Annotated in this window: 94 protein-coding genes and 2 tRNA genes; 50 read left to right on the top strand and 46 right to left on the bottom strand. The window is 32.1% G+C overall.

Annotation, left to right across the window (positions count from 1 at the left end; genetic code table 11):
* Window positions 1-4 precede the first annotated feature (4 nt).
* Window positions 5-79 (bottom strand) — tRNA-Val (locus ABXT06_RS19940).
* 268 nt (window positions 80-347) lie between these two features.
* Between ABXT06_RS19940 and ABXT06_RS19935 the strand changes: the two genes are divergently transcribed.
* Window positions 348-2,132: an ABC transporter ATP-binding protein gene (locus ABXT06_RS19935; protein ID WP_354592318.1), complete on the top strand. Its 1,785-nt coding sequence runs from the start codon at window positions 348-350 to the stop codon at window positions 2,130-2,132.
* Between the two features lie 103 nt (window positions 2,133-2,235).
* Here ABXT06_RS19935 and ABXT06_RS19930 read toward each other — a convergent pair whose 3' ends face one another.
* Window positions 2,236-3,405 (bottom strand): proline dehydrogenase family protein, encoded by a 1,170-nt coding sequence (locus tag ABXT06_RS19930; protein WP_354592317.1) that lies wholly within the window; start codon window positions 3,403-3,405, stop codon window positions 2,236-2,238.
* A gap of 389 nt (window positions 3,406-3,794) precedes the next feature.
* On the opposite strand from ABXT06_RS19930, the gene ABXT06_RS19925 reads away from it, so the two are divergent.
* From ABXT06_RS19925 to recQ, 6 genes are all read left to right on the top strand, one after another.
* Window positions 3,795-6,275 (top strand): O-antigen ligase family protein, encoded by a 2,481-nt coding sequence (locus ABXT06_RS19925; protein ID WP_354592316.1) that lies wholly within the window; start codon window positions 3,795-3,797, stop codon window positions 6,273-6,275.
* A gap of 105 nt (window positions 6,276-6,380) precedes the next feature.
* A complete protein-coding gene (gene aroB, locus ABXT06_RS19920) occupies window positions 6,381-7,448 on the top strand; it encodes a 3-dehydroquinate synthase (RefSeq protein ID WP_354592315.1) in 1,068 nt (355 codons plus the stop codon).
* A gap of 304 nt (window positions 7,449-7,752) precedes the next feature.
* Window positions 7,753-9,156 (top strand): type III PLP-dependent enzyme domain-containing protein, encoded by a 1,404-nt coding sequence (locus ABXT06_RS19915; protein ID WP_111369071.1) that lies wholly within the window; start codon window positions 7,753-7,755, stop codon window positions 9,154-9,156.
* 97 nt (window positions 9,157-9,253) lie between these two features.
* Entirely contained in the window at window positions 9,254-10,222 is a 969-nt protein-coding gene (locus ABXT06_RS19910; RefSeq protein WP_057117936.1) for a deoxyhypusine synthase family protein, read from the top strand.
* 8 nt (window positions 10,223-10,230) lie between these two features.
* Window positions 10,231-10,644 (top strand): DNA primase, encoded by a 414-nt coding sequence (locus tag ABXT06_RS19905; protein WP_354592314.1) that lies wholly within the window; start codon window positions 10,231-10,233, stop codon window positions 10,642-10,644.
* Window positions 10,645-10,785: 141 nt separating this feature from the next.
* Window positions 10,786-12,894 carry a DNA helicase RecQ gene (gene recQ / locus ABXT06_RS19900; RefSeq protein WP_354592313.1) on the top strand — a complete coding sequence of 703 codons (2,109 nt, stop codon included), beginning with the start codon at window positions 10,786-10,788 and terminating at the stop codon, window positions 12,892-12,894.
* Window positions 12,895-13,070: 176 nt separating this feature from the next.
* Here the strand turns inward: recQ and ABXT06_RS19895 are convergent, their stop codons facing one another.
* The 4 genes from ABXT06_RS19895 to ABXT06_RS19880 form a co-directional block, all read right to left on the bottom strand.
* Window positions 13,071-13,586, bottom strand: a complete 516-nt coding sequence (locus ABXT06_RS19895) for a DinB family protein (protein ID WP_354592312.1) — start codon at window positions 13,584-13,586, stop codon at window positions 13,071-13,073.
* A 10-nt stretch (window positions 13,587-13,596) separates the two neighbouring features.
* The gene (locus ABXT06_RS19890) at window positions 13,597-16,182 is read right to left on the bottom strand and encodes a phosphoenolpyruvate carboxylase (protein WP_354592311.1); all 2,586 of its coding nucleotides are present in this window, start codon (window positions 16,180-16,182) and stop codon (window positions 13,597-13,599) included.
* A 92-nt stretch (window positions 16,183-16,274) separates the two neighbouring features.
* Window positions 16,275-16,754 (bottom strand): Lrp/AsnC family transcriptional regulator, encoded by a 480-nt coding sequence (locus ABXT06_RS19885; protein WP_008468989.1) that lies wholly within the window; start codon window positions 16,752-16,754, stop codon window positions 16,275-16,277.
* Window positions 16,755-16,831: 77 nt separating this feature from the next.
* Window positions 16,832-17,986 carry a M14 family metallopeptidase gene (locus ABXT06_RS19880; RefSeq protein WP_354592310.1) on the bottom strand — a complete coding sequence of 385 codons (1,155 nt, stop codon included), beginning with the start codon at window positions 17,984-17,986 and terminating at the stop codon, window positions 16,832-16,834.
* Between the two features lie 312 nt (window positions 17,987-18,298).
* Between ABXT06_RS19880 and ABXT06_RS19875 the strand changes: the two genes are divergently transcribed.
* Entirely contained in the window at window positions 18,299-18,754 is a 456-nt protein-coding gene (locus ABXT06_RS19875) for a helix-turn-helix domain-containing protein (RefSeq protein WP_354592309.1), read from the top strand.
* Window positions 18,755-18,838: 84 nt separating this feature from the next.
* Here ABXT06_RS19875 and ABXT06_RS19870 read toward each other — a convergent pair whose 3' ends face one another.
* Window positions 18,839-19,390, bottom strand: coding sequence for a 1-acyl-sn-glycerol-3-phosphate acyltransferase (locus ABXT06_RS19870; RefSeq protein ID WP_354592308.1), 552 nt, complete (start codon window positions 19,388-19,390; stop codon window positions 18,839-18,841).
* A gap of 64 nt (window positions 19,391-19,454) precedes the next feature.
* Here ABXT06_RS19870 and ABXT06_RS19865 point away from each other — a divergent pair, with 64 nt between their 5' ends.
* From ABXT06_RS19865 to ABXT06_RS19845, 5 genes are read left to right on the top strand one after another with little or no spacing between them, the layout of a single operon-like run.
* Window positions 19,455-20,120 (top strand): spermidine synthase, encoded by a 666-nt coding sequence (locus tag ABXT06_RS19865; protein ID WP_354592307.1) that lies wholly within the window; start codon window positions 19,455-19,457, stop codon window positions 20,118-20,120.
* 4 nt (window positions 20,121-20,124) lie between these two features.
* Window positions 20,125-20,802 carry a peptidoglycan DD-metalloendopeptidase family protein gene (locus ABXT06_RS19860; RefSeq protein WP_354592306.1) on the top strand — a complete coding sequence of 226 codons (678 nt, stop codon included), beginning with the start codon at window positions 20,125-20,127 and terminating at the stop codon, window positions 20,800-20,802.
* Window positions 20,803-20,808: 6 nt separating this feature from the next.
* On the top strand, window positions 20,809-21,285 hold the full coding sequence (locus ABXT06_RS19855; protein WP_354592305.1) for a hypothetical protein: 477 nt from the start codon (window positions 20,809-20,811) through the stop codon (window positions 21,283-21,285).
* A 12-nt stretch (window positions 21,286-21,297) separates the two neighbouring features.
* Window positions 21,298-21,822 carry a hypothetical protein gene (locus ABXT06_RS19850; RefSeq protein ID WP_354592304.1) on the top strand — a complete coding sequence of 175 codons (525 nt, stop codon included), beginning with the start codon at window positions 21,298-21,300 and terminating at the stop codon, window positions 21,820-21,822.
* Between the two features lie 47 nt (window positions 21,823-21,869).
* Window positions 21,870-22,337, top strand: a complete 468-nt coding sequence (locus ABXT06_RS19845; protein ID WP_354592303.1) for a nuclear transport factor 2 family protein — start codon at window positions 21,870-21,872, stop codon at window positions 22,335-22,337.
* 239 nt (window positions 22,338-22,576) lie between these two features.
* Here ABXT06_RS19845 and ABXT06_RS19840 read toward each other — a convergent pair whose 3' ends face one another.
* Window positions 22,577-24,064, bottom strand: a complete 1,488-nt coding sequence (locus ABXT06_RS19840; RefSeq protein ID WP_354592302.1) for an aminotransferase class V-fold PLP-dependent enzyme — start codon at window positions 24,062-24,064, stop codon at window positions 22,577-22,579.
* A gap of 184 nt (window positions 24,065-24,248) precedes the next feature.
* On the opposite strand from ABXT06_RS19840, the gene msrA reads away from it, so the two are divergent.
* Together msrA and ABXT06_RS19830 are read left to right on the top strand one after the other, a co-directional pair.
* Window positions 24,249-24,782, top strand: a complete 534-nt coding sequence (gene msrA, locus ABXT06_RS19835) for a peptide-methionine (S)-S-oxide reductase MsrA (RefSeq protein ID WP_354592301.1) — start codon at window positions 24,249-24,251, stop codon at window positions 24,780-24,782.
* Between the two features lie 97 nt (window positions 24,783-24,879).
* On the top strand, window positions 24,880-26,448 hold the full coding sequence (locus ABXT06_RS19830) for a protein adenylyltransferase SelO (RefSeq protein ID WP_354592300.1): 1,569 nt from the start codon (window positions 24,880-24,882) through the stop codon (window positions 26,446-26,448).
* Window positions 26,449-26,554: 106 nt separating this feature from the next.
* On the opposite strand, the gene ABXT06_RS19825 is transcribed toward ABXT06_RS19830, so the two are convergent.
* Window positions 26,555-27,523 carry a YpdA family putative bacillithiol disulfide reductase gene (locus tag ABXT06_RS19825; RefSeq protein ID WP_354592299.1) on the bottom strand — a complete coding sequence of 323 codons (969 nt, stop codon included), beginning with the start codon at window positions 27,521-27,523 and terminating at the stop codon, window positions 26,555-26,557.
* Between the two features lies 1 nt (window position 27,524).
* Window positions 27,525-27,998: a CYTH domain-containing protein gene (locus ABXT06_RS19820; protein ID WP_354592298.1), complete on the bottom strand. Its 474-nt coding sequence runs from the start codon at window positions 27,996-27,998 to the stop codon at window positions 27,525-27,527.
* Window positions 27,999-28,181: 183 nt separating this feature from the next.
* Between ABXT06_RS19820 and ABXT06_RS19815 the strand changes: the two genes are divergently transcribed.
* Together ABXT06_RS19815 and ABXT06_RS19810 are read left to right on the top strand one after the other, a co-directional pair.
* Window positions 28,182-29,099 carry an OmpA family protein gene (locus tag ABXT06_RS19815; RefSeq protein ID WP_354592297.1) on the top strand — a complete coding sequence of 306 codons (918 nt, stop codon included), beginning with the start codon at window positions 28,182-28,184 and terminating at the stop codon, window positions 29,097-29,099.
* A 17-nt stretch (window positions 29,100-29,116) separates the two neighbouring features.
* Window positions 29,117-29,656 (top strand): helix-hairpin-helix domain-containing protein, encoded by a 540-nt coding sequence (locus tag ABXT06_RS19810; RefSeq protein WP_354592296.1) that lies wholly within the window; start codon window positions 29,117-29,119, stop codon window positions 29,654-29,656.
* A 51-nt stretch (window positions 29,657-29,707) separates the two neighbouring features.
* On the opposite strand, the gene ABXT06_RS19805 is transcribed toward ABXT06_RS19810, so the two are convergent.
* The 8 genes from ABXT06_RS19805 to menD form a co-directional block, all read right to left on the bottom strand.
* Window positions 29,708-30,751 (bottom strand): o-succinylbenzoate synthase, encoded by a 1,044-nt coding sequence (locus ABXT06_RS19805; RefSeq protein ID WP_354592295.1) that lies wholly within the window; start codon window positions 30,749-30,751, stop codon window positions 29,708-29,710.
* 88 nt (window positions 30,752-30,839) lie between these two features.
* The gene (locus ABXT06_RS19800; protein WP_354592294.1) at window positions 30,840-32,078 is read right to left on the bottom strand and encodes a tetratricopeptide repeat protein; all 1,239 of its coding nucleotides are present in this window, start codon (window positions 32,076-32,078) and stop codon (window positions 30,840-30,842) included.
* 192 nt (window positions 32,079-32,270) lie between these two features.
* Entirely contained in the window at window positions 32,271-32,948 is a 678-nt protein-coding gene (locus ABXT06_RS19795) for a metal-dependent hydrolase (RefSeq protein WP_354592293.1), read from the bottom strand.
* A gap of 28 nt (window positions 32,949-32,976) precedes the next feature.
* The gene (menA, locus tag ABXT06_RS19790; protein WP_354592292.1) at window positions 32,977-33,939 is read right to left on the bottom strand and encodes a 1,4-dihydroxy-2-naphthoate octaprenyltransferase; all 963 of its coding nucleotides are present in this window, start codon (window positions 33,937-33,939) and stop codon (window positions 32,977-32,979) included.
* Between the two features lie 85 nt (window positions 33,940-34,024).
* Window positions 34,025-34,858, bottom strand: coding sequence for a 1,4-dihydroxy-2-naphthoyl-CoA synthase (locus tag ABXT06_RS19785; protein ID WP_012024845.1), 834 nt, complete (start codon window positions 34,856-34,858; stop codon window positions 34,025-34,027).
* A gap of 768 nt (window positions 34,859-35,626) precedes the next feature.
* Entirely contained in the window at window positions 35,627-36,478 is an 852-nt protein-coding gene (locus ABXT06_RS19780) for a CvfB family protein (protein ID WP_354592291.1), read from the bottom strand.
* A 171-nt stretch (window positions 36,479-36,649) separates the two neighbouring features.
* The gene (locus ABXT06_RS19775) at window positions 36,650-36,991 is read right to left on the bottom strand and encodes a DUF2853 family protein (RefSeq protein WP_354592290.1); all 342 of its coding nucleotides are present in this window, start codon (window positions 36,989-36,991) and stop codon (window positions 36,650-36,652) included.
* 86 nt (window positions 36,992-37,077) lie between these two features.
* Window positions 37,078-38,739, bottom strand: a complete 1,662-nt coding sequence (menD, locus tag ABXT06_RS19770) for a 2-succinyl-5-enolpyruvyl-6-hydroxy-3-cyclohexene-1-carboxylic-acid synthase (RefSeq protein WP_354592289.1) — start codon at window positions 38,737-38,739, stop codon at window positions 37,078-37,080.
* A 178-nt stretch (window positions 38,740-38,917) separates the two neighbouring features.
* Between menD and ABXT06_RS19765 the strand changes: the two genes are divergently transcribed.
* Complete coding sequence (locus ABXT06_RS19765; RefSeq protein ID WP_354592288.1) at window positions 38,918-40,093, top strand: thioredoxin family protein; 1,176 nt, start codon at window positions 38,918-38,920, stop codon at window positions 40,091-40,093.
* A gap of 15 nt (window positions 40,094-40,108) precedes the next feature.
* The gene (locus ABXT06_RS19760; protein WP_354592287.1) at window positions 40,109-40,606 is read left to right on the top strand and encodes a GNAT family N-acetyltransferase; all 498 of its coding nucleotides are present in this window, start codon (window positions 40,109-40,111) and stop codon (window positions 40,604-40,606) included.
* Window positions 40,607-40,735: 129 nt separating this feature from the next.
* Here ABXT06_RS19760 and ABXT06_RS19755 read toward each other — a convergent pair whose 3' ends face one another.
* Window positions 40,736-41,323, bottom strand: a complete 588-nt coding sequence (locus tag ABXT06_RS19755) for a glutathione peroxidase (protein WP_354592286.1) — start codon at window positions 41,321-41,323, stop codon at window positions 40,736-40,738.
* A gap of 777 nt (window positions 41,324-42,100) precedes the next feature.
* Here ABXT06_RS19755 and ABXT06_RS19750 point away from each other — a divergent pair.
* From ABXT06_RS19750 to ABXT06_RS19735, 4 genes are all read left to right on the top strand, one after another.
* Window positions 42,101-42,631 carry an RNA polymerase sigma factor gene (locus ABXT06_RS19750; protein ID WP_354592285.1) on the top strand — a complete coding sequence of 177 codons (531 nt, stop codon included), beginning with the start codon at window positions 42,101-42,103 and terminating at the stop codon, window positions 42,629-42,631.
* A complete protein-coding gene (locus ABXT06_RS19745) occupies window positions 42,631-43,419 on the top strand; it encodes an anti-sigma factor (RefSeq protein ID WP_354592284.1) in 789 nt (262 codons plus the stop codon). The genes ABXT06_RS19750 and ABXT06_RS19745 overlap by 1 nt, the downstream gene beginning before the upstream one ends.
* 86 nt (window positions 43,420-43,505) lie before the next feature.
* Window positions 43,506-43,898 (top strand): DoxX family protein, encoded by a 393-nt coding sequence (locus ABXT06_RS19740; RefSeq protein WP_354592283.1) that lies wholly within the window; start codon window positions 43,506-43,508, stop codon window positions 43,896-43,898.
* Window positions 43,899-43,916: 18 nt separating this feature from the next.
* Window positions 43,917-44,651 carry a DUF3667 domain-containing protein gene (locus tag ABXT06_RS19735; RefSeq protein WP_354592282.1) on the top strand — a complete coding sequence of 245 codons (735 nt, stop codon included), beginning with the start codon at window positions 43,917-43,919 and terminating at the stop codon, window positions 44,649-44,651.
* 63 nt (window positions 44,652-44,714) lie between these two features.
* Here the strand turns inward: ABXT06_RS19735 and ABXT06_RS19730 are convergent, their stop codons facing one another.
* On the bottom strand, window positions 44,715-47,942 hold the full coding sequence (locus tag ABXT06_RS19730; RefSeq protein ID WP_354592281.1) for a cytochrome c biogenesis protein CcsA: 3,228 nt from the start codon (window positions 47,940-47,942) through the stop codon (window positions 44,715-44,717).
* A 287-nt stretch (window positions 47,943-48,229) separates the two neighbouring features.
* On the opposite strand from ABXT06_RS19730, the gene ABXT06_RS19725 reads away from it, so the two are divergent.
* The 12 genes from ABXT06_RS19725 to ABXT06_RS19670 all read left to right on the top strand — a co-directional run bounded on the left by ABXT06_RS19725 (window position 48,230) and on the right by ABXT06_RS19670 (window position 62,538).
* Window positions 48,230-48,991, top strand: coding sequence for a Rossmann-like and DUF2520 domain-containing protein (locus ABXT06_RS19725; protein ID WP_354592280.1), 762 nt, complete (start codon window positions 48,230-48,232; stop codon window positions 48,989-48,991).
* Window positions 48,975-49,502: a KdsC family phosphatase gene (locus tag ABXT06_RS19720; protein ID WP_354592279.1), complete on the top strand. Its 528-nt coding sequence runs from the start codon at window positions 48,975-48,977 to the stop codon at window positions 49,500-49,502. Before ABXT06_RS19725 ends, ABXT06_RS19720 begins: the two co-directional genes overlap by 17 nt.
* A gap of 70 nt (window positions 49,503-49,572) precedes the next feature.
* The gene (locus tag ABXT06_RS19715) at window positions 49,573-50,499 is read left to right on the top strand and encodes a geranylgeranylglycerol-phosphate geranylgeranyltransferase (RefSeq protein ID WP_354592278.1); all 927 of its coding nucleotides are present in this window, start codon (window positions 49,573-49,575) and stop codon (window positions 50,497-50,499) included.
* Window positions 50,492-51,076, top strand: a complete 585-nt coding sequence (locus ABXT06_RS19710) for a Maf-like protein (RefSeq protein ID WP_354592277.1) — start codon at window positions 50,492-50,494, stop codon at window positions 51,074-51,076. Before ABXT06_RS19715 ends, ABXT06_RS19710 begins: the two co-directional genes overlap by 8 nt.
* Window positions 51,077-51,086: 10 nt before the next feature.
* A complete protein-coding gene (locus tag ABXT06_RS19705) occupies window positions 51,087-51,617 on the top strand; it encodes a mechanosensitive ion channel domain-containing protein (RefSeq protein ID WP_354592276.1) in 531 nt (176 codons plus the stop codon).
* A 102-nt stretch (window positions 51,618-51,719) separates the two neighbouring features.
* Complete coding sequence (locus tag ABXT06_RS19700; RefSeq protein ID WP_354592275.1) at window positions 51,720-52,820, top strand: AI-2E family transporter; 1,101 nt, start codon at window positions 51,720-51,722, stop codon at window positions 52,818-52,820.
* A gap of 246 nt (window positions 52,821-53,066) precedes the next feature.
* The gene (locus ABXT06_RS19695; protein ID WP_354592274.1) at window positions 53,067-54,731 is read left to right on the top strand and encodes a BamA/TamA family outer membrane protein; all 1,665 of its coding nucleotides are present in this window, start codon (window positions 53,067-53,069) and stop codon (window positions 54,729-54,731) included.
* Between the two features lie 179 nt (window positions 54,732-54,910).
* Entirely contained in the window at window positions 54,911-55,426 is a 516-nt protein-coding gene (locus tag ABXT06_RS19690; protein ID WP_354592273.1) for a hypothetical protein, read from the top strand.
* 208 nt (window positions 55,427-55,634) lie between these two features.
* A complete protein-coding gene (locus tag ABXT06_RS19685) occupies window positions 55,635-57,263 on the top strand; it encodes an LVIVD repeat-containing protein (protein ID WP_354592272.1) in 1,629 nt (542 codons plus the stop codon).
* 169 nt (window positions 57,264-57,432) lie between these two features.
* A complete protein-coding gene (locus ABXT06_RS19680) occupies window positions 57,433-59,964 on the top strand; it encodes a PIG-L family deacetylase (protein ID WP_354592271.1) in 2,532 nt (843 codons plus the stop codon).
* 113 nt (window positions 59,965-60,077) lie between these two features.
* Window positions 60,078-61,802: a sodium:solute symporter family protein gene (locus ABXT06_RS19675; protein ID WP_354592270.1), complete on the top strand. Its 1,725-nt coding sequence runs from the start codon at window positions 60,078-60,080 to the stop codon at window positions 61,800-61,802.
* Between the two features lie 106 nt (window positions 61,803-61,908).
* Window positions 61,909-62,538 carry an MCP four helix bundle domain-containing protein gene (locus ABXT06_RS19670; RefSeq protein WP_354592269.1) on the top strand — a complete coding sequence of 210 codons (630 nt, stop codon included), beginning with the start codon at window positions 61,909-61,911 and terminating at the stop codon, window positions 62,536-62,538.
* 16 nt (window positions 62,539-62,554) lie between these two features.
* On the opposite strand, the gene ABXT06_RS19665 is transcribed toward ABXT06_RS19670, so the two are convergent.
* The 7 genes from ABXT06_RS19665 to ABXT06_RS19635 form a co-directional block, all read right to left on the bottom strand.
* Complete coding sequence (locus ABXT06_RS19665; protein WP_354592268.1) at window positions 62,555-62,968, bottom strand: DUF1348 family protein; 414 nt, start codon at window positions 62,966-62,968, stop codon at window positions 62,555-62,557.
* Window positions 62,968-63,495 carry a TetR/AcrR family transcriptional regulator gene (locus tag ABXT06_RS19660; RefSeq protein ID WP_354592267.1) on the bottom strand — a complete coding sequence of 176 codons (528 nt, stop codon included), beginning with the start codon at window positions 63,493-63,495 and terminating at the stop codon, window positions 62,968-62,970. The genes ABXT06_RS19665 and ABXT06_RS19660 overlap by 1 nt, the downstream gene beginning before the upstream one ends.
* Before the next feature lie 165 nt (window positions 63,496-63,660).
* A complete protein-coding gene (locus ABXT06_RS19655) occupies window positions 63,661-64,503 on the bottom strand; it encodes a DUF2911 domain-containing protein (protein ID WP_354592266.1) in 843 nt (280 codons plus the stop codon).
* Between the two features lie 69 nt (window positions 64,504-64,572).
* A complete protein-coding gene (locus ABXT06_RS19650; protein WP_354592265.1) occupies window positions 64,573-65,235 on the bottom strand; it encodes an HAD family hydrolase in 663 nt (220 codons plus the stop codon).
* Between the two features lie 186 nt (window positions 65,236-65,421).
* A complete protein-coding gene (locus ABXT06_RS19645) occupies window positions 65,422-66,135 on the bottom strand; it encodes a tRNA threonylcarbamoyladenosine dehydratase (RefSeq protein WP_354592264.1) in 714 nt (237 codons plus the stop codon).
* 131 nt (window positions 66,136-66,266) lie between these two features.
* Window positions 66,267-66,914 (bottom strand): TatD family hydrolase, encoded by a 648-nt coding sequence (locus ABXT06_RS19640; protein ID WP_354592263.1) that lies wholly within the window; start codon window positions 66,912-66,914, stop codon window positions 66,267-66,269.
* Window positions 66,914-67,513: a DUF1684 domain-containing protein gene (locus ABXT06_RS19635; RefSeq protein ID WP_354592262.1), complete on the bottom strand. Its 600-nt coding sequence runs from the start codon at window positions 67,511-67,513 to the stop codon at window positions 66,914-66,916. Before ABXT06_RS19635 ends, ABXT06_RS19640 begins: the two co-directional genes overlap by 1 nt.
* A 99-nt stretch (window positions 67,514-67,612) precedes the next feature.
* Between ABXT06_RS19635 and ABXT06_RS19630 the strand changes: the two genes are divergently transcribed.
* The 8 genes from ABXT06_RS19630 to ABXT06_RS19595 all read left to right on the top strand — a co-directional run bounded on the left by ABXT06_RS19630 (window position 67,613) and on the right by ABXT06_RS19595 (window position 75,891).
* Window positions 67,613-68,830 (top strand): MDR family MFS transporter, encoded by a 1,218-nt coding sequence (locus tag ABXT06_RS19630; RefSeq protein ID WP_354592261.1) that lies wholly within the window; start codon window positions 67,613-67,615, stop codon window positions 68,828-68,830.
* Window positions 68,831-68,995: 165 nt separating this feature from the next.
* Complete coding sequence (locus ABXT06_RS19625; RefSeq protein WP_066034576.1) at window positions 68,996-69,364, top strand: BlaI/MecI/CopY family transcriptional regulator; 369 nt, start codon at window positions 68,996-68,998, stop codon at window positions 69,362-69,364.
* A gap of 8 nt (window positions 69,365-69,372) precedes the next feature.
* Window positions 69,373-70,977, top strand: a complete 1,605-nt coding sequence (locus ABXT06_RS19620; protein WP_354592260.1) for a M56 family metallopeptidase — start codon at window positions 69,373-69,375, stop codon at window positions 70,975-70,977.
* 27 nt (window positions 70,978-71,004) lie between these two features.
* Window positions 71,005-71,373: a BlaI/MecI/CopY family transcriptional regulator gene (locus ABXT06_RS19615; RefSeq protein ID WP_008468912.1), complete on the top strand. Its 369-nt coding sequence runs from the start codon at window positions 71,005-71,007 to the stop codon at window positions 71,371-71,373.
* 10 nt (window positions 71,374-71,383) lie between these two features.
* A complete protein-coding gene (locus tag ABXT06_RS19610) occupies window positions 71,384-73,237 on the top strand; it encodes a M56 family metallopeptidase (RefSeq protein WP_354592259.1) in 1,854 nt (617 codons plus the stop codon).
* 86 nt (window positions 73,238-73,323) lie between these two features.
* On the top strand, window positions 73,324-74,757 hold the full coding sequence (locus ABXT06_RS19605) for a serine hydrolase (protein WP_354592258.1): 1,434 nt from the start codon (window positions 73,324-73,326) through the stop codon (window positions 74,755-74,757).
* An 82-nt stretch (window positions 74,758-74,839) separates the two neighbouring features.
* Window positions 74,840-74,983 carry an SsrA-binding protein gene (locus tag ABXT06_RS19600; RefSeq protein ID WP_111368963.1) on the top strand — a complete coding sequence of 48 codons (144 nt, stop codon included), beginning with the start codon at window positions 74,840-74,842 and terminating at the stop codon, window positions 74,981-74,983.
* A 62-nt stretch (window positions 74,984-75,045) separates the two neighbouring features.
* Complete coding sequence (locus ABXT06_RS19595) at window positions 75,046-75,891, top strand: EamA family transporter (protein ID WP_354592257.1); 846 nt, start codon at window positions 75,046-75,048, stop codon at window positions 75,889-75,891.
* A 59-nt stretch (window positions 75,892-75,950) separates the two neighbouring features.
* Here the strand turns inward: ABXT06_RS19595 and ABXT06_RS19590 are convergent, their stop codons facing one another.
* On the bottom strand, window positions 75,951-76,505 hold the full coding sequence (locus tag ABXT06_RS19590) for a fasciclin domain-containing protein (protein ID WP_354592256.1): 555 nt from the start codon (window positions 76,503-76,505) through the stop codon (window positions 75,951-75,953).
* 215 nt (window positions 76,506-76,720) lie between these two features.
* Between ABXT06_RS19590 and ABXT06_RS19585 the strand changes: the two genes are divergently transcribed.
* The gene (locus tag ABXT06_RS19585) at window positions 76,721-77,248 is read left to right on the top strand and encodes an ExbD/TolR family protein (RefSeq protein ID WP_354592255.1); all 528 of its coding nucleotides are present in this window, start codon (window positions 76,721-76,723) and stop codon (window positions 77,246-77,248) included.
* Window positions 77,249-77,359: 111 nt separating this feature from the next.
* On the opposite strand, the gene ABXT06_RS19580 is transcribed toward ABXT06_RS19585, so the two are convergent.
* The 8 genes from ABXT06_RS19580 to lon form a co-directional block, all read right to left on the bottom strand.
* The gene (locus ABXT06_RS19580; protein ID WP_354592254.1) at window positions 77,360-79,963 is read right to left on the bottom strand and encodes a DUF7619 domain-containing protein; all 2,604 of its coding nucleotides are present in this window, start codon (window positions 79,961-79,963) and stop codon (window positions 77,360-77,362) included.
* Window positions 79,964-80,067: 104 nt separating this feature from the next.
* Window positions 80,068-82,383 (bottom strand): DUF7619 domain-containing protein, encoded by a 2,316-nt coding sequence (locus tag ABXT06_RS19575; RefSeq protein WP_354592253.1) that lies wholly within the window; start codon window positions 82,381-82,383, stop codon window positions 80,068-80,070.
* Window positions 82,384-82,505: 122 nt separating this feature from the next.
* Complete coding sequence (rpsA, locus tag ABXT06_RS19570) at window positions 82,506-84,281, bottom strand: 30S ribosomal protein S1 (protein ID WP_012024823.1); 1,776 nt, start codon at window positions 84,279-84,281, stop codon at window positions 82,506-82,508.
* Window positions 84,282-84,494: 213 nt separating this feature from the next.
* On the bottom strand, window positions 84,495-85,748 hold the full coding sequence (locus ABXT06_RS19565; protein ID WP_354592252.1) for a TPR end-of-group domain-containing protein: 1,254 nt from the start codon (window positions 85,746-85,748) through the stop codon (window positions 84,495-84,497).
* A 118-nt stretch (window positions 85,749-85,866) separates the two neighbouring features.
* Window positions 85,867-87,243: a nucleoside permease gene (locus ABXT06_RS19560; protein ID WP_354592251.1), complete on the bottom strand. Its 1,377-nt coding sequence runs from the start codon at window positions 87,241-87,243 to the stop codon at window positions 85,867-85,869.
* Between the two features lie 69 nt (window positions 87,244-87,312).
* Window positions 87,313-88,005, bottom strand: coding sequence for a (d)CMP kinase (gene cmk, locus ABXT06_RS19555; protein WP_354592250.1), 693 nt, complete (start codon window positions 88,003-88,005; stop codon window positions 87,313-87,315).
* 190 nt (window positions 88,006-88,195) lie between these two features.
* Entirely contained in the window at window positions 88,196-89,215 is a 1,020-nt protein-coding gene (porQ, locus tag ABXT06_RS19550) for a type IX secretion system protein PorQ (protein WP_354592249.1), read from the bottom strand.
* Between the two features lie 142 nt (window positions 89,216-89,357).
* Window positions 89,358-91,811, bottom strand: coding sequence for an endopeptidase La (gene lon, locus ABXT06_RS19545; RefSeq protein ID WP_354592248.1), 2,454 nt, complete (start codon window positions 91,809-91,811; stop codon window positions 89,358-89,360).
* Between the two features lie 275 nt (window positions 91,812-92,086).
* Here lon and ABXT06_RS19540 point away from each other — a divergent pair, with 275 nt between their 5' ends.
* The 4 genes from ABXT06_RS19540 to ABXT06_RS19525 are packed head-to-tail and all read left to right on the top strand — an operon-like array spanning window position 92,087 to window position 94,970.
* Window positions 92,087-92,641: an RNA polymerase sigma factor gene (locus ABXT06_RS19540; RefSeq protein WP_354592247.1), complete on the top strand. Its 555-nt coding sequence runs from the start codon at window positions 92,087-92,089 to the stop codon at window positions 92,639-92,641.
* A gap of 14 nt (window positions 92,642-92,655) precedes the next feature.
* A complete protein-coding gene (locus tag ABXT06_RS19535; RefSeq protein WP_354592246.1) occupies window positions 92,656-93,189 on the top strand; it encodes an anti-sigma factor in 534 nt (177 codons plus the stop codon).
* Window positions 93,173-94,231: a hypothetical protein gene (locus tag ABXT06_RS19530; RefSeq protein WP_354592245.1), complete on the top strand. Its 1,059-nt coding sequence runs from the start codon at window positions 93,173-93,175 to the stop codon at window positions 94,229-94,231. The genes ABXT06_RS19535 and ABXT06_RS19530 overlap by 17 nt, the downstream gene beginning before the upstream one ends.
* 19 nt (window positions 94,232-94,250) lie before the next feature.
* The gene (locus tag ABXT06_RS19525) at window positions 94,251-94,970 is read left to right on the top strand and encodes a head GIN domain-containing protein (RefSeq protein WP_354592244.1); all 720 of its coding nucleotides are present in this window, start codon (window positions 94,251-94,253) and stop codon (window positions 94,968-94,970) included.
* Window positions 94,971-95,061: 91 nt separating this feature from the next.
* Here ABXT06_RS19525 and ABXT06_RS19520 read toward each other — a convergent pair whose 3' ends face one another.
* The 7 genes from ABXT06_RS19520 to ABXT06_RS19490 form a co-directional block, all read right to left on the bottom strand.
* The gene (locus tag ABXT06_RS19520; RefSeq protein WP_354592243.1) at window positions 95,062-96,366 is read right to left on the bottom strand and encodes an MFS transporter; all 1,305 of its coding nucleotides are present in this window, start codon (window positions 96,364-96,366) and stop codon (window positions 95,062-95,064) included.
* Between the two features lie 143 nt (window positions 96,367-96,509).
* Entirely contained in the window at window positions 96,510-97,319 is an 810-nt protein-coding gene (locus tag ABXT06_RS19515; protein WP_111425020.1) for a M48 family metallopeptidase, read from the bottom strand.
* Window positions 97,320-97,403: 84 nt separating this feature from the next.
* Window positions 97,404-99,803 (bottom strand): glycoside hydrolase family 31 protein, encoded by a 2,400-nt coding sequence (locus ABXT06_RS19510; RefSeq protein WP_354592242.1) that lies wholly within the window; start codon window positions 99,801-99,803, stop codon window positions 97,404-97,406.
* A gap of 187 nt (window positions 99,804-99,990) precedes the next feature.
* The gene (gene glgB / locus ABXT06_RS19505) at window positions 99,991-101,898 is read right to left on the bottom strand and encodes a 1,4-alpha-glucan branching protein GlgB (protein ID WP_354592241.1); all 1,908 of its coding nucleotides are present in this window, start codon (window positions 101,896-101,898) and stop codon (window positions 99,991-99,993) included.
* Window positions 101,899-101,952: 54 nt separating this feature from the next.
* On the bottom strand, window positions 101,953-103,233 hold the full coding sequence (locus tag ABXT06_RS19500) for a glucose-1-phosphate adenylyltransferase (RefSeq protein WP_354592240.1): 1,281 nt from the start codon (window positions 103,231-103,233) through the stop codon (window positions 101,953-101,955).
* Window positions 103,223-104,650 (bottom strand): glycogen synthase, encoded by a 1,428-nt coding sequence (locus ABXT06_RS19495; RefSeq protein ID WP_354592239.1) that lies wholly within the window; start codon window positions 104,648-104,650, stop codon window positions 103,223-103,225. The genes ABXT06_RS19500 and ABXT06_RS19495 overlap by 11 nt, the downstream gene beginning before the upstream one ends.
* A 96-nt stretch (window positions 104,651-104,746) precedes the next feature.
* Window positions 104,747-104,899, bottom strand: coding sequence for a hypothetical protein (locus tag ABXT06_RS19490; protein ID WP_354592238.1), 153 nt, complete (start codon window positions 104,897-104,899; stop codon window positions 104,747-104,749).
* A 31-nt stretch (window positions 104,900-104,930) separates the two neighbouring features.
* Here ABXT06_RS19490 and ABXT06_RS19485 point away from each other — a divergent pair, with 31 nt between their 5' ends.
* Both ABXT06_RS19485 and ABXT06_RS19480 read left to right on the top strand, forming a co-directional pair.
* Window positions 104,931-105,632 (top strand): alpha/beta hydrolase, encoded by a 702-nt coding sequence (locus ABXT06_RS19485; RefSeq protein ID WP_354592237.1) that lies wholly within the window; start codon window positions 104,931-104,933, stop codon window positions 105,630-105,632.
* Window positions 105,633-105,680: 48 nt separating this feature from the next.
* The gene (locus ABXT06_RS19480) at window positions 105,681-106,325 is read left to right on the top strand and encodes an endonuclease III domain-containing protein (RefSeq protein ID WP_354592236.1); all 645 of its coding nucleotides are present in this window, start codon (window positions 105,681-105,683) and stop codon (window positions 106,323-106,325) included.
* On the opposite strand, the gene ABXT06_RS19475 is transcribed toward ABXT06_RS19480, so the two are convergent.
* The 3 genes from ABXT06_RS19475 to ABXT06_RS19465 form a co-directional block, all read right to left on the bottom strand.
* The gene (locus ABXT06_RS19475) at window positions 106,326-106,760 is read right to left on the bottom strand and encodes a nuclear transport factor 2 family protein (RefSeq protein ID WP_354592235.1); all 435 of its coding nucleotides are present in this window, start codon (window positions 106,758-106,760) and stop codon (window positions 106,326-106,328) included.
* Between the two features lie 12 nt (window positions 106,761-106,772).
* Window positions 106,773-107,225: a DUF1569 domain-containing protein gene (locus ABXT06_RS19470; protein ID WP_354592234.1), complete on the bottom strand. Its 453-nt coding sequence runs from the start codon at window positions 107,223-107,225 to the stop codon at window positions 106,773-106,775.
* A 107-nt stretch (window positions 107,226-107,332) separates the two neighbouring features.
* Window positions 107,333-107,418 (bottom strand) — tRNA-Leu (locus ABXT06_RS19465).

Raw genomic sequence — 107,418 nt, 5'->3', positions numbered from 1 at the left:
TTTGTGGGCGATGAGGGGTTCGAACCCCCGACCCCCTCGGTGTAAACGAGGTGCTCTGAACCAGCTGAGCTAATCGCCCTATTTTACTAGGCTGCTATCATTTTGTGATTGCGAGTGCAAATGTACAGCTAGATTTTGTATTTGCAAGCCTTTTTGGAAAAAAAATGAAATATTTTTTTTCATTTTTATTTAGAAAGCTATTTTTCAAACCTTTAAAAAATAAAGTTTTTTGTCTCTTTTCTTATATTTTCGTTAAAAAACTAAATTAAGGCCTGTAATTCTTAATATTCCTTTGTAGTGATTCGACTTAGTTATACATTTGTATACCTAAAAAATAGTATACTCCAATGGCTCGATTTAAAGAAAATGATTTGCCTAAATCAAAAATAACGGCTACTTCACTTAACAAAGCAAAAACAATTTTTACATATGCAGGACATCACAAATGGAAATTCTTCATTGGTTTGATTTTTCTTTTGCTTACTGGTGCCACTGCTCTAGCCTTTCCTAAATTAATGGGAATGCTCGTAGACTGCGTAAAAAATAAAGATAACGACCAAGCAAATACAATCGCATTGGGATTAATTGTAATTCTGTTTCTACAGTCTTTCTTCTCATTTTTCAGATTGTCATTATTTGTAAACTTTACCGAAAATACACTGGCAAACTTACGTTTGGCTTTATATACCAATCTGGTAAAATTGCCAATGACTTTCTTTTCTCAAAAAAGAGTTGGAGAATTAAACAGCAGAATCAGCGCGGATATTACACAGATTCAAGATACATTAACTACTACAATTGCTGAGTTTCTACGACAGTTTATCTTAATTATAGGCGGTGTTATTCTTTTGGCAACAGAAAGCTTCAAATTAACCTTATTAATGCTTTCTGTAGTTCCGTTAGTAGCCATTGCGGCGGTTGTTTTTGGGCGATTTATTAGAAAATATTCTAAAAAAGTACAAGATCAGGTTGCCGAAAGCCAGGTAATTGTAGAAGAAACCATGCAAGGAATTAGTATTGTAAAGGCTTTTGCTAACGAATGGTACGAAATTGCACGCTATAAAGGAAAAATCAGCGAAGTGGTAAAATTGGCTATTAAAGGCGGTAAATACCGTGGTTATTTTGCTTCTTTTATTATTTTCTGTTTATTTGGAGCAATTGTAGCTGTCGTTTGGTACGGTGTTCGTTTGAGTATTGCTGGCGAAATGAGCGTTGGACAATTAATTTCGTTTGTATTATATTCAACTTTTGTTGGCGCTTCTTTTGGCGGAATTGCAGAATTATATGCACAAATTCAGAAGGCGATTGGTGCAACAGAACGTGTTTTTGAATTATTGGACGAAACTCCAGAGAAAATCAATTCAGATTCAAGCCAAAATCAGGAAAAGATAAAAGGAAATGTTACTTTCAAAAATGTAGCTTTTAGTTATCCTACCCGTCAAGAAGTACAAGTTTTGAAAGATGTAAACTTCTCAGCTGAGTTTGGTCAGAAAATAGCAATTGTTGGTCCTAGTGGCGCCGGAAAATCGACTATTTCTTCTCTTCTGCTGCGTTTTTACGATATTACTTCTGGAGAAATTACAGTAGACGGCAAAAATATCTACGATTATGACTTAGAAAATCTTCGCGGCAATATGAGTATTGTGCCTCAGGATGTAATTTTATTTGGAGGAACCATTAGAGAAAATATCGCATACGGAAAACCAGATGCTACTGATGAAGAAATTATACAAGCTGCAAAACAAGCCAACGCATTTAATTTTGTTGATGGCTTCCCTGAAAAATTCGAAACTTTGGTTGGAGAACGTGGCGTTAAACTTTCTGGAGGTCAGCGTCAGCGTATTGCGATTGCAAGAGCCTTACTTAAAAACCCAAGTATTTTGATTCTAGATGAAGCTACATCTTCTTTAGACAGCGAAAGCGAAAAATTAGTTCAGGAAGCATTAGAAGTGTTAATGGAAGGAAGAACAAGTATTATCATTGCGCATCGTCTTTCGACAATTAGAAATGCAGACAAAATCTTAGTTTTAGATAACGGAAAAATTTCTGAAGAAGGAACACATCAAGAATTAATAAACCTCGAAAACGGAATTTATAAAAATTTAAGCAACTTGCAGTTTAGCAACTCTTAAAAGGAAATTCCATTTTTATAAAATGCAAATTTCAATAAAAAAGCTCCAATATTAATTGGAGCTTTTTTTATTTTAAATGCAAACTAAGGCTTAAGACTAAAAATTATTTTCCTTTTCTGCGTTTACGTTCAGTTTTAATCATAGATAATTCGCGGCTTGTTTGTCCGGCTACAGAAGTATTTTCCTCTGCACGACGAATCAAGTATGGCATAACATCTTTTACAGGTCCAAATGGTAAGTATTTCGCAACATTATAGCCATTCTCAGCTAAGTTATAACTAATATTATCGCTCATTCCGTACAATTGTCCGAACCAGATTCTAGAATCATTTTTAGCGATTCCTTTCTGCGCCATCATTTCCATTAATTTGTAAGAGCTCAATTCGTTATGAGTTCCCGCAAAAATGGCCATTTTATCAAGATGCTCCAACATATATTGTACAGCACTGTCATAGTTCACGTCTGTAGCTTCTTTAGAAACGCAGATTGGAGAAACATAACCTTTTTCTTCGGCTCTTTTGTTCTCTTTTTCCATGTAAGCACCACGAACCAACTTCATTCCAATATAAAAACCTTCAGTTTTAGCAACTTCATGAAGTTTCTTCAAATAATCTAAACGATCCCAACGGTACATTTGTAAAGTGTTAAATACAATTGCTTTTTCTTTATTGTATTTACGCATCATATCAGTCACCAAATCATCAGCAGCATCTTGCATCCAGCTTTCTTCACCATCAATTAATAATGCAACATCTTTTTTGTGCGCTTCACTGCATATTTTGTCAAAACGAGCTACAACTCTATCCCATTCTGCTTGTTCAGCTGGATTTAAAGTTTGTTTCTCTCCTAATTTTTCGTACAATTCAAAACGCCCTAAACCAGTTGGCTTGAAAACAGCAAACGGAATTGCCAAACGTTCTTTAGCAAAATCCACTGTTCTTAATGTCATTTCCAATGCAGCATCAAATTGCTCCTCTTCTTCTTTTCCTTCAACAGAATAATCCAAAACAGAAGAAACTCCTTTTGTAAACATTTTGTCAACCACAGTTAGGCAGTCATTCTCGTTTACACCACCGCAAAAATGGTCAAAAACAGTTGCACGGATTAATCCCTCTACTGGTAAATGAGCTTTAATTGCAAAATTAGTTACAGCAGTACCTATTCTTACTAAAGGCTCACTGTCTATCATTTTGAAAAGAAAATAAGCCCTGTCAAGTTCTGTATCGCTTTTAAGTGAAAATGCCACTTGGGTGTTATCGAATATTTTTTCCATTAAATTTAGTTTTGATGCAAAGATATAGAGTGTTTTGAATATTATTCATAAATTGGTATCATATTTTTCCATTTTAATAATTGATTGAATCAATTCGATAAAATAAAAAGTAGGAATTTACTTTTGTTTTATTATTTTTGCAAAAAAAATAAAGCAATGAAAGATATTACTATTAAAAACATATTGGATGAAGTAAGAAAAAAAGGTGTTTTTCCTAATTCGATAGTTATAATTTTTATAAGCTTACTGTTAATAATAGATTTCTTTCCTTATTTTAAAAGTTTAGAAATAATTAATCCGCAATTTTTCTATTTATCACTTTTAAACCTACTTATTGGTATTTTTTTTTTTATAGCAATTCATTTTTGATATCTCCAGACATTTTTCTTTTGTTAAAGAAAAATGTGATCATAAAATTTTATCTTCTTTTCATTTTTTTCTGTGCAATATCTTATTTTGTTGCTAAAAATACTTCGCTTGTTTTTACAAAAATTACAGAGATATTAATCATATTTTGTTTGTTTATAAATCTTTTGATTCTTCTCAAAAACAAGTTAGACTTAATATATAAAATAGCCTTTGTTGTTTCTATCAGCGCATTTTTGCAAGCTTGGCAACAATTGGCTCAATTTGTAATAACACCTAAACAAACTGATATAATTACCCTTTTAAACGGAATGAAAGGAAATACTGGAAATATAAATATACTTGCTGCCAGTTTGACAATAAAAGTACCGTTTATACTTTTGGCTATTTATCATTTTACAAATTATAGAAGATTATTTTTTACTATTACACTTTTTTCTGTCACAACTATAATATTTTTGACTGGGGCAAGAACAGCATTGATCAATATATTTTTACTGTCAATAGTTTATATCGTATTTCTTTTTAGAAAATCTACTGTAAAAAAAACAACTTTCATTAAAGTCTTATTTATAGCAATTCCAATATTGCTAGCTGTAATTTTTTCAAATTCAATATTCAGCAAATCAAAAAATACAGGAAGATATGTTTCTTTAGAGAATAGAGTTAGTAAAATTAATACAGAAGATGAATCTTCGAAAGCACGTCTTGTATTCTGGAACAATGTTCTGAAAATGAGTAAAAAAAATCCAGTTTTTGGAATTGGTTTGGGAAATTATCAGATAGAGTCCATTCCTTACGAAAGAACGACTAGTAATGATTCAAATGTTTCATTACATGCTCATAACGATTTTCTTGAAATACTTGCAGAAACTGGAATAATTAATGGAATAATATATTTTTCAATATTTGTTTTTCTTTTATTTATTAATGTAAAAAGTATAATTAAGCCTATCGACAAGGAATCTCAAGAGATAGCAGTTCTAGGGTTAATGCTACTTATTGTATACGGATTGGATTCATTATTTAATTTTCCAATGTATAGACCCACTATGGCAATCTTTTTCAGTTTGCTGCTAGCTTTAAGTCTTTTAAATAATTTCAAAACATTTGATAATGTACAAGTTATCAATAATTTTAAAGTTAAGTTTTTACCCATAATTTTGATTTTAATTTCTTTAATGACAAGTTATTCTGCTTATTTAATTTACAAAGCGTCGAATTTAGAATACCTAATTGCAACTGATGATATAAATATGAATGAAAAAGGTGTGCTCACTGGTGATGAAGTTGTCAGAAGAATGCCTGTTTTTCCAAATGTTTTAAGCAGTTCTGAATCATTTTATGAATATGCTGCAATCTATTATATACGTGAAAAAAAATATAGTAAGGCTCTGAAATGTTTTTCTAGGGCATCTAAGATCAATGGCTATAATGGGCGTATAGAATTTTATAAGAGTGTTATTTCTAGATACAAAGAAAATTTAGATAGTGCTTACATATATTCAAAACAAGCATTCTATTTGCGCCCAAGAAATTATGGCATGTATAAGTCTTCTATAAATTATGCGATTTCCAGAAAAGATACTTTAGAAATACTAAAAGAACATACTTTGTTTAATTCCTATAGACCTATGAGTGAAACCTGGATTCAAGCAGCAAATGGGCTTCAGTCTTCTGGTTACAATTATAAAAATTTAATGCGTTTTATAGATAAGGGGTTGAAGGTCTTTCCTAAGGATAGTATGTTAAATAAACAAAAAAAATACCATCTTGTAATAGATTATATTGTTAAAGGGCAAACTTTTGAGAGACAATCAAAATTTAAAGAAGCCTTAGAGATGTATGAGAATGCATTGAAAATTGACTCACAGAACGTTTATGCATTACAAAATATAGGTTTTTATTACTACAATAGAGGAGAGTATACAAAAGCAATATCTTTTTTAGTAGATGCATTAAAATATCCAGGTTTAAATGATGGAAAAACAGAGTTTTATTTAGGAATGAGTTATTTGGCAATCAGAAATAATGAAAGTGCAGACAAATATTTTAATATTTCAAAAAATAAGAAATATATCAGTGAAAAACAATTAGAAACAAATATTAAAAATACTAAATCTGAGGAAGAAATAGCAAATAAACGCAAAAGGGATCTTTTGATTGCCGATTACATAACAATCGGTCAAAAATTTGAAGATGAAAAAAAACTAGATCAAGCTTTAAAGTCGTATCAGAAGGCTTTAAAAATTGATCCCAACAACATATACGCTTTTCAAAACATTGGTTTCTATTATCTTAAAATTAGGCAATATGAAAAAGCTATCAATTGTTTATTAAATGCATTAAAATATCCAGGTTTAAATGATGGAAAAACAGAATATTTTTTAGCAATCTCCTATTTAAATGTTAGTGACAAGAATAATGCATGCAAATATTTAAATATTTCCAAAAATAAAAAATATCCTAATGCTGAGTCAGTATTGGAAAATACATGTAAATAATTTTCTTTTTTTAGCAATCAAATAATAAAACAAATTAGAATTAAAGTTTGAATATTATTTAGTTAAAAATGCCTTATTTTTGCGCTTTCAATTAACTAAAGAATTATGCAATCTATTCAAGCCAATAATTACCTCGTACATTTTAATGAGAATGCTTACGAAGCTTTAAATAAACATTTAAAAGAAAGTAAATATTCTAATATATTTATAATTGTTGATGATCAAACTAATGAATACTGTTTGTCAAAATTTATTCCAATTTTGGAAACAGATTTAGCAATCGAAATCATAGAGTTTGAAGCTGGAGAAGCAAATAAAAATATCGAAACTTGTATTGAAATCTGGAATATTTTAACAGAACTTGGTGCTGACAGAAAATCACTTATTATTAATTTAGGTGGCGGTGTTGTTACAGATTTAGGAGGTTTTGTTGCTTCTACTTTTAAAAGAGGCGTAAATTTTATCAATATCCCCACTACTCTACTGTCTATGGTTGATGCTTCTGTTGGAGGGAAAACTGGAGTTGATTTAGGAAACCTTAAAAATCAAATTGGAGTAATCAATGTACCTCAAATGGTATTAATTGATACGCAGTATTTGGAAACTTTACCGCAAAGCGAAATGCGTTCTGGTTTAGCTGAAATGCTTAAACATGGTTTAATATATGATGCGCCGTATTGGAGACAGTTTTCAGATTTAAAGTCTATTGTTTTTGATGAGTTAGATCAATTGATTTATCGTTCTGTAGAAATTAAGAATGAAATTGTTATTCAGGACCCAACAGAGAAAAATATACGTAAAGCCCTAAACTTCGGACATACGTTAGGACACGCTATTGAAGGCTATTTCTTAGAAAGTGAAGAAAAAACAACTTTACTGCACGGAGAAGCGATTGCAGTCGGAATGATATTAGAAAGTTATATTTCGCTTCAAAAAGGATTAATTTCTAAAGAAGAATACAGAGAAATAAAAGCAGTTATTAAAGATATATATGACGATGTAATTTTTGAGGAAAATGACATCGATCCAATCTTAGAATTGTTAATTCACGACAAAAAAAATGAATACGGTTTAATTCAATTTGCGTTGATTGAAGGAATCGGAAAAATAAAAATTAACCAATCCGTTGAAAATAAATTGATTCTAGAGGCGTTTGAGGATTATAAATCTTAAACTTTTTTTAATCAAAAGCGTTGCATTTGGTATATATTATTTTTTACATTTGCCCCATGAAAACAAACAAGCAGCAAAGACACTTTAGCTCTTACAGAAACAGACTCAACAGTTCTTTATTAAGAATGTTGAACCGTTTTTATAATAGTAAAAGCCCTTTTTGTTTTGATGTTTTCCAATGTACAAAAGCGGAGCATGAAAAATTGCCTATTATATTTGCCAATATTAGAGTTTGAATTTAAGATTAAGTCCCCAGAAGCCTAAAATTAAATTAAAATTACAATCTCTAAACATTGATAAATAAATGAATACAAAATATTCTGATCTAATAAACCAAACATACTACTTTCCACAAGAGGAATTTAAACTGAACAAAGACAACCTATTGTTTCACAATATCGATTTGATGAAATTGGTAGAACAATATGGAACGCCATTAAAGTTTACTTACCTGCCTCAGATTTCTGAAAACATCAACAAAGCAAAAGCATGGTTCAGAAAATCAATGGAAAAGAATAAATACGACGCTAAATATTACTATTGTTATTGTACAAAAAGCTCTCATTTTGAATATATTATGAATGAAGCTTTCAAGAATAACATTCACATCGAGACATCGTCTGCTTTTGATGTTAATATTGTCGAGAATTTATTAGAAAACGGTAAAATCAACAAAAGTACATATGTAATTTGTAATGGTTTTAAAAGAGATGAATACATTACTAACATTGGTAGATTAATCAACAACGGACATAAAAACACTATTCCGATTATTGATAATTATGAAGAGTTAGATTTGCTTCAAGCAGAAATTAAAGGAAAATTCAAAATCGGAATCCGTATTGCTGCTGAAGAAGAACCTAAATTTGAGTTTTATACTTCAAGATTGGGTATTGGTTATAAAAACATAGTTTCGTTTTATAAAAAACAAATTCAGGAGAATGATAAATTAGAGCTGAAAATGCTTCACTTTTTCATTAATACTGGAATTAACGATACATCATATTACTGGAATGAGCTTGTAAAATGTATTAAAGTATACATTGCTCTTAAAAAAGAGTGCCCTACTCTTGACGGTTTGAACATTGGTGGTGGTTTCCCAATTAAGAACTCACTTGCCTTTGAATATGATTATCAATATATGATTGATGAAATTATCAATCAGATTAAAATTGCTTGTGATGAAGCTGAAGTTGATGTTCCAAATATTTTTACGGAATTTGGTTCATTTACAGTAGGCGAAAGCGGTGGTGCAATCTATCAGATTTTGTATCAAAAACAACAAAATGATAGAGAAAAATGGAATATGATTGACTCATCTTTCATTACCACTTTACCAGATACTTGGGCTATAAACAAACGTTTTATTATGCTGGCTATCAATCGCTGGAATGATACTTACGAACGGGTTCTGTTAGGAGGTCTGACTTGTGATAGTGACGATTATTACAATTCTGAACAAAACATGAACGCCATTTATTTGCCTAAATACAACAAAGAGAAACCTTTGTATATCGGATTCTTTAATACTGGGGCTTATCAAGAAACAATTGGAGGATACGGCGGTCTACACCACTGTTTGATTCCACAGCCTAAACATATTTTAATTGATCGTGACGAAAATGGAATTCTGGCAACTGAGGTTTTCTCAGAACAACAGACTTCAGACGATGTTTTAAAGATTCTAGGCTACAAAAAAAAGGTGTAAAAAAACGGCAGATTAAGTTATAATTTTTCTTAAAAAATTCTTAATTTGCATTAACATCCAAAAAGGTTAAACTTTTTAATTCAAAAAAAACAAAAAAATGAAAGGACCAATCAGTCAGTTTATTGAAAAACATTATTTGCATTTTAATTCTGCTTCATTAGTAGATGCAGCAAAAGCATACGAGCAGCAATTAGCCGATGGTGCAAAGATGCTGGTAAGTATGGCTGGCGCAATGAGTACAGCAGAAATTGGTAAAATTTTTGCCGAAGTAATCAGACAAGACAAAGTGCATATTATTTCATGTACTGGAGCAAACTTAGAAGAAGATATCATGAATTTAGTAGCTCATTCTCACTACGAGAGAGTTCCTAACTACCGTGATTTGACACCAGAAGACGAATGGGCTTTATTAGAAAGAGGATTAAACCGTGTTACTGACACTTGTATTCCTGAACATGAAGCTTTCCGTCGTTTACAAAAACACATTTACAAAATTTGGAAAGATGCTGACGACAAAGGTGAGCGTTACTTCCCACACGAATTTATGTATAAAATGTTGTTATCTGGCGTTTTAGAAGAATACTACGAAATTGATCTAAAAGATAGCTGGATGTATGCAGCTGCAGAGAAAAATTTACCAATTATCGTTCCTGGATGGGAAGATAGTACAATGGGTAACATCTTTGCTTCATACGTAATTAAAGGAGATTTAAAAGCATCTACCATGAAATCTGGAATTGAGTACATGACTTTCCTTGCGGATTGGTATTCTAAAAACAGTTCAAACGGAATTGGATTCTTCCAAATCGGTGGTGGTATCGCTGGTGACTTCCCTATCTGTGTAGTGCCAATGCTTTACCAAGATATGGAAATGCACGATGTTCCATTTTGGAGTTATTTCTGCCAAATCTCAGATTCAACAACTAGTTACGGTTCTTACTCTGGGGCAGTTCCAAATGAAAAAATCACTTGGGGTAAATTAGATATAAAAACCCCAAAATTTATTATTGAATCGGATGCTACAATTGTTGCTCCGTTAATTTTTGCATACTTATTAGATTTATAAGATAATTTATGAAAAGAGTTATAGTAGACTACGCCAAACTTACCAACGAAATTTTAAACCTTTTGGTTGAAAAATTTCCTGATGGTTATGATGATTCGGATGTAATCCGTTTTAGAAATGCTAAAAACGAATTGGTTGAAGCTGTAGAAGTTCGTACTGAAGACACTATTTACTTAGTTAAAATTAGTACTAAACTTGCTGACAGAATTGAAAACTACGATGAAGATGATGATTTAGATGTTGATGTAGATGCAATTGCACCAGTTAAAGGTATGGATCTTGATGATGACATTAGCAATGATGATGACGAAGATGATGATAATCAAGACAAACCAGATTCTGATGGTGGAGACGATGACGATGACGATGATGATGACAAAGCTGACACTGATTATGATGAAGACGAAGAAGATGAAGATTAATACATCTTCTTTTCAATAAATAAAAGGAACTCTATCTGGAGTTCCTTTTTTTATAATAATGCAATACAAATTCAACAAATTATATTTTTGTTTTTATAGGATTATTTTTACTTTTAAATCTTAAACAAAAAATATACGCCTATGACTTCAGAAATTTTACACGCTACATTAAAAGAGAATTTTGGTTTCGAAAAATTCCGACCAAATCAAGAAACCATAATCAACACGATATTGTCTGGACAAGACACTTTAGCAATTATGCCTACTGGCGGAGGAAAATCAATATGTTTTCAGCTTCCAGCTTTAATCTTGCCTGGAATTACAGTTGTAATATCACCTTTGATTGCTTTAATGAAAGATCAAGTTGATAGCTTGAAAACCAACGGAATATCTGCCTGTTTTATTAATAGTTCTCAATCATCACAAGAACAGCAATACTATATAGACAACTTAAAATCAAATCATTTTAAATTAGTTTATATCGCTCCCGAAAGTCTTTCTTATTTAGACATGGCTTTTAACGAGCTGAATATTAGTTTGATCGCAATAGACGAAGCGCACTGTATTTCATCTTGGGGGCATGACTTTAGACCTGCTTACACCAATTTAGGATATTTAAAAAGCCGATTCCCTTCTACCCCAATCTTAGCTTTGACCGCTACAGCCGATAAAGCAACACGTACTGACATATCTAAACAATTGAATCTTAAGAATCCAAAAACGTTTATTGCTTCTTTTGATCGTAAAAATTTAAGTTTAGAAGTCCGTCCTGCTTTAGACCGTGTGAAACAAATAATAGATTTTATTGAAAATAAACCCAATGAATCGGGAATAATTTATTGTCTAAGCCGTAAAACAACTGAAGAACTTGCTGAGAAATTAAAAAAGAGCGGTATTTCGGCTAAAGCGTATCATGCTGGTTTGGACAATGAAACTCGCGCTAAAACTCAGGATCAATTTATAAATGATGACTGTCAAGTAGTTTGCGCTACAATTGCTTTTGGAATGGGAATTGATAAATCGAATGTTCGCTGGGTAATTCATTATAATCTTCCAAAAAATATTGAAGGATATTACCAGGAAATTGGACGTGCCGGACGTGATGGTCTTCCTGCCGAAACGGTTCTATTTGAAAGTTATGCCGATGTGATTCAATTGCAGAAATTTGCTTCAGAAGGACTTAATTCAGATATTCAGCTTGCAAAATTAGATCGTATGAAGCAATATGCTGATGCTGTAAGCTGTCGAAGAAAAATTCTATTATCTTATTTTGGCGAATTGGTAACTGAGAATTGCGGAAACTGCGATATTTGCAAAAATCCGCCAACTTTTTTCGATGGGACGATTCTCGCGCAAAAAGCTTTGTCTGCTATTGTTCGTTTAAAAGAATCTGAACCATTGGCCGTAATTGTCGATTTTTTAAGAGGCTCGAGAAATGCGTATATCTACGAGAGAAATTATCAAGAGCTAAAAACGTACGGAATTGGCGCTGATGTTTCGTGGTACGACTGGAATCAATATCTTATTCAGCTAATCAATTTAGGATATTGTGAAATTGCTTTTCACCAGCATAATAAAATCCTCCTTACTCCTTTTGCAAAGAAAGTTTTATTTGAAGGCGAAAAAGTGAAATTGACGACAGTTTTTAAGAAAACGATTGATAAAGCAGAAATTAAGGAAGTCAAACCAAAAGCAGCTAAAAACTCTCTATTTGAAACACTTCGCAAATTGCGTTATGAAATTGCTCAAGAAGAAGAAGTTCCTGCTTATGTTATTTTTAGCGATGCTTCTTTACGCCAAATGGAAATCTTGCGACCAATGAGTGATGAAGAGTTTCTTGCTGTTGAAGGTGTCGGAAAAGCAAAATTGGAAAAATACGGAGCGGATTTCATCAAAGCAATTATCGAATTTGAAAGAAATAAATCTGTCGTCAAAAAAGAGAAAAAAGACAATACCTATAAAAAAACCTTAGAATTATTTCAAAATGGAGTTTCTGTAGAAGAAATAGCAGAACAGCGAGACTTAAGTTCAACTACAATTATTTCGCATTTGGCAAAATTATATGTTGACGGTCACGATTTAGATTTAAGTCAATTTGTTTCGGAAGATGAAATACTCCAAATTGGAAAAGCTAAGACAGAATTAGAAAACCCAAGCGCATTAAGACCTTACTTCGATTATTTTGAAGAGAAAATGTCTTATGATAAAATCCGATTTGGTTTGGCTTTTTTGGAGAAAAAACTTAAATAAGTTTGTGTCATCTTGACGAAGGAAAGATCACACTAGAAATTCCACAAAGATTGAGTAGGCACCAAACCCGACAGGTTTTTAAAACCTGTCGGGTTTACTGAATGCAAAATCAACAAAAAATCCCAAACTCCAACGAAATTGGAATTTGGGATTTTATATTTTCAAATATTCATTTTTTACAAATATCTTTCTTCAAAAACTTTCTGATGGTGTTTTTGATGTCCAATCATGACAAAACCTAAAGCGCGAACAGAAATTGGATTATTAGATGCCGTTCCAATTCTTTTTAGCTGTTCATCAGATAAGCTTTTGTAAAACAATAAAGTTGAATGTCTTACAGCCGAAAATTCAGTAAGCAAATCTTGAATGCTTCTCTTGTTTGAATCTGTATTATCTGCATAATCATTTTCTTCAAAACTTGGCAAAGGCGTTTTATCATTTCTTGAAAAACGTAAAGCGCGATAAGCAAAAATTCGTTCTGTATCTATAACATGCTGAATAATATCTTTGATTGTCCACTTGCCTTCTGCATAACGATAATCAAATTTATCCATTGGAATATTTTGAACAAATCGAATAAACTCGTGAAGAGAGATTTCTAAGTCTTCAATCAAAATTCCATCTCCTGCCGCTTTGATATAAGTACCAAAATGGCCTGAATATTCAGTTTCTAATAATTCTGATGCTCTCATTTTTTATATTTTAAGCTGAATTTCTACTTGCGTTAGTATTTCCAAATAATGATCTGGTTACGATTTTCTCATAAACTTTAACCAATTCTTCATTCGGTTTTTCCGCTTTATTTAACTCATTTATTCTCAATAAAGCATATTGCTGAATAGTCAATAACGGTAAAACAATGCGCTCTCTTATCTGAATTGAAGCAATACCATCAGGATAATTTTCCATTAAAGTCTTATGTCCAGCAATTTTCAATAAAAGACGTTTTGTTTCTGAGAATTCATCATAGATAATCTGCCAGAATTCACCAAACTCAGCATCATTTTTCATGTAAGCTGTTAATGGCAAGAATGATTTTGCTAATGACATCATACTATTTTCAAGTAATGTTTTGAAAAATAATGAATTATGATACAAATCACTTACTTTGTCCCATTGTCCAGTTTCTTCAAAATGTCTCAATGCTGAACCAACTCCAAAGAATCCAGGAACGTTTTGTTTTAACTGGCTCCATGAACCTACAAACGGAATCGCTCTTAAATCTGCAAAATCTAATGATTCAGATTTACTTCTTTTAGAAGGACGGCTTCCAATATTGGTTTTTGAGTAATATTTCAGCGTACTCATTTTTTCTAAATACGGAATAAACTTTGGATGATTTTTAAAGCTTAAATATTTGTCATAACCCAGATTAGCCAAATCAGTCAAAATTTGAGTTTCTTCTGCGGTTAATTCGTTTTTCTCTTTACTAAATACTTGATTGGTAACACCAGCACTTAATAAGTTTTCGATATTATAACGGCAAGAATCTAAAGTTCCAAAATTAGAACTGATTGTTTGACCTTGAACTGTAATTTGAATTTCGTTGTTTTCAATTTTTGGACCAAGAGAAGCATAAAACTTGTGAGTTTTTCCACCACCACGAGCTGGAGGTCCCCCACGACCATCAAAGAAAATTGCTTTAATTCCGTATTCTCTAGAAATTTTAGTCAACGAAATTTTAGCTTGATAAATACTCCAGTTTGCCATTAAATAACCACCATCTTTTGTTCCATCAGAGAATCCAAGCATAATTGTTTGTTTGTTTCCTCTTGATTTCAAATGTTTAGCATATTCTGGATTCGTGTACAATTGCTCCATAATCGTATGAGCATTTTGTAAATCGTCTACAGACTCAAAAAGCGGAATAATATCTACTGTTGGTTTTTCCCAATTATTCAAACGAATCATGGCAAAAGTTTCCATAACGTTCAAAGCACTTTCGTTATTACTAATAATATAACGATTTGCTCCTTCTTCACCATTATTTTGCTGAATCGTTTTAATGGCTTGTACAGATTCTAAAGTATATCTTGTAATTTCATTTTCAAAATCACTAGGATTTAGATTTCCTTTAACTTTCGACAAAATATTAATTTTTTGATCTTCTGTCAATTCGAAATAATTTTTTGGAAAAATATCCGAACCAGAATTCAAGTAATAGTTTACAACATCTTTGAAAACAGCGTTATGAATTTTACTATTCTGACGAATATCTAAAGTTGCAAAATGGAATCCGAATAAGTTGATTTTTACTAAAAGCGCATCTAACTCATCTAAATATAAAGATTGATGTTTCTCAATAATTATAGTTCGAATTTTGTTTAATTGCGTCAATAATTCCTCTAATGTGATGAAAATATCACCTTTAGAATAGAATACAGAACGGTAAAGTTTATGTTCAAGTTCGGCTACTAAATCATCTACACCAGAAAAAGTTAGCTTACGCTTTAAGTTTCTCATTTCCACATAATAGCACTTTAAAATTGAAGTTCGTAAACGATCAGCAACTTTAAGCGTAATGTCTGTAGTGACAAAAGGATTTCCATCACGATCACCTCCTGGCCAGAAACCAAGTTTAATTAATTGGTTTTGAATCGGATTTCCTTCTAATATATTTTTTTGAAGATAGTGTACAATTTCTCCTGCTGTAGCATAAAATACATTTTCTAGGTACCAAATTAAACTTACTGCTTCATCATAAGGATTTGGTTTTTCTTTCTGAATGAAAGGCGTTTTTCCTAATTGAGCTAGTAATTGTTTAATCTGCAGCAAATCATTTTGACGAATTGCTTCTGTCAAATCATTTATAATTCCTAATACAGGACCAGGATAAAACTGCGTTGGATGCGCTGTTAAAACAGTACGAACATTGAAACTTTCTAAAAATTCACTTAATTCGTCATCTTTCTCTTTTGCATCAGATTTCTCTTTGATATCACGAAGAGATCCACGTCCTTCCATGTTGTTAACTTCTGGAAAAGCTGCATCTTCGATAGCATCAAATAATACAATTTGACGCTCTATATATTGAATAAATCGAAACATAAGATCGATTTTTTCTTCTTCAGAAGCGTTGCTTAAGAATTTATTTGAGAAGAAATCGACGATTTCTTTTGGTGTTTCTTGTTTTTTAAAACCTGTTTCGCAAGTTTCTGTAAATAAAGGAAGTAAAACTCCTGTATTATCTATAGAATCAAAGGGTAATGTTATAAAAACACTATTATAAATGTGGTATTTCGAGAGAACGTCTTGATTAAAACGTTCAATTTTTGGCAACGTATACATAATCGTGTTATAGTTGGTTGGTTAATTAGTCATAAAAAAACCCCAAGAATAAACTTGAGGTTATATTTTAATATAGCATTCAAGAAAAGTTCTTACATATTTTTGAAAATAGTATGCATCAAACGCTTTTTATCGTTTATACTTTCCTCTAATGAAATCATTGTTTCTGTTCTGTAAACACCATCAATATCGTCAATCATAAAGATAACTTCTTTCGCGTGCTTAGTATCTTTTGCTCTAATTTTGCAAAAGATGTTGAATTTCCCTGTGGTTACAGAAGCTACAGTTACGAATGGAATTTGATTGATTCTCTCTAATACAAATTTAGTTTGAGATGTATTATTAAGAAAAACCCCTACATAAGCAATAAATGAATAACCTAATTTATCGTAATCTAAGGCTAATGAAGATCCCATGATGATACCGGCATCTTCCATCTTTTTAACTCTAACGTGTACTGTACCAGCAGATATCAATAGTTTTTTTGCAATGTCAGTAAACGGAACTCTCGTATTGTCTATTAACATATCTAAAATCTGGTGATCTACTTCATCTAAACGAAATTTACTCATAATTGTTTAATTAATATTACTAATTGCTATTACAAAGTATAAAATTATATATAAAAAACAACAAATTCACATAAAAATTAACTTTTTATTAATCCGTTAACAAATTTAACATTTTTATTTAAATAAAAATTTGCTTTTTGACCCGTTTTAGGAAAGTTTTGGAAATCGTCCGAATATTCTGCGCCTTTTGCGTCGTATTCGTAATGACCAAAATAATTTTCCAGCTCACCTACTTCTACTATGTAAGCATTAAAATGAATCTTATTTTCGATTAATTCTTCTTTGTATTGTGCGACAAAATTCGTAATAATTTCGATACCATCATAATTTATTTTGACATTTTTATACATAAAATCATAAAAAACCACATTATTTTGTGAAATATTCAAATATTCGGAAAATCTATTGCTAACTAAATCGTTTTCGGATATGAGTTTAAAGCTTAAAATTAACGCGAAAAATATGAATTTCCTAGTGATTTCTCTCTCGTAATCCTCTGGAAAGTGTCCTGCCTCAAATAAGATGGTTGGAACGCCTAAAAACTGAAAAGTGTCTCCTATACAATTAATATTGAAGGAGTCATCAAAACGTCCAACTTGTCCAGGAATATATTTTTGAAGCTCTTCATTGATTCCAGCAATGATATTTATCGCTTTTAATCTATTGTCATTTACTTCTCTTTCTTCATTATATGATGGCGCTAAAAAAGATACGGTTGCAGGTTTTCCTGTCGTCCCTGCCCCGAATATGGTACGCTGATCGTGCAAGTTAAAGCAGAAGTCAGGTTTAAACTGCTCAAATACCTCACGTAAAACTTTACTTTCAGGCTGAGTCAAATCTTGTGAATCACGATTTAAGTCAATTCCGTTTGCATTTGCTCTAGTATAAAGCCTTGCTCCGTCAGGATTAAGCATCGGAATGCAGTAAAATGTGAAAGTATTCAGCATTTGTTTAGCAAAATCGGTATCGTCATTCAGCAAATTAATGAAATCAAATAAGGCTTTTGTTGTTGTGCTTTCGTTTCCGTGCATTTGCGACCATAAATAAGCACGCGTTTTTCCTGTTCCGATTTGGTAACTATATATAGGTTCTCCAAGAACAGATGTACCAATAATCTTTACTTGTCCATTTGTATTTAACTTCTCTAAAAGTGGTTTTATATGATCTAAAGTAAGATATCTGCCAGAGATAGATTGTTCTTTGTATTGTATAAAAAGCTGTTCTAAATTCATTGCGTTTCAATTAGTTTACAAAAGTAAACATCTTTATTTTTACAATTGTAAACTGTAGAAAAAAATAATAATTTAGAATTGTAAACAGTTTTTAGGAAGATTTATGACAATTTGGGATAACTCTTTTTAATTGAGTCTTTTAAAATATAAATACACTTATAAATTAATATATTTCAGTTAATTACAAATATTTATTTCAATTTTAAATTTAACATAAAATTGAACCTAAATTAAAATTACAACAAATACTTAGAAGTATTTGCTCTTTTTGTTTACATTTGTAAATGAGTGATTTTAAAACAAAAATTTACAATGGTAAACATAGATGATTTTGTAAAAAGACTTGAAACTGTATTGGAGTATCATGGTTTAAATGCATCCGCTTTTGCCGATAAAATTGGAGTGCAACGTTCTAGTATGTCTCATCTTTTGTCTGGCAGAAATAAACCCAGTTTAGATTTTGTGATGAAAATTTTGGAAGTTTTTCCAGATGTAGACTTATATTGGATTTTGATGGGAAAAGGAAATTTTCCAAAAAATACAAATGAAGAAGTTATTCCAATCGAGCACTCTCCTCTTCCTTCTTTACCAAATCAGAATATTGGCAGTGATTTATTCTCGGGCTTAGAAATAAATAATGAAGCAGAAAATAGAGAAACAAAAAAATCAGCAACTCCAAAAAATGTAAATTTTAATTTGGAAGACGAAGAAATAGAAAAAATCGTCTTATTCTATAAAAATGGTACTTTTAAAGCCTACTCTCCTTAATGCAAAAATTAGCGCGTATTTGACCCTTTGTACAGAAAATTTTCAAATATGCGATTCTCACGTGTTTGGAAAAATTCCCAGAAATTACAGTTTAATGCCGTTTTCAGGAATTTTACCTAAAACTCCTTCGTAGTGTTTTTTCAAAATTTCATAATCGGCTTCATAATTTCCGGTTGGCATAAATGGCTTACCAAGATTTACTTCTTTTTTGCCCCAATCAAAAGCAACGGGAACAATTGGCACATTCGCTTTAAGCGCTATAAAATAGAATCCTGTTTTTATCTCACTTACTTTTTTTCTAGTTCCTTCTGGAGCAACTGCCAAACGGAAGATTTCTTTTCTATTAAAAATCGAAGCAATTGCATCCACTTTATTTAATCCGCCCGAACGATCTAATGGTTCTCCGCCTACATTTTTAAAATAAAAACCAAAAGGAAATCTAAATAATTCCTTTTTTGCTACAAAATTCATCTGCAAACCAGATATGCCTCGGGTAAAAAGACCAATGTAAAAGTCATGATTACTTGTATGAGGCATCACTACTAATACGCATTTTTTTACTTCAGCATTCTCCATTCCCACTATCTTCCAGCCCATTAGCTTGTAAAAGATGAATTTGTATAATAGTTTTTTCATGAAAGATTTAATATTTGATGCAAAATAAAAGATTTAATGGTAAATTTGAGTAAAAGCATAAAAAATGATTCGAAAATTTTTCAGTTACATAATTCCAATAAAAATATTTAAGAAAAAATCAGCCAGAAGCAAAATGATCGAAGTTACTTGGGCAAATGGCGAATTAGTATTGGACACTGAAAACACAAATTATTCATACGGAAGTTTACAGCGTATATTGCGATATGGACTTCGAAATATTGGATACGATAAAATTCTTGAAATGGAGCATATTCTTCTGCTAGGAGTTGCTGGCGGAAGCGTAGTTAAAACATTGGTAGATGAAATTGCATACAAAGAAAAAATAACAGGCGTTGAAATTGATCCAGAAATGATTCAGATAGCCAATCAATATTTCAACTTAAACCAAATTAAACAATTAGAAGTAATTATTGATGATGCTTTTGAATTTGTTCTGAAAACGAAAGAGAAATATGACCTTATTATTATAGACATTTTTGAAGATACTAATATGCCAAATTTTTTATTCGAAAAGTTTTTTGTCGATAGAGTTTGTATGCTTTTAAAAGATGATGGCTTTGTTTTATTCAATACCATGATTTTGGACGAAGCACATAATGTTAGAAATAGAAAATATGTTTCTGAAGTGAATCCGAAAATGTATAAAACAAAAATGCTGCCCCGCATTGAAGTGCATAATGAATTAATAATTATAAATAAAGTAGCTTAATTTTATGAAACCCCTCGCCTCAATCTTAAATTCCCTACCGCCTACAAAAGTTATTGATGCCTCAATTAATATTTCTGAATACACGCCGTTAAATCTATCGGTTTCGAATCAAGAATTGGTAAATCAGAAATTAGATACCTCAGAAGATTTTGAGAAATATATTTCAAAATTTCTAAAAGAAAACAATGCCAAAGTTGCATTTGGAGGTTACATAGAAGGACGCTTTTTGTATCAAAGAAGTCCTATTTTCTTAAACGCTTCAAAACCGGAACGCAATATTCATATCGGACTAGATTTATGGGCAGAAGTTGAAACTGCCGTTCTTGCTGCTCTGGATGGTAAAGTGCATAGTTTTAAAAATAATATTGGTTTAGGCGACTACGGTCCCACTATTATATTGGAGCACGAAGTAGAAAATGAAAAATTTTATACTTTATACGGACATTTATCGTTAGAAAGTATAGAGAACTTAAAGATCGGAGACCTTTTTAAGAAAGGTGAAAAGATTGCTGCTTTAGGAGATGCCTCAGTAAATGGCGATTATGCTCCTCATGTCCATTTTCAAATCATCCATAATATCGGAGATTATTGGGGAGATTATCCTGGAGTCTGCAATACAAAAGACCTAAACTACTATATCGAAAATTGTCCCGATCCTAACTTATTATTAAAAATTACTTAAATAGTTATGAAGAAAGCAGGATTGATTATATGTTTGTTGTTATTAATTGGATGTAAATCTAAAACCGTAAGTAGAGATACTGAAGATTTAAAAATTAAAAAAGTTTCTGGAGCAGATATAAATGCAAATCAGCAGCGTAAAGCCTATGATTTAGGAAAAAGAGTTTTAGAAACTTGTAATACTTCAAAATTTAAACCTTTTAATGAAACTGAAGTAACTAAAACGGTTATGGAAAACACTACAGAAGAGCGTTTAACCAAAACCTGCCAAAGATTTAGACAATACTACGGAAGTTTTATAGATTTAAAATTAGATGGAGTTTACAAAACCAAACATGAAGTCATTTACCGCTATCATGCTTTATACACCAAAAAAGTTGCCAATAAAGAATTGCGCATTTTTGTAAATGAAGACAATCTCATTTCGGCCATAAAATCTATGGATTGGGATGAAAAATTTGATGCCAAATTAGCCGATCAATAAATTATAGTACTTATGAATTTTAAACTACCGCTTCTTCTTTTATTATTTATTTCAACATTTGCTTCTGCACAGCAAACTATGAGTGTAAAAGGTTCTGCGCCATATTCAGCAACACAAGAATATACTTTTATCTGCGAGAAATATGCTTATTCTGGTGAGATAAATGTACAGATAGCAAAAACTGACAAAGGCGGTATTTTAAAACTAACCATTTCTACAGCAAGCGACAAAGCAAAAATTGCTGGAGGCGTTTACGTTGATTTGACAAATGCCGATGTTATTGCCTGTACAGATAAAAATGTAAAAGAATCTGCAGACGGAAAAACAACTGCTTACTATTATTTTACTCCATCAGAATGGCTGAAGCTTAAAAAAACTGATATTTATGCCATAAGATTCATCATTGCTGGCGGCCCAGATATTTCAGGAAATCTAACTGGACATTTTACTGCTTATAGCAAAGTAAAATATTTCTCGACGGCATTTGATAAATCTAAAAAAACATTTGATACAGCTAAAGAAATTAGTGTTTTATAGTGATTTTTTAATCTAATAAATCTTATATTTAACATAAATATTTCTTTATGAACTCAAATGAAGCCTTAATTACAAAATTTTACACTGCTTTTGCGAATGCTGATGCCAAAACGATGAGCGAATGCTATCATCCGAAAGTTCATTTTATAGATCCAGCTTTTGGTTTATTAAAAGAAGAACAGGTTTCTAAAATGTGGGAAATGCTGCTTTTGAAAAGTAAAGGAAATTTAAAAATTGAATTTTCAAATGTAAAAGCAGATGATTCTACTGGTTCTGCAAATTGGATAGCTACTTATAATTTTAGCAAAACAAACAGAAAAGTCATTAATAAAATTTCAGCCGAGTTTGTTTTTCAAGACGGATTAATTATCAAACATACTGACAATTTTGACGTTTGGAAATGGTCTAAACAAGCCTTTGGTCTTACCGGTTATTTATTAGGATGGACTGGTTTCTTTCAGAAAAAAGTGCAATCGCAAGCTCTTTCTGCTCTGAAACAGTTTCAAAACATTTAATTTTCTTTTAATAAAAAATAAAAATAAAAATAAAACCCGACAAGTTTCAAAAACCTGTCGGGTTTATAGCTTTGCTATCTCAATAACCACACAGATAACCAGAAAAGCTTTAAAAAAACTTAGCGTTCTCTGCGTTAAAAAAATTAGCCACAGATTAAAAAGATTAAAAGGATTTAAAAAATCTGCGTTAATCAGTATAATCTGTGGATAAAAAATCTTTATTGGCTTTTTAGTAAAATCTAAGATTTAAACCAGCTTTCAACCAATTCTTCTTCAAACGAAGTAGCGTCTTTGTGAATAAACTCATTACGATTTTTATCATAAGAATAATCCAAAGCCCACTCTTTATGATTTGCTGCTAATTCTTTAATGCTGTTACAAACAAAAGTAATTTCTTCATCAGTAGTTGTTGGGTGAATTGACATTCTAATCCATCCCGGTTTTTTAATTAAATCACCAATAGTAATCTCATTAACCAATTTATTTGAAGTTTCCTGATCAACATGCAGTAAATAGTGTCCATAAGTTCCTGCACAACTACATCCTCCTCTAGTCTGAATTCCAAAGCGATCATTTAAGATTTTAACTCCTAAATTAAAGTGAAGATCATCAATAAAGAATGAAACTACACCCAAACGTTCTTTGTGCTGTCCAGCTAAAATTTTAATATTCGAAATAGGTTCTAATTCAGAGAAAACATAATCAACAATTTCGTGTTCACGCTCCATGATGTTTTCAATTCCCATTTCTTCTTTTAGTTCGATAGACAAAGCTGTCTTAATAACTTGTAGAAAACCAGGAGTTCCGCCATCTTCACGATCCTCAATATTATCAATATATTTATGTTCTCCCCATGGATTTGTCCAACTTACTGTTCCTCCTCCTGGACAATCAGGAATCATATTGTTGTATAATTTCTTATTGAAAATTAAAACTCCAGAAGTTCCAGGTCCTCCTAAGAATTTATGAGGCGACATAAAAATAGCATCCAAATAAGCCTCTGGATCCGCTGGATGCATATCAATTTCTACATAAGGTCCAGAACAGGCAAAATCAACAAAACAAACACCATTGTATTGGTGCATCAATTTTGCTGCACCATGAAAAGGAGTTCTTAAACCTGTAACATTTGAACAAGCAGTTATAGAAGCAATTTTGATAGTTCTATCTTTATATTTTTCCAATAAAGCTTCAAGGTTTTCTAAATTAAAAAGACCTTTTTCGCAAGACGGAATAATTTCAACATCAGCAATAGTCTCTAACCAAGAAGTCTGATTAGAATGGTGCTCCATATGAGAAATAAAAACAATAGGTTTTTTCTCTGCAGGAACATTCGTAAAACTTTTTAAGTTCTCAGGAATCTTCAATCCTAAAATACGCTGGAATTTATTGATAACTCCCGTCATTCCAGTACCATCAGTAATTAAAACATCATCATTATTTGCATTTACATGACGCTTAATGATATGTCTTGCATGATGGTATGCCTTTGTCATAGCAGTACCAGATACAGTAGTTTCAGTATGTGTATTGGCTACAAAAGGCCCAAACTGATTTAATAGTTTTTCCTCAATCGGACGATACAATCTTCCGCTGGCAGTCCAATCTGTGTAAATTATTGATTTTCTGCCATAAGGTGAAGTAAATTCTTGATTTATACCGACAATATTCTGTCTAAATTTCTGGAAATAAGTTTCCAGTGTCATGGTACTATTTTTGCTATTCATTAGTTGTGCCTTGTGTTTGGTTGCAAATATATATAGTTTTTTATAAAATTGCGAATTTATCAATAGTAAACTTCAAACACTATATTACCGTTTGGTATTTTTAGTTAAAACAACTTTTTTTTAATAAATTATCATAATATCCTATCGAATTAATAGGCATTAAACTTTAAAGAAAGTATTATTTATGGGAAATTTATCTGTAGCTACCTTTGGTGGCGGATGTTTTTGGTGTATAGAAGCTGTAATTCAGCGTTTAAAAGGTGTAGAATCAATAAAATCGGGTTATTCAGACGGATTTATAAAGAATCCCGCTTATCGTGAAGTGTGTACAGGAAGAACAGGACATGCAGAAGTGATTCAAGTGACTTTCAACCCTGACATAATTTCATATCATGACTTAATTTTCATTTTCATGACAAGTCATGACCCGACAACTTTAAATCGTCAGGGCGGCGATAGCGGAACTCAGTACCGTTCGATAATTTTATATCACGATGACTTGCAAAAAGAAATTGCAGAAAAAGTCTTCGAAGAAGTACAGCCTGCTTATGCAGATCCAATTGTAACGCAATTAAAACCTTTTGAAGTTTTTTATGAAGCCGAAGATTATCATCAAAACTATTACAATGAGAATCAAGAAGCTGGGTATTGCCAAGTGGTAATTGATCCAAAAATTCAAAAACTTAAAAAAATGTACGCTGACCGATTGATTGGATAAAAGTTTTTTGCCACAGATTACACAGATTAAAATGATTTTTAAAAAGAGAAATCTAAATAATCCTTTTAATCTATGGCAAAAATAAGAAAGACACAAAATGAAAAATCTTAAAATAAATAATCGATTTACTGCCGAATTACCAGCAGATCCAGATTTGACAAATGAAGTTCGTCAAGTTAAAAACACGCTGTTTTCATATGTAAATCCCACAAAACCTTCAAATCCAAAATTGATTCATGCTTCAGAAGAAGTGGCTGAATTGGTTGGAATCTCTAAAGACGAAATCCAATCGGAAGAGTTTTTGGACGTTTTTTCTGGAAAAGAAATTCTACCAGAAACGCAACCTTATGCCATGTGTTATGCAGGACATCAATTTGGAAATTGGGCTGGACAATTAGGTGATGGCCGCGCAATCAATTTAACAGAAGTTGAAAGCAACAATCAATTTTATACACTTCAATTAAAAGGCGCAGGAAAAACTCCGTATTCTAGAACTGCAGATGGTTTGGCTGTTTTGCGTTCTTCAATTAGAGAATATTTATGTGCCGAAGCAATGCATTATTTGGGCGTTCCTACTACTCGATCGCTATCACTTGCTCTTTCAGGAGATCAGGTTTTAAGGGATGTTTTGTATAACGGAAATCCAGCTTATGAAAAAGGCGCAGTAGTTTGTCGTGTTGCTCCGTCGTTTATTCGTTTTGGAAGCTACGAAATGCTTACGGCGAGAAATGAGCTAAAAAATCTTAAGCAATTTGTAGAATTCACCATTAAGCATTATTTCCCTGAAATCATAGGAGAACCAAAAGAGCAATACCTGCAATTCTTTCAGAAAGTGGCTGATACAACGCGTGAAATGATCTTGCATTGGCAGCGCGTCGGATTTGTGCATGGCGTAATGAATACTGATAATATGTCGATTCATGGAATCACGATTGATTATGGTCCGTATGGTTGGCTGGAAAATTATGATCCAGATTGGACTCCAAATACAACAGACAGTCAAAACAGAAGATACCGTTTCGGAAATCAGCCTCAAGTGGCGCAATGGAACTTATTTCAATTGGCAAATGCGCTTTATCCGTTAATTAATGAAGCAACGCCTCTTGAAAAAATCTTAGACTCTTTTATAATTGATTTTGAGAATGATTACAAAATAATGTTTTTAAGTAAATTAGGAATATTTACTTCGAGCGAAGCTGATGATAAAATCATAAAAGGTTTAGAGGAAATTTTGCAGTTATCCGAAACTGATATGACTATCTTCTTTAGAAATCTTAGTAAAATTAAAAAAGAGGATTCTGTAGAACAAGCATTCGAAAAAATTGAATATGCATTTTATATCCCTGAAGAAATAAGAGAAAACATTCTTGATGCTTGGCAAAAATGGTTTACCGTTTATCTGAAAAGATTAAATACAGAAGAGCTTTCGGATGAAGAACGTGCTGAAAAAATGAATCAAATTAATCCAAAATACGTCCTTCGAAACTATATGGCGCAATTAGCGATTGATGCTGCAGATAAAGAGGATTATTCTTTGGTTGATGAATTATTTCAGCTTTTGAAAAATCCGTATGATGAACAGTCCGAATCTGAAAAATGGTTTGCAAAACGTCCAGATTGGGCTAGAACCAAGGTTGGCTGTTCGATGCTGTCTTGTAGTTCTTAAAAATTTTTTTGCCACGAATTACGCTAATTTACACGAATTTCTTTTTTATAAAGTAAACCTAACTTTTAAAAATTTGTGCAAATTCGTGTAATTCGTGGCAAACTTTTTACTTTGAGCTTATATAATCTACAATCATGTTGGCATGAATTCTAGAGTTTTCTATAAACCATTTATGAGTCTGCATTCCGCCACAAACTACTCCGGCAAGAAATAAACCTTCAACATTAGTTTCCATCGTTTCTGGATTATAAACAGGAATTTTTAATTCATCTTGAGATAATTCAATTCCTATTCTTTCTAGAAAATTTAAATCTGGTTTATAGCCTGTTAACGCCAGAACAAAATCATTTTCTATTGTAATTTTTCCAGTTGGAGTCTGAATTTCTACTTCATTCTCGCGAATTTCTGTAATATTAGACTCGAAATATGCTTTAATGCTTCCTTCAGCAATTCGGTTTTCAATATCAGGTTTTACCCAATATTTTACACGGTTGTTGATTTCGTTTTTACGAATTACCATTGTAACCTCTGCTCCTTTTCTCCAACATTCTAAAGCTGCGTCTACAGAAGAATTATTAGCTCCAACCACCAAAACTTTTCTAAAAGCATATTCGTGTGCTTCTTTATAGTAATGACGAACTTTTGGCAAACTTTCGCCCAAAACATTCATTTCAATCGGAATGTCATAAAAGCCGGTTGCGATTATAACATTCTTAGACTCATAATTCTGCTTGTCGGTTGCAATTTTAAAAATATCTTGATTCTTCTGTACATCAGTTACTTTTTCAAATAAGTTAATGTTGAATTTAAAGTAGCGGTGAATATTTCGATAATATTCTAAAGCCTCCTGCCGTCCTGGTTTTGGTGCCAGACAGTTAAACGGAATTTCGCCTATTTCTAGCCTTTCGGCTGTTGAGAAAAAAGTCATATATAGCGGATAGTTGAAAATGCTATTCACTATTGCCCCTTTTTCTATAATTACATATTTTAAATTTTTCTTTTCAGCTTCTATTGCACAAGCAAGACCAATTGGCCCGCCCCCTACAATAATAAGGTCATAAATTGATTCTGTCATTTTATTTTTGCCAATCTTTATAAGGATTTTTGCTTAAATAAGCATTGTAATATCTTTCGTCGTTGGTTACTTCTTCGCCGAGCCATTCTGGCTTTTCAAAAACTTCATCTTCTGAATTTAATTCTATTTCAGCCATTATCAAACCTTCATTTTCTCCATAAAACTCATCGACTTCAAATACATGTTCTCCAGATTTTATTTCGTAGCGAGTCTTTTCAATTTTACCCTTTTCGCATAATTTCAATAGTTCCTGAGCTTCACCAAGCGGAATTTCATTTTCCCATTCAAAACGAGACATACCACCGCTATGACTTATTCCTTTTATAGTGATAAAGCCTTTGTGACCTTTAATTCTAACTCTAACTGTACGTTCGGGAGCAGAACTCAAATAACCTTGAGCAATCTTGTTCTCGGCAAAAGCTTCTTTTTTAAAGTCATCTGATTTTACAAGAAATTTTCTTTCTATTTCAACCATCTTAAATGTAGATTATTTTTTATGCAAGTTACTCATTTTAATCAAGCTCTTAAGCTTCTAAAAAATGAAAAATAAGTTAATTTGTTTTATCTCATCACAAATAAGAAACATCAAAACAACTGATTATTAACATATTAGTATGATTATTTTGATTAAATTTGATAGAATCTTAATCCGTCACCTATGTCTAAAAAAGCACTTTATTTGTTAGGCATTGCAATAACTATAATTTTAGGTACATTTTTGTATCTGAAATTTTGCTGCAACTGCTGTGAAAAAACAACAACGGATAATACTCCCAAAGCAGACACAATTGCTGTGCAAGAGCCAAAATTTGTTCCGTTTGTATTAAATGGTCCCGGAATTAATTATCAAACAAATGATAATTTAAAGTTCCTTAAAAACAGTGCAAAACTAATTATGCCTGTTGAAGACTCTGTAACTACTGGTATTGACAATTTAAAAATGTTCTTGGCATCAAATCCAAAGCAAAAGATCACAATAACCGGTTACGCACTCTCTGACGAAACAAACACCACAACTTTTGAAAATCTTGGTCTTGCAAGGGCAAATGATGTTAAAAATTATTTTGTTTCAAAAGGAATGCTTGAAAATCAGCTTAACACAAAAGGTGTAATTATTGACAAATGGAAAATGAGTGCCGACACGCTCCTTGGTTCCGCCGATTATACGTTTGAAACTATTGATTCTACTTCTGTAGCAAATGCAAACGATGAATGGAGTGTCTTGAAATCTAAGATAAATGCAGATCCTTTAATTCTTCATTTCAACACAAATAAATCGCGTCAGACTTTAAGCGAGGCAGAGAAACAGAAAGTAAGTGACATTGCCAAGTATACCGAAAATGTAAAAGATGCTGTCGTTGTTGTAGTTGGCCATTCTGATAATGTTGGAAATCGTGACTCCAATATTGTCTTGGCACAAAAAAGAGCTGAATTTTCTAAAGATTATCTTTCTAAAAATGGAATTGATTCTTCAAGAATTGAAACCCAATCTAAAGGCCCTGATGATCCAATAGGTGACAATAATACTCCAGAAGGAAAAGCCGAAAACCGAAGAACAGTTATTACTATTAAATAATATCAAAACATACGATCATGAATATACCTTGTATCTTAATACCAGCACTAGTGGGATTAATCTGTGGAATTTTAGGTTACTTGCTAGGAAAAATGAACTCGAAAAATGATGATACGCTTTCAGCATCACTTCAAGCCGATTTGGATGCATGCAAGGCCAATACAAAGAATCTGAATGCTAGAATCTCAACATTAGAAGCAGATTTGGTAGCAAAAGCAAAAGTACAATCTTTTGCGGCAACAGCCCCTGCGACAATACCTTTTGATGCTGCTTTGGCCGCAAATGTATTAGGCAAAAAAATTAAAGAAGACGATTTGAAAATTGTAGAAGGAATTGGACCTAAAATAGAAGCTTTATTTAATGCTGCAGGAATCAATACTTGGCATGAACTGTCACAAGCTTCTACAGAAAAATTACAGTCTATTCTGGATGCTGGAGGAGAAAATTACGCTATGCATAATCCGAGCACATGGGCAAGACAGGCTCTTTTGGCTTACCAAGGAAAATGGCAGGATTTAAAAGAATGGCAAGATAGCCTTTTAGGCGGGAAAGAGTAAAAAAGAGGTTCAAAGGTTCAAAGCTACAAAGGTTCAGAGATTTTACCTCTGTCACTCTGTTTCTTTGAACCTTTCCCAACTCTTAGAAACATTATACCATAATTGGCCTTTTTTCACTTCAAGCGGGCAATCTATATTATTAGTATATAAAGCTCCAGTTCCTAGACCTTGAGGCATATCCGAATTTAATGTAAATGTCCATTGTGCAATGGCATTTAGTCCTATATTGCTTTCTAATGCTGAAGTGATCCACCAGCCAATATTATATTTTTCTGCAAGTGTAATCCACTCTTGTGTTCCGCGGAAACCACCGATAAAACTTGGCTTTAAAATGATGTATTGAGGCTTAATTTCTTGAAGCAATTTTTCTTTCTCTTCAAATGAAAATACGCCTATAAGCTCTTCATCTAAAGCAATCGGAAAAGGCGTCTGTTTACAAAGTTCAGCCATTTCTTGAACTTGCCCTTTTTTAATTGGCTGCTCGATACTATGAAGCTGAAATTGATTTAATTGGTTTAATTTATCTAAAGCTTCTATTGAAGAAAAAGCACCATTGGCATCTACTCTAATTTCTATTTCTTTTGCAGAAAAATGACTTCTAATAAATTGCAATAATTCTAATTCTTTTGCAAAATCAATGGCGCCGATTTTAAGTTTTATACAGCTAAAACCATCCGCTAGTTTTTCTTCTATCTGCTGTTTCATAAAAGCAGATTCGCCCATCCAAACTAATCCATTTATCGCAATTGAACTTGAATTATTGGTAAAATTAGATGGAAATAACAGATATGGATTTTCGCTTTTAAGCGACAAAAAAGCCATTTCTATTCCGAACTGAATAGATGGAAATTCTAATAATGCATTCCAAAGTGCTGTTTCGCCCAAATGAATATTATCGCAAGCCCATTTTAACTTTTCTTCGTAGTCTGTACGATCATCTGCGCTTAAGCCACGCAATATGCCGCACTCTCCTATTCCTTTCTTGCCGTTTTCTTCCAAAATTATAAACCAAGTTTCTTTCTCGGTCATAATTCCTCTTGAAGTTCCTGACGGTCGTTTAAATTCTAGTAAATATTTATGGTAAGATGCTTTCATTTTTTTTAAGGTGCTAAGGGACTGAGGTACTTAGGTACTAAGTTTAAAAAAAATACGCTTTAAAATGCACCGTCATATCTAGAGAGACTTAATTATATAGTTTTAAGATTTTTTCAAAATCTTTTGATGGTAAACCTGCTTTCTCAAATGCTGCAAAGTCTAATTTCGTTTTTGCAATCCAGCTTAAACTATCTGTTACATTTTGAGTTTGATACTTTTTATAAATGGCTTTGGCTGCACTATAATCATCACTCACCAAATAAGTATGCGCTAAATTTAGTTTGACTAGTAATTCTGTGTCGTCCAATTTTTCACCTTCTTGAAGCGCTTTTAAGGCTTTAGCATATTGTTTCGTCAAAATATAGCAGTATCCAAGCGAACTATAATCGAGTGCAGTTGCTTTTCCTTCGTTTACAATTGTATTCAGTTTAGGAATTGCTTCGTTGTATTTTTGAGCTTTGATTAAAGAGGCCGTTTGAGCTCTTAGATCATTGAATACATTTTTAGAAATATCGGCATCTTTGTAACAGCTATTTCCAAAATCTTTATACACTTTTGTTTTTTCTACAGCCAATAATTTTTGAAACTCATCATAACGATATTGTTTCATAATTTTATTTAGGATACAAACGCAAAAATCATCCGAATTGGCCATTTTTTGCGCCATTGTAGACGTTTTGCATAAACTTATAATTTCGTTTTTGTTATCCTGATTCCAGCCGCGATTTAATTTTGTATCAACCCAAGGCACAACTTCTAAGACCACTTTTTGACTTAAAAGCCAGTTTTTGCTTTCGAAACCAAACCAAATCGTGCTAATGTTTTCTTTTAAACAAGATGATTTATTGACAGATAATCTTTTAGCATCTTTGCTTACAGGCTCAGCTTGCGAATAACAGGCTTTATCGATTTTACCATCTGCAACATATTTTTTTGCATTTTCATTAGACGTAAAAATCGAATACGTGCATTCGTCATCACCTGAAATTTTTGACATCAGAAAAACAGCTCCGGCAGAACCTTGACTGACGCCAGTTGGATCTGGGATTGCTTTTAATAAGGAAACCAAACTATTGGCCATTTCCTGATTTTTATCTAAAAGTGTAATTCTATATACAATTTCTGTAGTTCCAACGGGTAAATCTTCTGTTGGAATAGAAATTCTATCGCGTGCAGGAACCATAATTTCTTTGGTTGTAGCACGTTCTTTGTCCCAATAACCCTCTTTTTGTGCAAAAGCGTTACAAGAAACTACGATAAATAGAGAGAGAAATATTTTTTTGAAAGTTGAATTTTGTGAGGATGATTTAATTGCCACAGATTTCACAGATTAAAATGATTTTTACTTTAAAAAACTTTAATTCAACAACATAGATTATGCCAAATAACTTTCTTATGGAACTAAGTGCCCTAGCCCCGATAGAGGCGGTATCCTTTTTAAGGCAATTTTTCTTTGCCTTAAAAAGATATAGCCGAAAGCGGGATTAGCTCCTTACATCGACTCCGCTCAAGATGATAATTATAATTCAATGGAATCTCCGATTGGTAAAAGCATTAAATCTTTTCCTTTATCGAAAAATTTGCGAATTGCTTCTTCGTGATTGATTTCGATATAACCAAAAGTATCATAGTGATATCCTAAAACTTTGTCGCACTCTACAAAATCTGAAGCGATAATGGCGTCTTCAACATCCATTGTAAAGTTGTCTCCGATTGGAAGAATTACTAAATCCAGTTTTGTACGAAGAGGAATCAGTTTCATATCGTATGTCAAGGCAGTATCTCCAGCGATATAGATATTTTTATGTTCTCCTTCGATTACAAAACCTCCGGGATTTCCTCCATATGATCCGTCAGGAAAACTGCTTGAATGAATTGCATTTACATATTTTACTTTTCCGAAATCAAATTTCCAGCTTCCACCGTGATTCATTGGATGCGAATTGAATCCCTTTTTTGCATAGTAACTTGCAATTTCAGCGTTAGAGACAATTACTGCATTCGTGTTTTTAGCAATGGCCTCAACATCTAAAACGTGATCAGCGTGTGCATGCGTTAGTAAAATATAATCGGCTTTTATGGTGCTTAGATTGATTGTTGCCGCTTGTGGGTTTCCGGTAATAAATGGATCCACAATAATGTGTTTTCCTCCTACTTCAATTCCTAATGAAGCGTGTCCGTAGTATGTAATTTTCATTTTGTTACCTTTTTAAGTTAAACATATTTTATCTTCCTCCTAAAAAGAGGTTTACAATAATATCTGAAATCAAAGAAATCATACAAACTGTAAGTAATACAGAAAGCAAGAATGTGCTTAATGCTAGTTTTTTCAATTCTGGATCCAATAGTTTTGGATCTTGGTTTTTGTAAACCGTGATTAAATGTTTTGTCAACGGAATATATGCCAGTACAAATAAGTATTGGTCAAAATTATAATCGCTTAAAATAGCAAATACAACCACCAAAATCATTGCTGTAATAATCAAGAAAAAGTGATAATTTTTGGCTTTTTGAGCGCCAATCTGCACTACAATGGTATTTTTTCCTGCTTTTTTATCCGATTCTTGATCACGCATATTGTTCAGGTTTAAAACTCCGACACTCAATAAACCGATTGCTACAGCTGGAAGAATCAAAAGCGGATCAACTTCTTTTGCATATAAAAAGTTAACTCCTAGTGTACTCACTAATCCGAAGAAAATGAAAACGAATAAATCTCCAAAACCTCTGTATCCGTAAGCAGAATTACCAACTGTGTAGCGAATTGCAGAAACAATAGCGGCAATTCCTACCAAAAGAAAAAAGATAGAATATCCAAAATTATCTTTTCCGAAAGCAAAATAGATTAGAATTATAGCAGACAATAAAGTCAAAAATGAGGTAATAATAATCGCTTTTTTCATTGCTTGAGGCGTAATAACCCCGCTCTGAATTGCACGTTGAGGCCCAACTCTATCTGCATTGTCTGTACCTTTTACTCCATCGCCATAATCGTTTGCAAAATTGGACAAAACCTGTAATCCTAATGTTGTTAATAAGGCAAAACCAAAAACTTTCCAGCTGAATACTTCTGTTGGAGTGTTAATTGTTTCTGTTGGATTTGACAAAGCATAAATGCTTCCAACAATAATTCCAGAAACTGATAAAGGCAATGTGCGCAGTCTTGCGGCTTCAATCCAATGTTTCATTATTTGTTTTGTTTGTTTAGTTTCAGGTTTCAAGTTTCAGGTTCCTAACTTGAAACCTGAAACTTGAAACTATTTTATAACTTATTTATGGTAACCATTTATTTTCGCCGAAGTTTGGTTTTCTTTTCTCTAAGAAAGCATTTCTTCCTTCTTTTGCTTCTTCGGTCATGTAAGCCAAACGAGTTGCTTCTCCTGCAAAAACTTGTTGTCCGACCATTCCGTCATCTGTTAAGTTCATTGCGAATTTTAGCATTTTGATAGAAGTCGGTGATTTTTGAAGAATTTCCTGCGCCCACTCGTAAGCAGTCGCTTCTAATTCGTCGTGTGGAATTACAGCATTTACCATTCCCATTTCAAAAGCTTCTTGTGCAGAATAGTTTCTTCCTAAAAAGAAAATCTCACGAGCTTTTTTCTGACCTACCATTTTAGCCAAATATGCCGATCCGTAACCGCCGTCAAAGCTTGTTACGTCTGCATCTGTTTGTTTAAAAATAGCATGTTCTTTACTCGCAAGCGTCATATCGCAAACTACGTGCAAACTGTGTCCGCCACCTACAGCCCAACCAGGAACAACAGCTATAACTACTTTTGGCATAAAACGAATTAAACGCTGTACTTCTAAAATGTTTAAACGATGCTGTCCATCGTCTCCAACATAGCCTTGGTGTCCGCGTGCATTTTGATCTCCTCCGCTACAGAAAGAGTAAACTCCATCTTTAGTTGAAGGTCCTTCAGCAGAAAGTAAAACAACTCCAATCGAAGTATCTTCTTGAGCATCGTAAAAAGCTTGGTATAATTCTGAAGTAGTTTTTGGGCGGAATGCATTTCTAACATTTGGTCTGTTAAAGGCTATTCTAGCTACTCCATTACATTTTTTATAAGTTATATCTTCAAATTCTCTGGCTGTAATCCAATCCATTTTGATTTTTTTGTTTAAATAATTATACGGTAAAAATAAAGCATTTTTACTATTCTACCTACTCAATCCGTCTTAAGTCTTTACTAAATTGAGATGCAATGTTAACAATTGGTATTTACTTACAAAAAATAACATTTTTTAACATTAGTTTAGAAAAATAATAATTAATTTTACAGCCTAGAAATCAATGAGATACAAATTACTTCAAAGATTTCAGATTGATTTTCTTTCACTGATTTATTAACCTAAAAAATGATTTTTTTGAGAAAATTTAAAAAATTTGTCGCTCATTTTTTTAGGGTTTTGAGTAACAAACCTCAATTAAAAGAGCAAATGATTTATGTGTTTGTCGAAACTTCAAAAAGAAAAAAGTAACACCTAAGGTTAAATGTTAGAATTGTATCTATAATTAGTATAGAAATGATAACGATAAAAGAAGAAAAAAGTACTAATTCATACTTTCTAAAAGTTATTTTATAAAACCAATGGATTAGCCGTGAAATTCTTTTTTTGCTGTTAAGATAGGTACATTAAATCATTTAAAAGACATACCATCAATGGGATAATTTCCAAAATTCGTAAAGTTATTGTTCTGAGATGGACTCGAATTATTTTATTTCTGTTTTTTTTTAATTACAATTTTTTTTAAAACTGAATAAAAAGCGAAAGGCTGCTTGTAATGAGCAGCCTTTTGTATTATAACTTTCGTAAGTTCCAAAAAATATAAATTTCAAATTCCAATGGATTGAGTTGAATCAATCTTGGAAATTAATTTACAAGGTAAATTCCATCGTCTTTTATTTCAATCAATTTTTCTTTGTAAAGAGATCCAATTGCTTTTTTAAACGATTTTTTACTCATTTTTAAAACTGTTTTTATGTCTTCTGGATGAGAATTATCATTTAATCTAAGAAAACCTCTGCTGGCTCTTAATTCACTTAAAATTTTCTCTGCATTTGGCTCTATGCTTTCAACACCTTGAGCTTGCAGGGCAACATCAATTTTGTTATCAGGACGAATGTTTTTGATATAACCACGCATTCTGTCCCCAGTTCTTATGGAATCATCATAAACTTCATCTTTATATAAAAGCCCTTTGTGACGCTCGTTAATGATAACATTGATTCCCATGTCGGTAATATGAGAAACTATTAAATCGACTTCTTCACCTTTTTCAACAGTCAGATTATCATTGCTCAAAAACTGGTTTGTTTTACTTGAAGCAACCAAACGATTAGTTTGTTTATCTAAATATAAATAAACCAAGTAGCGTTTTCCTTTTTCCATCGGTCGCGCTTGTTCTTTAAATGGAACAAGAATATCTTTTTCCATTCCCCAATCCATAAAAGCACCAACATTATTGATATAATTTACTCTCAAAAGAGCAAATTCATTCAATAAAATATAAGGCACCAAAGTGGTTGCTACAGGGCGCTGTTCGTGATCTAAATAAACAAAAACAATTAATTCTTCGCCAATCTCAAAAACTTTTGGCACATATTTATTTGGAAGCAAAACGTCATGAACACCATCTGGATCATTTTCTGGATCTCCTAAAAACAAACCAACTTTAGTATCACGCAATATCGTTAGCGTATTGTATTTTCCTATTTCTAACATTTTTATAAGTTTCTAAGCAGTCAGACTGCTAAGTTTCTGAGGCGCAAAGGTACGAAGTTTGGTGCGGTACAAAGAAATTAATTTTAACAAAACTTAGTTTGAGTGCAAAAAATAGAAAATCCCTTTATAAGCAGATGTTATAAAGGGATTTTAAATTATATCAAATGTAGACTATTTGAAGATGCTTTCTTTTTTAAAGTGCACAGTTAATAAATAATACACTACCGCTCTATATTTGTGTTTATTTGATTTACCATACTTTTCCATAACGGCATCAATTCCTTTATCTAAATCTGGCCCATTTTTCAAACCTAATTTTTTGATTAAAAAGTTGTTTTTAACCGTATCTAATTCTGATTGCTGCGAAGAAGCCACCGTAGAAGCATCATCATTATAAATTGACGGTCCGCAAGCAATTGTAACTTTTATTAGTAAATCTGCATCAGCTGTAACTCCACATTTTTCTTTTAGGTCGGCTGTGTACTTTTTAATTAAATCTTCTCTCTTGCTCATAATTATACAATTTGGTGAATAATAAGCCAAATGTATAATTAAGGAAACTTTAAAACAATAATTTTAACAAATATTTTCTTTCAATTTTAAATTAGGTATTTGAAATACTGTTTTAAAACAACATCATTCTCAACTGTTGGCGTAAAGATTTCCAAAATACACGGAACTTCGTTAGAGTCATATAAAGAATTAATTCCGTTTTCTAATGATTGAATATCATTAGCTGTGAAATAATTTAAACCGTACATTTTTGCCAAATGCTCGGCAGTCAATTTATGCGATGTTTCAAAATAAGTGTTGAAAACAGGTTTTTCTTGATGCCCTGGAAGAATTCTAAAGATTCCTCCTCCTCCATTATTAACTAAAATAATCTTGAAGTTTTTAGGAATATAAGAGTTCCACAGAGCGTTACTGTCGTATAAGAAACTTATATCTCCCGTAACAAAAATTGTTTGTTTTTCGTTTCCAACCGCGGCGCCAATTGCTGTAGTAGTGCTTCCGTCAATTCCGCTTGTTCCTCGATTACAGAAAACTTCTATAGAATTATCAATATCTATTAACTGAGCATAACGAATAGCAGAACTGTTACTTATTTGCAGCATGCTATTTTTAGGCAGTGATTCAATTACTTTTTCGAAAACTTTAAAATCAGAAAATTCAATTTTACTCAAATATTCTTTTCTTCGTTCTAATCTCGTTTGGTAAACAGTATCTACATTATTGAAATAGTTACTTTTTACAAAAGATGTTTTTGAAAGAAGGTCTTTAAAAAAATCATTTGGTTGCATTTCAAAATGTTTTGTCAGCGCTTCAAATGTATCATAAGCCCGTAAAGTATCAATATGCCAATGTTGTTTTGGTTTGTATTTTCGCAAAAAACCTTTAATTCTTTTTGAGACAACCATTCCTCCAAATGTTACTAAAATTTCAGGGTTAAATTTCTTAAAATCAAAATCATCGAAAGGCGTAATTAAAGTATCTATTGAATTAATAAAACTTTCATGATGAAGATTTGAAGTCGTTTCTGTAAGCACGACAACTGACGGATCTGAAGCTAAATTTTCAATAACTTCTTTATCAATTGTATCCGCTTCGTTAACTCCAACTAAGATTAATTTTCGTTTCGCAGTATTCCAAACAGAAATTACTTCTTCACTATTTTCTATTATTAATGTAAAAGCTTCTGGCTTTGTATTTGTAATCTTTGGCTGTACAGAAAGTTCCTCTGTTGTTTCGTATAAAGGTTCTTCAAAAGGTGCATTAATATGAACTGGACCTTTCTTTTGAATTGCCGCTTCAATTGCTAGATTGATTTTTAAATCATTTTCTTCTGATGCCTCTTCGGTTAAATTGGCATTAAAAACAGAATGATTAGCAAACACATTTTCTTGACGAATGGTTTGTCCGTCACCAATATCAATTTTACTCTGTGGACGATCCGCAGAAATTACAATTAATGGAATTTGACTATAAAATGCTTCAGCAAGAGCGGGATAATAGTTTAACAAAGCAGATCCGGAAGTACAGACAATAGCAGTTGGCTTTTTAGTTTGTTGCGCGATTCCTAAAGCAAAAAAAGCAGCACATCGTTCGTCTGCAATGCTATAACAAGTAAAATTTGGATTTTGAGCAAATCCGATAGTTAACGGCGCATTTCTAGATCCTGGAGAAATTATAATATTAACAATGCCTTTGGCAGATAAAATTTCGATAATGCTTTGTGCAAGCGCTATTTTGGGGTAAATCATTCCGGTCGTGTATTACTTTTTTTAAAAGAAAATCTTTCATTTGATTTTTCTTCATCTTGCTTACAAAGTTACAAAGTTCGCACTTGATTTATATTATAATTAGGAATATATTAAGGCTCTTTCTCGAAAAAGGGAATATATTTGTAAAATCGAATAATTAATAAAAGCCTGACACAATATGCGTTTCTTACTTATACTTTTTTTATCTGTTACTTTTCAAACTATAACCTCACAGAATCAATTTGCTCCTGTTGACGTTCCGTACAAAACAGCTTTAGAAAATGCAAAAAAAGAAGGAAAACCGCTTTTTGTTATGCTTTACGCAGATTGGTGTCCGCATTGCAATTTAATGAAAGCGGAGGTTTTGAGCGATCCTACTGTTATGGATTTTTTGAATAAAAACTTTGTTTGCACTTATAAAAACATTGAAAAAGAAGAAGGAATTGCTTTAAAGAATAAATTCAATACTAAATCGCTTCCTACTTTCTTATTTCTTGATAGTGATGAAACTTTAATCTATGCATTGAAAGGCGAAATGAAAAAGCCTGAATTCTTAAATGAACTCAACAATGCTTTAAATCCAAAAATTCAATTGCCTCAATTAGAAAAACAGTTTCTTGCTGATCCCAGCAATTCGGATAAATTTTTCACCTATTTGAATGCTTTAAAAAAAGGAAAAGATAGAACCGAATTATCAATACCGACACACATTTATTTGGATACGCAAACTGATAAACAATTGGTGAGTGAATTAAATTGGCGAGTGATTGCAAATGGCGTAACCGATATTAAATCTAGGGAGTTTCAATATGTTTTAAATCACCAGAAAGAATTTGCAGCAGTAGCTTCACAAAATCGAGTTGATCGTAAAATTGAAAGTATTGTAAACGAACTGCTTCGTCCTTTGGTAGATAATTTAGATACCGTAAACTACTATAAACAAAGAGAAATTGCCAAATCAATAAGATTACAAAAAACAGATTCTTTGGTTTTTAAATATGACTTGACATTGGCTGAAAGAACTGAAAGATGGAATTTTTATAAAAAAGTTACGCTCGAAGACACCCAAAAATTGGTTTGGAATGATGCAAGCTTTTTGAAAGATATCGGAAACACTTATTTCAAGCATATAAAAGATAAAGAAAGTCTGAAAAAAGCGATTTTTTGGGTAAATCGTTCTCTAGAATTAAATGATTCTTATGACGGTAATTTGCTAGAAGCCAAGCTTTATAATAAAATAAATGATCGAAAGAAAGCTTTAGAATATGCGAAAAATGCCAAAGTTATTGCAAAAGAAATGGACTGGAATTCTAAAGAAGTAGACACTTTATTAGCTGAATTGAATACCAAATAACCGTAATAATTACCAATGAGCATTATTTTAAGACCTGCAACAACAACCGATTTGCAAAAAATTCTAGAAATTGTAAATCATTCCATTTTACATACTACAGCCAATTATAGTTATGAAATCCAGACTTTGGAAGTTCAGACCAAATGGTTTGAAGATAAAATGGGCAAAAATCTTCCAGTAATTGTAGCCGATTTAGATGGCGAAGTGGTTGGTTTTGGGAGTTACGGACAATTTAGAGAAAAAATTGGCTATCAATATACTGTTGAACATTCTGTTTACGTAGTTGATAATATCATTGGAAAAGGAATTGGTTCAAAACTTTTGACAGAATTAATACGTTTAGCGAAAGAACAAGGCTACCATGTTATGATTGGTGCTATTGATGCTGATAATGCTGGAAGCATTGCTTTCCACGAAAAATTCGGATTTGTCACTACAGGAACGATTCGCGAAGTAGGCTACAAATTTGACCACTGGCTGGATTTGGTTTTTATGCAGCTTATTTTGAAATAATTTACCACAAATGCTCAAACAAACGCAAAGTTCGCAAAGTATTTAAAACTCTGCCTCTTTGCCTCTTTGTACCTTTGAACCTAAAAAAAAAGACTCAAATTTGAATTCCAAATTTGAGTCTTTTTTACTTTAGCTTTTAATCCAACTGATTACTTCTGGTTCTGTAACTAAAGTTTTTGGCTTAATTACTTTTACCAATTCTCCTTTTTCATTGATTAGATATTTTTGAAAATTCCACTCAACTTCAGAGTCTTGTAGGCCATTTCTTGATTTCTCAGTCAAGAATTTATAAACCTCGCACATATCGCTTCCTTTAACTGAAACTTTACTCATCATAGGAAAAGAAACACCGTAGTTTTGTTGGCAGAAAGTTTCGATTTCTTTATTTGTTCCTGGTTCCTGAGACGCAAAATTATTTGCAGGGAAACCAACAATCACAAAGCCTTTATCTTTATATTCTTTGTAAACAGCTTCTAAATCTTTGTATTGTGGAGTTAAACCACATTTTGACGCCGTATTGACAATCATGATTTTTTTGCCTTTTAATGATGCAAAGTCAAAAGTATCTCCTGATAGATCTTCTACTTTAAATTGATAAATTGTTTCTTTTGCCATGGTTTTATCTTTTTTAGATAATTTGTTTGTACTGGTTTGCGCATTTAATCCTGTTGCAGACAAAATTGTTGCTCCAAATAGTATAAAAAGTATTTTTTTCATCTTATAATTTTTTATAAAATTAGCTAAAATCCATTTCACAAAAACTTTTTTTTTGCCAATCAAAAGTTAAATAAAAAATGAAGCCTAACGTTAATCAGACGTTAGGCTTCCCCCCATACAAACAAATCAAACCATGAATTAATTATTATTTAATCTTTTATAAGTATAGTTGATGACTCGGTTTATATCGAAAATTCGTTTATCCCCCATATGTCAAACGTTTTTTAAAAGTTATTGGCTTGTATGATGTTTCGTTAAATCCTAAAATAGTCGAGACATATTAAAAAAATCTTCTATTTGGAAGTCCGAGTACATCAACTATATAATATTTTATGTTTTTAATGTCTTTTATTATCATATTTACTTTAACCATTAAATGACAGATCATTTCTATCTGTGCAGTTTAATAAAGTATCTCTCAGAAAATCTTTTTCAGTAAAAATGGTTAATGACAAAACTGTTGTTAATCCAACTATTAATATTTTGACTATTATTTTGCTATCCATAGATCTTTAGTAATGTTCTAACAACAGTTTTTTAAAAATTTATAACTGTAAATATGATCTTTCCCACCTTATTTAATTTATCTACGTAATTGGATTGTTTTTGGTTTTAAAAAAATACAAAAAAAATGCATTTTTTTTCTGAACCCTTTATTTTCTTAGGTTTTGGACTATTAAAAAAAAACAGAAAAATGAAGAAAAAATAAATTAACTTTATAACAGGTTAGCATATAACGTCTTAATTTTTAATGTTTAAACTTAAAAATCCAAATCTATGAGTCAAGAAGAACTGTTAGTTTTAATTTACAAAAAAGACGAAAAAGCTTTTACGCATTTGTACGATATGTACTCAAAAAGCTTATTTTCTGTCATTCATGTCTTAATCAAAAATCGAGAAGAAGCTGAAGATGTTCTTCAGGATGTTTTTGTCAAAATCTGGAAAAACATCGATTCCTACAACGAGAGTAAAGGACGATTCTACACTTGGATACTTAATATCGCCCGAAACACTTCAATCGATAAACTTCGTTCTAAAGACTACAACAACAGCCAAAAAAACCTTTCATCAGATAATTTCGTAAATCTCTTAGATGAGAGTAATAAATTGCACCATAAACTAGATGCAATTGGTATTCAAGAGTTTGTAAAAAAACTAAAACCAAAATGTATCGAAATCATCAATTTATTGTTCTTTAAAGGATACACCCAGCAAGAAGCTTCAGAAGAATTGGCAATGCCACTGGGAACTATCAAAACGCAAAACAGAAACTGTATTAACGATTTACGTAATTATTTGAAGATATAATGGAAGCACAAGAATATATAGAATCAGGAATTTTAGAGCTGTACGTTTATGGCTTATTAAGTGAAAAAGAGAATCTTGAAATTGCCGAAATGGCAAAAAAGAATCCTGAAATGGATCAGGAAATTATTTCGATAGAAAAAGCTGTTATAGCGCTTTCATCAAGTTTTTCTCCTTTCCATTCTGTGGAAAATTTCGAAAAAATTAAAGCTCGTCTTGAACTTAAACACGGAAAAGTAGTTGAGATGAAACCAGCCTCAAATTGGTCACAATACGTGGGCTGGGCGGCTGCAGTATTGCTGCTTTTAGGTTTAGGCTATCAAACGTTAGAATTGACAAAAACAAAAGAGGCGATTTCTACTGTTGGAAATGAAAAGAATCGAATTCAACGAGAATATGCTTTTTTAGATCAGCAGAATAAACAGACTGAGAAAAACTTAACTATCGTAAGAGATATTAAAAACACAGGTGTAACTCTTGGCGGACAGGCTGTTTCTCCAGCTTCTTTTGCAAAAGTGTATTGGAATAAACAGACTAAAACTACTTATATCGATGCGGCAGGTTTACCAGCTCCTCCAAAAGGAATGGTTTATCAGGTTTGGTCTTTAAAGCTGAGTCCTGTACTTACTCCGACAAGTATTGGTTTATTGGATAATTTTGAAGGCAATAAGCAAAAAATATTTGCTGTAGATCAAACCACTTCTGCTGAAGCTTTCGGAATTACTTTGGAGCCAGCCGGCGGAAGTCCAACTCCAACAATGGAACAACTTTACACTTTAGGAAAAGTTTAAATTTAATCTTTTATAAAAAAGCTAAAACGCATATTCAATGTAATATGCGTTTTTTTATTATTTTTAATTTACCAAAAACCAATTTTATGAATGCAAATTTACTTTTGAGAATTGCTATGGCAGTTATTCTCCTTACCCATTCCGTTTTTGGAATGTTCAATAATGGCATCAATGATTTTGGAAATCTCTTTCTAAATCAAATTGGTTTTGCTCCTTTTGGATTGTTTCTTGCCTGGAGTATCAAATTATCTCATGTTGCCGCTGCAATACTTTTATTAGCAAATAAATACATTAAACTCGCTGGTTTTGCAACCATTTTTGTTCTTATAATGGGAATCATTCTAGTTCATTTTAAGGAAGGTTGGTTTGTTGTCGGCGGAGGAAGAAATGGTGTTGAATATAATTTTCTACTAATAATAGTTTTGTTCGCAATTATGTATCCCGATGGCATCATAAGAAAGCAAAAAAGTAATTCATAAACCAAATACCGAGCTGAAATGGAAATAATGTGCAAAAATTGCCATCAGATTTTTAAAGGTCACTATTGTAACAATTGCGGGCAGTCTGCAGAAACGCATAAAATAAATGTGCATTTTTTATGGCATGATATCCAGCACGGCTTATTACATTTTGACAAAGGAATTTTGTATTCTTTAAAGCAATTATTTACAAGGCCAGGGCATTCTGTTCGAGAATTTATCGAAGGAAAAAGAGTTCGCCATTTTAAGCCTCTCTCTTTGGTTGTTGTACTAGCAACACTTTATGGGGTGCTATATCATTATTTTCATATCAATACTTTTGAAGCTGTAAATTCTCCAAATTTAGACTCTGATTATTTAAGCGAATGGTTTGCTACGCATTTTTCATGGGTAACTGTAGGCTCTATTCCTATTTATACTATTGGGACATATCTCGTTTTTAAAAGCCAAGGTTATAATTTTGTCGAACTTTTTGTGCTTAATACTTTTAAAGCGGCGCAAAGAATTTCTGTACAGCTGTTAACAATACCTGCAATGATTTTTCTAAATCATACTTCGCATATGCAGCAGTACACTTATACAATGTATATTATTGGTATAGTTTTGATTTTTTGGACAAACATTCAGTTTTTTAATAAAATATCAAAAACGAAAGCTTTTTTCTTGTCGCTATTGAGTCATCTCATTTTTTTAGTTTGCTATTTTATAATAATAGGCATCATACTTCTTCTCTCTGGGGAATTTCCAAACTAAGCATAAAAAAAACTCAACATTGTGTTGAGTTTTTTTTATGAATTAATAATTATTGCGAATTATTTATTTCTTCACTTTTTTAGTTTTATAGTATTTACGGTACTTTGGATACGTTACAGCTCCAATTATAGAAATTGTAACTAAGCAATAATAAATCCAATTTAACGAATGTGCTTCACCGCTTGCGTAAGAGTGCAAACCTACTAAGTGGAAATTCACTCCATAATAGGTAAACAAGATTGATACGAAAGCATACATACTCATTAAATTAAAGAACCACTTCCCTCTTAAAGCTGGAACAAAACGAGCATGAATTACAAACGCATATATCATAATCGAGATTAAAGCCCAAGTTTCTTTTGGATCCCATCCCCAGTAACGTCCCCAGCTTTCATTTGCCCATTGTCCTCCCAAGAAGTTTCCAATAGTCAGCATGATAAGACCAATAGTCAAAGCCATTTCGTTAATGTAACTTACTTCTTTTATATGTAAATCCATTTTGGCTTTATTTTTATCATTCGTAAAGAAAATCAATAAAAGAGCTACAAAACCTAAAATCATTCCTAAAGCAGTCGGACCGTAACTTGCAACAATAACAGCAACGTGAATCATTAACCAATAAGAATTAAGAACCGGTTGTAAATTTGCAATTTCTGGATCGATCCAGTTCATGTATGCTGCCATTAAAATCATGGCCGTAACAAATGCAGATGAAGCAACTGTAAGTTTAGATTTTCTATCAAAAGCCAATCCGAAGAACATGGTTGACCAAGCCACATATACAATAGATTCGTAAGCATTACTCCACGGTGCATGACCAGAAATATACCATCGTGCAACTAATCCTAAAGTATGGATTACAAATAATAATCCGACAATAATATGAAAACCATTTACAGTGATTCTAAGCCATTTTTTCTCAAAGAAAATATTTAGAATAGTAAACATCAGCATAAGAATAGAAGCTGTAATGTACCAATAAGGCAATACTTTGAAAACATCATATTTATTATAAGCAATCTCAGCATCAATTTTATCTTCGCTTGGCCTTACTTTAGCACCAAATTTCTTTTGGAAACCATTAATACTTTCAACCAAATTATCGGCAGTGTCAAAGTTTTTCTCAATTGAACCATTATTTAAAGCACTAAAATATAAAGGCAGAATCTGTTTCACATAAGTAGAATCCATCCCTTTAAAACCAGCACTTTCACGTTCTAAAAATGAAACCCATTTATGGTTCGGATCATTTGGAACTGGGAAAATTTTTAAAATACTGCCACTTAATGCTGACTCCATTAAGTTGACTTTTTTATCAGTTTCAACAAAATCTTTCTCAAAATTATTCGGATTTGCCGCTTTATAGGCAGCATCTAAATACGGAGATAATTTATAATTTCCTTGCTCATCAAAGAATTTCACAAATGGAGCATACTGGTCTTTTGAATCAATTCCGATAATTTTACGAATACTATCGTTTCCTGATTTAATATAAATTAAAGGAATCTGAATCCAAACCTGGGCGTATTGTGTCATAGACAAGAATACTTGATCTGAATTCATTCCGTTGTATGAATCTTTATGACTTACTTTTCTAAGCAATTCAGAAGAAAACGTATTAATTGGCTTCATTCTTCCTCCAGCATCTTGAATGATCAAACGCCCAAATTTTGCAGCGTGTGCTTCTGGCGCTTTATAAATATTCAATAAAGAATCTAGCTGTTTCTGGCTAGGTGGCGCAGTAACGTGATTCGCATGATCATTTGGATCTGCACTGTGATTATGTTCGTGTTCATGAACATGTCCGGGAGTGTGAACATGTGGCGCTTCTTGAGCAAATCCATTCAAACCAATCAATAAAACTAAAATGGTAATTAGTTTTTCTTTTTTCTTCTGAATAGCATCAAGTTTGCGTTTCAAATCGCCAAAACGAGAATGCTTAGTAAACATAATAGCCATTAAACCAATATATAATAGAAAATAACCGAAATAAGTAATGTTAGTTCCCCAGAAATCGTGATTTACAGATAAAACAGTTCCTTTTTCGTCTGGATCAAATGAAGATTGAAAGAAACGATAACCTTTATGATCCAAAACATGATTCATAAAAATATCTGCATCAAAAGTTTCTGTAGAATCCTGAACAGTTACTTTACTTTTAAAAGCAGAATAACTTTTTTCTGTTCCAGGGTATTTGTCTGCAATAAAATCGTTTAAACGAATTTTAAATGGTAAAACATAAGCTTTACTTCCGTAGAATAAAGAATATTCAATCTTACCGATTTTCACTGTTTTTGGTTCTCCAATTTGTCCTTTAGAACCAAAAAGCATTACTTCTTTTTCTTGCCCTTCTGCTTTTACTTTTACAACCAAAGCATCATTATGAGATTTTGCTTTAAAATCATTATTAGATTCGTAATCCACTTTACCTTTCAATGGAGGTTCTGGAAATACAATTCTAATATCTCCAATGCTGTATAAAGAACGCATCATTAAAGGTTGTACATTATCTTTTGTAACTTTTCCTTTAAATTGATCTGCCATTCGCATAAACTCACCTTCAAAAGGAGTCTGAATAGTGTATTCTTTTCCAGTTGTATTGATGTTAATTGCACCATCAGTCTGCTTATTTAATGCAAACAAAACATTGTGAATATTCTGAACTTCACCTTCTTTCAGATAATGTTCTTCTCTACCACCTGCTCCAGCTTCAACTAGTTTAAGATATAAAGTTCCGTTTGGATCTGGTTTAACCACTTCTTTCGCTCCCATGATATAGTTTGAATAAGTAACTTCAAAAGGAGTTTCATCGAATTTTCCTGAAATACTGAAATTATTATTGGTAACAGGAGAAAGCAAAAGGCTTTTTTCAAAGACTCTTCTTTTCATTTCCCCTTTATATTCACCATCGGCAAAAATGGTTAAAAAAGTTTTATCTGAGTATACTTGATTTTCTGCTGCGCCTTCGCGAATTGGCATCATTCCTTCGTAACTAATATAACGTGTGATAAAAGCTCCTAAAATGATAAAAACAAAGGCAAGGTGTAATAAAAGTGTTGCCCATTTTTCTTTTTTATGCAGTTGATATTTTTTGATATTTCCGAAGAAATTAATCATAAAGATGGCCATAATCGCTTCAAACCACCAAGTATTGTAAATTAGTATTCTGGCTGTATCTGTGTTGTATTTACTTTCGATAAAAGTTCCAACACCCATTGCAATTGCGAATGTTAAAAAAAGAACGGCCATTAAACGTGTAGAAAACAAAAAAGAGAATATTTTTTTATCCATTTCTTAGGAATTACATTGTATAAAAGTGCGACAAAAGTACTTAAAAATGTTGATTAGCAGGCTTTGCCTTTTGTTAATAAAAACCAAAAATAAGGACTATTTTTTAAACGAATTGATAATATGGAAGGTTTAAACCTACAAAATAGACGTGCTTTTTTTGAATAATTGTTTTTAGCCAAAAAGTGTTATAATTCTAACAAAAACTAGATCGCAATAAAAACTTCAAAAAAGCATTATCAATATCTAATAGACTCCCGCATTAAAAAAATAATACTAATTTTGCTTTCATGATTCAGATAACAATAATTGGTTCCGGCAACGTTGCGCAGCATTTGATAAAGGCTTTTTCTGCCAGCAAAATTGTTGAAATTAAACAGGTTTTCTCACGAAAGAAAGAAACCTTACTTCATTTAATTGATCCTGAAAAGATTGTAACCGATTTTACAGCATTAGAACCTGCCGATTTACATATTATTTCGGTTTCTGATAATGCTATTGCAGAAGTTTCCGAACAACTTCCTTTTAACAATCAACTTGTGGTTCATACTTCAGGAACATCATCAATCGAACTTTTAAATCCAAAGAACCGACGTGGTGTTTTTTATCCACTTCAGACATTTTCTAAAAATAAGAATATTGATTATTCAATTATTCCATTCTGTCTGGAAGCAGAAAACACAGCCGATTTTAAGCAGTTGGAAACCATTGCAAAAAGCGTTTCAACAGCAGTTTATTCTATAAGTTCAGAACAGCGAAAAGCACTTCATGTAGCAGCTGTTTTTGTGAGCAATTTTACGAATCACTTATACCAAATAGGTCAAGAAGTTTGCGAGGAAAACCAAGTTCCTTTTGCTGTTTTAAGGCCTTTAATTCAGGAAACAGCAGACAAAATAAATACGCTCAATCCTATTGATGCGCAAACAGGGCCTGCTATTCGCCATGATTCGAATACAATCAATGCACATTTGGCATTTTTACAAGACGAAAACAAAAAAAATATCTATAAAATCCTAACACAATCTATACAGCATAATGGCAAAAAGTTATAAAGAATTAATGAATGACATCACAACTTTTGTTTTTGATGTAGACGGCGTACTTACAGACAGTTCAGTTTTTGTAACCAATGAAGGCGAAATGTTAAGAACAATGAATATTCGTGACGGTTTTGCAATGAAAGCGGCAATTGAAAGCGGTTATCATGTCTGCATTATTTCTGGTGGAAGCAACGAAGGTGTACGCATTCGTCTTCAAAATCTAGGCGTTAATGACATTCATTTAGGAACTCCAGACAAAGTAAAAACTTTTAAAGCTTACATAGAAACTCATAATATTAAACCTGAAAATGTGTTGTATATGGGAGATGATATTCCCGATTTTCATGTTATGAAATTAGTTGGACTTCCTACGTGTCCTCAAGATTCAAGTCCAGAAATTAAAAATATCTGCCGATACATTTCACACGTAAAAGGCGGACGTGGCGCTGTAAGAGACGTTATCGAACAAGTGATGAAAGTACAAGGAAAATGGATGGAGTATTTTAACGGACAACACGATTAATTTAATTGTGAATTGTTAATTAAAAAAACTTAGCATCTTAGAATCTTAGCTCCTCAGAACCTTAGAAAAAATGAAATTCCTAAAACTCATTCGTTATAAAAACCTTTTAATGCTTGCTTTTATGCAGCTGCTTTTTCGTTATGCCTTTTTAAAACAGCAGGAAGTTCCGCTGGCATTATCAGACTGGCAATACGGGCTACTCGTCTTAAGCACTGTTTTATTGGCAGCTGCAGGTTACGTTATCAATAACATTTATGATGTAGGAACCGATAGTATAAACAAACCAAATGATGTTGTTGTCGGAAAAGGAATTACAGAAACAGCCGCTTATAACATTTATATTGGTCTAAATATTTCTGGGGTTGCAATTGGTTTTATATTGTCGAATATTATTATGAGACCTACTTTTGCTTCACTTTTTATTTTAATCGCGTCGCTGTTGTATTTTTATGCAACAACGCTCAAGCAAATCATGATTTTGGGCAATTTTGTTGTGGCGTTGCTTTTGGCTGTAAGCGTTTTGATTATTGGTGTTTTTGATCTTTTTCCTGCCACAACTGCCGAAAATCAGGCGCAAATGGCAAGTCTTTTTTCTATTTTGACCGATTATGCTTTATTTGCTTTTATGATCAATTTTATTCGTGAAATTGTAAAAGACATTGAAGATGTAAATGGCGATTATAATATGGGAATGAATACGTTACCAGTTGCAATTGGAGTTAATAGAGCTGCAAAAATAGCTTTAGGTTTTGCTATTATTTCTTTTATTTTATCAGGACTTTATTGCAATACCTACTTCATGGAAAATAAGCTTTACATAGCAGTATTTTATGCTTTTGTAACAGTTTTAGCGCCTTTGCTTTACTTTATTGTAAAAATTTTTAGTGCAAAGTCTCAAAAAGAATTTCATCATTTAAGCAGTATTTTAAAACTTATTTTATTCTTCGGAATTTTATCAATCCTGGTTATTGCCTTAAATATTAAATACAATGCTTAAAGAAAAATTAAAAAAATATAAAATAATATTAGCTTCGGGTTCGCCTCGCAGACAGCAGTTTTTTAAGGATTTGGATCTAGATTTTGAAATTCGCTTAAAAGACATTGAAGAAATTTATCCGCCAGAATTAAAAGCAGCAGAAATCACCGATTATCTTGCTGAATTAAAAGCAAATGCATTTGAAGGAGAACTGAAAGAAAATGAAATTTTGGTAACAAGCGACACCATTGTATGGCACCAAAATAAAGCTTTAGGAAAACCTAAAAATGCTGAAGAAGCTTTTACCATGATAAAATCGATGTCTAATGCAACACATGAAGTAATTACTTCGGTTTGTTTCAAAACTGCGGACTCCTCTACTCTTCTGCATGATATTACCAAAGTAACCTTCAATGATTTATCTGACGAAGCCATTTTGTATTATATTGAAAATTACAAACCTTATGATAAAGCTGGTGCATATGGCATTCAGGAATGGTTTGGTTTTATGGCAGTTGCAAAAGTAGAAGGTTCTTATACCAATGTTATGGGACTTCCGACTGCCAAAGTTTACGAATTTTTGACTACATTAGTGTAAAAATTTATTTATGTTTTCTTTTAAGGAGTATAGCCGAGAAATAATAGCGACAATCATTCTTATTGGGGTTCTTATTGTATTGCGTATAGTGATTGCTAAACTAATAAGGCGTTTTGCCGCTACAAGCCAATTATTTGAACATCGCACCAATTTAGTTATCAAATATATTAATATCTTAATAAATATACTGCTTGTAACAACGTTAATAGTAATCTGGGGAGTTCAAACAGAAGATATTTTTATTACAATCTCTTCTATTGCAACAGTAATTGGAGTTGCTATGTTTGCTCAATGGTCTATTTTAAGCAATATTACCTCTGGAATGGTTTTATTCTTCTCCTTTCCTTTTAGAATTGGAGACACAATTAAAATACACGATAAAGATTTCCCTATCGAAGCAGAAATTGAAGATATTAATACCTTTCACGTAAGCTTAAAAACAAAAGAAGGTGAAAAAATTGTTTTCCCAAACAATCTACTGCTTCAAAAAGGAATTTCAATCATTCCTGCAAAGTATGAAGAACGCGAGTTTTTTGACTAAAAATTTAATGGGAATTTTATAACGAGTAGTCAAAAAGCTGGAACGTAAAAAAACAAATAAATCGTAATATTTGTTATATAAATTCAGCTAAATAAAATAAAAATGACTCGGTCCATAACATTACCTTTTTATGCAAAACTTTCTTTTATTCTTGTTACTTTAATTTGTTTTGCAAGTATTTTTTGCATCGGAAAAGATATTCTAACGCCTATTCTAATGGCATTTCTATTTGCCGTTTTATTGCTTCCGATTTTTACTTTTCTAAACACCAAACTTAAGTTCCCTAGGCATCTGGCGGCAATTGTCTGTCTTATTATCTTTATTTCTGTAATTGTCGGAATTTTGGTTTTTATCTCATATCAAGTGACATACATGGCAAATGATTTTGAGACAATAAAGAAAAATGCAAATTCTTTTATTCTTGAAATTCATAAATTTATTAGAGAAAATTTCCAAGTAAGCATTGGGGATCAAAAGAAATATCTAGATTCGGTTACCAAAGACTCCGTTAAAACTGGTCAAGCAAAACTGGGCTCGTTTATTATTTCTATAAGTGATGTTCTACTTGACAGTACCATTATGATTGTTTACACCTTTCTTTTTCTTATTTACAAAGAACATTTTAAACTGTTTTTTGCCAAATTAATCAAACAAGAAAATCATGCAGTTTTACAGGATATTTTATCACAGATAAAAGTTTCCATAAACAATTATATAGTAAGTCTAATTATAGAAATGATCGTTGTTTCCGTATTAACCAGTTTAGGTTTATGGATTATTGGCATAAAATATTTCGTTCTGCTTGGATTAATTACAGGAATTTTAAATTTGATTCCATACATTGGAATTACGATTGCTGGAATTATTACGATTCTGGCATCATTAACAGGATCTGGAGAAACATCCGTAATTCTGGGTATTCTAATTGTAAATATTATTGTTCAGTTTATAGATAATAATCTGCTTGTGCCATTAATCATTAATTCTAAGGTAGAAATAAATGCCTTTGTTTCAATCATGGGAATTATTGTTGGAGGTGCCGCCGCCGGAATTGCTGGAATGTTTTTAGCTATTCCGCTTTTGGCCATTCTTAAAATAATCTTTGATCGGATTGAATCTCTCTCGGCATGGGGTTATCTCATGGGTAATCATGTTCCAAGAAAATTTGTTTGGAGAAAAAGAAAAATTACAACAGAAAATTAAAAAAAGCGTTATGCTAGCATAGCATCTATTTATTCCTTAAATTCATAAAACTTAAAATTATTAGAAGAAAATTACCAAATGTCTCTAAACCAAAAAATACTGTTTATTATTTTGCTGTGCTTTTGTTTACAAAGCATCCAAGCACAGGTAAATCAAAATAAAAAAGAGCCAAAAAAGGAGAAAGACACTACGGAAATCTATACTAAAATCAGGAATTATTCTAAGAAAAATAAATTTACGCAGACCATGCATAAATTATTTTTTAGATCTAAAAGACCAAAGAAAAAGGAAGAACTGCTTGTTCCTATTGATTCAACAAATTACGAAGGGAAAATTATTCGTAAAATTAACATCATTACTTTAGATCCATTTGGATATTCTGTTGCCGATACTAATCAAATTCCTAAAAATTGGGGAGAAAGAATGGGTAATAGACTTCACTTAAAAACAAAGAAAATAGCTATCTATAATTTATTGCTTTTTAAGAGAAATACTCCTTACAACACTTACAAAGTTCTAGAGTCTGAGCGTTTGATTCGTGCACAGCGATATGTTACGTCAGTTAGAATTTCCAATCAGTCGGTGGGACAAGCATCCGATTCTGTAGATGTTACCATCCGTGTTTTAGATTCCTGGAGTACAATTCCGAGATTTTCCATTTCAAGCAATCAAGTTTCGGTAGGTTTCAAAGAAAAAGATTTTTTTGGAACAGGTCAGCAGTTAGAATATCGTTTCACCAACCGTTTTGATGATGGTCAAAATGGCAACGAGGTAACCTATACAGTTCCGAATATTAAGAATACTTATATAGGAACTGTTCTTCACTATAAAATGGATTTGGACAATAACTATATTAAAAGTATCGATATTGAGCGAGACTTTTACTCTCCTCTAACTAAATGGGCCGGTGGCTTTTATATCGATGAAAATTTTAGAAGGGACACGCTTCAAGCTCCAGATTCTACATTTGCTTTTCAGCCTAAAAAATATACATCGCAAGATGTTTGGGTTGGACATGCCTCTAAAATGTTTGAAGATAATAATAAAGCAATTACGAATCTAATTACGACCGCTAGATTTCTGAATGTCAATTATAGCGAATCACCTTCAGATATTTATGATCCAAATCATTTTTATTCTTCTGAGAAACTAATTCTTAGCGGAATTGGATTGAATACAAGAAAATTTATCCAAGACAGCTATATTTTTAGGAATGGCCAGACAGAAGATGTCTCTATAGGACGAATTTATGGTGTAACTTTTGGCTACCAGTATAAAAACACTTTTTGGAGGCCATATGTCGGGGCTCAATTCTCTTTTGGAAATTACTACAGATTAGGCTTTCTGAGTATGAATTTCGAAGCTGGAACTTTTTTTCATAAATCCAAAACTTATCAAACCTCTTTTTTGTTTGAAACCAATTATTTTACCAAATTATTTAGTTTAGGAAATTGGAAACTTAGACAATTCGTAAATCCGAAAGTTGTAATTGGAATAAATCGAGATGATATTGTTGCAGACCAATTAAATATAAATGAACAAAATGGACTTGCAGGGTTCAACAGTTATTTATATGGAACTAGTAAAGCCATTTTATCGCTACAAACACAGACATATTCTCCGTATTCATTATTAGGATTCCGTTTAAATCCATTTTTCAACTATTCAATCGCGGTATTAGGAAGTCCAGAAATGGCAATGACAAAGAGTAAATCCTATTCTAAACTTACTGTAGGGCTATTAATCAGTAATGACTATTTGGTTTTCAGTTCATTTCAACTTTCACTTTCTTATTATCCAACTATTCCCCAAGAAGGAGACAATGTTTTCAAAACAAATACTTTTGAAACTACCGATTATAGACTTCAAAGTTTTGAGCTAGCAAAACCTAGAGTAGTCAATTATAAGTAATTTTTTTAGAAACTTTTAAAAAGAGTAAAAACGTTAAATATCAATAAATTAAAACTATTTACACTTCCAATTCATTCGACGAAATGCATTTTTATTCGACAAAATACATCTCTTTATTTTTTTTGGCACAGTATATGAATATCCCTATTCAAGATTAACAATTAAAAAAAACAAAAAAGATGAAAACGATAAAATTAGCAATCGCTGGATTATTTCTACTGGTTGCAAACGCCACACAAGCCCAAGTATCGATAAACGTGAATATAGGAAACCCACCAGCTTGGGGACCAGTCGGATATACAGAAATGGAATATTATTATCTTCCAGATATTGAAGCTTACTACGATGTTCGTGCGTCTCAATTTATTTATTTCGGAGGAGGAAGATGGGTAAGAACAACTTACTTACCAAGACAATATAGAAACTATGATTTATATGGTGGTTACAAAGTAGTTTTGACAGATTATCATGGTAGAACTCCTTATACATACTTTGATCGTCATAGAGTAAAATACTATAAAGGATATCACGGAGGTCCACAAAGGCCATACAAACCAAGACCTGTATATGGATACAACGATCGTAGAGATTACAAACGTTACGACAAACATGATAAACATTACGATAAACACCATGACAAACACGATCGCCACGATCATGATGATCACCACGATCACGGACATGGAAGAAGATAATTGCTAAATTATTAGTAATCAGATCAAGAGGGTATCAATTAAATGATGCTCTCTTTTTTTTTCGTAATTTAACTTTGAAGTTTTGTTAAAAATTTGTAATTTGTATATAAATCACTGTAAAACAGATGGTTTTAATAAAATTAACCTTTGTTTAATGTGATTATGATATATATTTGCACCGAATTTTCAAAACCCAAATTAAAATCTTATGAAAAAGAATGTTTATTTGCTTTCATTTTTAGCAATGTCACTATTAATAGGCTGTGACGATAATAATGACAACAAAAACGATGGACAATCGTCAAATAACATTACTATTACCTCAGATCAATCTACTTTAAACCAAAGACTTGACTTGACTAATTCAGGGGTAATTTCGATCGAAAATGGTTCTCTTACAGGAAAATCTGCCGAGACAGCCAACACTTCTTTTCCTTTAGTGCAAATTGCTGAAGTTAAACCTCCAGTTGATGCTAACGGAAGAACACTACAAGCGAGCCATGTTACGGTAAACGGAATTTATGCCTACGTTTCTTATATTATGAGAGGCGATGCTTATTCTGGAGCTATTGATGTAATTGATGTTTCAGATCCTTACAAACCAAAATTGGTTACTTCTGCATTAATTCCTAATACAGATATTACATCTCTTACTTTTTCTGGATCAAATTTAATTATTGGAGCTGCCAAAGATGTCGATAAAGATCCACTTCTGGGTACAAATCCTGCAATTGCGCTTAATATGGAATTAAGCTCTGGATTACTTACTGATAAATTCAAAACAAATTATTTAGAAAATAGAGTTACAACAGATGTGGCTGCCAATGCTTCTAATTATTTTGCTGTAACTGGAGATAACGGAAGTTTATTTAAAGTAAGCAGTTCTACAAAAGAAATAACAGGAAAAGTTGCTGTAGCAGATTTACGTTCTATTGCCTTAACAAGCGACAAAGTTGTTACTTTAAGCGGAACGAAAGGTGTTAATATTTATAATCAGTCGACTCTTGCTTTACAAAAAAGCTTTACAACTTCTACTGATGTAAGCGGCGCAAAAAGAACAATGGATATTGACGGTACAAAACTTTTTGTTTCTGAAGGTCCAAACGGTCTTGGCGTATATGATATCAACAGCGGTTCTAAATTACAAAGCATTGCAATTGCAACAACTGGAGAAGATAATGTAACAAATGCAGTTTCTTTTAATGATGGTTATGCTTTTGTAGCAAACGGAGCTCTTGGCTTAAATGTTTATCAATTTGCTGCAACCCAGCTAAATTTATTAGGTTCTGTAGGAATTGCTGGTTCATCAAACTATGTAAAATCTAGTGGTAATTACATTTATGTGGCAAGTGGCACAGGCGGTTTGAAAATCATTAAGATGGAAAAGCCAAATACGACTTTTGCAAACTGTACATCTTATATTATATACAATCAAGGTAAAGATCTGATTTTAAACTCTAACGACATAAAATCATACCAAGGAGCAACTGCTATAAACTCAGCAATTATTAATTCTGGTGCTGTTTTGACTCATTGTGGTTCTATTGCAATTCAAAATGGTTTGATCTTAAACAGTGGCGGTACTTTCAATATGACAGGAAGTTTGTCTCAAGGAAAATATCAGCAATCGAATCCAACAGAGTTAACCATCAATAGTAATGCTCTTTTACAAGTTGAAGGTTCTGTTGTAATCTGGGGAGATTTAAGGTTAAACAGTGGTGCTAAAATTAATTTCATTGGAAATAATTCTTCTATAACAATCTACGGAAAGGTTACTAAAGGAAGCAACGTAACGATTACAGGAACTTACAAAGACACCGAAAACAAACTGAAATAAAATTTCAAAGCATTTATATAAAAGCTGTTAGATTAGTTTCTAACAGCTTTTTTTGTTGCATCAATTTAAAGAAAGGTATAATTATTGAGCGTTAACAATTCATTTAAATAATCTTACATAAAATAATTACTATTTTTGGAATGATTTCAAAAAACACCTAACATTTACCATGCGAAAAATACAGATTCAGATCTTTCTTTTATTTTTTATCGGTTTTCAGGTTTCATTTGCACAGCAGCCACAAAAACCAAATTCTGTTGAAATTTACAATCAAATCAAAAAGCTAAACTTTTTAGGTTCGGTATTGTATCTTGCAGCACACCCTGATGATGAAAATACCAGAATGATTTCGTATTTGGCCAATGATATGAATGCCAGAACAGGCTATTTGTCATTGACTCGCGGCGATGGAGGGCAAAACTTAATTGGACCTCAATTACGTGAATTATTAGGCGTTATAAGAACCCAGGAATTAATCGAAGCACGAAAAATAGATGGCGGAGAGCAGTTTTTTTCAAGAGCAAATGATTTTGGCTTTTCTAAGAATCCAGATGAAACTTTAGATATTTGGGATAAAGATAAAGTCCTTGCCGATGTAGTTTGGACAATCAGAAAATTCCAGCCAGACATTATTATCAATCGCTTTGACCACCGTTCTCCAGGTACGACTCACGGACATCATACTTCTTCTGCAATGTTAAGCGTTGAAAGTTTTAAATTAACAAATGATCCAAAAGTTTATCCGGAACAATTAAAATACGTTTCGCCTTGGCAGGTAAAACGTCAATTTTTTAATCCGTCTTGGTGGTTTTATGGAAGCCAAGAGAAATTTGACGCTGCCAATAAATCTAAATTTACAAAGCTGGAAACCGGTGTTTACTACACAGGAATCGGAAAATCAAACCAAGAAATTGCAGCTTTAAGCCGAAGCCGTCATCAATCGCAAGGTTTTGGAAGCACTGGAGTTCGCGGTGAAGAAACCGAATATTTAGAATTAATTAATGGTGAAACCCCAAAAGAACGTGATAATTTATTTGACGGAATAGACACAAGCTGGAACCGTGTTAAAAACGGTAAACCAATTGGTGATTTAATTTCTACGATTATTTCAAATTACGATTTCAGCCATCCTTCCGCAAGTATTCCAGATTTGGTTAAAGCTTATGCATTGATTCAAGCTTTAGACGATACACATTGGAAAGAGATTAAATCAACAGCTATAAAAAACATCATCGCATCTTGTTCTGGTTTATATCTTGAGGCTGTTGCTAATGAACAAGAAGCAACGCCAGGAAGTACAATTACATTAAGCTTAGAAGCTATTAATAGATGTTCTGTAGGAATGGAATTAATGAGCGTAACTACTCTTCCAGATCGTAAAACGACGTCTCAAAATATTATTTTAAAAAACAATAACGATAACAAAATTAACCTTCAATTACAGCTTCCTAACAATATTGAATACACACAGCCATATTGGCTAAAAGAAAAAGCTACTGTTGGAATGTATACCGTTTCTAATCAAGAAAATATTGGAATTCCAGATATTATAAGAGACACAAAAGTAATTTTTAATGTAAAAATCAACGATGTAGAAATTCCGTTTGAGCGCACTGTTGTGTATAAATACAATGACGGCGTAAAAGGCGAAATGTATAATTTTCTTGATATTGTTCCAGAAGTTACAACATCAATTTTAGAAAGAGTTTTAATTTTTAGAGATACCAACAGCAAAATGGTTCCTGTGAAAGTTCGTGCTGGAAAAGACGATGTAAAAGGAAATCTGCAATTAGAATTGCCAAAAAGCTGGAGTGTTTCACCAAAAGAAATTCCTTTTGCTTTAGATAAAAAAGGCACCGAACAAATCTTTTATTTTGAAGTAACACCGCCTGTAAATCCAGAAGAAGTTACAGCAAAAAGTGTAGCAACTGTAGACGGCAAACGTTTTGATAAAGACCAGACCATTATTGATTTTCCTCATATTACCAAACAAATGGTTTTAAAACCTGCTGAATCAAAGTGCATTAGAATTGATTTAAAAACTTCTGGAGATGCGATTGCCTATATTATGGGTGCTGGAGATGAAGTTCCAGAAAGTTTAACTCAAATGGGATACAAAGTTTCTATTTTAAAACCAGAAGAAATTACGCCTCAGAAACTAGATTCGTTCAGTACAGTTATTACTGGAATTCGTGCTTACAATACGGTAAATGCTTTGGCAAACAAGCAAAATATACTTTTCAACTTTGTAAAAAGTGGTAAAAACATGATTGTGCAATACAATACAAACGGAAAACTAGTTACAGATAAGATTGCTCCATATCCGTTAAAATTATCAAATGATCGCGTGACGGAAGAAAATGCAAAAATTACTTTCTTAGCACCAAATCATCCTGTTTTAAATACACCAAATAAAATCTCTGAAAAAGATTTTCAAGGCTGGACACAAGAGCAAGGCTTGTATTACCCAAATGAATATGATCCTGCCTTCACTCCTATTATTTCGTCTCACGACAAGGGAGAATCTGCCAAAGATGGCGCTTTATTAGTTGCTCCGTATGGGAAAGGATATTACATTTACACCGGTTTAAGTTTCTTTAGAGAATTACCCGAAGGTGTTTCTGGAGCGTATCGATTATTATCAAATATCATTTCTCTAAAACAGCCCATTGAAGCTCCTAAACAAGATATAAAGCAATAAATATGGAAGCTAAAAAAACAAAAAAATGGAAAAAAAGCTACACCTATGTTTTAGTGGCTAATGCAATTTACATTGCTATCTTTTTCTTAATCATGCAATTATACTCATAACCTATGCAGCTATTTGACTGGATTGTTCTTATTGTAACATTATTATTTATTGTTGGATACGGCTCTTGGAAAACTCGAGGCAGTAAAAACGTAGAAGATTTCATTTTAGGAAACAATGAAACACCTTGGTATACTGTCGGACTTTCTGTAATGGCTACGCAAGCCAGTGCAATTACGTTTTTATCTACACCTGGACAAGCGTATCATGACGGAATGGGTTTCGTTCAGTTTTATTTTGGTCTCCCAATTGCAATGGTTGTCATTTGTTTGACTTTTATTCCGTTATATCATAAAAGTAAAGTTTTTACCGCATACGAATTTTTAGAGCGGCGATTTGATGTTAGAACACGTTCGCTAGCAGCAATTTTATTTCTCGTTCAAAGAGGTTTAGGAACCGGTTTAACCATTTACGCACCAGCGATTATTTTGTCTGCATTATTAGGATGGAATTTAACTGTAATGAACATCATTATCGGAGTTATGGTAATTATCTATACTTTCTCCGGAGGAACAAAAGCAGTAAACGTAACTCAAAAACAGCAGATGTTTGTCATTATGTCTGGAATGTTTATCACGTTTTTCCTAATTCTACATTATCTTCCAAACGATATGACTTTCAATAGCGCTTTGCATATTGCTGGAGCAAACGATAAAATGAATATTGTAGATTTTTCTTTTGATCCTGAAGAAAAATATACTTTTTGGAGTGGTATTACGGGCGGTTTCTTTTTGGCCCTAGCCTATTTTGGTACAGACCAATCTCAAGTTGGGCGCTATTTATCTGGAAAATCAGTTCGTGAAAGCCAGATGGGATTAATCATGAACGGATTACTCAAAGTGCCTATGCAATTCTTTATACTTCTTACAGGAGTTATGGTTTTTGTCTTTTTTCAATTTAATCCTGTGCCGTTAAATTTTAATCCGAATAATAAAATTGCTATTGAAAAATCTCCTTTTAAACAAGAATATCATGTTTTAGAAGAAAAGCTGGTGAAACTTTCAGAAGATAAAAAAGTTATCAATTTATTATACATTGATCAGCTAAATCAGGATTACGACAATCCAATATTGCGTAAAGAATTAGTTGCATTATCAAATAAAGAAAAGGATCTTCGTGATAAAGCAAAAGAAATTATTTCGAGAGCCGATAGTAATTCAGAAACAAATGATAAAGATTATGTATTCTTTCATTTTATTCTGCATTATTTGCCAAAAGGTCTAATCGGATTGCTATTAGCCGTTATTCTGTCGGCAGCGATGTCTTCTACCGCTTCTGGATTAACAGCTTTAGCTTCTACAACAGCAATTGATATTTACAAAAGAAATCAGAAAGAAGAAAAATCAGAAAAACATTATTTGCATGTTACTAAGTTTTTTACTCTTTTCTGGGGAGTTATAGCAATACTTTTTGCTTGTGTAGGAACTTTATTTGAAAATTTAATTCAGCTTGTAAATATTATTGGCTCTATCTTCTACGGAACCGTTTTGGGAATATTTCTTGTAGCTTTTTATACTAAGAGAGTTCAAGCAAAACCAATGTTTATTAGTGCAATTATAAGTCAGCTTACCATTTTTATAATCTATTATTTTATGATTTACAGTCAGGAAAAACTAGGTTATTTATGGCTAAATTTTATTGGAGCAATCTTGACAATTGTATTAGCACTTCTATTGCAGTTTTTATTTTTTAGAGGAAAACCAGATGATAATGAATTAATTTTGGACTAAGAATATTATTCAGAGTCTGAAATTATTCTAAGCAAAAATCTTATTTTAGTAAATTCTAATTACTAAAATAAGATTTTCACGTTTTAAACTTCAAAAAATCATCAATATGAGAGATTCAAAAAAATACAGCAACAAAACCAAAGCTGCTTTTATTCTGTTAATTGTAATGCTGATTATTTTACTTGGAAATTTTAATACGCTTCGAAATTCCAAAAACGTAAATGATAACATCAATGCGATTTACAAAGATAGATTGGTTGTTGCACATTATATCTTTCAATATTCAAAAGAACTTCATTTTATAAAAGCTGAAGCAGAAAAACTAAATTTAAGTGACGTTATCAAAAAAGATGAAATCGTTCATACACTAAACATTATCCACGATATTGATGATTTGTATGCTAAAACAGTTTTAACAAATAAAGAAAAACAATACTTTGATGCGTTTTTACTTTCCTGTAAAGAAATAAACAAACAGGTTGAAAGCAAAAATTGGGATAAAATAGCCAATTCTAGTGCTGAAGCTTTAAAAACACTTGAATCTCTTTCTGATATTCAGATTGAAGAAGGAAAAGCTAAACTTGCAGTTGCAAATGCGATGTATAGTAGAAATAATGTACTAGGCCAGCTCCAGATTGCGCTTCTTATTATTTTAGGAGGAATTACGTTTTATCTTCTGATTGTAAAGAAAATCAAACAAAAAATTAAAATTCCAGAACCGCCTAGCATGAATTAGTGCAACAACTTTCTTTTTACTTAAATTTTCTGTCTTGTTCAGAAATCTGAAGATCATTTATACTTGCAAACCTTTTCTGCATTAAACCATTTGCATCAAATTCCCAGTTTTCATTTCCGTAGGCTCTAAACCAATTTCCATCAATATCTTGGTATTCATACTCAAATCGCACTGCAATTCTGTTTTCGGTATGAGCCCAATATTCTTTTTTCAATTTGTAGTTTCTTTCTTTTTTCCATTTTTCAGTCAAAAAAAGAATGATTTCATCACGACCGTTTACAAATTTATCCCTATTTCTCCATTCGCTATCTTTTGTGTAAGCTTTTGAAACTCTCTCGGGATCTTGACTATTCCATGCATCTTCTGCCAATTGGATTTTTTCCAATGCCGTTTCTAAAGAGAACGGAGGCAGCGGTAATTTCTGTTCCATTATTTTAAAATTAAAGTTTGAATTATCTTTTTTGATTGTTCTATTAACTGATTCGATTTAAACAACTGACTTTCGATTATACAGCTTTCAAATAATAAATAGATGTGGTCTGCTAACAAATCATCTTTTAAAATATCTTTAAAATAAACTCGCAAATCACTTTTATGACTTTGAATAACGTTGAGTATCTTAATATTATCAGACGGAATCTCTGAAAGTATATTTAGAAAACTACACCCTCTAAAATTTTCATTTTTATTCATGTAAATCAAAAAATCAAATGATGCAATAACCTTCAAGTTAGAATCTTCAACATTTGAAGTAAATTTCAATAATTCGTTAAACCAAAAAGAATGGCGTCGCTCAAGAAAAGCTACACACAAATCTTCTTTAGATTTAAAGTGCTGATAAAAACTGGCTTTAGCCACTTTTGCTTCTTCAATAATCTGATTTATTCCTGTGGCATTATAACCTTGACTATGAAATAAAGTAAAAGTCTTTTCTAAAATTCGTTCTTTAGGTTGCATCTTAAAATGTATTATTTTATGTATCGCTCTAAACTATAGCTAAACAGTTACAAATGTAATAAAATTTTAAACATACTGACAAGTCTGTCTATATATATTACAAAAAAAATTCCAAAACCCGAAAGTCTTGGAATTTAGAATTTTATATTTTGAAGATTTAAAAACTTATCTGCTCCACTCAGCTATACTGTCTTTGTTTAATTTTACGTAATCAGCGTTGTTTGCCGCTTCAGCAGATGCCAAAGAAGCTTTTGCAGTTTCGATTGCGCCTTTTTTATCACCTTGTTTTGCTTGGATTAAAGATTTTAATCTTGATACATAATATGGTTTATCTGAGCTCATATCTAGAGCCTTGTCAACATAATTTCTAGCAGTTTCTATATTTCCGTTTGATTGGAATAAATATTGAGAAGCTGCAAAATAATCATTCCAAGTTGGACCAGCCAATGCTTTATCTATACTTGCCACTGCAATTTTAGCAGTTGGAACTTCAAATTTTAAAGCTACATGAGAGTTTTCCCAAGCAATATCTAAATAACCAAAGTTTGGATCTAAACCATTAATACCGATTGTAAATGTCTCAACAGGAGTTGGCAATGCCTCTTCTTTTACTGTCGTTTTTAAAGCTACATAAGAATCGCTCCAATTTTCTGGCAACCCCCAGTTGTCTGTAGAAAGATAAAAAATGATGTCCCAGCTTTCGATTCTCGGAACTGTATAAATTGCATATTTTCCTTTCTTTAACGTTTTTCCGTCAATTATAACATCGTCGCTAAAATTAATAATTGTATTTTCGTTTGCACCGGTTCTCCATAATTTCCCAAACGGAACCAAATTTCCAAACACAGCTCTTCCTCTTGCTCCCGGTCTTGAATAGGTAACTTCAACATCGGTTAAACCAACAGTTTGTTTAATATATCCTTTTGGACTTGCTTGCGGTGTTTTTACTTGTGCTTCTGATGCTAACGGTCCTAAGATCAGGGCTAAAGCAATAAGTAGTTTCTTCATTATTTTAAGTTTTATTTTTATTCAAATTTACAAATTCAATTAGGGAACAAATGTTAAATTTTATATAATTCAGCCCTTTAAGTGTGATATTTTTTTAGCACTAAGGTCGTTAAAATGCTCTATAACTAAATCAGCTTCAGACAAATCTTGCAAATGAGAATGTTCGCTTTTGTAACCTACACAATAAATCCCTGCACCCTTTGCTGCTTTCACTCCATTTGTACTATCTTCAATAATAATGCATTCTTCTTTTGGCGCAATCGACAATGAAGCTGCGTGAATAAATATCGCTGGATTTGGTTTTGATTGCGGAAAATCTTCTCCGCTGACAATATGTGTAAAATACTGATGCAGATTAAATCTAGTGAAAACGCGATCAATAGTAACTTTTGATGCCGAAGAAGCCAAAATTAATTGTATTCCGTTGTTGTATAAATCTTTAATTAAATCTTCGACACCATTCAAAAGATATAAATCTTCTTTAGTATCAAAAGCATCATTGAAAATAGTTCTTTTTCTCTGAATCAAATCCTCAACTTCCTGTTCTACAGTTGGAAAATAGCTTTTTAAAGTCTGAAATGTATTTCGAGTAGAAAATCCTGTAAATGTGGTATACATTTCTTCAGGAACTTCAATATTCAATTCTGAAAATTGCAAATAATAGGCATAACGATGAACAGGCTCTGTGTCAACAATTACGCCATCCATGTCAAAAATTACTGTTTTAATCATTTTTTTAGGTGCTAAGGTTCTAAGAGGCAAAGGTTCTAAGGTTTCTCTCTTTTGTATTTAACTTTGTCAAAGTTTTTAGACTTTGACAAAGTTTGCTTTGAGTTTTATTTATTAAGGTTCAGAAACATAAGATTCAGTCTAGAAGCTAAAAACTTAGCACCTTAGAATCTTAGCATCTTAAGAACCTTATTTTTTAAGCAGATGTCTAATCACCGTTTCAGCAGCATGTAAACCAAATAATCCTGGCATATAGCTGTTTGTTCCGTAAAATGATTTTTTGAAGTTTTTACCATCTGTTAATTTTAAGCTTTTTTCATCTTGAATTTCAGAAGAGAAAACTACTTTCAGTTTATTAATTTTTACTTCTTTTAAACGCTTGCGAATTGTTTTAGAAAAATAGCAATTAATTGTTTTTGAAATATCCGCTACTTTTACTTTTGAAGCTAGCATTTTCCCGCCAGCACCCATACTGCTAATGATTTTTACCCTTTTGCGTTTTGCGGCAATAATCAGATTTAATTTTGGAGTAATACTGTCGATGCAGTCTAAAACATAATCAAATTCTGGAGAAACAATCTCAAAAGCACGTTCTGGAGAAAGAAATTCCTGAACACGAGTTAGATTTAATTCTGGATTAATATCCATTAAACGATCGCCTACAATTTTAATTTTCGGCTCGCCAACTGTTGAATGTAAAGCTGGTAATTGACGGTTAATATTGGTAATATCCACAACGTCTCCGTCTACAATTGTCATGTTTCCTACTCCTGCTCTTGCTAAAAATTCAGCTGCAAAAGATCCAACTCCTCCTAGTCCAACGACTAAAACATTAGATTTTTGTAAATTTTCTAATCCTTCTTTAGTAAACAAAAGCTCAGCTCTTTCTGTCCATTCTGCCATATATTCTTTATTTTATTTTTTTTGTTTCAAGTTTAATGTTTCAAGTTTTACACGTTTGGCGTCCTGAGCGAAGTCGAAAGGTGTTCCAATTGGTTTGGACTTCGACTTTACTTCGCCTGACAAATCATGTTTTACAATTCGAACACACTTCTATAATTACTCGAAATAATATCTTTTAAAACTTTTATATTTAATCCTTTATACTCAGAAGCCAATTTGTAAACTTCTTTAATTGATTCTTCAATAGTATCTGTTTCTAAGAAAAAACGATCATTTGGAACATTTTGAAAAACCAACTTCAAATCTGGATTTTTGAATAAATATTTTCCAAATGAAAGATAAAATCCAGCTGCTATTAATTGTTCAGCCAATTGATTATTCTTAGAAAAACCATGAATAATCATGGGAACATGTATCTTCATTTTTTTCTTAATCGCCATTACTTCCTGAAAAGCGGCCACGCAATGAATTACTACAGGTTTCTTATGTTCTTCTGCTAATTCTAATTGTTTTTCAAAAACTGAAACCTGCAAATCAAACGGGACTTCAATTCTTTTATCCAAACCGCATTCGCCTATTGCCAGACAATTTTTGGCCTGCAGTTTTTCTTCTATAATTTTCAAATCTTCATCAAGCCGATTTTCATCAATATACCACGGATGAATACCGATGGAATAAAACGGAATCGAAGCATCAAAATCTTTTGGATATTGATTAACCAATTCTAAAACATCTGATTCATTGGTAAATTGATGAGTATGAAGATTAAAATATTCCATTAATGAAAAGTCTTTACACCTGCTTTGATTTCAATTTTCAAATCATTTTCCTGAGGCACAAGCGGACAAGAATATTTATAGTTATAAGCGCAATACGGATTATAAGCTTGATTAAAGTCTACCGCAATTGTATTTCCTTTCGGAATTTCTAAATCAATATAACGTCCTCCAATGTAACTTTCTTTACCAGTTGTTAAATCAGAAAAAGGCAAGAACAAATGGTTTTTATATTTTTCCTGCACAATAAGATCTAGACTTTGATAAACTGCTAGCTGAAAAGCTTTTCCATTTATTTTAAAATGCAAAGTTCCATACTTAGTATATTTTGGAGTACGTGTTCCTGAGGTTTTCATTTCAAAAACTTTTCCGCCTTTGGCTTTTACCAAAGTTGCATTTACAAAATAAGTTTCAGAAATAGGAAAAAAATCTAAGCTTTTAAAAGTTTTTAGATCTTCAGTCATCAACGGACTTGTCTTAGGATCAGCATATTCGGAGTTGATTTTCTTTTGAAATTTTTGAACATCAGTTTTACTAAACTTTTTTTGTGCAAAACCAAAATTAAATACCAACAATAAAGCTAGGGCGTTTATAGTTTTCATCTTAGAAATTTTCTGCAAAAATAGTTCAAAAGTAACAAAACAACAACCACTTAACGAGACAAAGTTTCCTAACTTTGTTACGATAACCTATCACACAAAATGCTTAAAAACGCCTTAACCCACTACATTAACAACTTTCGAGGTTTTACTAGAGAAGTTTGGATTCTTGCCATTATTACTTTTATCAACCGCGCTGGGACAATGGTTCTTCCTTTTTTATCTAAATATTTAAAAGAAGATCTTCATTTTACTTACAATCAAGTTGGATGGATTATGGTCGCTTTTGGTTTTGGGTCAATGCTTGGTTCTTGGTTGGGAGGTAAACTATCAGATAAAATAGGATTCTACAAAATCATGATTTTTAGTTTATTTACGAGTGGAGTTTCGCTTTTCTTTGTACAATATATTACTACTTTCTGGACGCTTTGTGTTGCTATGTTCATTCTTATGACAATTGCAGATATGTTTCGCCCCGCCATGTTCGTATCTCTAGGAGCTTATGCCAAACCAGAAAATAGAACTCGTGCCCTAACATTGGTACGTCTTGCCGTAAATTTAGGTTTTGCCGCAGGGCCAGCACTTGGTGGTTTAATTATTATGGGGATGGGATACTCGGGTCTTTTTTGGGTTGATGGAGCTTCTTGCATTATTTCTATCTCAATTTTTGCTTTGTTAGTAAAAGAAAAGAAAAAAGCGACTCACGACGAGAAAACAGAAAGCGCTACAGATGTAAAGTCGGTTTTTCATGATAAGATTTTCTGGGTTTTCTTATTCGTAAGTTTTATAACGGCTATGATTTTCTTCCAGCTTTTCACCACTCTTCCTTTATATCATAATGAAAAATTTGGATTAAGCGAATTCCAAACAGGACTTTTAATGACTTTAAATGGTCTCTTAATCTTTTCTCTTGAAATGCCAACAGTTGGATTTTTAGAACGAAAAGCTTTTCCAAAAATCAGAATCATAATAGTGGGCTCATTTGTAATGGCTTCAAGCTTCTTTTTGTTGCTTATTAATTTCTGGGCCGGAATATTGGTTGTAAGTATGGTTTGTATTTCTATTGGAGAAGTGCTTACTTTTCCGTTTTCTAACGCATTCGCGTTAAGCCGTGCTCCACGTGGACAAGAAGGACGCTACATGGCACTTTATACCATGAGTTTTAGTCTTGCTCATATTATTAGTTCTAAACTCGGCTTCGAAATCATTACCCGATTTGGTTACCAAACCAACTGGCTTTTTATGGCCTGTAGTGGTGTTCTTGCAACAGGATGCTGCATCTGGATTAAAAATGCTTTGATCAACCAAAAAGCCTCATAACAATTCTTAACTTTTTAAAACCCTATAATTCAATTTATTACCATTAAATTTGAATAGCATTTCTGTGTCTATAATTGAAATCAAACTTAATTTTTAGTTAAATAACTATTTTTATAGTTGTGTAACTAAAAAAATAGTTGTACGTTTGAATTAAAATTAAAGAAGATGCAGAAGTTAACAAACAAAGAGGAAGAAATCATGATGATTTTATGGAAGCTAAAAAAAGCTTTTGTAAAAGAGATTCAAGCCGAAATCACAGAAGATCAGCCGCATTATAATACATTATCTACAATTGTGCGTAATCTGGAGGAAAAGGGCTATGTTGGACACAATGCCTTCGGAAATACACATCAATACTTTCCGATTGTACCAATTGAAGATTACAGAAAAGGATTTATGAAAACCGCAATCGATAATTACTTTAATAGTTCTTATAAAAGTATGGTTTCCTTTTTTGCTAAAGAAGAAAAAATTTCAGCAGATGAATTACGCGAAATTTTATCGATGATCGAAAATAAAAAAGAAGATAAATAATTCACATTATGGAAGCACTTTTCATCTATATTATCAAATCAAGCAGTTTAATGCTTTTGTTTTATTGCGCTTACTTTTTCTTATTGCGCAAAGAAACGTTCTTTAATAGCAATAGATGGTTCCTTTTGTCTGGATTAATTGTATCGGCAATTTTGCCTTTCTTGACTTACACAAAAGAAGTATGGATTGAAGCTACTCCCGATATCAACATCAATTTTCAAAACAATATACAAAACATTTCACAAGAAGAATCGGTAGACTTTAACTGGACATATTTGATTTTAAGCCTTTATTCCATTGGTTTTTTAATTTTCCTTATAAAATTAGCAATCGATTTTTATAGTCTAAATACAGTAATTAAAGGACAAAAGATCCAGCAACAAGCCGATTTTAAATTCATAGATATAAACGAAAATATTGCTCCTTTCTCCTATTTTGAATATATCGTATACAACTCATCACTGTATACAGCTTCAGAATTGGAAAGCATAATTGAGCACGAAAAAGTGCACAGCGATCAAAATCATACATTCGATGTATTGATTTCGAGAATATTCAGCATTATTTTCTGGTTCAATCCGATTGTTTGGCTTTATAAAAAAGCAATAACTCAAAACTTAGAATTTATTGCCGACAGCGAGGCCGCAAAAAAGCTTTTAGATAAAAAGGCATACCAATACACGCTTTTAAAAATAACAACACACGAAAATTGTGTTGCAATCACTAATCATTTTTATCAATCATTAATCAAAAAACGAATCGTTATGTTAAACAAAAATCAATCAAAAAAAAGTAATTCTTGGAAGTATTATGCTGTAATTCCAGCTCTTGTAGCGTTTGTTCTATTATTTCAAATTGAAGTAATTGCAAAAGAAAGACCACAAACTGTAAAATCAGTTTCGAATGAAATTGAATCTGTTGATGTTTACAAAATCCAAAAGTATACTACAGATTTAGAATTAAAAAGAATAAAAGTGCAATTAAAATCGTTGCATAATGTTGATTTTGAAGCTTCTAAAATCAAAAGAAACTCAGCAAACGAGTTAACTTCAATTGTAGTTGAAGTAGCTTATGAAAATCAAAAATCTCAATCTATCCAAACAGGCGGAAAAGTTGCCATAAAAGATTTTGGAGTAGTTGTTATTACAGGAAAAAATGGAGCCAAAAGAACTGGCATTAAAACAGATGACGAAAAAAATGCTGTGAACAAAAATGTAAGTGCAAATGAGAAAATGTCAAATGCAACAGAAACTAAAAATATAACTGCTAATACAGAAACCAATGTTAACACTAATTCTATTACTAGTACAAAAACTGACAGTGATACTAATGCAAATATTAGCACTACTGTAGTTATAAATAAAGATAATAATATTAAAGTTATTACAACTGGAGGTACAGCTGTTGCTGTTTCAAATGGCACAAAAACAAATGTAAAAATATCTAGTCCGCTTGTAATTGTCGACGGAGAAGAAATGCCTTCTGGTTTTGATTATAACAGCATTAAACCAACTGATATTGAATCTGTAAATGTTTTAAATGGAGTTAATGCGACTGGACAATATGGTGATAAAGCTTCAAACGGAGTAATCGAAATTATAACCAAGAAATAATACGTTTCTAATTTTTAAATAGAAAAAATGCAAAAGCTAACCAATAAAGAAGAAGAAATCATGCATATTTTATGGAAGTTGAAAAAGGCTTTTGTAAAAGAAATTCAAGCAGAGATTTTAGAAGATCAGCCGCATTACAACACTTTGTCTACCATTGTTCGTAATCTGGAAGAGAAAGGTTATGTTGCGCACAATGCTTTCGGAAATACGCACCAGTATTACCCAGCGGTAAGCATTGAAGATTATCGAAAAGGCTTTATGAGTACTGCAATAGATAATTATTTTAATAGTTCATATAAAAGCATGGTTTCTTTTTTTGCGAAAGAAGAGAAAATTTCAGCAGATGAACTACGTGAAATCTTAGATATGATCGAGAATCCAAAAGAAGGTAAATAATCAGAATACTATGGAAGCACTTTTCATTTTTATCTTAAAATCAAGCGGGTTATTAGCAATGTTTTATTTTGCTTACATTTTTTTACTGCGCAAAGAGACTTTTTTTAACAGCAGCCGATGGTTTTTAATTGCCGGATTAATTACTTCTGTTATACTGCCTTTTGTAGTGTACACCAAAGTAATTTGGGTTGAAGCACCGCCTGCGCTTGCTCCCGATCCAATTATAACAACTACGGAAAATGCTGTAAAAAACATTCCAATTTCAAGTCAAGATGCCATTGCTTACAAGCCTCAATACAAACCAACAACAGTTACGGTTGATGAGGAGGAAAATTTTGAAATCAATTGGAGTTTAGTTTTAACTATTGTTTACGGAATTGGCTTTTTAGCTTTTATGATCAAATTTGCTTTTGATTTTTACAGCTTAAATGCTGTTTTGAAAGGAAAGAAAATTGAACAGCAAGATGATTTCAAATTTATTGATGTCAACGAAAATATTGCTCCCTTCTCCTATTTTGGTTACATTGTATATAACTCATCACTATATACCGCCACAGAATTAGAGAATATTTTAGAGCATGAAAAAGTGCATAGCGACCAAAAGCACACTGTCGATGTTTTGATTTCGAGAATCTTCTGCATCCTATTTTGGTTTAACCCAATTGTATGGCTTTATAAAAAAGCCATTTTACAAAACCTCGAATTTATTGCCGACAGTGAAGCTTCTAAGAAAATTGCAGACAAGAAAGCATATCAGTACACACTTTTAAAAATCACAACGCATGAAACTTGCGTTGCAATCACCAATCATTTTTATCAATCATTAATCAAAAAACGAATTGTCATGTTAAACAAAAATCAATCAAACAAAAGAAATTACTGGAAATATTCGGCAGTAATTCCTGCTCTTGGTGCGTTTGTTCTATTATTTCAAATAAGGACTATTGCTCAAGAAAAGAAACAAAACGAAGCTTCTATTATCCAAAAAGATACTATAAAAGATATTGACGAAACCATCAAGATAACAAAAAACACAACTGACAAGGAATTAAATGAACTTCCAGGAAAATTAAAAAGCAGCCATAATCTCGATGTTGAAATTTCTGATGTAAAAAGAAATACCAAAGAAGAATTAACAGCGATTCAGATCAAAGTAAAATCAGATTCAGGTAAAAAACAAACAATCAAAATTGACGGTGACGAAGCTATAAAAGACTGTGAGTTAGCCATTGGAACTGATGAAACTGGAGCAAAATCTATCAACATTAATACGGATAGAAATTTTAAAATGCCCGTAATAATTAGAAACGAAAGAGTTATTGTTCGTAACGGAGATATCGTTCCTCCAACACCTCCAACTCCACCTTCATTTCCTTCAGGACCACTGCCTCCTGCTCCTGCAGTTGATATGTCAAAAATGCCAAAACTTCCAGTTGCTCCTAAAAACCCAAAAGATAAAGTTGCTATGGCTAAATTTGAAAAAGACATGGAAGCTTTTGAAAAACAAATGGAAGCATGGGAGCCTCAGATGGATGCATATGAGAAACAAATTGAAGCTATTATGTCTCAACGAGAAGCCATTTACGAAAAGGAAATAGCGAAGTACGAAATTGCTATGGAAAAATTCAGCGCAAACATGGAAAAATTTAACTATGACTTTAAATTTGACTTTGGTGATGATTCTAAGGATTACGAAAGTAACATGAAGCAATACGAGCAGGACATGAAACAGTATGAGCTTGATATGAAACAGCATGCGAAAGACATGAAGCAACATGCAAAAGACATGAAACAGCATGAGAAAGATATGAAGCAGCATGAAAAAGACATGAAAGAAATGGAGAAACAAAATAAAAAAGCATAGTTTTATTATTTTGAAATATAAGAAAACCAGTGTTCAGCACTGGTTTTTTCTATTTCACATCTTTATCAAAACCTAAAAACACACAAATGAAAAAGTATACTTTGATTTTACTTTTGTGCATTAGTTTTTCAATGAGGCCACAAAAAAGTACAGCTGAAAAAAATATTTTCATTGCAATGGACAAAGCAGCTTCTATCCTTTCTGAGAAATCAAAAGCAAATTCAATTTCGATAGGTATCGTCAAAAATGGAAAGACTTATACAAAACATTATGGAGAAATTGACAAAGGAAAAGAAAACATTGCCAATGATAATACTGTTTTTGAAGTTGCATCTATTACCAAATTGTTTACTGGTTTACTTGCCGCACAAGCGGTTTTAGAAGGAAAATTAAATCCAAACGACGATATTAGAAAATATATTACAGGTTCTTACCCAAACTTAGAATACAACGGAGTACCCATAACAATTAAAGATTTGGTTTCTTTCAGAACAGGATTCAATAAAGATCTTCCAGATAATTCTGAGTTGCGAAAAAATCGAAACGACAGTAGTTATTTGGCTTTCAAAAATATGGATGAATCTTATAGCCGTGAAAAATTCTTTGGAGAGCTAAAAACCATAAGACTAGATACTTTACCAGGAACTAAATTCATCTATAGTAACGGAAGTCTGAACCTTACAGCTCATATTTTAGAGAATGTCTACCAAAAAAGTTACGAAACACTTTTGAAAGAAAACATTTTCTCCAAATTAGGCATGAAATCAAGTGGTATAAATTTAGATCAAAACGTTGTCATAGCTCACGGTTATAATCTTAAAGGAGTTTTAATGCCAACTATTTCAGACAACCTTTGGGGAGCTGCAGGTAGATTAAAATCTACTTTAGGTGATTTGACTAAATTTATTGCTTATGAGTTAAATACAAAAAATAAAATTGTACAGGAATCCCAGCGAAATTTGCTAAACAGTCTCACAACATGGAATGGTTATTTTTGGGATTATATTCAAGTAGATGAAAATGGAAAAAACTGCTGGAAACATGGCGGAGCATTTGGAACTCAAAATATGCTGGTCATTTATCCAGAGCGTCAGTTAGGTATTTCTATTATTGTAAATATAAGCGATGAAAACACAGCCAATTCAATAGGAGAAGCTATTACAAGACTTTCAAACGAATTATTGAGTGAAAATAAAAAACAAACGGGTATTTATGGTTACAAAATCGTTAATGGCAATGTAGTTTTTGTTTATGAACACGATAAAAATTTAGATTCTGATTTAATAAAAAGTGTCTCAATTGCTGGTTCGTTTGACAAATGGAATCCAAATGACCAAAATTTTCAAATGATTAAGAAAAATAAAAATACATATGAATTGTCGGTTCCTAAATCTCAATTTGAAAAAGACAAAATACATCTTTTTAAATTCGTTATCAATAAAACGGGATGGATTGAAGCACCTAAAAAAGCTATAAATCGCGAAACCGATGGCGACGAAAACCTGATTCTCAGAATTTAAATACTTTCTTCATTTTACTGCCAAAAGACTTTGTTTCAACCACAAAGTCTTTTTTTTGTATCTTTGCCGAAACAAATCTACTATGTATAAATTATTAGCCAAACTAAATAAACTACTTTTGCCAAGCTTTACCAAACAAGGTCTGGATATTTCTAAAGCAAAGAAATGGCAAATGGCAATTATTGGTTATCGCGCCTATGTTACAAAAAAAGCATTAGGCAATTAATTTAGAATACATTTTATTTATCCGGCAGAAGCAAATCTTTTTATGATTCTGTCATACTTTTTATGAAAAACAGAGACATCAGCTTATCTCCTGTTCCAGCAGTATTATTAGCAATTATTAGTGTGCAATTCGGAGCCGCGATTGCAAAAACACTTTTCCCAACAATCGGAGCAGCAGGCACAGCATCTATGCGTATTGGGATTTCGGCAATAATTTTATTATTAGCTTATCGAACTAATTTAAAAACTATAACAGCAAAACAATGGAAACTTGTAATTCCTTATGGTTTATCATTGGGAGCTATGAATTTAATATATTATTTTGCGATAGAAAGAATTCCAATTGGCCTAGCTGTAACCTTAGAATTTGTTGGCCCGTTAATACTTGCAATAGCAGGTTCTAAACGTTTGGTTGATTATTGCTGGGTATTGCTTGCAGCAATCGGTATTTTGTTAATTGCTCCGTGGGCAAGTGACCGCTTAGATTTCGTCGGAATTATATGTGCTCTTTTAGCAGGAGCTTTCTGGAGTGCCTATATTGTCTTAGGAGGCAAAGTTTCTAAAATTATGAATGATGGAGATGCAGTAACTATAGGAATGCTATTTGCAGCCCTTTTGGTTTTGCCTTTTGGTTTCTTAGAAAGCGGCTTAAACAATCTTACGCCAAAACTTTTCGGAATGGGTATTGCTCTTGCTCTTTTATCGAGTGCAATACCGTTTACTTTAGAAATGAACGCTTTAGGAAAACTTCCTCCTCGAACTTTTAGTATTTTAATGAGTTTAGAGCCAGCCGCAGCTTCAATTTGTGCTTTTATTTTTCTTAAAGAGAGTTTAAACATTTATGAAATTCTGGCTGTAGTTTGTGTTGTAATTGCTTCTGCAGGAAGTACTTTGACCGCAAAAAAATAAGCTAAAAAAAGCCAAAATAAAATTCCAAATTCTAGTATAGAATTTGGAATTTATGTCATTTATTTTTTAGGAAGTAAAACCGCGTCTATAACGTGAATAACTCCATTTGACTGATTTACATCTGCAATAGTAACTTTTGCTTTATTTCCGCTCTCGTCACTAATATACAAGTCTTTACCTTTCATCCAAGCTGTTAATGTTCCGCCATTTACCGCTTTTATAGCTGCTTTTCCTTTACCCTCTTTTATTGCTTTTGCAATATCCGAAGCATTCCATTTTCCGGAAACAACATGATAAGTCAGAATGTTTTGAAGCATTTTTTTATTCTCTGGTTTTAGTAATGTTTCAACGGTTCCTTTTGGCAATTTATTAAAAGCTTCATTTGTTGGAGCAAAAACCGTAAAAGGGCCTTTTCCTTTTAAAGTTTCTACTAAGTCAGCCGCTTTTACAGCCGCTACCAAAGTTGTGTGGTCTTTTGAATTGACAGCGTTTTCAATAATATTTTTGTTTGGATACATTGCGGCTCCACCAACCATTACTGATTTTTGTGCATTTGATGTAAATGCAAATCCTAAAGCTAAAACTGCAAGGGCTAAAAATTTTCTAGTTTTCATGTTTAAATGATTTTAAGTTATAAGCTCATTTACGGTGATAAACATATTTTGGTTTTCATCTAAAATTAATCTTATATCAAAAAAAGCTGATTTCCTCTTAAAATCATCAGTAAAACTAGCCGTTAAAAGATTATTATATTTTTTCTAAATTTTTTAAAAACATCTAACTTTTGCTTTATTTTTATTATTAAATTTAAAATCAAAACTCGCTAATTATGAAAAATTTGCCTCAGAAAGTCAGAAGCAGAAAGTTAAGTTCAAAAGTAGATTTAACCGCAATGGTCAGTGTTTCTTTTTTACTGATTATATTTTTTATGGTTGTTGGTGAATTGTCAAAACCCAAAGAAATGAAATATGATACTGGACGAAATAGGGGTTGTTGCGACTGTCCAGCCCGTCACGATGGTGAAAATAGATCGATAACAGTTATACTAGGCGAAAACAACAAACTAATTTATTACATTGGAGGTATTTCAAGTCCAATTAAAAAGCCTAAAAGTGTTACATATGGTAAAAATGGAATTCGAAAAGAACTTACTGCTAGAATCGAATCTTTAAAAAGTTATGCTCCTAATTCTAATAAACTAAAACGAGATCTAGTAGTCATTATAAAACCTTCCAAAAAATCAAATTATGGTAATTTGGTAGATATTTTGGATGAAATGAAAATAACTGGAATAACATCTTATTTTATTGTTCCAGAATTTACTCCAGAAGAATCAAAACTGCTAGCTTCAAATTAATAATAAATATCGTTTCCAAAAAGATTTTCGACTCCACTTGAACTGACATGAAGAAGTAATTTGAAACTAAACCATTATAAGAAAAGCCCCATGTTTCCATGGGGCTTTCGTTTAATTCTTGATAAATTTCACACTCGAGCTTCCTTTATCTGATTTTACTTTTATAAAATAATTACCTGCTCTTAGCTTAGAAATATCAATATTTGAAGTTGTTTTCGCATTCGGAATTGCAATTACCAATTGACCTAAAATATCATAAATTTCAAATGATTGAATTTCGATATTCTGATTCTGCGAAATATTTAAAAACTGATTTGCCGGATTTGGATATAAACTTAAATATCTAGAGAAATTAAAATCCTCGGTCCCTAAAGTGCTTTTAAAAGTTGAAATCGCTGTATTAGTCAAAATTGGGAAATTATAATCAAAATAAATATTAGCTTCATTACTAAACGAATCTCCAACCATTAATGTTGGCTTTGTTTTTATTTTGAAAGCAATATAACCATCATTAGTTGCATCATCAAAAGGAAGATTAATTCCTTCAAAAATGAATTCTACTTTATTGCCTTCTGAAATTTTAGTTACAAAAGAATGGCTCGAGCTTGTCGGAACTAATGTAGAAATATCAAATTTTGATAAATCAATCATATCTTTTACAACGATATTTTGTGCCATGTAAGTTCCTGTGTTTTCAAAACGAATCATGTAATGCACATACTCCCCTATTAATTTTGAAGTAATCACCGACCCTTCTAGACATGTTTTATCATTTGGATCGTAAGAACCTACAACTGTCTGACTTAAAACAAATGTATTATCTAAAGGAGTTTCATCATTGTCTTGCGATGAAATAACGGTAGTAAATTTTAGAATATCCCCATTATTTACTGCAGGTGTGCTTGTTGGTGAATTTACTTTTACTGTTAGAATAATTTCTTTAGATTCATAAGGTCTCAGATTTCCAAAATTCCATAATAAATTATTCGTTGCTTGCGAAGATGCAGCCTGACTTGCTGAAATTAAATCTAAAACAGAATCATCAAAAGTTAGGTTTACTGTTCCAGATTGCACTACATTTCCTTTATTCTTGTAAATAAGTTTGTAAGACGCGTTAAATCCTGGTCTGGCCGGATCGATTGGTAAAACAGCTACTTCTAAGTCGGAATGTATACCATTTGGTGTAATACAAAAATTTTGATTCAACGGACTTGCCTGTGATGGAAAGTCAACATTTATAACTGATGGTGTAATCGAAAAATAAGTAGGATTTTCTAAAACAGGTGTTATAGAATGCGTTCCTGCTGGCAAGGCAATAGAATAACTATTTCCATTGGCTATGTAACTTGAAGTATCAATTCCATTAGATATATTAAGCTTTAAATTTGGTAAACTTAAATCTTGACTATCACAACCGTTATTATCTACATCTATTTTATTATCCCCTGAAACAATAAAATATTGCCCTGCTGGATTAAATGAGCAATAGGCATTTACACTACAGTTGGTATACCCATAATTATTTAAAAGACTTTGAACTTGCGACAATTGGCTTTCATCTGCACAAACATATAACAAATTTGGATTTTCAGAGAAATTTAAATTTTTAGCTTCGTTACTGCCATTTCTTATATACAAGAAATTAAGTCCATTGTTTGAGCAATTAAGCTCTTCTAATTTACCTAAATCACTTACATCTAACATTTTCAATTGGTTATAGGAACACTCCAATTTTGTTAAACTTACTAATTGCGTTAAATCTAAAGCTGTAAGCTTGTTATTTATACATCTAAAGCCTTTAAGCTTTGGCAATCCATTTAAATTTAAATATTGCAATTGATTACTACTGCAATTTACATACTCGAGTTTTTGTAAACCATTCAAATTTAATGATGAAATAGCATTTCCATCACAATAAAGCTCAATTAGATTGGCTGAACCGCTTACATTAAGGCTCATTATTTGATTAGAAAAACACTGCAAATACCCCAGATTAGTTAATCCGTTAAGATCTAATTGTAACAGTTTATTATAAGTGCATGATAATGAAAAAAGTTTTGTTAAGCCATTCACTTTTAGCGATGTCAATAGATTAGCACCACATTCTAAAGATTCTAAATTTGTAAAACTTCTGACGTCTAATTCAGCCAATTGATTTCCTCCACAATACAACTTTTTAAGTGCAGTTAAACCTTGTAGGTTTAAGGTAGTCAATTTATTATTTGAAGCCGCAATTTCGGTCAGATTAACTGCCCCATTTAGACTTAATGTTCCTAATTTTGGATTTCCTGTACATTGAAGATATTTCAAATTCGTTAATCCATCAGCCATTATTGTGGTTAGCTCGGGTAAATTTTCAATTAGTAAATATTCTTTGCTTTGAATATTTGAATATCCTAGATAGACCAATTTCTTTAAGACATTAAAATCGATATCATTCATAATTGGATTATCACTACAGTTTAAAAATTGAAGATTGGTAAAATTTTCTAATCCTTGTAATGAAATGATATTAGAGTTGCTAATATCCAAATAAGTTGCGCTTAATGCCTCACTGATTTCGATTTCAGAATTGGAGTTCGTATTTACAGGAGATGACAGTAATTTCATTTTAAGATTAAAATCCTGAAAAGAAACAAATTGCGCATTTGCACCATTAAAAAAGCAAAAAGTCAAAACAAAAAAGTAGAGTTTTTTCATATGTGGTATTTTCATACAAAAATAACTTTTTAAGATAATAACACAACTTTATTTGTTAAAATTTTGTAAATTAAAAACTATTGAAACATAAAAGTCCCACTTTCTGTGGGACATTCTGTTTAATTCTTAATAAATTTCATACTTGAGCTTCCTTTATCTGATTTTGCTTTTATAAAGTAATTACCTGTTCTAAGCTTAGAAATATCAATATTCGAAGTTGTTTTCGCATTCGGAATTGCAATTACCAATTGACCTAAAATATCATAAATTTCAAATGATTGAATTTCGATATTCTGATTCTGCGAAATATTTAAAAAGTGATTTGTCGGATTTGGATATAATTTAAGATACTTTGAAAATTCAAAATCCTGAATTCCTAATGTTTTAAATGTAGAAGTCGCTTTATTGGTTAAAATAGGAAAATTATAATCAAAGTAAATATTTGCTTCGTTTGTAAATGAATCTCCCAAAACAAGTGTTGGTTTGGTTTTGATTTTAAAAGCTATATAACCGTCATTATTTGCATCGTCAAAAGGAAGATTGATGTTTTCGAATATAAATTCTACTTTGTTACCTTCTGAAATTTTAGTTATAAATGAATGGCTTGAACTTGTCGGAACTAAAGTAGAAATATCAAATTTTGATAAATCAATCATATCTTTAACCACAATGTTTTGTGCTGAATATGTTCCTGTATTTTCAAAACGAATCATGTAATGCACGTACTCACCTATTAAACTTGATGTAACAATAGAACCTTCTAAACAAGTTTTGTCGTTTGGATCGTACGAACCAACAACTGTTTGATTTAAAGTAAAAGTGTTGTCTAATGGTGTTTCGTCGTTACTATCAGATTCTACTTTCACTGTATAGGATATTATATCACCTATATTAACAGGAGGTGTTTCTGTTGGCCTATTGACTTTTAAAGAAACAATTATTTGCCTGCTTTCAAATGGTTGCAAATTATTAAAATTCCATACTATTTTATTTAATGCTTTACTTGTGAAAAAAACATCTGAAGAAACATATTCTAATTTACTATCATCAAAATTCAAATTAACTGAACCTTCTTCAATAGTATTTCCTTTGTTCTTGAATATAATTTTATACTTAGCATCAAAACCAGGTCTAGCATCTTGTATTGGCAACATAACAATTTCTATATCCGAATGATTGCCATTTGATGAAATACAAAAATCCTGAATAAAAGGATTATTATCAATCGGAAAATTAACATTCATATTATTTGGAGAAACTATAAAAAAAGAGGGATTTTCTAAAATAACGGGCTTTATTGTATGATTTCCAGCTTGAGCATAAATACTATAATTCCCTGAATTATCAGCTATAAAATCTTCACTAATATTTCCATTAGATATATTAATCTTTAGGTAAGGAAAAATAGGATCTTGTATGTCACAGCCGTTATTGTTTATATCCCATTTTTGATTACCTTTTACAGTATACAAAATCCCTCCAGGCTTAAAACTACAATATGAACCGATTAAGCACTTTCCTGACAGATATGACATATTTCTATCAATATTATATTGAAGACTCTTTATTTGACTTTCGTCAGCACAAATATATTTCAACTCACTATTAAAATTATTATTTCCAAAACTCACATTTTCGTCAACTCCATTCTTAACAAATAAAGAAGTCAATTCATAATTATTCGAAACTATTATACTTTTAGCACTATACATTTCTGAAGCATCCAATGTTGTTAATTTGTTTCCTTTGCAAGTTAAATATTCAAGCTTCCCAATTCCCGTCATTTTTAATTCAGAAATATTTCCTGACGTGCAATCTAAATTTATTAAATTAGGTAGATTATCTAATACTAAAGTACTAGTTGTTGAAGTGTCACCAAATCCAAGTCCCACACATTCAACAAGTTTTAAAAGAGGCAGGTCTTTTATAAGTAAATTTTTAATAGCATTTTGTGAGCAATACAAATTAGTAAGAGATTTTAAACCTGTTAAATCCAGATTTTTTAGTCCATTGGTACTACATTTTAAATAGGATAAATCATTAAGGCCTGATATATTTAAAGTCTTTAGCATGTTAGAACTGCAATCTAAATATTTAAGTTTTTTTAAATTAGATGCATCTAGATTAGTAATCTTATTTCCTTGAATTTTTAAAGCTACAAGATTTGTGAAATTTTCGATACCAGTAACATCGGTAATGAAGTGATTTTCATCCGCTATTTCATATACTTTCAAGGCTTCAGAGATATCAATCTCATTGTCACCATTACTGTCGACTGATAAATAGGAACCATTAATATCTCTAGTATAATTTCCCGACAACAAATCAGATTTAAATTGAGCATTTGGAAAATTAATTACCTGCGCACTCAATCCATTAAAAAAACATAACGCAATAATTAAAAAGTAAAGTTTTTTCATAAGTGGTATTTTCATACAAAAATAGCTTTTTGAAATAATAACACAACTTTATTTGTTAAAACTTCTTAAAACAAAAAGTATCAAACAAAAAAAGTCCCACATTACTGTGGGACTTTCTATTTATAAAAAACTAAAAATTATTTTTTCTCAGTTTTTTCCATTTTAGCTTTTAAAGCAGCTAATACATCATTGTTATCACCTAAAGTCGCAGCTGGTGCGTTTGTAGATGCAGATGCAGTAGTTTCAGCAGCAGCTTTCACATTTTTCTCTTCTTCTTCTCTGAAGATAGCAGTATGAGAAGCAACAACTCTTTTGAATTCTTTATTGAATTCAATTACTTTGAAATCAGCTGTATCACCTTTTTTCAATTTCTTTCCGTCTTCTTTTTCAAGGTGACGAGTAGGAATGAAAGCAACGATATCATCTCCGAATTCTACAGTAGCTCCTTTGTCAACGATTTCAGAAATCTCACCGTTGTGGATAGTTCCTACAGCGAAAGAATCTTCGTATTGATCCCAAGGATTAGCAGTAGTTTGTTTGTGACCTAAAGATAATTTACGTCCTTCAACATCTAATTCTAATACAACAACATCAAGTTTTTCACCAACGTTTACAAACTCAGATGGGTGTTTAATTTTCTTAGTCCAAGATAAGTCAGAGATGTAGATTAATCCATCAATTCCTTCTTCTAATTCTACGAAAATACCAAAGTTTGTAAAGTTTCTAACGATACCTGTATGTTTAGAACCTACTGGGTATTTAGAAGTAATGTCAGTCCATGGATCTTGAGTCAATTGTTTGATACCTAATGACATCTTACGATCTTCTCTGTCTAGAGTTAAGATAACTGCTTCAACAACATCTCCAACTTTCACGAAGTCCTGAGCAGAACGTAAGTGAGTTGACCATGACATTTCAGAAACGTGGATTAAACCTTCAACACCTTCAGCAACTTCGATAAATGCACCGTAATCAGCGATTACAACTACTTTACCTTTTACTTTATCTCCAACAGTTAAGTTAGCATCTAAAGCATCCCATGGGTGAGCGTTTAATTGTTTCAATCCTAATTGAATTCTTGTTTTCTCATCATCGAAATCAAGGATTACAACGTTTAATTTTTGGTCTAATTCAAGAACTTCACTTGGGTGGTTGATTCTGCTCCAAGAAAGGTCAGTAATGTGAATTAATCCGTCAACACCACCTAAGTCAATGAACACACCATAAGAAGTAATGTTTTTAACAACACCTTCTAATACTTGTCCTTTTTGTAATTGACCGATGATTTCTTTTTTCTGTACTTCAATATCAGCCTCGATAAGAGCTTTATGAGATACAACAACGTTTTTGAATTCGTGGTTGATTTTTACCACTTTGAATTCCATCATTTTGTTTACATATACATCGTAGTCTCTAATTGGCTTAACGTCAATTTGAGATCCAGGTAAGAACGCTTCGATTCCGAATACGTCAACAATCATACCTCCTTTAGTTCTACATTTAACAAAACCGTTAACGATTTCTCCAGTTTCATTAGCTGCAATAACTCTATCCCAAGATTTGATAGTACGTGCTTTTCTGTGAGATAATACTAATTGACCTGTTTTATCCTCACGGATGTCGATTAATACTTCTACTTTGTCACCTACTTTTAAGTTTGGGTTGTAACGAAATTCGTTTAAAGAAATAACACCTTCAGATTTAGCATTGATATCAACTATAACGTCTCTATCTGTAATTCTAACTACAACTCCTTCAACTACTTCTTCTTGATCTGTAGCGATGAAAGTTTTTGATACTAGTTCTTCAAACTCTTGTAAGTTTTTTTCATCTACTGCATCGATTCCTTCTTGGAAGTTGTGCCAGTTAAAATTTGCTAAAAACTCTTCTTGTGATTTTGTTTGTTCAGACATGCTGATAAAAAAATTTGTATTCTGTTTTTCTCGAGTTTCTCTATGCGATAGAAAATACAGAAGTTGTTTTACATAAATGGTTGATACCTAAAGGAAACTCTTCTCTGCCAAAAGGTTTGCAAAATTACTACAAATATTTGTACTTACAAAATAAATTCAAATGATTATCAAGCAATTATTTATATGTTTTAAAAAGAAGTTATGTATTGTCAGTTACCTAAATAAAGAATTCTCTAAATCAAGTTCAAACAATTTTGGATTTTCGAATTTATTTTCATCCAGTTGAAAATGTTTATCATAAAATTTCCAAGGAGAATTAGCAAAAAAAAACATTTTATTGTGAACTAATACTGCTAAAGCAGGCTCGTTAAATTCTTGCCTATTATTATCTAAGACTTTAAAATCAATTATTTTAGTTTGCTGTTCATTCAGTTTATATTCCATAATTCTAATAGGCACGACTCCATTCTCAATTGCAATTAGTGAGTTTTTATAAAACACCAATCCATCGATTCCTTTTTTAGAAATTTCTTTTGGAAAATCTAACCAATATCCGACTTTAGTTTTTAATTCAACAACCAAAATTCCTTTTAAATAATCTGCAATAAACAATTTTGACTCATCATCATTAAAAGCAATTCCCTGTAAATTAAAGGCTTCTTTTTTTAAATTTTTCCATTGAACTAAGTTATCATTTTCAATTTTATATATAATCGGTTCAGCACTATCAGAAATATAAACATCATCATTTTTAGCCACCAAAATATCGCCAAAAACATGATTCCCTTCAATCGCATACTGTTTAATTAGTTTTTTTGAAGCAATTTCTATTTTTAAAATTTCGCTTTTCCCTTCCATTTCTTTAGCAAAACCTTTCATTTCTGGAATTGCCGAACATGCCACATAGAGATATTTTTGACTAGCATCTGCTTTTAAAGCAAAAACAGAATACGAAGCATCTATAAACCAGTCTGAACATTTACCATTAATATCAAAAGAAACGATCTTTTTATTCCGAACACTGGATGACAGCCAAAGTTTTTCTTTTTCTAAATAAAACAATCCTTCAGGATGTAGATCTTTTTCTAAAAGTTGAAGTTTTTCAACAGAGTTTTTAATTATTTTAGATTGAGAAGCAATCAATTGTAATAATTCATTATAACTTTTATCCTTTTTAATTGATTCAAAATCTGGATCATCGTTAAAAGCGATTGTGTTATTTGCCAGAATCACATTCTTCAAAACTGCTATAGCTTCTACATTTTTATTATTTAAAGAATACGCAGCCGCAAGATTATAAGAAAAAGCAGGATGCATCGGGCGAATACTATCTAATTGTTTAGCCAACTTCAAAAACAAAACATAATCTTTGCTTTTATAAGCCTCTACGCTTTTATCATATAAAACTTTGGTTTGAGCAAAACTAAAAGTCCCGATCAAAAACAAAACTACTATCTTTAGTTTCATATCTATTAAAGTATTAAAAATCAACACTAAGTTATTCTTTTTATTTCAATAGAATAGGCTAAAAAAAATCCTATTTTCAAAAGAGAAAATAGGATTCAAATATTTTTTATAAAAATCATTAATGACTCAAATTCTCAATCTCCTTCGGGTCATGTTTATGCTTAAATAAAATAGCAAAAGCAATAGCAATTACCAAAGCATAAAGCGCAAACGAGAGCCAGATAGTGTGCCAATCTTTCATTAAAACTGGATTTGTAAAAATTCCATCTGTAGAAATTGAGTTTCCTTGGCTCTTTACAAATTCTACCATCTTTTCATTAGAGGCGTCTGTTTGTAAAAATCCAGCTAACTCAGTTGTATTAGCAAACGATTTTGTAAAGAAACGATCAATTGCCCAACCAGAAGTCAAACTTCCTAAGACTGCTCCTACTCCATTTGTCATCATCATGAATAATCCTTGCGCAGAAGAACGAATTTTAGAATCTGTATTACTTTCTACGAATAGCGAACCTGAAATATTAAAGAAATCAAATGCCATTCCGTAAACGATACAAGAAAGGATAATCATCCATAAACCATTTACAGGATCTCCAAAAGCAAATAATCCGAAACGTAAAACCCAAGCCAACATACTGATCAACATAACTTGTTTGATTCCGAAACGTCTTAAGAAAAACGGAATTGCAAGAATAAACAATGTCTCAGAAACCTGAGAAATTGACATAATAATAGTCGAATATTGAATTACAAATGAATCTGCATATTTTGGAAAATGTTTAAATTCATCCAAAAATACATCTCCATAAGCATTTGTTAACTGAAGCGCTCCCCCTAAAAACATAGAAAAAACAAAGAAAAGAGCCATTTTGTAGTTTGCAAAAAGCTTAAATGATTCTAAACCAAAAGTTTCAATCCATGTTGCATTTTCTTTAATCAAACGCTGTGGCTCACATTTTGGCAATGTAAAAGCGTAAATTCCAAGAATTAACGCACCTATTCCAGCAATATAAAACTGATATTCAGTCGCTTTACTTCCACTTAAATTTGTAATCCACATTGCAACAATAAAACCAATTGTTCCCCAAACGCGAATTGGCGGAAAATCTTTTACAATGTTTTTGTTGTTTAATTTAAGCGAAGTATAAGAAATAGAATTACTCAAAGCAATTGTTGGCATATAACAGCACATTGCCAAAAGCATTACTATAATAAAAGTATCTGGCGTTGTCACTTGTGCAATTCCAAATAAAACAGCTGCGTATAAAATATGAAGAATTCCATACAGTTTTTCAGCGTTTACCCATCTGTCGGCAATAATTCCGGTTAATGTAGGCATAAATAAAGAAGCAATTCCCATGGTTCCAAATACTAAACCAAATTGTGTTCCTTCCCAATTTTTGGTTCCAAACCAATAATTTCCAATTGTTATAAGCCAAGCTCCCCAAACAAAAAATTGAAGAAAGCTCATAAAGATTAACCTGTTTTTAATTCCCATATAGTGAAATTGTCTTTAAAGTAAAAATGAAGCGGTAAAACTACCATTAAAAATAATATCTACAAAAAATTATATTGTTTTAACAACATCATTCACTAATTCTAAAACAGCTGCAAATTGTTCCTCTTTATTTAAGTAAGAATTATCAATCTCAATTGCATCATCTGCAATTACCAAAGGAGAATCTTCGCGGTGTGTATCCATATAATCTCTATCTACAACATTTTTTAAAACTTCTTCATAAGAGACATTATCGCCTTTTTGCTGTAACTCGTCAAAGCGTCTCTGCGCACGTGTTTCTGCACTGGCTGTCATGAAAATTTTAAGTTCTGCATTAGGAAAAACTACGGTACCAATATCTCTACCATCCATAACAATAGCTTTATTGGTTCCCATTTCTTGTTGCTGTTCTACCAATTTAGCACGAACTTCTGAAACAGTTGCTACTTGGCTAACAAAATTAGAAACCTCGATAGTTCTAATCTGTTTCTCTACATTTTCACCATTTAAATACATTTCAGCAAAACCCAAATCTGCATTAAATCTAAATTCAAGTTTAATATCGGCTAATGCTTCAATCAAAGCTTCTTTCTTAAAAAAATCTGCTCCAATTAAATTATGCCGCATAGCAAAATAGGCTACTGCACGATACATCGCTCCAGTATCTACATAAACATATTCTAGTTCTTTTGCCAATTGTTTTGCAAGAGTACTTTTTCCTGTAGATGAAAATCCGTCGATAGCAATGGTAATTTTTTTCAATTTTTTATTTTTAAATTTTTATTCTTTTAAAGACTGTTTCAAGTCATAAATAGTCAAAACTAATGCAAATGTAGCCATCTTTATTTTTATATAAAGCATCTAAATTATTTGTTTTATCAGGAATAAATTATAGAACAAAAACTTTTATTATATGGCTATAAAAAAAGGCAGATAGAACAGCTTCATGCAATTATTGAAAATTTAAAGTCAAGCCAAAAAGACTTGTATTGGCCGCCAATGTATATCTAGAATACGAATAATTAAACTTTAACTTATTCATTTTTAAACCAAAACCCAACGAAACTCCAGAAAAATTACGCTGTTCTTCTACCCTTAATTCTTCGCCTCTTCTAAAATTATACCCTAAACGAAAATTGAATGCTTTTTTAGGAAAAAGCTCCACTCCAAATGCTACGTGCCTCAAAGCATTATTTACAAATGAAACTTTTTCTGGACTTGTACTTCCGTCAATATTAGTTTCTCCCCGATTGGGATTCGAAAAAGAGATGTTCCATTGCTGCAAATTTTCTAACGAAAGATGCCAGCGAATTGGCACATGTTCTAATTCTTGCGAGATACCAGCTACGATTTCAAATGGAAGATTTTCTTTAATTCCTGAATACGTCGTAAACTGCGTTCCCATATTTCTAAACACAAGAGCAAAATTCAGGTCATTCATTTCATTTACATAGAGAAATCCCAAATCAACTGCACCACCAATCGAATTATAGCTTTCAAGAGATGAAGTTATCAATTTAGCACTTGCCCCTATATAAAAGTCTGTAAAAGGAACATTGTAAGCATATCCAAGTGATAAAGCACCTTCGCTTCCTGTAAAATTAGAAGTTGCCTGACCGTTTTCGTCATAACCTTCAAATGTGCCGTAGTTTACGTAAGTAACGCCAGCATAAAAAGTCTGAACATGTCTATCGTAAGTATAGGCATAAGATGCGGTACCGTATGAAGCTTCACCGTAATAACTTCCGTAGTTTAATGCCAAATGATTGTCCATATCTGCATTTATAAGCGCAGGATTCGACATGGCCTGATTAACGTCTTCGTCATATATCGTAATTATATCTCCTCCTAATGCGGCCTGTCTTGGCGAAGTGGTGAGATTTAAAAATTGATAGGTGTAGCGCCCTCCTACTTGTCCGAAAGAATACGAACAAATTAAGATCACAGAAAATAAAACAACTTTTTTAAGCATTTGTTTTTGGCGCACCTATTGGGGAATAACGCAACTGCAAATATAAAATTATATAACACTTAAAATAAAGTCAAATAAAAAAATTCCAAATCCCAATGAGAAAATTGGAATTTGGAATTTGACAATTTAAAGTTTTTAAAATTTACTTTAATTCTTTAGCATTTTTAACTTTTTGATCAGTCAAAGCGATTGCTAAAACTTCGCTCATTTCTTTTACATAATGAAAAGAAAGACCTTCTAAGTATTCAGCTTTTATTTCATCAATATCGCTTTTGTTTTCGTGGCAAAGAATGATTTCTTTAATTCCAGCTCTTTTAGCAGCTAAGATTTTTTCTTTGATTCCGCCAACTGGAAGCACTTTTCCGCGAAGAGTGATTTCTCCTGTCATAGCCAAGCTTTTCTTTACTTTTTTCTGAGTTAAAAGCGAAACTAATGACGTAAGCATTGCAATACCAGCGCTTGGTCCATCTTTTGGAGTTGCTCCTTCTGGAACGTGCAAATGAATGTTATATTTCTGGAACAGCTCTGTACTAATACCTAATTTCTTAGCATTTGCTTTAATGTATTCTAAAGCAATTGTAGCAGATTCTTTCATTACTGTTCCAAGATTTCCTGTAATGGTCAATGACCCTTTTCCTTCAGAAATTAAAGATTCAATGAATAGAATATCTCCACCAACACTTGTCCAAGCTAAACCTGTTACAACACCAGCAACATCATTATTTTCATATTTATCACGCTCTAATCTTGGCACTCCTAAAATTGCTACAACATCTTCATCTGTAACTTTTTTGTTGTACTCTTCTTCCATTGCAACAGATTTTGCTGCATTTCTAATTACCTGCGCAATTTTAGTTTCTAGATTACGAACACCAGATTCTCTTGTATAACCTTCAATGATTTTCTCTAATTGCTTTTTGCCAATAGTCAAATCTTTTGCAGTTAAACCGTGAGCTTCTAATTGTTTTGGAAATAAATGCCTCTTTGCAATTTCAACCTTTTCTTCAATGGTGTAGCCTGACATTTTGATTACTTCCATTCTGTCACGCAAAGCCGGCTGAATTGCTGCTAAATTATTTGAAGTAGCAATAAACATTACTTTAGACAAATCATATCCCATTTCAAGGAAATTATCATAGAAAGCATTGTTTTGTTCAGGATCTAAAACCTCTAATAAAGCTGAAGACGGATCACCGCTATTGCTATTTGACAATTTATCAATCTCGTCTAAAATAAAGACTGGGTTTGATGTTCCTGCTTTTTTCAAACTCTGAATGATACGTCCCGGCATTGCTCCGATATAAGTTTTTCTATGACCGCGAATTTCCGCTTCATCACGTAAACCTCCTAAAGAAATACGAACATATTCTCTTCCTAAGGCTTCTGCCACAGAACGGCCGATAGAAGTTTTACCTACTCCAGGAGGCCCCGTTAAACATATAATTGGTGATTTCATGTCATTTCGCAATTTTAAAACTGCCAAATGTTCAATCATTCTTTTCTTTACTTCATCAAGACCAAAATGATCTTTATCTAAAACTTTCTGCGCATGTTTCAAATCGAATTTATCTTTAGAATATTCGCCCCAAGGCAATTCTAAAAACAACTCTAAATAGTTACGCTGAATTCCAAAATCTGGAGATTGCGGATTCATACGACGCATTTTAGACAATTCTTTTTCAAAATGTTTCTGAGTTTTCTCGTCCCATTTTTTAGTTTTTGCCTTCTGCCCCATTTCGTCCATTTCCTCTTCCTGAGAAACGCCACCCAATTCTTCTTGAATGGTTTTCATTTGCTGATGAAGGAAATACTCTCTTTGCTGCTGATCTAAATCAAAACGAACTTTTGACTGAATATCGTTCTTCAATTCTAATTTTTGAAGTTCTACATTCATGTAACGTAAAGTCTCTAAAGCACGATCCTTTAATCCATTTATTGATAAAAGCCCTTGTTTCTCTTTTACGGATAAATTCATGTTTGAAGAAACAAAATTGATTAAAAACGACTGGCTTTCAATATTTTTAATCGCAAAAGTAGCTTCCGAAGGAATATTTGGACTTTCTTTAATAATCTGGATTGCCAATTCTTTTACCGAATCCAAAATAGCTGTAAACTCAGTGTCATTTTCATCTGGGCGTTCTTCAGCAACTTCTTTGATGGTTGCTGTCATATAAGGTTCTTCCGAAACAACTTCGTCAATTTCGAAGCGTTTTTTTCCTTGAAGAATAACCGTAACGTTTCCGTCAGGCATTTTAAGCACACGCAAAATACGCGCTACAGTTCCTACTTTATGAATATCATCTTTTGACGGATCTTCGTCTTCTTCATTAATTTGAGATACAACACCAATGATTTTTCCACCAGCATTAGCATCATTAATTAATTTAATTGACTTATCTCTTCCTGCAGAAATTGGAATAACAACTCCTGGAAACAATACAGTATTTCGTAAAGGTAAAATTGGAAGCGAAACAGGAAGTTCTTCATTGTTCATTTCCTCCTCGTCTTCTGGCGTCAACAAAGGGATTAATTCTGCCTCTGAGTCAAATTCTTGAAGTGACAGATTGTCAATAGTAAGTATTTTATGGTTTGACATAATAAAATATAAGTCGTTTTGTCATTAAAATTGTTATGCTACCTGTAAAAGGAGTATTGCTTATTGAAGTTTTTACTGAAAATACGTTTCGTATTTCAATTACAAGATAGGGCATAAAAATAGACAATCATTATGCCAAAAGCAAAAGAAGTCAGTTCTAAAAAATTATATTTTCACTTTCTACCAGATAAGATTAAAAAAAAATAAAATTAATTTTATAAAAGTGTAACAAACCAAAAAAAGCACAGTCCTTTATAAAAACCAAAAGCCATTACTTGAGTCAAAACAACCAAAATATCGAAGAACTGATTACGCTTTGTAAAAGCAACAATCAAAAAGCGCAATTTGAAATATACAATCGCTATTGTACGGCGATGTATAACGTGGCTTTTCGTATTGTAAAAGACGAACATTTTGCACAAGACGTCATGCAGGAAGGTTTCTTAAAAGCTTTTACAAAAATCAATGACTATAAACAAGAAGTGGCTTTTGGAGCATGGTTAAAAAAAATAATCATCAATTATAGCATCGATTTTTACAAGAAAAACAACTCTTTTCAAGTAGAAGATTTAAGTAAACAGCTTTATAAAATCGAGGAAAACGATGGAATAATTTCTGAAAATATTGACTTAAACTCTCTAAAAGTAAAACAGGTATTAGATACAATTCTACAGCTGAAAGATAATTACAGAATGGTGCTTACGCTTTTTTACATTGAAGGTTACGATCAAGAAGAAATCTGCGAAATTTTAAACATCACATACGCAAATTGCAGAACAACCTTGAGCAGAGCTAAAGACAGTTTGAGAAAAAAATTGGAAGAGATATAAAATGAATTGGAATTATGAAAAATGAAAAAGACAACTTAGACGAATTATTCAACAGATTTGAAAATCAATGGGATATTGAGGAATTAAATCCAGATCATCAGATGGATTTTCTTCAAAAACTAAACAAAAAAGAGCCTAAGAAAAGATATTGGTTCGTGACTGCTATTGCCGCTTCGATTGTATTGATGCTTGGAATATCTCTTTTTTATAAAAATGAAAAACCAAAAGAATTCAAATTTGCTTCTAAAGAGACTAAACGTACCGATTCTATTTTCAATATTCTAATTGACAACGAACTGGTTAAATTGAAAGAGAAAAACTCACCAGAAAATCAGCAGATTATTAATGATGCAATGAAGCAGATGAAAACCTTCGATGCTGATTATCAAAAAATCATCAATGAATTGCAGAAAAATGGTGAAAATAAACAGATTATTTACGCAATGATTAGTAATCTGCAAACGCGTATTTCTTTTTTACAAACCGTTTTGAAAAGAATTGAAGACAACGAAAAACTAAAAAACAGCTCTAATGAAAAAACACTATAATTTACTCATCTTATTTCTTTTGATTCCTTTCTTAGGGTTTTCAAATGATGACTCTTTTATAACGAAACAAAAAAACATTAAAAAAACGTATATCGTAAATTCGAATGCAGGTATTGATGTTGATAACAAATACGGAAACATCACTGTAACAACCTGGGATGAAGATAAAATTGATCTTGACATTACGATAAAAGTGAATGGCCCAAACGAAAATTGGGTTAACGAACGCTTAAACAGCATTGATGTAGATATCACAGCTCTTAAAAGCATGGTAACCGCAGTAACATCATTAGGAAGTTCAAATATTAAAAGCAAAGGAAGTAATAACAGTTTTGAAATCAACTATGTGATTAAAATCCCGAAAAACGGAACAATTAAACTAGCTAATAAATACGGAAATATTTCTATTCCTAATGCAGAATCTTCTACAGATATTGAGTGTAAATACGGAAAAGTTACATTGGGAAAACTAAACGGATCTAATAATCAAATCTCGATTCAATATTGTCAAAATTCAAGTATAGAATATATAAAAGCAGGAAATATTGACGCTAGATATTCGAATCTTAAAATTAATGATTCTGGCAATCTAAATCTAAATGCAAGCTATACTGACGTCAATTTAAATGACGGTCAAAACATTAAGGCAGATTGTAATTATGGAACGTTTAAGTTTCAAAAAATCAATTCCTTAAACGGTTCAGGAAATTATCTTACTTTTATTATTGGAGAAGTGTCAAGCAACTTTAGTTATGATACCAATTACAGTAAAATCAGTATTGGAACAGTGACTGAAAAAGCCGGAAACATTACAATAAACTCAGGATATACAGATATTACAATTGGGTATGTTCCAAACTACGCTTTTGACTTTGACATTTCTGCGAGATATTCAAACATTAAACATGATAATTCTTTAGAAATTTCAGTTTCTGAGGTCAAAAGTAACAGTAAAAGAATAGCAGGTTTTTACAAGAAAAAAGGCCAAAATAAAGTTAATATCAATTCTAACTATGGAAATATTTCGTTAACAAAAAAATAATCATCTAAAAATCAATACAATGAAAAAGTCAATTTTACTATTAGCATTAGCTGCATTTTTTGCAAATAGCACAGTTAATGCGCAAAACAAAGTACAAGGTAACGGAAAGATAGTTACCGAAACAAGATCTACTGGAGATTACGACGGTATTAAAATAGCAGGTTCTTTTGATGTGGATTTAGTATCAGGAAAAGAGGGAAAAATTACCCTTAAAGGAGAAGAAAATTTATTAGCCGTTATCAAAGTTGAAGTTGAAGATAATTCGCTAAAAATTTATGTAGAAAAAGGCACTCAAATCCGTACAAGTAATGGTAAAATTCAAGTTACCGTTCCATTTGAAAAAATTTCTGAATTAAGTTTAGCTGGTTCAGGAGATATTCAGTCGAAAGACGTAATCAAAAATGATAACCTTGCAGTAAAATTGTCTGGTTCAGGAAATTTCAATCTGCCAGTTGATACAAATAACTTAGAACTACATGTAAGCGGATCTGGAAATATTCATTTAAAAGGAACTGCAGACAAACTTACAACTAAACTTTCTGGTTCTGGTGATATTGACGCTTCGAGCTTAAAATCTAAAGTTGTGGAAGCAAATGTTTCTGGATCAGGAAATAGCAAAGTAACTTGTGCCGAAAGTATTACAGCTAGAGTTGCTGGTTCTGGAAATATAAAATATATAGGAAATCCTGAGAAAAGAGATGTAAAAGTTTCTGGATCTGGAACTATTACAAAAGGTTAATTTTCTAAAAAAATATCACGAATTACAAAAGAAATCATCAATCAAACAATCCTTGCAATTCGTGATATTGGTTATTGCAAAAGACGTTTCATTAATTTGAAACGTCTTTTTTATGTACTCTTCTTAAAAGGAAAATTGACGTTACAAAGAATATCGCTAAAATCACAATAGCCGCACGTGGACTTCCCGTAATCTGATCAATAATTCCGTAAACACACATTCCGATTACAATTCCTATTTTTTCCGCTACATCATAAAAACTAAAGAATGATGCTGTATCTTCTGTTTCTGGTAATAGTTTTGAATAAGTCGAACGTGATAAAGCTTGAATACCCCCCATTACAAATCCAACAATGGTTGCCATAATATAAAAATGAAGTGGTAATGTCATGAAATAAGCCATAGCACAGAATACGGCCCATATACCATTAATAAAGATTAAAGTGGGAACATTCCCCCATTTCGCTGAAGCCCTTGAAGTAAGAAGAGCGCCAAAAACAGCTACTATTTGAATTAATAAAATACAAAATATTAAACCTATTGTACTTTCTTCTTTTGATGACCATTCAATTTCCTGTGCTCCAAAATAAGTAGCAACCAACATTACAGTTTGCACTGCCATACTGGAAACGAAAAATCCTCCTAAATATCTTCTTAAAGGAACATTGTCATTTAATAAACCCCAAACCTTTTTTAATTCTTTGAAACCATTAAAAACAACATCTTTTGTTAGTTTCTGTCCTGTTTCTTTACTGCCTCTTGGCAAATAATAATAAGTATATTGGCTAAATAAAATCCACCATACTCCTACCATTACGAAAGAATAACGCATTGCTTCCATTCTTGCAATATCATTTTCAGCTCCCATTATCATCCATAAATTGATGCCCAACAAAAGAACACTTCCTATATATCCTAAAGAATATCCTTTCGCACTAATTCTATCTTGCTGTTCCTCGAAAGCAATATCTGGAAGATAAGAATTATAGAAAACCAAACTTCCCCAATATCCTAATAATCCAAGGAAATAAAATGCTAATCCAACATAAATGTTTTCAAGATCAAACCAATATAATCCCATACATGATAAAGCTCCCATGTAACAGAAAAATTTCATGAAAGATTTTTTATTTCCTACGTAATCGGCAATTCCTGATAATAGTGGAGAAATGAAGGAAACTACTAAAAACGCAGCCGCAGTAATAAAACTAATTAAAGCCGAATTTTTAAGATGCATTCCGAAAACATCGATGTAATGATCACGATCACTGAATAAAGCTTCGTAAAAAATTGGAAAAACAGCAGAAGCAATTGTCAAAGTATAAACAGAGTTTGCCCAATCATAAAATGCCCAAGCATTTAAAAGCTTCTTATCTCCTTTTTGTAGGTTTTTCATAGAAATGGTTTTGTTAATAGGCTACGAATTTATCTAATTTTTATCATAATCAGATAGAAATTATCTAATTCGTTCATTAATAAATTATAAACAAAAAAGCTATTCTTTATGAATAGCTTTTCTAAATATTCTAAAAATATATTTTATTTAATAGTTCCTACTTTAAGCGCAATTGCTTTTGCTTCTGGAATTAAAGCTTTGATGTTTGCAATTCTTGTTGCATCAGATGGGTGGGTACTCATAAATTCAGGTGTAGAAGCCCCACCAGATTTAGCAGCCATTCTGCTCCAAAATGCTACAGCATCATCTGGATTGTAACCTGCGATTGCCATTAAAGTCAAACCAATTTTATCAGCTTCACTTTCGTTGCTTCTGCTAAATGGAAGCATAACTCCTACTTCAGAACCAATTCCGTATGCTTGTGCAAATATTTGTTGTGTTGCTTCAGATTTTCCGCTAGTCGCCGCTCCTAAAGCTGCACCCCCTATTTGCTGTAATTGTGCTGCAGACATTCTTTGTGCTCCATGGTTTGCTAAAGCGTGAGAAACTTCATGTCCCATCACAGTCGCCAATCCAGACTCATTTTGCGTAACTGGCAAAATACCAGAATAAACTACAATTTTACCTCCTGGAAGACACCACGCATTTACTTCTTTATTATCAACCAATTTATACTCCCAGCGATAATCTTTCAAGTATTGGGTCTGTCCTAAATAATTTAAATATTTTTCTGCAGCAGCTTTTATCTTAAACCCTACAGTTTCCACAAGTTTTGCATCTGCTGTTCCCGTAATAACTTTGTTCTCAGTTAAAAACTGGCTATATTGCTGAAAAGAAGATGGAAATAATTCGCTATTTGAAACAAAATTCAAGTTTTGTTTCCCAGTAATTGGATTTGTTGCACACCCCATCATAAGTGCTCCAAAAACTCCTAAAAACACATACTTTTTCATAATTTGAGCTATTTTAGTAACAAAAATACGATTAAAAAAGATAAAATGTTTTATACATTACGGCAAAAAAATATCAAAATTTAACTAATCTCCAATAATATGCAGCTCATTAAACTCTTTATCAACAATCAAGAAATTATTTAAATCAAAATTAATTTTATCAAATTCAATTTTTTCATTGTCAATTTCAATTTCTGCAACTTTAAATGGAAGTCCTATTAAATTGATTTTATACTTAGAATACGGAGTTTCGTATTTTCCTTCTTTGTGAAGCTGAATAATTAGCTCTTTTTCTTTCCCAATATTTCTCAGTGACAAATAGCTGTAACGTCCCTTCTTATAATCATAACCATCTTGGGCGTCTTCATAAACTGCCGACTGTTCTTTGCCGTTTTTATAATAAACATCAAGTGTAAGCTCATCAAATTCTAATTCGCCTACATATTGCTGAACCGGATATTTAGGAATAATAGCACCAGCTTTTACAAAAACCGGAATCTCATCAAATTTACTATCAATCCAGATTTCTCTTCCACCAATAAAAAACTCATTTGTCCAATAGTTATACCATTCTCCTCTAGGAATATACATACGTCTACCTACAGCGTTAGGTTCAAGTATTGGGCATACTAAAATTTGATTTCCGAAAATAAATTCATCATTACGATAATGCGTCTGTGTATCGTCCTGATCAAAGTAAACTAATGGTTTTAGCATTGGAACTCCTTCTTCAATATATTGCCAAAACATGGTATATAAATAAGGAAGTAATTGATAGCGAAGGCTGACAAACTTTCTAGTGATATTAATCACTTCTTCGTCAAATGACCACGGTTCTTGATTTCCGTGATCTCCTGAAGAGTGTGTTCTACAAAACGGATGAAAAACGCCTAATTGAATCCAACGAGCATACAACTCGCCTGAAGGCTGTTCTGCAAATCCTCCAATGTCAGAACCAGTAAATCCCATTCCAGAAATAGACATTCTCTGCACTTGTATATTTGCAATCCATAAATGTTCCCAAGTTGCTACATTATCCCCTGTCCAAGAAGAAGTATATCGTTGTGCTCCAGAATAAGCCGATCTCGTTATTACAAATGGACGTTTCGGATAAGCAAATCGTTTCACACCATGATAAGTTGCTCTTGCCATCTGCGTTCCATAAATATTATGAGCTTTTCTATGACTGCAAGGATTACCATCGTAAAAATGGCGGACATCCATGGGAAATGTTTTATTTGGAACTTCCATTACTGCAGGTTCATTCATATCATTCCAAACTCCCTTCACTCCTATTTCTGAAACTAATTCTTTAAATAAGCCAGCCCACCATTCTCTAACTGCGGGATTTGTATAATCAGGAAAATTACATTCACCTGGCCAGACTTTTCCCTTCATATAAGGTCCGTCGGCTCTTTTGCAGAAATAATCTTTTTCTAAAGCTTCCTTGTAAACCCAGTAATCTTTGTCAATTTTAATTCCGGGATCAATAATTACAACACTTTTAAAACCATCTTCGGCTAATTCAGCGACCATTTTTTTTGGGTCTGGAAAATAGTTTTTATTCCAAGTAAAACATCGAAAGCCATCCATATAATCAATGTCCAAATAAATGGCGTCACACGGAATCTGTAGCTCTCTAAATTTTGAAGTGATTTCTTTTACTTTACTTTCTGGATAGTAACTCCATTTACATTGATGATAGCCTAAAACCCAAAGTGGCGGTAATTCTGGTTTTCCAGTTAAATCGGTATAAGTAGTTACAACATCTTGCATTTGCGGGCCATAAATGAAATAATAGTTCATTTCGCCGCCTTCTGCCCAAAAACTGGTAATATTTCTTCTTTCCTGACAAAAATCGAAGAAAGTTCTAAAAGTATTGTCAAAAAATATTCCGTAAGACTGTTTGTTGTGCAAGCCAATGTAAAACGGAACAACTTTATATAAAGGTTCCTGATCTTTTTGGTAAGCATATTGATCTGTAGCAAAATTTTCAACTCTTTTGCCTTTCAGATTCATTTGAGTCGCTTTATCTCCAAGACCATAATAACACTCTCCGTCTTTAGAGTATTTGCTCATTTTTACAATATTTCCTCCATACTCATAGCTTTCTTCCCAATGAAAACCAAGTTCGTCTTCTAGAATTAGAAAATCGTTTAAATCATAAATGGAGAGACGAAGATCTGCTTTTTGGATTTTACATTTTACTTTGCTTGTTCTAATCTGAAAATAAGTTTCTTCTTCGGTAAGTTCCAAAAAATTATAGCCATGAAGCTGGGTTTTATCAATCGCATATGAGAAATCATTACTAAAGTATCCTTTTGTAGTAAAACGAAATCGGATTAGACTATCACGAAGAATAGTAACTTTTAAAATTACTTTGTTGTCGGTGTTAAAGAAAATAGAATCTCCTTCATGTTCATAAGAGACAATTTTTGATGGGTATAAATCGCCTTTGTATTCTAATGATGTGTTTGTAATCATATCTCAAATGAATTAATTTAACATTTTCCTTCTATTCAAACATACAAAAAAAGTTCGTAACACCCTATGAATAAAAGGTTTATTAACGAAAACGTTTTTTCTGAATGAGTTTCAAATTACAAAACAAAAAATCAGCAATTTGATAATTTTAAAACGATATAATGACAAAATCTTAGTTGAAGATTTTTTATTCAATCAAAGAATATACAGTAACACTTAAAGGTGGTAAAATTAATGCAACAGAAAAATCTCTTCCATCATAAGCGATTGCTTCTATTTTTAATGATTTAGAATTTTCTAAACCGCTTCCGCCATAAATTACAGCATCGCTATTAAAAATCTCTTTCAACTTTCCTTTTTTTGGAATACCTATTCTATAATTCTCTCTAACAACTTGAGTAAAATTACAGACCACAATTAAATTCTCATCGGGATTATTCCCTTTTCGGATGTAAGATAAAATCGCATTTTGGTGATCTGAATAATTAATCCATTCAAAACCATCGCCTCTAAATTGTTTTTCGTACAATGCGGGTTGCGATTTATACAATTGATTCAAATCTGTAATCAATCTTGTTACTCCTGAATGAAAGTTATATTGCAGCAAATGCCAGTCTAAACTTTGTTCAAAATTCCACTCAGAAGTTTGACCAAATTCAGCTCCCATAAACAAAAGTTTTGTTCCGGGATGTGTAAACATATAGCCATACAACAATCTCAAATTTGCAAAACGCTGCCATTCGTCGCCAGGCATTTTATAAATAAGGGAATTTTTGCCATACACAACTTCGTCATGTGAAAACGGAAGCATAAAATTTTCAGTAAAAGCATAAGTCATCGAAAAAGTCAATTCATTCTGATGATATTTTCTATAGACCGTTTCTTTTTGAAAATATTTTAAAGTATCGTGCATCCACCCCATCATCCATTTCATTCCAAAACCTAAACCACCTATAGAAGTAGGTCTCGAAACCATTGGAAACGAAGTACTTTCTTCTGCAATAGTCTGAACTCCATCAAAATTAGAATAAATTACTTCATTAAATTCTTTAAGAAAACTAATTGAGTCCAGATTTTCTCTTCCTCCAAAAATATTAGCTTCCCATTCGCCATCTTTTCTAGAATAATCCAAATAAAGCATAGAAGCTACAGCATCAACTCTAAGTCCGTCGATGTGATAATTTTGAAGCCAAAAAACGGCGTTACTGATTAGAAAAGCTCGAACTTCATTTCTTCCGTAATTGAAAACAAGGCTTTTCCAATCTGGATGATATCCTTTTCTTCGATCTGGATGTTCGTACAAATGAGAACCATCAAAAAAACCTAATCCGTGGGCATCATCAGGAAAATGAGACGGAACCCAATCTAAAATTACTCCAATTCCTTCTTGATGCAATTTATCAACCAAAACCATAAAGTCCTGTGGTTTTCCGAAACGAGAAGTGGGTGCAAAATAACCTGTTAATTGATATCCCCAAGAAGGATCATAAGGATATTCCATAATTGGCATGAACTCAACATGCGTAAAGCCAGTTTCTTTTACATATTTGACTAAATCATCTGCAAGTTCCAAATAAGTCAAGAAACGATTATGTTCAGCTCTTTTCCAAGATCCTAAATGTACTTCATAAACCGAATATGGCTTGTCTAATGCATTATAATCCTGACGTTTTTGCATCCAATTTTCATCCTTCCACTTATAATCCAAATCCCAAACTACAGATGCCGTATGAGGCGGTTTCTCACAATAAAGAGCAAAGGGATCGGCTTTTTCGGTAATTACACCATTTATATTGGATTGAATTTTATACTTATAAAGTGCTCCTTTTGAAATATCAGGAATAAATCCTTCCCAAATTCCAGAAGAATCCCAACGTACATTTAGATTATGTTCGTCCTGAGTCCAATAATTGAAATCGCCAACAACAGAAACCGACTGTGCAGTTGGAGCCCAAACTGCAAAATAAACGCCTTTAACTCCGTTCACCTCAGTTAAATGAGCACCTAATTTTTCATATAATCTGAAGTGTTTTCCAGCTTTAAATAAATCTATATCAAAATCGGCAAAAAGAGAGTGTGGGATTACTTTATTCATATTTGTTCTTTAAGGCGATTGGAATTTGGAATTTTTATATTGTTTTTTCAGATTTTATTCAATTCTAAAATTATCAGAAAGAGTAACTCCTTTTTTAATAACTACGATTCCATCTTTTATGCTGTACAATTCATTCGTGAAATTATCTAAATGTTTGCCGCCACTAATATGAACGTTGTTTCCAATACGGACATTTTTATCAATCAAAGCGTTATTTATAAAGCAGTTTTCGCCAATTCCGACATGAATTTTATTAATACTGCTTTCATGATTTAATTCGTCAAGATCCTGATAAAAGTCATTCCCCATAACGTAGCAATTTTCCAAAACAGTTCCTTCGCCAATTCTAGAACGAATACCAATTACAGAACTTTTTATTTCTTTGGCATTAATAATACAGCCTTCAGAAATTAAAGATTGATTGATAATCGAATTTCTAAATTTAGACGGCGGCAGTAATCTTGGCCTTGTAAAGATTTTATTTTCATTATCAAACAAATTAAACTCTGGAATATCTGCGGTTAAACCAATATTCGCCTCAAAAAATGACTCAATATTTCCAATATCAGTCCAATATCCTTCATATTGATAACTCAGTATTTTATGTTTTCCGACAGATTGCGGAATGATTTCTTTACCAAAATCTTTTGTTTCTTGATCTGCCATTAATTCTTCTAGCAATGATTTATTGAAAATATAAATCCCCATTGATGCTAGATATTTTTTGCCTTTTTCCTGCATTTGCTCACTCACTTCAGATTCCCATTCTGGCAATAACGAAGCATGCGGTTTTTCGATAAAAGCATGGATATTATTCTCATGATCGGTTTTAAGAATGCCAAATTCCGGCGCATCTTTAGCATTTACAGGCAAAGTTGCAATAGAAATTTCAGCATCTGCGGCAATGTGAGCTTCCAGCATTTCATTAAAATCCATTTGATATAATTGATCTCCTGAAAGAATTAAAGCGTGATCGAAATCGTGTTTTAAAAAATGCGACATACATTGTCTCACAGCATCTGCCGTACCTTGAAACCAAGTTGGATTATCTGGAGTTTGTTCAGCTGCCAATATATCAACAAAAGACTGACTAAAAATACTGAAATTAAAAGTGTTTTTAATGTGAGCATTTAGAGATGCCGAATTAAATTGTGTCAAAACAAATATTTTAAAAATATCAGAATTGATGCAATTCGAAATCGGGATATCAACCAAACGATATTTTCCTCCAATCGGGACTGCCGGTTTTGATCTTGTTTCTGTTAATGGAAATAAACGTGAACCTTGTCCACCTCCTAAAATAATGGCGACTACATTTTTCTTTTTAAATTTCATCTTGCTGAATTATTAAGTTGTATATTTCGATATATTCTTGGCAAACTCTTTCCCAGGAATGATCTGCTGACATTCCTCTTTTTAAAACTTTATTGAAGTTTATTTTATCCTCATACAACCTAACAGCACGATTTATTGAATAGCATATATCAGCCACAGAAGCTTGATCATGACAAACCCCGTTTCCTTCATCTCCAAAATCAATAACCGTATCTCTTAATCCTCCCGTTCTTCTAACTATCGGAATTGTTCCGTATCGCATCGCATACATCTGATTCAATCCGCAAGGTTCTACCCTAGAAGGCATTAAAATATAATCTGAACCCGCATAAATCAAATGCGCTAAATCTTCATTATAACCTATAAAAACATTGTAATTTCCTTTATAATCATTCCTTAATTGAGTCAACTGTGATTCAATTTCAGCATTTCCAGAACCTAGAACCAAAATATTAATTTCTTCAAAATGTTCTGATAAAGCCAAAGCAGAAGCGTGCGGAAGCAAATCGCCTCCTTTTTCCTCAAACAATCTGCCAATGAAGCTAAATAATGGTTTCGTAGGATCTAAATCAAATTCTTCACACAACTTTTCTTTGTTTATTCTTTTTCCTGTTTCAAAATCTTCAATTGAATAATTTCCAGCAATTCTTCCATCCGTCATCGGATTCCAAACTTCAATATCGATTCCATTTAAAATTCCTCTCGATTTATTTCGAACAGAATTAAACAACGATTCTAAACCATTTGCCGAAATATTAATTTCATTCAAATAACTAGGAGAAACTGTAGTCACAGCATTTGCGCATTTAATTCCTACAGCTAAAGAATTAATAGAATTACTCCATTCTAAAAATCCAACATGTTTTAAATCAAATTCTGGCAGATAATACAGTTTATCAAAACCAAACCATCCCTGATACAAACCGTTATGAATTGTTATTGCGGTTTTTACCTCTTTTAAACTTTCATATTTATAAGCAAACTGCAATAAAAATGGAATAACGCCTGTGTGATGATCATGGCAATTAATAATGTCAGGAATTTTATTTCGCGCAATAATCCAATCAAGTGTAGCAATTTGAAAAGACAAAAATCTTTCTATATCATCTTCGTATCCATAAACATTCGGACGATTAAATAATTCATTAATTTCTATTAGATACAGTTCATAACCGAGTTTATCTGTAGTTTCCTTTAAAACACTGAACGGAAAATTAAAACTTCCTAATTTAACGGTTCCCAAATGCACACATTCGAAATCATTTTCATTTCTAAATTTTGTGTCGTAGCAAGGAATTACAACTCTAACATCATGCCCTGCAGACTGCTGGTATTTTGGCAATGCTCCAACCACATCTCCCAAACCGCCAACCTTTGCAACGGGATAACATTCTGCACTAATATGAAATATTTCCATTTAAGAAATTAATTTATGATTATAGATAGAAGCAGTCAATTATATACTATTTTTATGCTTTTTAAATTTAGCAAAAAAACAAGCAAAATCCTTCTTTTAAATCAGTTTTATTGAAATGGCAAAAAAGGCAATTAATCCTACTAAATCATTAAAAATTCCAAAGATTATTATAATTTCTGCGAAAATTTGCGCATTTATATCAACAAAATTAGTTACAAAATTTGCAGCAAAAATATTTACAACACCCATAAAGCATAAAGTTCCAAAACGTGAATTGGAAATGGACGCCAAAAGTCAGCAAAAGTTAATTTACGTTCCTGCTATTGATAAGAGCATAGTTACTTATTTGTACGGACAAAGTAAGCGTAAAGTTTTATTAGTTCATGGCTGGTCAGGAAGAGGAACACAACTTTTTAAAATTGCCGATGAACTTTTGGCAAATGGTTATTCTACAACTAGCTTTGATGCTCCGGCTCACGGAAAATCAAAAGGCACTACAACTATAATGTCTGAATTTATAGCTTCAATTTTAGAAATAGAAAATCAATTTGGTCCTTTTGAAATTGCAATTGGGCATTCTTTGGGAGGAATGTCTGTTTTAAATTCTCTTAAAGATGGTCTTCAAGTAAAAAAGGCAATCATTATCGGAAGCGGCGATATTGTTCAGGATATCTTGGATGAATTTATTTTTAAATTAGGATTAAAAAAAGAGATTAGCAATCATCTAAGAGATTATTTCGAAGATATTTATAAAGTTAAAATGGACGATTTTTCAGCTTATAAAGCTGCGCAAAAAGTTAAGATTCCTGTTTTGGTAATGCATGACAAAGATGATCCAGAAGTTTCTGTTAAGGCAGGAATGCATATTCATGAAAATCTTGAAAATAGCTCATTGTTTTTAACTGAAGGTCTTGGTCATAGAAAAATTTTAGGAAATCATAGTGTCATTAAAAAAATCCTTGAATTCATACAAAATTCGTAAATTTATAATTATAAAACGCTAATTTTCAAAATCTTAAATTTAAACAAAATGGATTTATTTGAACAAACTTCGGATTGGGAAACAAAATTAAAACCCATTTTAAAAAAGTATAAAGGAAAGAAACATCCTCTGGAATATCAAAACACCTATCAATTACTTGTTATGGTAATTCTTTCTGCACAAGATTCTGATGCTAATATAAATAATATAGCACCCAAATTATTCGAAAAATATCCAACATTAAAAAGTATATCAGAAACCGATATAGAAACTTTTACATCGCATATCACTAAAGTTCGAAATTATACCACAAAGGCACAATGGATTCTAGATATTGCAAAAACTATTAAAGAAGACACAAATATTCCATTAACCATGTCAGGATTAACAGCCTTAAAAGGTGTTGGAAGAAAATCTGCGAATGTTATTCTGAGAGAATCAAATAAACCAGCTGAAGGAATTATCGCTGACCTACACGTTATTCGTGTTGCCCCAAGAATCGGAATTATAAAAGAAAGTAAAGACGGAAACAAAGTCGAAAAGGACTTAATGCAGGTTTTACCTAAAAATATTTGGTCTGAAATAGGAATGGCAATTTCTTTTCTTGGAAGAGAGACCTGCAGACCAAAACCTAAATGTCTTGAATGCTTATTAGCAGATATTTGCTTTTACTATAATACAGAAGTAATCTAACTATTTCCTTCTGGTATCGATCAGATAAATAATCTTCCAAGAATCTTTTTCTTTAAATAATGTGAAAGCATTCACTCCTGTGTGGTTTAATTTTTCATTGATATAAAATTCATACGGAGTCCAAACATGTGCCATAGTTCCGTCTATCTGAATACTATAACTTAATATTTTCTCTTGAAATTTCATACTCAAAGGAATTGAAGCAATAGATTTATAAAATTCTTTAGTGCTTTCATTAGACAACTTATTTCCTTTAACAGCGCTTTCACTAATTGATTGCAATATCATTTTATCTGCACAAACTAATTTAATCTTTGCTGAGTCTCTCTGGTGAAACCCTTCAAAAAAAGATTCAATGCATTTTTGTACTTCTTGTTTTTGAGCATTAGATGATAATCCCAAAAGAAGAAAAAAGAAAATTATATACGTTTTCATCGCTAAAAAAAATTACACACCAAATTGAGAAAAATGATGGTCTAAATGTTTAGCAAACATATTATTCCATTCTTTAGAAGACAATTTACCAAAAGAAAGTGATTCTTTCCCTTCAAACTCTTTTTCACCTAATTCTTGCGTTTTTTGAATATAGGCAATCAATCTGTTTTTTTCTAGCTCAAAATCACGATCTCCTTTAATAATAAATTGCGGAGCTGTACTAAGATTTCTTGGATAAGGAGTTTCACTTACTACTTTGTTTTTAGCCAATACTTTTAGAAGAAACTTCATCAAAACATTTGGCTTAGGATGAATGTTATCATAAACCATTTCATAAGTAACATTACAATGCGCTAACATCTGATCTATAGACATTTTGCCCCAAAGTGGCTGTGTATTATCTGTAAGCTGATTAAGTCTATTTATAAATTGATCACAATCTTTTTTAAGAAAAACATTTTGCATGGTCTACAAATATTAAAATAGTATCGTAAAAATATAAAAATTAGAGTTTGAACTCAATTTAATCCAAAAAAAAACTTCAATTAGCAAAAAGCTAATTGAAGTTTTAGTACTCAGAGCGGGACTTGAACCCGCACGAACATTGCTGTTCACTGGATTTTAAGTCCAGCGTGTCTACCAATTTCACCATCCGAGC

This window comes from Flavobacterium sp. UW10123, from assembly GCF_040538975.1.
Taxonomy (GTDB): domain Bacteria; phylum Bacteroidota; class Bacteroidia; order Flavobacteriales; family Flavobacteriaceae; genus Flavobacterium.
This window is presented reverse-complemented; position numbering and strand designations above follow the sequence as displayed.

Excerpts from the sequence above, each read along its gene's own strand:
- ABXT06_RS19605 (WP_354592258.1), top strand. The coding sequence starts at position 73,324 with ATGAAAAAGTATACTTTGATTTTACTTTTGTGCATTAGTTTTTCAATG.
- ABXT06_RS19480 (WP_354592236.1), top strand. The coding sequence starts at position 105,681 with ATGGATTTATTTGAACAAACTTCGGATTGGGAAACAAAATTAAAACCC.
- ABXT06_RS19525 (WP_354592244.1), top strand. The coding sequence starts at position 94,251 with ATGAAAAAGTCAATTTTACTATTAGCATTAGCTGCATTTTTTGCAAAT.
- ABXT06_RS19695 (WP_354592274.1), top strand. The coding sequence starts at position 53,067 with ATGCATAAATTATTTTTTAGATCTAAAAGACCAAAGAAAAAGGAAGAA.
- aroB (WP_354592315.1), top strand. The coding sequence starts at position 6,381 with ATGCAATCTATTCAAGCCAATAATTACCTCGTACATTTTAATGAGAAT.
- ABXT06_RS19760 (WP_354592287.1), top strand. The coding sequence starts at position 40,109 with ATGAGCATTATTTTAAGACCTGCAACAACAACCGATTTGCAAAAAATT.
- ABXT06_RS19880 (WP_354592310.1), bottom strand. The coding sequence starts at position 17,986 with ATGAATTTAGAACAGCTTTTTATACAATACAAAGAACAATCTATCTCT.
- ABXT06_RS19745 (WP_354592284.1), top strand. The coding sequence starts at position 42,631 with ATGGAAGCACAAGAATATATAGAATCAGGAATTTTAGAGCTGTACGTT.
- ABXT06_RS19515 (WP_111425020.1), bottom strand. The coding sequence starts at position 97,319 with ATGAAAAAGTATGTGTTTTTAGGAGTTTTTGGAGCACTTATGATGGGG.
- ABXT06_RS19795 (WP_354592293.1), bottom strand. The coding sequence starts at position 32,948 with ATGAAAATTACATACTACGGACACGCTTCATTAGGAATTGAAGTAGGA.
- ABXT06_RS19840 (WP_354592302.1), bottom strand. The coding sequence starts at position 24,064 with ATGAATAGCAAAAATAGTACCATGACACTGGAAACTTATTTCCAGAAA.
- ABXT06_RS19805 (WP_354592295.1), bottom strand. The coding sequence starts at position 30,751 with ATGAAAGCATCTTACCATAAATATTTACTAGAATTTAAACGACCGTCA.
- msrA (WP_354592301.1), top strand. The coding sequence starts at position 24,249 with ATGGGAAATTTATCTGTAGCTACCTTTGGTGGCGGATGTTTTTGGTGT.
- ABXT06_RS19615 (WP_008468912.1), top strand. The coding sequence starts at position 71,005 with ATGCAAAAGCTAACCAATAAAGAAGAAGAAATCATGCATATTTTATGG.
- ABXT06_RS19890 (WP_354592311.1), bottom strand. The coding sequence starts at position 16,182 with ATGTATACGTTGCCAAAAATTGAACGTTTTAATCAAGACGTTCTCTCG.
- ABXT06_RS19825 (WP_354592299.1), bottom strand. The coding sequence starts at position 27,523 with ATGACAGAATCAATTTATGACCTTATTATTGTAGGGGGCGGGCCAATT.
- ABXT06_RS19475 (WP_354592235.1), bottom strand. The coding sequence starts at position 106,760 with ATGAAAACGTATATAATTTTCTTTTTTCTTCTTTTGGGATTATCATCT.
- ABXT06_RS19690 (WP_354592273.1), top strand. The coding sequence starts at position 54,911 with ATGAAAACGATAAAATTAGCAATCGCTGGATTATTTCTACTGGTTGCA.
- ABXT06_RS19665 (WP_354592268.1), bottom strand. The coding sequence starts at position 62,968 with ATGGAACAGAAATTACCGCTGCCTCCGTTCTCTTTAGAAACGGCATTG.
- ABXT06_RS19735 (WP_354592282.1), top strand. The coding sequence starts at position 43,917 with ATGGAAATAATGTGCAAAAATTGCCATCAGATTTTTAAAGGTCACTAT.
- ABXT06_RS19815 (WP_354592297.1), top strand. The coding sequence starts at position 28,182 with ATGTCTAAAAAAGCACTTTATTTGTTAGGCATTGCAATAACTATAATT.
- ABXT06_RS19675 (WP_354592270.1), top strand. The coding sequence starts at position 60,078 with ATGCAGCTATTTGACTGGATTGTTCTTATTGTAACATTATTATTTATT.
- ABXT06_RS19580 (WP_354592254.1), bottom strand. The coding sequence starts at position 79,963 with ATGAAAATACCACATATGAAAAAACTCTACTTTTTTGTTTTGACTTTT.
- ABXT06_RS19915 (WP_111369071.1), top strand. The coding sequence starts at position 7,753 with ATGAATACAAAATATTCTGATCTAATAAACCAAACATACTACTTTCCA.
- ABXT06_RS19660 (WP_354592267.1), bottom strand. The coding sequence starts at position 63,495 with ATGCAACCTAAAGAACGAATTTTAGAAAAGACTTTTACTTTATTTCAT.
- ABXT06_RS19630 (WP_354592261.1), top strand. The coding sequence starts at position 67,613 with ATGCTTAAAAACGCCTTAACCCACTACATTAACAACTTTCGAGGTTTT.
- ABXT06_RS19810 (WP_354592296.1), top strand. The coding sequence starts at position 29,117 with ATGAATATACCTTGTATCTTAATACCAGCACTAGTGGGATTAATCTGT.
- ABXT06_RS19715 (WP_354592278.1), top strand. The coding sequence starts at position 49,573 with ATGAAATTCCTAAAACTCATTCGTTATAAAAACCTTTTAATGCTTGCT.
- ABXT06_RS19500 (WP_354592240.1), bottom strand. The coding sequence starts at position 103,233 with ATGAAATTTAAAAAGAAAAATGTAGTCGCCATTATTTTAGGAGGTGGA.
- ABXT06_RS19470 (WP_354592234.1), bottom strand. The coding sequence starts at position 107,225 with ATGCAAAATGTTTTTCTTAAAAAAGATTGTGATCAATTTATAAATAGA.
- ABXT06_RS19780 (WP_354592291.1), bottom strand. The coding sequence starts at position 36,478 with ATGTTAGAAATAGGAAAATACAATACGCTAACGATATTGCGTGATACT.
- ABXT06_RS19535 (WP_354592246.1), top strand. The coding sequence starts at position 92,656 with ATGAAAAATGAAAAAGACAACTTAGACGAATTATTCAACAGATTTGAA.
- ABXT06_RS19520 (WP_354592243.1), bottom strand. The coding sequence starts at position 96,366 with ATGAAAAACCTACAAAAAGGAGATAAGAAGCTTTTAAATGCTTGGGCA.
- recQ (WP_354592313.1), top strand. The coding sequence starts at position 10,786 with ATGACTTCAGAAATTTTACACGCTACATTAAAAGAGAATTTTGGTTTC.
- glgB (WP_354592241.1), bottom strand. The coding sequence starts at position 101,898 with ATGAATAAAGTAATCCCACACTCTCTTTTTGCCGATTTTGATATAGAT.
- ABXT06_RS19860 (WP_354592306.1), top strand. The coding sequence starts at position 20,125 with ATGAAACCCCTCGCCTCAATCTTAAATTCCCTACCGCCTACAAAAGTT.
- ABXT06_RS19830 (WP_354592300.1), top strand. The coding sequence starts at position 24,880 with ATGAAAAATCTTAAAATAAATAATCGATTTACTGCCGAATTACCAGCA.
- ABXT06_RS19765 (WP_354592288.1), top strand. The coding sequence starts at position 38,918 with ATGCGTTTCTTACTTATACTTTTTTTATCTGTTACTTTTCAAACTATA.
- ABXT06_RS19855 (WP_354592305.1), top strand. The coding sequence starts at position 20,809 with ATGAAGAAAGCAGGATTGATTATATGTTTGTTGTTATTAATTGGATGT.
- ABXT06_RS19700 (WP_354592275.1), top strand. The coding sequence starts at position 51,720 with ATGACTCGGTCCATAACATTACCTTTTTATGCAAAACTTTCTTTTATT.
- ABXT06_RS19590 (WP_354592256.1), bottom strand. The coding sequence starts at position 76,505 with ATGAAAACTAGAAAATTTTTAGCCCTTGCAGTTTTAGCTTTAGGATTT.
- ABXT06_RS19490 (WP_354592238.1), bottom strand. The coding sequence starts at position 104,899 with ATGGGTGTTGTAAATATTTTTGCTGCAAATTTTGTAACTAATTTTGTT.
- ABXT06_RS19875 (WP_354592309.1), top strand. The coding sequence starts at position 18,299 with ATGGTAAACATAGATGATTTTGTAAAAAGACTTGAAACTGTATTGGAG.
- ABXT06_RS19755 (WP_354592286.1), bottom strand. The coding sequence starts at position 41,323 with ATGAAAAAAATACTTTTTATACTATTTGGAGCAACAATTTTGTCTGCA.
- ABXT06_RS19620 (WP_354592260.1), top strand. The coding sequence starts at position 69,373 with ATGGAAGCACTTTTCATCTATATTATCAAATCAAGCAGTTTAATGCTT.
- ABXT06_RS19865 (WP_354592307.1), top strand. The coding sequence starts at position 19,455 with ATGATTCGAAAATTTTTCAGTTACATAATTCCAATAAAAATATTTAAG.
- ABXT06_RS19845 (WP_354592303.1), top strand. The coding sequence starts at position 21,870 with ATGAACTCAAATGAAGCCTTAATTACAAAATTTTACACTGCTTTTGCG.
- ABXT06_RS19850 (WP_354592304.1), top strand. The coding sequence starts at position 21,298 with ATGAATTTTAAACTACCGCTTCTTCTTTTATTATTTATTTCAACATTT.
- ABXT06_RS19560 (WP_354592251.1), bottom strand. The coding sequence starts at position 87,243 with ATGGGAATTAAAAACAGGTTAATCTTTATGAGCTTTCTTCAATTTTTT.
- ABXT06_RS19645 (WP_354592264.1), bottom strand. The coding sequence starts at position 66,135 with ATGGCAGAATGGACAGAAAGAGCTGAGCTTTTGTTTACTAAAGAAGGA.
- ABXT06_RS19670 (WP_354592269.1), top strand. The coding sequence starts at position 61,909 with ATGAGAGATTCAAAAAAATACAGCAACAAAACCAAAGCTGCTTTTATT.
- ABXT06_RS19685 (WP_354592272.1), top strand. The coding sequence starts at position 55,635 with ATGAAAAAGAATGTTTATTTGCTTTCATTTTTAGCAATGTCACTATTA.
- ABXT06_RS19910 (WP_057117936.1), top strand. The coding sequence starts at position 9,254 with ATGAAAGGACCAATCAGTCAGTTTATTGAAAAACATTATTTGCATTTT.
- ABXT06_RS19680 (WP_354592271.1), top strand. The coding sequence starts at position 57,433 with ATGCGAAAAATACAGATTCAGATCTTTCTTTTATTTTTTATCGGTTTT.
- ABXT06_RS19820 (WP_354592298.1), bottom strand. The coding sequence starts at position 27,998 with ATGGTTGAAATAGAAAGAAAATTTCTTGTAAAATCAGATGACTTTAAA.
- ABXT06_RS19775 (WP_354592290.1), bottom strand. The coding sequence starts at position 36,991 with ATGAGCAAGAGAGAAGATTTAATTAAAAAGTACACAGCCGACCTAAAA.
- ABXT06_RS19730 (WP_354592281.1), bottom strand. The coding sequence starts at position 47,942 with ATGGATAAAAAAATATTCTCTTTTTTGTTTTCTACACGTTTAATGGCC.
- ABXT06_RS19930 (WP_354592317.1), bottom strand. The coding sequence starts at position 3,405 with ATGGAAAAAATATTCGATAACACCCAAGTGGCATTTTCACTTAAAAGC.
- ABXT06_RS19740 (WP_354592283.1), top strand. The coding sequence starts at position 43,506 with ATGAATGCAAATTTACTTTTGAGAATTGCTATGGCAGTTATTCTCCTT.
- porQ (WP_354592249.1), bottom strand. The coding sequence starts at position 89,215 with ATGCTTAAAAAAGTTGTTTTATTTTCTGTGATCTTAATTTGTTCGTAT.
- ABXT06_RS19750 (WP_354592285.1), top strand. The coding sequence starts at position 42,101 with ATGAGTCAAGAAGAACTGTTAGTTTTAATTTACAAAAAAGACGAAAAA.
- ABXT06_RS19705 (WP_354592276.1), top strand. The coding sequence starts at position 51,087 with ATGTTTTCTTTTAAGGAGTATAGCCGAGAAATAATAGCGACAATCATT.
- ABXT06_RS19655 (WP_354592266.1), bottom strand. The coding sequence starts at position 64,503 with ATGAAGAAACTACTTATTGCTTTAGCCCTGATCTTAGGACCGTTAGCA.
- ABXT06_RS19625 (WP_066034576.1), top strand. The coding sequence starts at position 68,996 with ATGCAGAAGTTAACAAACAAAGAGGAAGAAATCATGATGATTTTATGG.
- ABXT06_RS19585 (WP_354592255.1), top strand. The coding sequence starts at position 76,721 with ATGAAAAATTTGCCTCAGAAAGTCAGAAGCAGAAAGTTAAGTTCAAAA.
- lon (WP_354592248.1), bottom strand. The coding sequence starts at position 91,811 with ATGTCAAACCATAAAATACTTACTATTGACAATCTGTCACTTCAAGAA.
- ABXT06_RS19720 (WP_354592279.1), top strand. The coding sequence starts at position 48,975 with ATGGCAAAAAGTTATAAAGAATTAATGAATGACATCACAACTTTTGTT.
- ABXT06_RS19485 (WP_354592237.1), top strand. The coding sequence starts at position 104,931 with ATGGACGCCAAAAGTCAGCAAAAGTTAATTTACGTTCCTGCTATTGAT.
- ABXT06_RS19600 (WP_111368963.1), top strand. The coding sequence starts at position 74,840 with ATGTATAAATTATTAGCCAAACTAAATAAACTACTTTTGCCAAGCTTT.
- ABXT06_RS19725 (WP_354592280.1), top strand. The coding sequence starts at position 48,230 with ATGATTCAGATAACAATAATTGGTTCCGGCAACGTTGCGCAGCATTTG.
- ABXT06_RS19595 (WP_354592257.1), top strand. The coding sequence starts at position 75,046 with ATGAAAAACAGAGACATCAGCTTATCTCCTGTTCCAGCAGTATTATTA.
- ABXT06_RS19495 (WP_354592239.1), bottom strand. The coding sequence starts at position 104,650 with ATGGAAATATTTCATATTAGTGCAGAATGTTATCCCGTTGCAAAGGTT.
- ABXT06_RS19710 (WP_354592277.1), top strand. The coding sequence starts at position 50,492 with ATGCTTAAAGAAAAATTAAAAAAATATAAAATAATATTAGCTTCGGGT.
- ABXT06_RS19885 (WP_008468989.1), bottom strand. The coding sequence starts at position 16,754 with ATGAGTAAATTTCGTTTAGATGAAGTAGATCACCAGATTTTAGATATG.
- ABXT06_RS19785 (WP_012024845.1), bottom strand. The coding sequence starts at position 34,858 with ATGGATTGGATTACAGCCAGAGAATTTGAAGATATAACTTATAAAAAA.
- ABXT06_RS19895 (WP_354592312.1), bottom strand. The coding sequence starts at position 13,586 with ATGAGAGCATCAGAATTATTAGAAACTGAATATTCAGGCCATTTTGGT.
- ABXT06_RS19510 (WP_354592242.1), bottom strand. The coding sequence starts at position 99,803 with ATGATTACAAACACATCATTAGAATACAAAGGCGATTTATACCCATCA.
- ABXT06_RS19575 (WP_354592253.1), bottom strand. The coding sequence starts at position 82,383 with ATGAAAATACCACTTATGAAAAAACTTTACTTTTTAATTATTGCGTTA.
- ABXT06_RS19640 (WP_354592263.1), bottom strand. The coding sequence starts at position 66,914 with ATGGAATATTTTAATCTTCATACTCATCAATTTACCAATGAATCAGAT.
- ABXT06_RS19870 (WP_354592308.1), bottom strand. The coding sequence starts at position 19,390 with ATGAAAAAACTATTATACAAATTCATCTTTTACAAGCTAATGGGCTGG.
- ABXT06_RS19565 (WP_354592252.1), bottom strand. The coding sequence starts at position 85,748 with ATGAAACTAAAGATAGTAGTTTTGTTTTTGATCGGGACTTTTAGTTTT.
- ABXT06_RS19610 (WP_354592259.1), top strand. The coding sequence starts at position 71,384 with ATGGAAGCACTTTTCATTTTTATCTTAAAATCAAGCGGGTTATTAGCA.
- menD (WP_354592289.1), bottom strand. The coding sequence starts at position 38,739 with ATGATTTACCCCAAAATAGCGCTTGCACAAAGCATTATCGAAATTTTA.
- ABXT06_RS19905 (WP_354592314.1), top strand. The coding sequence starts at position 10,231 with ATGAAAAGAGTTATAGTAGACTACGCCAAACTTACCAACGAAATTTTA.
- rpsA (WP_012024823.1), bottom strand. The coding sequence starts at position 84,281 with ATGTCTGAACAAACAAAATCACAAGAAGAGTTTTTAGCAAATTTTAAC.
- menA (WP_354592292.1), bottom strand. The coding sequence starts at position 33,939 with ATGAAACATTGGATTGAAGCCGCAAGACTGCGCACATTGCCTTTATCA.
- ABXT06_RS19530 (WP_354592245.1), top strand. The coding sequence starts at position 93,173 with ATGAAAAAACACTATAATTTACTCATCTTATTTCTTTTGATTCCTTTC.
- ABXT06_RS19650 (WP_354592265.1), bottom strand. The coding sequence starts at position 65,235 with ATGATTAAAACAGTAATTTTTGACATGGATGGCGTAATTGTTGACACA.
- ABXT06_RS19635 (WP_354592262.1), bottom strand. The coding sequence starts at position 67,513 with ATGAAAACTATAAACGCCCTAGCTTTATTGTTGGTATTTAATTTTGGT.
- ABXT06_RS19935 (WP_354592318.1), top strand. The coding sequence starts at position 348 with ATGGCTCGATTTAAAGAAAATGATTTGCCTAAATCAAAAATAACGGCT.